We start from the raw sequence: 82701 nt of genomic DNA, 5'->3' as shown, positions 1-82701 counted from the left end.
TAACGCTTGCGTACTACGACCGAAAAACCCAGAGTGTGCTCCGGATAGACTGAAAAGTGTTACCTATGTTCCCGGTCTGATCTGTCACCTATGTATCCGGTCATACAGTAGCGCCACCCGGCAAGAAAAAGCACTAACGCCACTGCGCATTATTGTAACTGTCGTAGCTCATATCGACACGCTCCCCAAAAATCTCAATATCCGCCCAGGGCTTCACGACAGATTTCACTTTCCTCTGCCTTAATGCGCGGTCAAGTTCTTCTCTGGTCAATGCCTCCGGCATTTTCCACGCGTCCCCGGCGATCCTCCAGCCCGTGTTGGTTTGTGTGTAAGCCACGATCCTGCGATCGGTAAATTGAAATAGCACGGCTTCCGGCTTGCCGTCGCTGTTAAGATCCAGCGGCATGAGTAAACAGTTACTCTGGGCGCTATCGCAGCTCTCAAAGCGATACTGATTGCTGAGCATGGCTTGCCACAATGCCTTATCAGGACGAGCCATTCCCGGTGCGAGCTGGATCTGTTTTTCCAGCATCGCGGCGGTCATCTTACCTGCTCCGCCAGCGTTCCCGGAGAGAAGACCATTTATTTCACGCTGGCGTTTTGGGTTTGAGTTAAACTGTGGATCGTTTTGCAGCATTTGCATCGCCTCTCGCCCCTTTCGTCCGGTATTGCTGAGCATATACAGGCTTACCTGGTCTGCGTTTATTCTGCCATCCTGATAACGCGCCATATGGCTTTCAACGCTGATACGCCAGGGATCAAGCACCGGTGTATGGACCAACACCAGGAAAATCAGCGCCAGTAATCCGGTAGTCGGAGTGATATGAGCCTGGAGCCTTTGCGGATCCCGACGGTAAAAAAGTACGCTAAGACAGAATCCTACCGTCCAGACCAGCGCCACTATCGTAATCAGCACACCGTACAGACGCTCCGGTGACCAGCCATACTGTGCGATGCGCAGCCAGAGCGCCCAGCCCGCCAGGACGGGATACGCAGGAGCGATAATCACGGCAAGATGAATCATTCCTCGCAGGGGAGAGAAGTAAGGCAGCTTTTGACGTTGTGGGTGCCATACGACAGTCACCAGCAATAACAGCAACAACGCCAGCGTCGTCAGCAAGCCCGCAGCCGAGATCCGTGCTGAAACAGCCTCTAAGCCAACGAAGGGCAATATGCCTATAAAGAGCAGCGCCAGCGCAGCCATCAGTGGAAGCAAACCTGTCGCGATAAGCGTAAGGAGATTTTGCAATGCCAGAATCAGCCGAACCTGCATACGCGCAAGTACTGCCGCGCTGGCTGAAACCACGCCAATCGCCACTGAAATAAACCAGTCAGAATTAAAGAAAAGCCGATCAAAAAAAGAGATGCCAATGAGTTTAAAAAGCTCAGTCCAGAGGAAAAGCACCAGCCAGAACAGCCCATTCGAGACAAAAACAAGAAGAAATGTCAGCGCGTTATGCCAGTTTTTATCGTTGAAATCGCGGTAGAAAGCGTCCGTCGGTGCGGTCTCAAGGCGTCGCTGAAGCCATGGCAACAGGAGAAGCGTCATCAGGAGCAGATGAAAACCGAAAAGGAGCACCGCATTTCTGGTATCCCAGTTGTCCAGCCCCGCAACGCTCCACTTAAGCCAGCCGCCCATCCCCGCGACTGCCGCGCCAATCATCCCGAGTGACAGCCACAAAAATGGCTTTCTGAATGACGTCATGGCAAGCGACAATGTGGTTGTCATTACCACGGTGGCAGGTACTACACACATCAGCCACAGCGTATCCGATGGCAATTTTGCGTACTCGATATACCACGTAATTACATAGCAAATTACGCCCTGTAGAGCCCCCGCCAGCACGACGGCTACGCGCGTTGAAGGGGATAACGTCTCACGGTTTTCCATTTCTCATCCCTTGTTCATGAAAAATCTATTGTCTCATCAAAGCAAAACTCTGGCCCCCACCTCAAACTCTGAAAATAGCTGACCCAAGAGACCTGAATCGTTTTCCCAATGTAACCCTTACGTAATTTTCTTACATGTATGCGATTACATTCACATTCCTCTGGATAAATTCACCAGAGATTAACCTTTTAAGAACATTTTCCCCATCCAAAAAGCGATTCCTGCGATAATCTGCCCGCCCTGTGACTGGAGTCGCAGCGTTTTCCGTTAGTAAGGGTTTTGACCAGATACGTAAATCTATGAGCCCCGTCGCGGTTAACATCCCCAGAAAAACCCTACAATTTCAGGCAGTACATATTGGCTAAGGAGCAGTGATATGCGTGTTAATGGTTTAACCCCGCAAGATCTCAAGGCTTATGGTATTCACGACGTCCAGGAAGTGGTCTACAACCCCGATTACGATACGCTGTATCAGGAAGAGCTCAATCCGGCACTGGAAGGATACGAGCGCGGTGTGTTGACGAACCTGGGTGCTATCGCCGTCGATACGGGTATTTTTACCGGTCGTTCGCCGAAAGATAAGTATATCGTCCGAGACGACACCACCCGCGATACGCTGTGGTGGGCTGATAAGGGCAAAGGGAAGAACGATAACAAACCGCTCTCCCCGGAAACCTGGCAGCATCTGAAAGGACTTGTCACCCATCAGCTTTCCGGCAAACGTCTGTTTATTATTGATGCATTCTGCGGCGCTAACGCCGACACCCGTCTCTCCGTACGGTTTATCACCGAAGTGGCCTGGCAGGCGCATTTCGTGAAGAACATGTTCATTCGTCCGACCGATGAAGAACTGCAAGACTTCACCCCTGACTTTATCGTGATGAACGGCGCGAAATGCACCAACCCGCAGTGGAAAGAGCAGGGTCTGAACTCCGAAAACTTTATCGCCTTCAACCTGACCGAGCGTATCCAGCTGATCGGCGGTACCTGGTACGGCGGCGAAATGAAGAAAGGGATGTTCTCGGTCATGAACTACCTGCTGCCGCTGCGCGGTATCGCCTCCATGCACTGCTCGGCGAACGTCGGGGAAAAAGGCGATGTAGCAGTGTTCTTCGGCCTTTCCGGCACCGGTAAAACAACGCTGTCCACCGATCCAAAACGTCGTCTGATTGGCGACGATGAACACGGCTGGGATGATGACGGCGTGTTTAACTTTGAAGGCGGCTGCTACGCGAAGACCATTCGCCTGTCGGAAGAGGCAGAGCCGGATATCTACCACGCGATTCGCCGCGATGCGCTTCTGGAAAACGTCACCGTGCGTGCCGATGGCTCTATCGACTTCGACGATGCCTCGAAAACGGAAAACACCCGCGTCTCTTACCCGATCTACCACATCGAGAACATCGTCAAGCCGGTGTCGAAGGCGGGTCATGCCACGAAGGTGATTTTCCTGACCGCGGATGCGTTCGGCGTGCTGCCACCGGTTTCCCGCCTGACCGCCAGCCAGACGCAGTACCATTTCCTCTCCGGCTTTACCGCTAAACTGGCGGGTACCGAGCGCGGTGTGACCGAGCCAACCCCAACCTTCTCCGCCTGCTTCGGCGCGGCGTTCCTGTCGCTGCACCCAACGCAGTACGCGGAAGTGCTGGTGAAACGCATGCAGGCATCCGGCGCACAGGCGTACCTGGTGAACACCGGCTGGAACGGTACGGGCAAACGTATCTCCATCAAAGATACGCGCGCCATCATCGACGCGATTCTGGATGGTTCGCTGGATAACGCCGAGACCTTTACGCTGCCGATGTTCGATCTGGCGATCCCAACAGCGCTGCCTGGCGTGGATACGCGTATCCTGGATCCGCGTAACACCTACGGTTCACCGGAACAGTGGCGTGAGAAGGCTGAATCGCTGGCGAAACTGTTTATCGAAAACTTCGAGAAGTATACCGACACACCGGCCGGTGCTGCGCTGGTGAGTGCGGGACCAAGGTAAAAGCAAAAAGGCAACGAAAGTTGCCTTTTTTAATGTTTTCTCCCTCTCCCTGTGGGAGAGGGCCGGGGTGAGGGCATCAGGCCCCACCCTTTTTTCTAACTCTCTTTCACCTGCCCCCGTAAAACCGGCACCGGTAACCACGCACGAATGCTCAAACCGCCCCGCTCGCTGGTGCCAATTTCCAGCAGTCCGTTATGGTTATCAACAATACGCTGCACAATCGCCAGGCCTAAGCCGGTTCCGCTGGTGCTGCGCGCGCTGTCGCCGCGCACAAATGGCTGGAACAGGTGCTTACGCTGCTCAGGCTTGATGCCCGGACCATCGTCTTCCACCTGGAACCAGGCGCGGTTGAGTTCCGTACCGCTGCTGACTTTGATCCAGCCGTTGCCGTAGCGCGCCGCGTTAACCACCATATTCGCCACCGCGCGTTTAATGGAGAGCGGGTGCATACGTACCTGAATCTCGCCTGCCTGAAGGTCGGTCGCAATTTCACGTTCGTAGCCGCTTTCGGCGGCAACCACTTCGCCCAGAACCGCGTTCAGATCCGCCATCTCCATCGGCATCTCCTGCCCGGTGCGCAGGTAGTCGATAAACTGCTCGATGATAGCGTTACACTCTTCGATATCCTTGTTGATGGACTCTGCAAGATAACCATCCTGCTCGCCCATCATCTCTGTTGCCAGCCGGATACGCGTCAGCGGGGTGCGAAGGTCATGGCTGACCCCTGCCATCAGCAGCGTACGGTCGTCCGCCAGCTGTTTAACGCCTGCCGCCATGTGGTTAAACGCACGCGTTACCGAGCGCACTTCCGATGCGCCATACTCGCGCAGCGGCGGTGGGATAATACCTTTACCGACCTGCAATGCCGCATGCTCCAGGTCGACCAGCGGTCGGTTCTGGATACGAATAAACAGCCATGCGCCGCCGATGGCCAGCAGCATGATCGCCAGGGTGTATCGGAACAGCGGCGAGAAGTCGCCCTGATGAATCTCGGTGAGCGGAACACGCACCCAAATGTTGGGTGACAGCCAGGTTTTCAGCCAGACAACCGGCGAGCTTTTATTGACCTCAACGCGCACTTCCGTCGGGCCGCCAAGCTGCTGCGCCATCTGCTGACTGAGGAATTCATAGTGCTGCGCCCAGCGCAGGCCGGCATCTTCCGCCGCTTCGTTCGAGTAGAGAGAAATGCCCAGCTCACGGTAGATTTCCCGACGGAACGCCGGGGGAACAACCAACTGCGTGCCGTCCTCCAGTTGCAGTTTGTCGGTCATCAGCATACGCACTTCGTATGCCAGCACCTTATTAAACTGCTGAAGGCTCGGCAGGATTGCAAAGTTCAGCACCACCAGGTAGGTTGTCACCAGGCTGACGAATAGCAGGGTGACGATCAATAACAGCGTGCGGGCAAACGAACTTCGCGGCGAGAAGCGCATTCGCCTCATGCTTTAGAGCCGTCCGGGACAAACACGTAGCCCAGACCCCACACGGTCTGAATATAACGAGGATGCGCCGGATCTTCTTCCACCATACGGCGCAGACGAGAGATCTGCACGTCGATAGAACGCTCCATCGCGGAGTATTCACGACCACGCGCCAGGTTCATCAGCTTGTCACGGGAGAGCGGCTCACGCGGGTGGCTGACCAGCGCTTTCAGCACTGCGAACTCGCCGCTGGTGAGCGGCATTGGCTCATCTTCACGGAACATCTCACGGGTGCCGAGGTTCAGCTTGAACTTACCGAATGCAATGACGGCCTCTTCCTGAGACGGCGCGCCCGGCAGTTCGTTCGCCTGACGACGCAGCACGGCGCGAATACGCGCCAGCAGTTCACGCGGGTTAAACGGCTTTGGAATGTAGTCATCAGCGCCAATCTCAAGGCCGACGATACGGTCAACTTCTTCACCCTTCGCCGTCACCATGATGATCGGCATCGGGTTGCTCTGGCTGCGCAGACGGCGGCAAATAGAGAGCCCGTCTTCGCCAGGCAGCATCAGGTCCAACACCATCAGGTGGAAAGATTCACGCGTCAGCAGACGATCCATCTGTTCCGCGTTCGCGACGCTACGAACCTGGAAGCCCTGCTCGGTCAGATAACGTTCCAGCAGCGCACGCAGGCGCATGTCGTCATCTACGACCAGAATTTTGTAGTTCTCTTGCATTGTGTGTACTCCCAAAGGTTCGGATAAGCCTGGAACAGCGTATTCTAAAAAAGTGCACGGGTTCGACCAGCAAATTCTGGTATAAATTCTAGACGAAATTGTTACAAAGCATATTTAACAGCAGCTTATCTGTTCATTTCATCACATAAATCATTATTAATCTTGTCTGTTACACTGTGCGCTACGTATTGTGCGCAAAGACAGTTAACCGGCATTAAAGGCTGCACCATGAAAACGCCTCTGATCACCCGTGAAGGGTACGAGAAACTCAAAAAAGAGATGGATTACCTGTGGCGCGAAGAGCGTCCGGAAGTGACCAAGAAAGTCACCTGGGCAGCAAGCCTGGGCGACCGCAGCGAGAATGCGGACTACCAGTACAATAAAAAGCGGCTGCGAGAAATCGATCGCCGGGTACGCTACCTGACGAAGTGCCTCGAGAATCTCAAAATTGTCGATTACTCCCCGCAGCAGGAAGGTAAAGTGTTCTTCGGCGCGTGGGTCGAAATTGAAAACGACAGCGGCGACACCCTGCGTTTTCGTATCGTCGGCTACGATGAAATTTTCGGTCGTAAGGATTACATTTCTATCGATTCACCCATGGCCCGCGCCCTGCTAAAAAAAGAGGTGGGCGATTTAGCCGTTGTCCAGACGCCCGCAGGTGAAGCAAGCTGGTACGTCAACGAAATCGAGTATGTTAAATAGTCCGAGAGCGCCCTCCCCGGCTGGCATTTTTTAGTGTCAGCCCGTATAACTATCCCCCTGATTTTCGATCCACAAGATGAACTGACCATGATGAAAGAGTCGCTCTGCCGCATTATTGCGGGTGAACTTCAGGCCAGAGCCGAACAGGTAGAAGCTGCCGTTCGCCTGCTTGATGAAGGGAACACCGTGCCGTTTATTGCACGTTATCGTAAGGAAGTCACCGGCGGTCTGGATGACACGCAGCTGCGAAACCTGGAGACCCGTCTGGGCTATCTGCGCGAGCTGGAAGACCGACGTCAGGCGATCCTCAAATCTATCGGCGAGCAGGGCAAGCTGACCAGTGACCTGGAAAAAGCCATTAACGGTACCCTGAGTAAAACCGAACTCGAAGACCTCTATCTGCCGTACAAACCGAAGCGCCGCACGCGCGGGCAGATTGCGATCGAAGCCGGCCTTGAGCCACTGGCCGATCTGCTGTGGAACGAGCCGTCCCACGATCCGGAAACCGAAGCCGCCAAATTTATCGACGCCGATAAAGGCGTAGCGGACACCAAAGCCGCGCTGGACGGCGCGCGCTATATTCTGATGGAGCGCTTCGCCGAAGACGCGGCGCTGTTGGCCAAAGTGCGTGATTACCTGTGGAAGAACGCGCATATCGTCTCCACCGTGGTGTCCGGCAAAGAGGAAGAAGGCGCGAAATTCCGCGACTACTTCGATCACCACGAACCCATTTCTACCGCGCCGTCTCACCGCGCGCTGGCGATGTTCCGCGGCCGTAACGAAGGCGTGCTGCAACTCTCCCTGAATGCCGATCCGCAGTTTGACGAGCCGCCAAAAGAGAGTCACTGCGAGCAGATCATTATCGACCATCTCGGTCTGCGCCTGAACAACGCCCCGGCGGACAGCTGGCGCAAAGGCGTGGTGAGCTGGACCTGGCGCATCAAGGTGCTGATGCACCTCGAAACCGAGCTGATGGGCACCGTGCGCGAGCGCGCCGAAGACGAAGCGATCAATGTCTTCGCCCGTAACCTGCACGACCTGCTGATGGCGGCGCCAGCTGGCCTGCGCGCCACCATGGGTCTCGATCCGGGTCTGCGTACCGGCGTGAAGGTGGCCGTGGTTGACGGCACCGGCAAGCTTGTCGCCACCGACACTATTTACCCGCACACCGGTCAGGCAGCGAAAGCGGCTGTCGTCGTCGCCGCGCTGTGCGAGAAGTACAACGTGGAGCTGGTTGCCATCGGTAACGGTACGGCGTCCCGCGAAACCGAACGTTTCTATCTCGACGTGCAGAAGCAGTTCCCGAAAGTGACGGCGCAGAAAGTGATCGTCAGCGAAGCGGGGGCATCGGTCTACTCCGCCTCTGAGCTGGCAGCGCAGGAGTTCCCGGATCTGGACGTTTCCCTGCGCGGCGCGGTCTCTATCGCCCGTCGTTTGCAGGATCCGCTGGCGGAGCTGGTGAAGATTGACCCGAAATCCATCGGCGTGGGCCAGTATCAGCACGACGTCAGCCAGACGCAGCTGGCGCGCAAGCTGGATGCGGTGGTGGAAGACTGCGTTAACGCCGTCGGCGTGGACCTGAACACCGCTTCCGTGCCTCTGCTGACTCGCGTGGCGGGCCTGACCCGTATGATGGCGCAGAATATCGTCGCCTGGCGTGATGAGAACGGTCAGTTCCAGAACCGCCAGCAGCTGCTGAAGGTGAGCCGTCTGGGGCCGAAAGCATTTGAACAGTGCGCGGGCTTCCTGCGCATCAACCACGGCGATAACCCGCTGGATGCCTCTACCGTTCACCCGGAAGCCTATCCGGTTGTCGAGCGTATCCTGGCCGCCACCCGGCAGGCGCTGAAAGACCTGATGGGCGACAGCAGCGCGCTGCGTAACCTGAAAGCGGTGGATTTCACCGACGAACAGTTCGGCGTGCCGACGGTCACTGACATCATCAAAGAGCTGGAAAAACCGGGCCGCGATCCGCGTCCTGAGTTTAAAACCGCAACCTTTGCTGACGGCGTGGAAACCATGAACGACCTGCTGCCGGGCATGGTGCTGGAAGGGGCGGTAACCAACGTCACCAACTTTGGCGCGTTTGTGGATATCGGCGTGCATCAGGACGGTCTGGTGCATATCTCTTCCCTCGCCGACAAGTTCGTTGAAGATCCGCACACCGTGGTCAAAGCGGGCGACATCGTGAAGGTGAAAGTGCTGGAAGTGGATCTCCAGCGCAAGCGTATCGCCCTGACCATGCGTCTGGACGAGCAGCCGGGCGACACTAACGCGCGCCGTGGCGGTAATGGCGGAGGCCGTGAACAGCAGCGTCCGGCAGCGAAAGCCGCGAAGCCACGCGGACGTGACGCTCAGCCAGCAGGCAACAGCGCGATGATGGATGCGCTGGCAGCGGCGATGGGTAAGAAACGCTAATGCTGTAAATGCCCGGTGGCGCGACGCTTACCGGGCCTACGGTTTTGTAGGCCGGGCAAACGCAGTGCCGCCCGGCAAGCAGGCCGCAGGGAATTAAATAAATATGTTGTATCCATATTTAAACCACGAATTATCACCTCATTAACAAATAGCCTTCTTTTTATTTTCACCTCAATTTCGCAAATATTGAGCAAGGTCAAGCAGACCGCAAATTAATACGATTAACAACATCCCGTCACATTTTTATTATTGCTGATAAAAACTATTCTCATTATCATCGCAGTGTAGATTATTTAACCTCTCGTGGAATCAGGCGCTATGCAATTCACTCCAGACAGTGCGTGGAAAATTATCGGTTTTACCCGTGAGATAAGCCCGGCCTATCGGCAGAAGCTCCTGTCACTGGGCATGCTACCCGGCTCATCGTTCCAGGTGGTGCGCGTTGCGCCGTTGGGCGATCCTGTTCATATCGAAACCCGACGCGTTAATCTGGTTCTGCGTAAAAAAGATCTCGCATTAATTGAAGTTGAATCTTTATCCCGTTAACAAGCCAGCGGTTTCAGTGAGTCTACTACAATGAAAAAATTAACTATTGGCTTAATTGGCAATCCTAATTCCGGCAAGACAACCTTATTTAATCAGTTAACCGGCGCACGCCAGCGTGTGGGAAATTGGGCAGGCGTGACGGTTGAACGCAAAGAAGGCCAGTTCACCACGACAGATAATCAGGTCACGCTGGTTGATTTACCGGGGACCTATTCACTCACCACGATTTCATCCCAGACCTCTCTCGATGAGCAAATTGCCTGCCACTATATTCTGAGCGGCGACGCGGATCTCCTCATCAACGTGGTGGATGCCTCCAACCTCGAACGAAATCTGTATCTCACGTTACAGCTGCTGGAGCTGGGTATTCCCTGCATCGTGGCGCTTAACATGCTCGACATCGCGGAGAAGCAAAAGCTGCGCATCGACGTCGATGCCCTCTCCGCCCGTCTGGGCTGCCCGGTGGTTCCGCTGGTTTCTACCCGCGCGCGCGGCATTGACGCCCTGAAGCTGGCGATTGACCGCCACACGGGCAATGCCGACGTCGAACTGGTGCACTATGCCCAGCCGCTGCTGCGCGAAGCCGGGCAGCTGGCGCAGGAGATGGACAACAGCATGCCCGCCAGACAACGTCTGTGGCTTGGCCTGCAAATGCTGGAAGGCGATATCTACAGCCGCGCCTACGCAGGCGATGCGGCGGATAAGCTGGACGTCGCACAGGCTCGCCTGAGCGACGAGCTGGACGATCCCGCTCTGCACATTGCGGATGCGCGCTATCAGGCCATCGCCGCTATCTGTGATGTGGTCAGCAATGCATTAACCGCTGAACCCAGCCGCTTCACCGCCGCCGTGGATAAGATTGTGCTCAACCGCTTCCTTGGTTTGCCGATCTTTTTACTGGTGATGTACGTGATGTTCCTGCTCGCCATTAACATCGGCGGTGCATTACAACCTATCTTTGATGGCGGCTCTGTCGCTATCTTCGTGCACGGTATTCAGTGGCTGGGCTACACCCTCCACTTCCCGGAATGGCTCACCATCTTCCTCGCACAGGGGATCGGCGGCGGGATCAATACCGTTCTGCCGCTGGTGCCGCAGATCGGCATGATGTACCTGTTCCTCTCCTTCCTTGAGGATTCCGGTTACATGGCGCGCGCCGCCTTCGTGATGGACCGCCTGATGCAGGCGCTGGGGCTGCCGGGCAAATCCTTCGTGCCGCTGATTGTCGGCTTTGGCTGTAACGTGCCGTCGGTGATGGGCGCACGCACGCTGGATGCACCGCGTGAACGTCTGATGACCATTATGATGGCGCCGTTCATGTCCTGCGGCGCGCGGCTGGCGATCTTCGCGGTCTTTGCCGCGGCGTTCTTTGGTCAGGAAGGGGCGCTGGCCGTCTTCTCCCTGTATGTGCTGGGTATCGTGATGGCTATTCTCACCGGCCTGATGCTGAAGCACACCATCATGCGTGGCGAAGCGTCGCCGTTCGTGATGGAACTGCCGGTTTATCACGTTCCGCATCTGAAAAGCCTGATTATTCAGACATGGCAGCGCCTGAAGGGTTTCGTTCTGCGCGCCGGTAAGGTGATTGTGGTGGTCAGCATTTTCCTGAGCGCCCTGAACAGCTTCACCCTGAGCGGCCAGGCTGCGGACAACATTAATGACTCTGCCCTGGCCTCCGTCAGCCGGATCATTACGCCGGTCTTCAAACCGATTGGCGTTCAGGAAGACAACTGGCAGGCAACCGTGGGACTGTTCACCGGCGCGATGGCAAAAGAGGTGGTTGTCGGCACCCTGAACACGCTTTACACCGCGGAAAACATCCAGGAAGAGGAGTTTAATCCGGCAGCGTTCAACCTCGGCGATGAACTGCTTGGCGCGGTGGAAGAGACCTGGCAGAGCCTGAAAGACACCTTCAGCCTGAGCGTACTGGCGAACCCGATTGAAGCCAGCAAAGGCGACGGCGAAATGGCGACCGGAGCAATGGGCGTGATGGGCCAGAAATTTGGCAGCGCGTCAGCGGCCTACAGCTACCTGATCTTCGTCCTGCTCTATATTCCGTGCATCTCGGTCATGGGCGCCATTGCCCGTGAGTCCAGCCGCGGCTGGATGGGCTTCTCCATCCTGTGGGGGCTGAACATTGCCTACTCGCTGGCGACCGTGTTTTATCAGGCCGTCAATTACAGCCAGCATCCGCGCTACAGCCTGGTCTGTATCCTCGCGGTGATCCTGTTTAACGTAATGGTGATTGGCCTGCTGCGCCGGGCGCGTAGCCGCGTTGACGTTAACCTGCTGGCAACGCGCAAAACCCCGACGACCTGCTGTAGCAGCCCTGCGGGCGACTGTCACTGAGGGGAAGAAAGATGGCATCGTTGATTCAGATTCGTGACTTACTGGCGTTACAGGGACGAATGGAGGCGAAGCAGCTTAGCCTCAGCCTGCATACGCCGCAGCCGATGATCGATGCCATGCTGGAAAGGCTGGAGGCGATGGGGAAAGCCGTGCGCATTCAGGAAGAGCCGGACGGTTGTCTGTCCGGCAGTTGTAAGAGTTGTCCTGAAGGTAAAGCCTGTCTCAGGGAGTGGTGGACGCTTCGCTGATAAAACCGGACAGCGCCGAACAAAACTCAGCAGGATGAGAGATGAACGGCGCATGTGCCGCTTTGGCAACCACCATTGATTTACTCTCCGGCCACAGCGCATCCATCAGCGGAACCACCTTGCGCGGAACCAGTCCATCCAGATAGCCATAAATACGCAGATGCGGCACCGTTAACGACGCCAGCGGCTCGCGCAGATCGACCGTTTTCAGGATCTCCAGCCCTCCATTCAACACCTCAACCTCCGGCATCGGCAGAGAAAGCACCGTCTGCTTCAGCGTCCGCGCATCCTGACGGGCGGTTTCTGTTCCCATCGTCTGTAATGCCAGGAAACGCTCCACCGTCCGCTGGAAGTCTTCGCTCAGCTGATGCTGGAACCCGGCCAGTACCTCCGGTTTGATGCCCGGCCACGCCTCGCGGGCGCTGAAACAGGGTGATGAGGCAACGGTGATCAGCGCCTGGACCCGCTCAGGATGGCGCAGCGCAATCTGGCTTGCCACCAGCCCGCCCAGGCTCCAGCCGAGCCAGACGGCTTTTTGCGGCGCGGCATCCAGAACCTGCTCCGCCATGTCGTCAAGCGTCATCGCGCCGTAGCCGCGGCTGCGGCCATAGCCCGGTAGATCCACCAGGTGTACCGTGAATTGCGAGGCCAGTTCCTCACTTATGCAACGCCACACTTCGGCGTTCAGTCCCCATCCGTGCAGCAGCACAAGATGACAATTTCCCGTCCCAACGGTCTGCCACCACAGCGTCTTCATCAGTTAACGTTCTCTTTTTTCACATGGAGGTTGCGTATGCTAACAGTGCCCGGCTTGTGCTGGCTATGCCGAATGCCACTTGCGATGAGCGCGTGGGGCGTCTGTTCCGTTTGCACGCGAGCGCTGGGTTACCTGAAGGGCTGTCCGCAATGCGGCTTGCCTGCCGTAAGCCAGACGCTCCCCTGCGGCCGATGCCTGAAAAAAGCGCCGCCGTGGAGCGCGCTGGTGGCGGTGGATGATTACGTTTTGCCGCTGAGTCGTCTGGTTCATCAGTTTAAGTTTTCCAGCCAGACTGCACTGGCGCAGCCCCTGGCACGTCTGTTATTACTGGCGGTGTTGCAGGCGCGAAGAACGCGCGGGCTGCCGCCGGTCGACACGCTCGTGAACGTGCCACTGTTTCAGCGTCGGCACTGGCGGCGGGGATACAATCAGAGCGACCTGCTGTGCCGTCCGCTCGCCCACTGGCTGGGTTGCCGGTACCCCGCCTCTGCGCTGAAACGTACTCATGCCACTGCCGTTCAGCACCGGCTTAACGCCCGGTCGCGCAAAAGGAACCTGAAAAACGCCTTTCACCTTGAATTGCCGGTCAACGGCCTCCATATCGCGATTGTGGATGATGTCGTCACCACGGGCAGTACCGTGGCTGAACTTTCCCGACTGCTTTTGCAAAGCGGCGCCGCGTCAGTTCAGGTATGGTGTCTGTGCCGTACCTTGTAGCCCTTCTTCAATGGGCGTATGATTATACCCAGGTAATTTAGTCAACTATTAGGCCAAAGCTATGATCCGTATTTCCGATTCTGCACAAGCGCACTTTGCCAAACTGCTGGCAAATCAGGAAGAAGGGACGCAGATCCGCGTGTTTGTGATCAATCCAGGCACTCCGAATGCAGAATGTGGTGTCTCTTATTGTCCTCCGGATGCTGTGGAAGCAACTGACACTGCCCTTAAATTTGAACAGCTCACCGCGTACGTTGATGAGCTGAGCGCGCCGTATCTTGAAGATGCGGAGATTGATTTCGTCACTGACCAGCTGGGTTCTCAGCTGACGCTGAAGGCACCAAACGCCAAGATGCGTAAAGTCTCCGACGATGCCCCGCTGATGGAGCGTGTGGAATATCTGCTGCAATCGCAGATCAACCCGCAGCTGGCCGGCCACGGGGGACGTGTTTCCCTGATGGAAATCACCGAAGATGGTCTGGCGATCCTGCAATTCGGCGGCGGCTGTAACGGCTGCTCCATGGTTGATGTAACCCTGAAAGAAGGGATCGAGAAGCAGCTGCTGAACGAATTCCCGGAACTGAAAGGCGTGCGCGATCTGACCGAGCACCAGCGCGGCGAGCACTCCTACTACTGATTCAGTACCCGTCTGTATTGCCCGGTGGCGCTGCGCTTACCGGGCCTACTTTTTCTTGCCTCCCCCTCTATATGTTGACCTGCGTCTCATAATTCAAATTTTGCCACCTTGGGTGATTCTCAATCACGTCATGTTACCCGTATCATTCCCATGGGCACTCAACACCCTTATAACAGCCGACTAAACTTAACGTTTTCGCAGGCATCAGTATGAGTGCCGTTAACACTCTGTTCCCAGTTGGGACAACCGGAATTTGTCGTTGAAACAATGACGTTACCCATAACAATTCAAAGGCCAGGTCAATCATGCCATTAGTCATCGTCGCTATCGGTGTTGTGTTATTACTGCTCTTGATGATCCGCTTCAAAATGAACGGATTTATCGCTCTGGTTCTGGTGGCACTTGCAGTCGGTCTGATGCAGGGAATGCCGCTGGTTAAAGTTATCAGCTCCATTAAAGCCGGTGTCGGCGGTACGCTCGGCAGCCTGGCGCTGATCATGGGCTTCGGCGCCATGCTCGGTAAAATGCTCGCGGACTGCGGTGGCGCACAGCGTATTGCCACCACGCTGATCGACAAATTTGGTAAGAAGAACATTCAATGGGCGGTGGTGTTAACCGGTTTTACCGTCGGTTTCGCGCTGTTCTATGAAGTGGGCTTCGTGCTGATGCTGCCGCTGGTGTTCACCATCGCCGCTGCCGCCAACATCCCGCTGCTGTTCGTGGGTGTGCCGATGGCTGCGGCGCTGTCCGTGACCCACGGCTTCCTGCCGCCGCACCCGGGCCCAACGGCTATCGCCACCATCTTCCACGCCGATATGGGTAAAACCCTGCTGTTCGGTACGATTCTGGCGATCCCGACGGTGATTCTGGCAGGCCCGGTGTACGCCCGCTTCCTGAAAGGCATTGATAAGCCTATCCCGGAAGGGCTGTACAGCGCCAAAACCTTTACTGAAGAAGAGATGCCAGGCTTTGGCGTCAGCGTCTGGACCTCACTGGTACCGGTGATCCTGATGGCGATGCGTGCCATAGCAGAGATGGTTCTGCCGAAAGGTCACGCGTTCCTGTCCGTTGCGGAGTTCCTGGGCGACCCGGTGATGGCAACGCTGATTGCGGTCCTGATCGCCATGTTCACCTTCGGTCTTAACCGTGGTCGTTCCATGGATCAGATCAACGACACGCTGACCTCTTCCATCAAAATCATTGCCATGATGCTGCTGATCATCGGCGGTGGCGGCGCGTTCAAGCAGGTGCTGGTCGACAGCGGCGTGGATAAATACATCGCGGCCATGATGCATGAAACCAACGTCTCCCCTCTGCTGATGGCGTGGTCTATCGCCGCGGTGCTGCGTATTGCGCTGGGCTCTGCGACCGTTGCGGCGATTACCGCAGGCGGTATCGTTGCGCCGCTGATTGCGACCACGGGCGTAAGCCCTGAGCTGATGGTTATTGCGGTCGGTTCCGGTAGCGTGATTTTCTCCCACGTGAACGATCCGGGCTTCTGGCTGTTCAAGGAGTACTTCAACCTGACCATCGGTGAAACCATCAAGTCCTGGTCCGCGCTGGAAACCATCATTTCGGTGTGCGGTCTGATCGGGGTGCTGCTGTTGAATATGGTGGTTTGATGTAAAAAAGCCGGGTGGCGCTGACGCTTACCCGGCCTACATTCTATTCCCTCTCCCTCTGGGAGAGGGTTAGGGTGAGGGTGAAACTACCGCTTCTTACCCACCGCTTTTCGCCGCTTGTCCAAATCCTTAATCAACCTGTTCACCCCGTCATCGGCGAACATCGCTTCAAGCGTTGTGGACAGCTTGCGACGCCAGTTTTTGTACTGATAGCTGGTGCCGGGGATGTTTACCGGCTCCGCCATATCAATCCAGTCTTCCGGTTGCAGACCGAGCAACGCGCTGTTGCTGTCGGCAATATAGCGCTGTAAGCCACGGTTAAGCGTTGGCGTCATCGACATCAGCGACGCCTTATGCCCGGCGCGCTTCGGCAGACAGCCATGCTTATGCAGCGCATCCAGCAGCCCCTGCTTCGCCAGCTCGCGATCCTGATACAGCCCACGCAGAACCTCTTCATCCGGGTAGAGACCCAGCGTTTTGCCGAGCGTCAGGTCGCCGCTTTCCCAGTAGCCTCTGAGCGTAGGAAGATCATGCGTCGTCGCGACTGCCATTGACTGTTCAGGGTACGCTTTCGGCGCGCGGAAGGTTTTCTCATGGTCGTTTTCAAAATAGAGCACTTTGTAGGAGTAAACCCCGCTGTCGCGGAGCTTGCTGACAATTTCCACCGGCACGGTACCGAGATCTTCGCCAATCACCATGCACTGATGACGTTTACTCTCCAGCGCGAGGATTGAGAGCAGGTCGTCCACCGGATACTGCACGTACGCCCCGTGGTCAGCCGTTTCACCGTACGGGATCCACCACAGGCGCAGCACGGACATCACGTGGTCGATACGCAACGCGCCGCAGTTCTGCATGTTAGCGCGCAGCAGGTCGATAAACGGCTCGTAGGCACGCGCCGTCATCACGTGCGGATCCATCGGCGGTAAGCCCCAGTTCTGACCGAGCGGGCCCAGAATATCCGGCGGCGCCCCCACAGAAGCTTTCAGGCAGTAAAGCTCACGGTCACACCAGGTTTCCGCCCCGCCTTCCGCCACGCCGACGGCCAGATCGCGATACAACCCGATCGGCATGTTATAGCCCTGGCTCACCTGCCAGCAGGCGGCAAACTGGCTGTACGCCAGCCACTGCAACCAGAGATAGAAATCCACCTCGTCGGCATGCGTCTCACAGAACGCCTTCACTTCCGGGGTATCCACGGACTGATACGCTTCCGGCCACACCGGCCAGCCCCAGCGCATCTCGTCCTCCTGAACCTGATACGCATGCAGCGCATCAAACGCCGCCTGCCAGTAAAGGCTCTCACCTTCCTGCATCACAAACTGGCGGAAGGCTGCCATCTGCTCGTCGTCGCGTTTCGCAAAGCCTTTCCACGCCAGACGCAAAGCCGCCATTTTCAGCGCGGTCACGGAGGCATAATCCACCCAGTCCGCATCGCGGGCCTGTTTCAGCAACTGTTGCGTGGTCTCAAGCTTCCACCACGCCTGAGCCTCTTTGCTGTTTTTGAAATCGTCTAACGCGTTAACGTCGATATAAATCACGTTCAGCCAGCGACGGGACGACGGGCTGTACGGGCTGGCGCTTTCCGGGTTGGCCGGATAGAGCGCGTGGATCGGGTTGAGGCCGATAAATGCCCCGCCGCGCTCACCAACAGATGCCAGCATCTTTTTCAGATCGCCGAAATCGCCGATTCCCCAGTTGCTGTCCGAGCGCAGGGTGTAGAGCTGCACGCAGGCGCCCCACAGCTTTTTGCCTTCCAGCAGCGCCTGCGGCTCATAGCAGCGCTTTGGCGCCACGATCACCCGGCAGTGAAAACGCTGGTCGTCCCGGGTGAGCGTAAGCGTGTGGTAGCCCTCCGGCAGCTTCGCCGGAAGGTTGAGGGTTTTGCCGCCGGTGGCATGGCCTTTGTGCTGATGCCCCTCTTCGGTGGTGAGCAGCCAGCTGAACTCGCCGCGCCCTTCCACCGCCAGCGGCATCTTTTTGCCCGCGGTAAAGACCTTCACGTTCGGCACCGGCGCACCCGACGCTTTCGCGTCGGTTTTGTGCATGGCATCCAGCAAACGTCTTTTGGTGTCCGCACCAATAGACTGCGGTTTGCCGTGCGCATTGATGTAACTGAGGCTAATTCCCGCCGCCTGCGCGGCACTGTCCAGACGTTTACTCTCCATCGCGCTTCCTTAGCGTTTTGCCTGCCAGATACGAGCCTGATAATCACGGATTGAGCGGTCAGAGCTGAACATACCGCAGCGCGCGGTGTTCAGGATACACGCGCGGGTCCAGGCATCCTGGTCGCGATACAGCACGTCGACCTGCTTCTGCGCTTCAACATAAGCAGAGAAGTCAGCCATCACCAGGTACGGGTCGCCGCCCTGTTTGTCCATGCTGTGCAGCATCTGGTCAAACGCGTGCTTGTCGCCGTCGCTGTACTTCCCGCTTTCCAGCTCTTTGAGCACCGCATCCAGCACTTTGTCTTTTTTACGCCATTTCACCGGGTCATACCCTTTGGCTTTGATGGCTTTCACTTCTTCAACAGTATGGCCGAAGATAAAGATGTTCTCTTCGCCGACCTTCTCGGCGATTTCGACGTTCGCACCGTCCAGCGTGCCGACGGTCAGCGCGCCGTTCAGGGCCAGCTTCATGTTGCCGGTACCGGACGCTTCTTTACCGGCGGTAGAGATCTGCTCGGAAATATCCGCCGCCGGGATCAGCATTTCAGCCGCAGAGACGCAGTAGTCCGGCAGGAACACCACCTTCAGCTTGTCGCCCACTTTCGGATCGTTGTTAATCGCCGCCGCCACTTTATTAATGGCAAGGATAATGTTTTTCGCCAGGTAGTAGCCCGGCGCCGCTTTCGCACCGAACAGGAACACGCGCGGGACGCGGTCAGCCTGCGGGTTCTCGCGGATCTCTTTGTACAGCGCCAGAATGTGCAGCAGGTTCAGGTGCTGACGTTTGTACTCGTGCAGACGTTTGATCTGGATATCGAAAATCGCATTCGGGTTGATCTCAATTCCGGTGCGCATTTTCACGAACTCAGCCAGACGAACCTTGTTCTCCAGCTTAATGGCGCGGTACTGCTCGCGGAACTTCGCGTCGTCAGCCTGTTTTTCCAGGTTGATCAGCTGGTCCAGGTCGTTGGCCCACTCTTTCTTCAGGGTCTTGTCCAGCAGGCCGGCCAGCAGCGGGTTGCACTGCTTGATCCAGCGACGCGGCGTGATGCCGTTGGTCACGTTATGGAATTTGGTCGGCCACAGCTGGTGGTATTCCGGGAAGAGATCTTTCACCACCAGATCCGAGTGCAGCGCGGCAACGCCGTTCACCGCAAAGCCGCTGACCACGCACATGTTCGCCATGCGCACCTGTTTGTCGTGTACCACGGCCAGCTTCGCCCAGACGGCTTTGTCGCCCGGCCAGGTTTTCTCCACCAGCGTTTTGAACTGGTCGTTAATCTTATTGATGATCTGCATATGGCGCGGCAGCAGCGTTTTCACCAGCTTCTCATCCCAGCACTCCAGCGCTTCCGGCATCAGGGTGTGGTTGGTGTAGGCGAAGGTGCGGCTGGTGATGGCCCAGGCGTCATCCCAGCTCAGCTGATGCTCGTCGATCAGCACGCGCAGCAGTTCCGGGATGGCAATGGTCGGGTGCGTGTCGTTAAGCTGAATCACTTCGAAGTCCGGCAGCTGTGCCAGCTTGCGGCCCGCCAGGTGATGGCGACGCAGAATGTCCGCCACGGAGCAGGCGCACTGGAAGTACTGCTGCATCAGACGCAGTTTTTTACCCGCCAGATGGTTGTCGTTCGGGTAGAGGACTTTGGTCAGCTTCTCGGCATCGATCCCCTGCTGCTCGGCGCGCAGGAAATCACCGTCGTTGAATTTGGTCAGGTTAAACGGATGCGCGTGCTTCGCCTGCCACAGACGCAGCGGCTGCGCCACGCCGTTACGGTAGCCGAGTACCGGCAGATCCCAGGCTTCACCGGTAATGGTGAACGCCGGTTCCCAGAGTCCCTGCTTCGTGACTTTCCCGCCAATCCCGACCTGCACATCCAGCTGCGCGTTGTGGCGGAACCACGGATAGGTATTGCGGTGCCAGTCGTCCGGCGCTTCCATCTGATGGCCGTCGGCAAATGACTGACGGAACAGGCCATACTGATAGTTCAGGCCATAGCCAATTGCCGACTGACCCACGGTTGCCATGGAATCCAGGAAGCAGGCTGCCAGACGTCCCAGACCGCCATTACCCAGCGCCGGGTCAATCTCTTCTTCCAGCAGATCGGTCAGGTTGATGTCGTGTTCTTTCAGCACGTCACCGACGTCCTGATACCAGCCAAGGTTCAGCAGATTGTTGCCCGTCAGACGACCAATCAGGAACTCCATCGAAATGTAGTTGACGTGACGCTGGCCTTTCACAGGCTTCGCCACAGGCTGAGCGTCCAGCTGCTCTGCGAGCGCCCCGCTCACCGCCTGCCACCACTGGTGAGGCGTCATCTCGTTTGCAGCATGAAGGCCAAAACGCTGCCACTGACGCGTCAGGGCAGCCTGAAATTGAGCTTTGTTGAAAGTAGGCTGTGACATAGGGAATCGGCATCCTGTAGAGAGAAAACACATTTGGCGCTAGTGTGCCTGGCTCATTGCGCCTCTTCCTCCTCCTGTCGGGGATTAGGCAGGGAGGAGTAGCGGGGATGAGCATAAAAGTGTGATCGAGGCCACTGTGTAAGTGTGCGCTTCGCGGAAAAAGCGATCCCGGAAGAGCGTCAAAGAAATGAAATGCAGTTTCGGAGGAAAGTTATCATCGCTGAAATGATTACTTACGTAGAATAATATTTCCGCGCGTCGGGATTATTCAGCACCACTATTAAGCCCATGCAACTTTCCCTGAAGTTAATTAACTTCAGCGTCATTATCTCTTTCTGAAACCAGTTTCAGCGCAACCGCGCCTTATGCAGGCAAGCCAGAAGCAGCGCGGCATCCAGCCAATTACGGAAAGTTCCATCAGTGATGAGAATGTTTTGTGACAGAGTGCAAATTCAGAGCCTCCAAACCCAGACATAACTTGCAATAGTTCCTCTATTGGCCGAACTTATAGATATTAATTACGAAGCGCAAAAAAAATAAATTCTCTCGTTCCCCACAGTGAAGTGAAAACTATGTTGATTCCGTCCAAATTAAGTCGCCCGGTTCGTCTTGACCATACTGTGGTCCGCGAGCGCCTGCTGGCTAAACTTTCCGGTGCGCATAATTTCCGACTGGCGCTGGTTACGAGTCCTGCGGGTTATGGAAAAACAACGCTCATTTCGCAATGGGCGGCAGGTAAAAACGATCTTGGCTGGTACTCCCTGGATGAAGGTGATAACCAGCAGGAGCGTTTTGCCAGCTATTTAATTGCCGCGATTCAGCAGGCAACCAACGGACACTGCGTCACCAGCGAAGTGATGGTGCAGAAGCGCCAGTACGCCAGCCTGTCCTCTCTTTTCTCCCAGCTGTTTATCGAGCTGGCCGAATGGCATCGCCCGCTGTATGTGGTGATTGATGATTATCATCTGATCACCAACCCGGTTATTCACGAGTCCATGCGTTTCTTCCTGCGCCATCAGCCGGAAAACCTGACGCTGGTTGTCCTGTCGCGTAACCTTCCGCAGTTGGGCATTGCCAACCTGCGCGTGCGCGATCAGTTGCTGGAAATCGGCAGTCAGCAGCTGGCCTTTACCCATCAGGAAGCGAAGCAGTTCTTTGACTGCCGCCTGACGTCTCCGATTGAGGCGTCGGAAAGCAGCCGCCTGTGCGATGACGTTGCCGGCTGGGCCACGGCGCTTCAGCTGATTGCCCTCTCCGCGCGGCAAAACAACAGCCCGACGCATCAGTCCGCACGCCGCCTGGCGGGCATCAACGCCAGCCACCTGTCGGATTATCTGGTGGATGAAGTACTCGACAGCGTTGACCTCTCCACCCGCCATTTCCTGCTGAAAAGCTCCCTGCTGCGTTCCATGAACGATGCGCTGATTGTGCGCGTCACCGGCATTGAAAACGGGCAGCTTCAGCTCGAAGAGATTGAACGTCAGGGTCTGTTCCTGACGCGCATGGACGATCACGGCGAATGGTTTAGCTACCATCCGCTGTTTGGCAGCTTCCTGCGTCAGCGTTGCCAGTGGGAACTGGCCGCAGAGCTGCCTGACATTCACCGCGCCGCCGCCGAAAGCTGGATGGCGCAAGGTTTTCCGAGTGAGGCTATCCACCATGCGCTGGCCGCCGGGGATGCCGGTATGCTGCGCGATATTCTGCTCAACCACGCGTGGGGACTGTTCAACCACAGCGAACTGACGCTGCTGGAAGAGTCGTTAAAAGCGCTGCCGTGGGAAAGCCTGCTGGAGAACCCGCGTCTGGTGCTGCTCCAGGCCTGGCTGATGCAGAGCCAGCATCGCTACAGCGAAGTGAACACCCTGCTGGCGCGCGCCGAGCAGGAGATGGAAAGCGAGATGGATACCACCCTGCATGGCGAATTTAACGCCCTGCGTGCGCAGGTGGCGATTAACGACGGTGACCCTGATGAAGCCGAACGGCTGGCGATGGTCGCGCTGGATGAGCTGCCGCTGGCGAATTTTTACAGCCGTATTGTCGCCACCTCGGTACACGGCGAAGTGCTGCACTGTAAGGGCGATCTCACGCGTTCGCTTTCACTCATGCAGCAAACCGAACAGATGGCGCGCCGCCACGATGTCTGGCATTACGCCCTGTGGAGCCTGATCCAGCAAAGCGAGATTTTATTTGCTCAGGGGTTCCTGCAAGCCGCCTGGGAAAACCAGGAGAAAGCGTTCCAGCTGATCCGTGAACAGCATCTGGAACAGCTGCCGATGCACGAGTTCCTGTTGCGTATTCGCGCTCAGCTGCTGTGGGCATGGTCGCGTCTGGATGAAGCGGAAAGCTGCGCCCGCCAGGGTCTGAATGTCCTTTCGAGCTTCCAGCCGCAGCAGCAGCTCCAGTGTCTGGCTCTGCTGGTGCAGTGCTCGCTGGCGCGCGGCGACCTGGATAATGCCCGCAACCACCTTAACCGCCTGGAAAACCTGCTCGGCAACGGGCAGTACCATAGCGATTGGGTATCCAACGCCGATAAGGTCCGGGTGATTTACTGGCAGATGACCGGCGATAAAAAGTCCGCCGCCAACTGGCTGCGTCATACGCCTAAACCGGAATTTGCCAATAACCACTTCCTGCAAAGCCAGTGGCGTAATATTGCCCGCGTGCAGATCCTGCTGGGTGACTTTGAGCCTGCCGAGATCGTGCTGGAAGAGTTAAACGAAAACGCCCGCAGCCTGCGCCTGATGAGCGATTTAAACCGCAACCTGCTGCTGTTAAACCAGCTTTACTGGCAGGCGGGACGTAAAAACGATGCCCAGCGCGTACTGCTGGAGGCGTTACAGCTGGCGAACCGCACCGGGTTTATCAGCCACTTTGTGATTGAGGGTGAAGTGATGGCCCAGCAGCTGCGCCAGCTGATTCAGCTCAACACGCTGCCGGAACTCGATCAGCATCGCGCCCAGCGCATTCTGCGCGAGATCAACCAGCACCACCGCCACAAGTTTGCGCACTTCGATGAGAACTTTGTTGAACGTCTGCTGAACCATCCGGAAGTGCCGGAGCTTATCCGCACCAGCCCGCTCACCCAGCGTGAATGGCAGGTGCTGGGGCTGATCTATTCAGGCTACAGCAACGAGCAGATTGCCGGTGAGCTGGCGGTGGCGGCGACCACCATCAAAACGCACATTCGCAATCTGTATCAGAAGCTGGGCGTGGCGCACCGTCAGGATGCGGTGCAGCATGCGCAGCAGCTGTTGAAGATGATGGGATATGGAGTGTAGATCCTCTGCGGTCTGATGCCCTCACCTCGGCCCTCTCCCACAGGGAGAGGGAGAATGGCTTCTCAACATAACTCTAACTGCAAATTGTTATCCTTAATCACCTGCATCACGCCCGCAGGCGGCATCACGTCGGTGTAGACCGCATCCACCATGCTGATGCTGCCCATGTTCACCATCGCGTTACGACCAAACTTAGAGTGATCCACCACCAGCATTACGTGGCGCGAGTTCTCAATGATCGCGCGCTTGGTGCGCACTTCGTGGTAATCAAACTCCAGCAGCGAGCCGTCGGTGTCGATGCCGCTGATCCCCAGAATGCCGAAGTCGAGGCGGAACTGAGAGATAAAATCGAGCGTCGCTTCGCCGATGATACCCCCGTCGCGGCTGCGCAGTTCGCCGCCCGCGAGGATGATGCGGAAATCCTCTTTCTGCATCAACGTGTTGGCCACGTTCAGGTTGTTGGTCACCACGCGCAGGTTCTCGTGGTTCAGCAGCGCATGGGCGACCGCTTCCGGGGTGGTGCCGATATCAATAAACAGCGTCGCGCCGTTCGGGATCTGGCTCGCCACTTTACGGGCGATACGCTCTTTCTCTGCCGTTTGCGTCGCCTTACGGTCATGCCATGAGGTGTTCACCGAGCTGGACGGCAGCGCGGCGCCGCCGTGGTGACGCAGAATACGGTTCTGATCGGCCAGGTCGTTGAGGTCACGACGGATGGTTTGCGGGCTGACGGCAAACTGCTCCACCAGCTCTTCAGTACTGACGTATCCCTGTTTTTTTACCAGTTCGATAATGGCGTCATGACGTTGTGTTTGTTTCATCAAATGTCCCTGGGAATTATGTTCGTTTTCGCGCATGGAGCGTATCGGCCAGCGCCATCGCCAGCCCGACCGCCAGGCCGGTAACGTGCGCACCATTGGCGATAGACATACCAAACAGATCAAACCATCCGGCAATAAGCCATATTAACGCAAAGGTTATTAATCCACGTTGTAAATAGATGCCGCTATCCGGGTCGCGCTCGCCTCTGAGCCAGGCGTAACCCATCAATGCGTACACCACGCCGGATAACCCGCCAAACCACGGACCGCTGAATTTATGCTGCACGTAGCCGCTTAACAGGGCGCTGATAAGGGTGATCACAATCAGCTTGCCGCTGCCGAGCCGCTTCTCCACCGCCCCGCCGAGATACCACCACCACAGCAGGTTAAAGAGGATATGCATCACCGAGAAGTGCATCAGCGCATGCGTGAAGTAGCGCCAGACATCAAATTGCAGGGAGGGATCGTAGGGCCATGCGAGGGCAATCATCACGCTCTGGTCGCCCACCACGCTCATAATAATGAAGACGGTGATGCAGGCTGCCATCAAAAGCAGCGTAAACGGTCCTGCGCGCTCGCGGAGGGTGGCGAGAAACGGAAAACGTTGATAGTGCAGGCCACTGCCGGTCTGGCCGGATTGCCAGCTTGCCGCCAGATAACGCGGGTCGCCCGGGTTTTCCAGAAAACGCGCCAGCTCGTCATTCACGCGGCTGGCCTGGCTTTCGTCTGCCAGCCAGACATCCGTCTGTGTATGCTGCTGAATAGTCAGGATAATGCCCTGCGTCGCCATATAGTCGACAAACGCCTGGGCGACGCGCGGGTTGCTAAAAGAGGTGATCATCAACATGGGCAGCGGTCGCTTATTTCCACACAAAAGGGGACAGTATAGCGGGATCAGCGCTCAAACGCGTATTCAACTTCTGCCGGGAAATGACGATGCCAGGCATCGAAGCCGCCCTCGACGCTGTACACCGCGTCGTAACCCTGCTGGAGCAGATACTGCGCCGCGCCTTTACTGCTGTTGCCGTGATAGCACATCACCATCACCGGGGTATCGAAGTCGTTATCGCGCATAAACGCGCCCAGCGTGTCGTTGGTGAGATGGAACGCGCCCGGCGTGTGGCCCATCGCAAAGCTCTGCGGATCGCGGATGTCCACCAGCACCGCTTTTCCCTGGTGCATCTTCTGGTGGGCTTCTTCTACGTTAATACATTCAAACTGTTCCATGGTGTTCTCTTTCGATTATTCAGATTTTATGCGGCTTGCTGACCCTCACCCCTGCCCTCTCCCTAAAAGGGAGAGGGAGCAAACCATCCCCTCGCCCCTCTGGGGAGAGGGTTAGGGTGAGGGGAGAGGGCATCAGACCGCACTATTTTACCCCGTAGTGTACGTCCTGGCGGCGGGTAAACGCCATTATGTTATCCATATCACTCTAAATTGTTTTTTTGATGTTACCAAAAGCGCGTTCCTTTGCTATTATGAGCGATATCGAACATTTTTGAGCTTTAACGAAAGTGCATGAGGGTGTTATGGAAACCAAAGATCTGATTGTGATAGGCGGTGGCATCAACGGTGCCGGTATTGCGGTTGATGCCGCAGGACGCGGTTTATCCGTGCTGATGCTGGAAGCTAACGATCTCGCCTGCGCGACGTCGTCCGCCAGCTCCAAGCTGATCCACGGTGGCCTGCGCTACCTGGAACACTACGAATTCCGTCTGGTCAGCGAAGCGCTGGCCGAACGCGAAGTGCTGCTGAAAATGGCTCCGCATCTGGCGATCCCGATGCGCTTCCGCCTGCCTCATCGCCCGCATCTGCGTCCGGCGTGGATGATCCGCATTGGTCTGTTTATGTACGATCATCTGGGTAAACGCACCAGCCTGCCGGGTTCGACCGGTTTGCGTTTTGGCTCAGAGTCGGTCCTTAAGCCTGAAATCGTGCGCGGTTTCGAATATTCCGACTGCTGGGTGGACGATGCGCGTCTGGTGCTGGCTAACGCGCAGATGGTCGAGAAGAAAGGCGGCGAGGTGAAAACCCGTACCCGCGCGACCGCCGCACGCCGCGAAAACGGCCTGTGGATTGTGGAAGCGGAAGACGTGGATACCGGCGAGAAGTTCAGCTGGAAAGCGCGCGGCCTGGTGAACGCCACCGGCCCGTGGGTAAAACAGTTCTTCGATGACGGTATGCACCTGCCTTCTCCGTACGGCATCCGCCTGATCAAGGGCAGCCACATTGTGGTGCCGCGTGTGCATACCCAGAAACAGGCTTATATCCTGCAAAACGAAGACAAGCGCATCGTGTTTGTGATCCCGTGGATGGACGAGTTCTCCATCATCGGCACCACCGACGTAGAGTACAAAGGCGATCCGAAAAACGTCGAGATCGACGAGAGTGAAGTCAGCTACCTGTTGAAAGTGTACAACGCGCACTTTAAGAAACAGCTGGCGCGCGATGACGTGGTCTGGACCTACTCCGGCGTGCGTCCGCTGTGTGATGACGAGTCTGACTCACCGCAGGCCATCACCCGTGACTATACGCTTGATATTCATGACGTGGACGGTCAGGCGCCCCTGCTGTCGGTATTTGGCGGTAAGCTCACCACCTACCGTAAACTGGCGGAGCACGCGCTGGAGAAACTGGCGCCGTATTATAAAGGCATCGGCCCGGCGTGGACGAAAGGCGCCGTGCTGCCTGGCGGCGATATCGGCGATAACCGCGACGATTACGCCGCGAAGCTGCGCCGTCGCTTCCCGTTCATTACCGAAGGAATGGCGCGCCACTATGCCCGTACCTACGGCAGTAACACCGAACTGTTCCTCGGCGACGCGAAAGAGATTGCCGATCTGGGCGAGCATTTTGGCCATGAGCTGTACGAAGCCGAGCTGCGCTACCTGGTGGAACACGAATGGGTGCGCCGTCTGGATGATGCCATCTGGCGTCGTACTAAAGAAGGGATGTGGCTGAACGCCGAGCAGCAGTCTCGCGTGGCGCAGTGGTTGCAACAGCATGCGGGAAAGCGTGAATTATCACTGGCGTCCTGAGGGTGACAAAAAATGCCCGGTGGCGCTGCGCTTACCGGGCCTACAGGATCGAGTAGGCCGGGTAAGGCGGAGCCGCCACCCGGCTTTGTTTTACAACCGCACCGGATCAATATGCCAGATATTCTCGGCATACTCTTTGATGGTCCTGTCTGACGAGAAGTATCCCATGTTGGCGATGTTATGCATCGCGGCGCTGGTCCACTTCTCCGGCTGACGGTACAGTTCGTCCACCTTATCCTGACAATCCACGTAGCTGCGGTAATCCGCCAGCACCTGATAGTGATCGCCAAAGTTAATCAGCGAGTCCACCAGATCGCGATAGCGTCCAGGCTCCTCAGGGTTAAACACGCCGGTGGCGATTTGCGTCAGCACCTGGCGTAACTCTTCATCCTCTTCATAATACTCACGCGGCGAGTAGCCCTGCTTGCGCAGCGCCTCCACCTCTTCCGCCGTATTCCCGAAGATAAAGATATTCTCCGCGCCCACATGCTCCAGCATCTCGACATTTGCGCCGTCCAGCGTGCCGATAGTCAGCGCGCCGTTCAGGGCAAACTTCATGTTGCTGGTGCCGGATGCTTCCGTCCCCGCCGTGGAAATCTGCTCAGAGAGATCCGCCGCCGGAATAATCAGCTGCGCCAGGCTTACGCTGTAGTTCGGGATAAACACGACCTTCAGCTTATCGCCAATGTCCGGATCGTGATTCACCACCTTCGCCACATCGTTGATGAGATGGATGATGTGCTTCGCCATGTAGTACGCGGACGCCGCCTTACCGGCAAAGATTTTCACGCGCGGCACCCACTCCGCCGTCGGGTCAGCCTTAATGCGGTTGTAGTGGGTAATAACGTGCAGGACGTTCATCAGCTGACGCTTGTACTCGTGGATACGTTTGATCTGCACGTCGAACAGCGCTTTCGGGTTCGCCACCACGTTCAGATGCAGCGCCAGCCAGACCGACAGACGTTTTTTGTTCAGCAGCTTGGCTTCGCGCACGGCTTTGTTCACCGTCGGGAAATCAATGTGCTGCTCAAGCTCGCTCAGCTGGCTCAAATCGGTGCGCCAGGTGCGGCCAATGTTCTCATCCAGAACGTCGGAGAGCGGCTGGTTCGCCAGCGCCAGCCAGCGGCGCGGGGTGACGCCGTTGGTCACGTTGCAGAAACGCGTCGGGAAGATCTTCGCGAAGTCCGCAAACAGGGACTGCACCATCAGGTTCGAGTGCAGCTCTGACACGCCGTTCACCTTGTGGCTGATCACCACCGCCAGCCAGGCCATGCGTACGCGACGCCCGTTGGATTCATCAATGATCGAGGCGCGGCTCAGCAGACCGGTATCGTTCGGATACTGCTCCTGCAAGGTCTTGAGGAAGTAGTCGTTGATCTCGAAGATGATTTGCAGATGACGCGGCAGGATCTTGCCGAGCATATCCACCGGCCACGTCTCCAGCGCTTCACTCATTAGCGTATGGTTGGTGTACGAGAACACCTGGCAGGTTACTTCAAACGCGTCATCCCAGCTGAACTTATGCTCGTCAATCAGCAGGCGCATCAGCTCAGGGATCGACAGCACCGGATGGGTATCGTTGAGATGAATGGCGGTTTTTTCCGCCAGATTCGCATAGGTCTTGTGCAGCTGATAATGACGGCTGAGGATATCCTGAATCGTTGCCGAGACGAGGAAATACTCCTGACGCAGGCGCAGCTCGCGGCCTGAGTAGGTCGAGTCATCCGGATACAGGACGCGTGACACATTCTCGGAGTGGTTTTTATCTTCCACCGCCGCGAAGTAGTCACCCTGGTTGAATTTACCCAGGTTGATCTCGCTACTGGCCTGCGCGTTCCACAGGCGCAGGGTATTGGTCGCATCGGTGTCGTAGCCGGGGATGATCTGGTCATAGGCCACGGCGAGGATCTCCTCGGTTTCCACCCAGCGGGATTTTTTCCCTTCCTGCTGAATACGCCCGCCAAAACGCACCTTGTAGCGCGTGTTGTGGCGCTTGAACTCCCACGGGTTACCGTACTCGAGCCAGTAGTCCGGGGACTCTTTCTGACGACCATCCACGATGTTCTGCTTGAACATACCGTAGTCGTAGCGAATACCGTAGCCGCGCCCCGGCAGCGCCAGCGTCGCCAGTGAATCGAGGAAACAGGCGGCAAGTCGCCCGAGACCACCGTTACCCAGCCCCGGGTCGTTCTCTTCGTCAATCAGCTCTTCTAAATCCAGCCCCATCTCTTCCAGTGCGTTTTTGACGTCGTCATAAATCCCGAGCGATAACAGCGCATTGGAGAGGGTGCGACCAATCAGAAACTCCATCGACAGGTAATACACCTGCCGCGTCTCCTGCGAAAGCTGGGCGCGGTTAGAGCGCAGCCAGCGTTCGACCATACGGTCACGCACCGCAAACAGCGTGGCGTTCAGCCACTCATGTTTGTTGGCAATAACGGGATCTTTCCCAATGGTAAACATCAGCTTATAGGCGATGGAGTGTTTCAACGCCTCAACGCTGAGCGTGGGGGAAGAGTAGCTAAATGGAGCATTCATATCAGTAACTTCGCCTCGTTACATCAAGCGTTGATAAAGGTCGCGGTAGGACTGCGCCGCAACGTGCCAGCCAAAGTCCATGGACATCGCCTGACGTTGTACGTAACGCCACAGGGATGGACGGGACCACAAGACGAAAGCACGCCGGATCGCCCGAAGCAGCGACCAGGCATTACTGTCCTCGAAAACAAACCCGCTGGCGATACCATCCGCCAGGTTTTCCAGGGAGCTGTCAGACACCGTATCCGCCAGCCCGCCCGTGCGGCGCACCAGCGGCAACGTGCCGTATTTCAGACCATAGAGCTGCGTCAGGCCGCAGGGCTCGAAGCGGCTCGGCACCAGAATCACGTCCGCGCCGCCCATGATGCGGTGCGAAAACGCTTCATGATAGCCAATCTGCACGCCCACCTGCCCCGGATGTTCCGCCGCGGCCGCGAGGAAACCTTCCTGCAATACCGGGTCGCCCGCGCCGAGCAGCGCCAGCTGGCCGCCCTGCTCCAGTAATCCCGGCAGCGCTTCCAGCACCAGATCCAGCCCTTTCTGGCTGGTCAGGCGGCTGACCACCGCAAACAGCGGCACCTTGTCGTTGACCTTCAGCCCCATCGCAATCTGTAGCTGGCGTTTGTTCTCCGCTTTGTCCTCCACGGAGTCGCGACCATAGCGCGCCGCCAGCAGGAGGTCCGTTTCCGGATTCCAGATCTGTTCATCCACGCCGTTCAGAATGCCCGACAGACGACCTTCACGGTGGCGCTGTTGCAGCAGCCCTTCCATACCGTAACCGAACTCCGGCTGGGTAATTTCCCGCGCGTAGGTTGGGCTGACCGCCGTGATGTGGTCGGCGTAGTACAGACCCGCCTTCAGGAACGAAATCTGTCCGTTAAACTCCAGCCCGTGCATGTTAAAGAACGACCATGGCAGATCGATGTCATTCATATGATGCGCGTAATACATGCCCTGATACGCCAGGTTGTGCACCGTAAACACCGATTTGGCCGGGTGCCCCTTCGCCGCCAGATACGCAGGAGCCAGCCCCGCGTGCCAGTCGTGCGCGTGCACCACGTTCGGACGCCAGAACGGATCCAGCCCGACGGCCATCTCCGCCCCCACCCAGCCGAGCAGGGCAAAGCGCAGCACGTTATCGGTATAGGCGTACAGGTTGGTATCGTGATACGGGCTGCCGGGTCGATCGTATAAATGCGGGGCATCAATCAGGTAAATCCCTACGCCATTGTAATGTCCAAACAGCAGGGTGATACGTCCCGCGAAGGTCTCGCGACGGGTAACAACCTTTGCATCGGGAATACCACGCCGGATATCCGGAAAAGCGGGCAACAACACACGGGTATCCACCCCTCCGGCAATTTGCGCCGCCGGTAGTGCACCAAGAACATCCGCCAGTCCGCCCGTTTTTAACAACGGGAACATCTCAGAACATACGTGTAAAACCTGCATCATCGCTCCTGTTTGATTTGCAGCTTCCGCAACATTTCCCGTGTTACTAACACGATCCCCTCTTCCGAACGGTAGAAACGACGCGCATCTTCTTCCGCGTTTTCCCCAATCACCATCCCTTCGGGAATGACGCAGGCACGGTCGATAACGCAGCGACGCAGACGACATGAGCGCCCTACCCAGACATCTGGCAGCAGGACTGCCGAATCGATATTACAGAATGAGTTTATACGCACGCGCGGGAACAGCACGGACTGCACCACCACCGAACCGGAGATAATGCACCCGCCAGAGACCAGCGAGTTGAGCGTCATGCCGTGGCTGCCGGAGCGGTCCTGGACGAACTTCGCCGGCGGCAGCGATTCCATATGGGTGCGAATCGGCCAGTTCTGGTCGTACATATCCAGCTCAGGCGTGACGGATGCCAGATCGAGGTTGGCTTTCCAGTACGCTTCCAGCGTTCCCACATCGCGCCAGTAAGGTTCCGCATTCGGATCGGACTGCACGCAGGACAGCGGGAAGGGATGTGCATACGCCATGCCAGCTTTGGTGATTTTCGGGATAATGTCTTTGCCGAAGTCGTGGCTGGAGTTCTCGTCTTTGTCGTCCTCTTCCAGCAGTTCATAAAGGTAATCGGCATCAAAGACATAGATCCCCATGCTGGCGAGCGATTTGGTGTCGTCACCCGGCATGGTTGGCGGGTTCGCCGGTTTTTCGACAAAGTCGATAATCTTGTCGTCGCCATCTACATGCATCACGCCAAACGCGGTTGCCTCCGCAACAGGCACCGGCAGACACGCCACGGTGCAGCGCGCCCCTTTTTCGACGTGGTCGATCAGCATGTGGGAGTAATCTTGCTTGTAGATGTGGTCCCCGGCGAGGATAACGATGTATTCCGCGTTATAGCGGCGAATGATGTCGAGGTTCTGGGTCACGGCATCCGCCGTGCCGCGGTACCAGTTCTCCCCGTGAACGCGCTGCTGCGCCGGGAGCAGATCGACAAACTCGTTCATCTCTTCGCTGAAGAATGACCAGCCGCGCTGAATGTGCTGCACCAGCGTGTGCGACTGATACTGGGTAATGACGCCAATACGGCGAATGCCTGAGTTCAGGCAGTTGGACAGTGCAAAATCGATAATACGGAACTTACCACCAAAGTGAACGGCCGGTTTGGCGCGCTTGATGGTCAAATCTTTCAGACGGGTACCACGCCCGCCCGCGAGTATCAGGGCAACTGTTTTTAATGGTAGCTGGCGCGCCAACATTAACGGATCGTTCTTCTCTAATCTAACCATGACTAACTCCTTTTTTATCATCTTTGGAATACGCACACTCCGTGCGCAGGCCCGTGCCAGACAGCCATAACAACCGGATTATCCGCTCCGGCAAAGGGAGGAATGGCTCGCCACTCCCCGTCAGGTAAAACAATCTCTGCGACGTCATCCGTCGCGTTCAGCGTCACCAGCCACGCATCCGAAAGCAGGATTTGCAGACAGGGTATGCCGTGTTGCCACTCTTGCGCGCTTAACGGTTGCGCGTCTTTGTTCAGCCAGCGAACGTTGCCGTCGCCCTCTTCCCACCAGCGGTCAGCGGTGAGCGCGGGGATGCGCTGGCGAAGATGGATCAGCGCCGCGGTGAAATGGGTCAGTCCGCTGTTCGCTTCTCCCCAGTCGAGCCAGGTCAGGGTGTTGTCCTGGCAATAGGCGTTGTTGTTGCCGTGCTGGCTGTGGCCGTGCTCATCTCCCGCCAGCAGCATCGGCGTGCCCTGCGACAACAAAAGCGTCGTCAGCAGCGCATGAACGCTGGCGCGTCGCCGCTCGATCACATCCAGACTTCCGTCTAACCCTTCTATACCATGGTTAAAGCTATGGTTATTGTTAGTCCCATCGCGATTCTCTTCGCCGTTTGCCTCATTGTGTTTCTGATTGAAACAAACGCAGTCGCGCAGCGTAAAACCGTCGTGCGCCGTCACCAGGTTAATGGTGGCCGACGGACGTTTGCCGTCACGCTTGAAGAGATCGCTGGAGCCGGCAAAGCGACCGGCAAACTCCCCCAGCGACAGATCGCGCGTCAGCCAGAAGCGGCGGATGGCATCGCGGAAGTGGTCGTTCCACTCGGCAAACAGCGGCGGGAAATTCCCCACCTGATAACCGCCCTCACCGATGTCCCAGGGTTCCGCAATCAGCTTCACCTTTGAGAGCACCGGGCAGTTTTTGATGGCCTCAAACAGCGGCGCCTGCTGGCTGAACGCCGGGGTGCGCCCCATCACCGGCGCCAGGTCGAAGCGAAAACCGTCTACGTGGAACGTCTCAACCCAGTATTTCAGGCACTCGTACGCGTAATGCGTAACGGCCGGATGACTGAGGTTGAGGGTGTTACCGCACCCGGTCCAGTTCTCGTAATCGCCGTCGTCCCTGATCCAATAATAGCTACGGTTATCGATTCCGCGCTGTGAGAGCGTCGGGCCGTCAAGATCGCTTTCCGCACTGTGGTTCAGCACCACGTCCAGAATGACCTCGATACCCGCCGCGTGAAGCGCCTTCACCGCATCGCGAAACTCATCCCGTGCCTTCTCCGGCTGCACTGCGTAGCGCGGGTCGAGGGCGAACATCGCCAGCGGGTTGTAGCCCCAGTAGTTGCTTAACCCAAGACGCTGTAGCCGCGGCTCGCTGGCGAAATGCGCCACGGGCAACAGCTCCAGCGCGGTGATCCCTAAGTGCTTCAGGTACGCGACCATCGTCGGATGCCCAAGCGCTTTGTAGGTGCCGCGCATCTCTTTGGGAATTGACGGGTGCAGATACGTCAGCCCTTTGACGTGGGCTTCATAAATAACGGTGTTGCCCCACGGCGTGCGCGGCGGGGCATCGTCTTCCCAGTCGTAGAGATCGTGCACCACCACGCTTTTGGGCGCGACGGGCGCGCTGTCGCGGTGGTCAGGTTCGCCGTAGCCAACGTGGAACAGCGGGTCATCTTTAAACTCACCGTCCACGCGGTGCGCGCACGGGTCAATCAGCAGCTTCGCCGGGTTAAACCAGTGCCCCTGAGAAGGCTCCCAGGGGCCGTGTACGCGAAAACCGTAGTGCATCCCCGGTCGTCCTCCGGCCAGGTAGCCATGCCAGGTATCCCCCGTGCGCGACGGTAAATCGTAACGGTGCTCGTTACCTTCCCCGTCAAAGACACAGAGTTCCACCCGCTCCGCGTGAGCGGAAAAGAGCGTGAAGTTCACCCCCTTTCCGTCAAAGCGCGCCCCGAGCGGTTCGGGTTTACCTGCCGTGAGCTGCGTCATTCTCCCTCCCGCACCAGCCAGATTGTGCCAAGCGGCGGCAGCGTCAGGCTCAGGGAGTTCGGACGGCCGTGGCTTTCAATGGCATCGCTCTGCACCAGCCCGCCGTTACCGGCGTTGCTGCCGTGGTAGTGCATGGAGTCGGTATTGAGAATTTCGCGCCATTTGCCCGGCTGGTTAATGCCGAAGCGGTAGTGTTCGCGCGGCACCGGCGTGAAGTTGCTGGCGACGATGATCTCGTTACCCGCCTTGTCGCGGCGCACAAAGACAAACACCGAGCGCTCGTGGTCGTCCACCACCAGCCACTCAAAGCCGTACGGATCGAAGTCCAGCTCGTGCAGCGCTTTATGGTGGCGATAGGTCAGGTTCAGGTCGCGGACCAGACGCTGTACGCCATGGTGCCAGTTGTCCGCACCTTCCAGCAGATGCCAGTCAAGGCTGGTATCGTGGTTCCATTCGCGCCCCTGGGCAAATTCGTTACCCATAAACAGCAGCTTTTTGCCCGGGAAGGCGAACATCCAGCCGTAGTAGGCGCGCAGGTTGGCAAACTTCTGCCACGCGTCCCCCGGCATGCGGTCGAGAATGGATTTCTTGCCGTGCACCACTTCATCGTGCGACAGCGGCAGCATGAAGTTTTCGGTGTAGTTGTAGAGCAGCCCGAAGGTAAGCTTATCGTGGTGATACTGACGATAAACCGGGTCGAGCTTCATGTAGTCGAGCGTGTCGTGCATCCAGCCGAGGTTCCACTTGTACCAGAAGCCCAGTCCGCCCATTGACGGTGGACGGGAAACGCCCGGGAAGTCGGTGGACTCTTCCGCCATGGTTACGGCGCCTTCCACCTGCTCGCCGATAATGCGGTTGGTGTTGCGCAGAAACTCAATCGCTTCGAGGTTTTCACGCCCGCCATACTCGTTCGGGATCCACTCCCCCTCTTTGCGGCTGTAGTCGCGGTAAATCATCGACGCCACCGCATCCACGCGCAGGGCATCAATGCCGAAACGTTCGATCCAGTACAGCGCGTTCCCGACCAGGTAGTTCGATACTTCACGGCGACCGTAGTTGTAGATCAGCGTGTTCCAGTCCTGGTGATAGCCTTCGCGCGGGTCGCTGTGCTCGTACAGCTTCGTGCCGTCGAACTCTGCCAGCGCAAAATCGTCCGACGGGAAGTGGCCCGGCACCCAGTCGAGGATCACGTTCAGCCCGGCGGCGTGCGCGGCATCGATGAAATAGCGGAAGTCATCGCGCGTGCCGAAGCGGCGCGTGGGCGCATACAGCCCGGTTGGCTGATAGCCCCAGCTGCCGTCAAATGGGTGTTCGTTGATCGGCAGCAGCTCCAGATGGGTAAAGCCCATCCATTTGGCGTACGGCACCAGCTGGTCCGCCAGCTCGCGATAGCTCAGCCAGAAGTTGTTATCGGTGTGGCGACGCCACGAGCCGAGATGCACTTCATAGACGGAGATTGGCGCATCAAAGCGGTTGGCCTGCTTGCGTTCTTCCGTCTGGACAACCTTCTCCGGCAGGCCGCAAATCAGCGAGGCGGTATTCGGGCGCAGTTCGGCCTCAAAAGCGTAAGGGTCGGATTTAATGCGCAGCTTGCCGTTGGCATCGATCATCTCGAATTTGTAGAGCTGACCGTTGTGCGCACCGGGGATAAACAGTTCCCAGATGCCGGTTTCCCGGCGCAGGCGCATGGGGTGACGACGACCGTCCCAGTAGTTGAACTGCCCGACGACGGAGACGCGCTGGGCGTTTGGCGCCCATACGGCAAAACGCGTGCCGGTGATACCGTCCATGGTATCCGCATGGGCACCCAGCGTTTCGTAGGGGCGTAAATGGGTCCCTTCGGACAGCAGCCAGGCGTCCATCTCTTTTAAGAGCGGGCCGAAGCTATAGGGATCGTCAATCAGGTTTTGCTGACCGTGCCAGATAACGGCAAGCTGATAACGAAAAGGATTTTTACGGCGGGGCATGACGCCCGAGAAGAAGCCACGCGAGTCGAGGCATTCCAGATTACCCACCTTGCGGCCGGTTTTGGGTTCGATAACCCACACTTCTGTTGCATCCGGTAACAGCGCCCGAACTTCCAGCCCGGCGTCAGTACGGTGCATCCCTAGCACAGAAAAGGGGTCGGCAAAGTGACCCGCAATAAGCGCATTAATCACGTCTCTCGAAATACGATCGGACATGGTATTCATCCTGTTTTTTTATGTCGCCCTTTTTACGCGCTCCGGGACGACTTTTAATGTGACCTAAACGGTGCAGTTAATCCTCTCTGCTCCGCCCTACCCTCAGGTGAGAAATAAATCTTCCTTAAAGCATAGCCAACGTCGTGGGTCCTCCTGATAAAAAATAAGACATCTGCGTTTTACTCCATGTAGTACGCAAAAAAAGGGGGTGACAATCACCCCCCGTGTTTAACAAATTATTACGCCAGCTGGCGCAGCATGCGGCGCAGCGGCTCGGCAGCACCCCACAGCAGCTGGTCGCCAACGGTGAACGCGGAGAGGTACTCCGGCCCCATGTTCAGCTTGCGCAGACGACCAACCGGGGTGGTCAGCGTGCCGGTCACGGCGGCCGGGGTCAGTTCGCGCATGGTGATATCGCGATCGTTTGGCACCACTTTCGCCCACGGGTTATGCGCGGCCAGCAGCTCTTCCACGGTCGGAATAGACACATCTTTTTTCAGTTTAATGGTGAAGGCCTGGCTGTGGCAGCGCAGCGCGCCGATACGCACGCACAGACCGTCAACCGGAATGGTGTTCGCGGTGCCGAGGATTTTGTTGGTCTCAGCCTGGCCCTTCCACTCTTCGCGGGTCTGGCCGTTATCCAGCTGTTTGTCGATCCACGGGATCAGGCCACCGGCCAGCGGTACGCCAAAGTTATCCACCGGCAGCTCGCCGCTGCGGGTGAGCTGAGTGACTTTACGCTCGATGTCGAGGATGGCGGACGCCGGGTCTGCCAGCTCGGCAGCGACGCTCTGGTGCAGCTGGCCCATCTGGGTCAGCAGCTCGCGCATATGACGCGCGCCGCCGCCGGAGGCCGCCTGGTAGGTCGCCACGGAGACCCACTCCACCAGATCCTGCGCGAACAGGCCGCCGAGGGACATCAGCATCAGGCTGACGGTGCAGTTACCGCCAACAAAGGTTTTCACGCCGTTGTTAAGCCCGTCGGTGATGACGCCCTGGTTAACCGGGTCGAGAATAATGATGGCATCGTCTTTCATGCGAAGCGAAGAGGCCGCGTCAATCCAGTAGCCCTGCCAGCCGCTTTCACGCAGCTTCGGATAGATTTCGTTGGTATAATCGCCGCCCTGGCAGGTCACAATAATGTCGAGTGCCTTCAGCGCTTCCAGATCGTAAGCATCCTGCAACGTGCCTGTGGTACCCCCAAAGGACGGTGCAGCCTGGCCGAGCTGGGAAGTGGAGAAGAAGACCGGGCGGATGGCGTCGAAATCGCGCTCTTCAACCATGCGTTGCATGAGTACAGAGCCGACCATACCGCGCCAGCCGATAAAACCAACGTTTTTCATAGCATTTTTTTCCTGCAAGGGGTGTGTGCTGATTGTGCAAGCCAGTATTGAACTGGGATATGCTTCACATTACAAAATGCTGCCAAAGTCGCAAGCGAAATTAATCGATGATTGCCCGGCAATCAGAAAAAGTGCTAATCATCGCAATGACCACAATAAGTATCAGGGATAATTTAAGATGAGTGAAATCATTTCCGCAGCGGTTTTATTGATCCTGATTATGGATCCGCTCGGTAATCTGCCGATCTTCATGTCGGTGCTGAAGCATACCGAGCCGAAGCGCCGCCGGGCGATCATGATCCGCGAGCTGCTCATCGCCCTGCTGGTGATGTTTATCTTCCTGTTCGCCGGGGAAAAAATCCTCGCTTTCCTGAACTTACGCGCCGAAACGGTCTCCATTTCCGGCGGGATAATTTTGTTCCTGATTGCCATTAAGATGATTTTCCCGAGCGCGGAGGGCAGCAGCAGCGGCCTGCCTGCGGGTGAAGAGCCGTTTATCGTGCCGCTGGCAATTCCGCTGGTCGCCGGGCCAACGATTCTGGCGACGCTGATGCTGCTGTCGCATCAGTATCCGAATCAGATGAGCCATCTGGTGATTGCCCTGCTGATCGCCTGGGGCGGGACGTTTATTATCCTGTTGCAGTCGTCGCTGTTCCTGCGCCTGCTGGGTGAGAAAGGGGTGAACGCGCTGGAGCGCCTGATGGGGCTGATTCTGGTGATGATGGCAACGCAGATGTTCCTGGACGGGATCCGGGCGTGGATGAAAGGGTGAAGATGTAAAAAAGCCGGGTGGCGCTTGCGCTTACCCGGCCTACGGGACCTGAGTTTTTTGTAGGTCGGGTAAGGCGAAGCCGCCACCCGACAAAATACGCCCTCTGCGGCCTGATGCCCTCACCCCAGCCCTCTCCCACGGGGAGAGGGAGAAAACCGGGATTAGCTCAGCAGCGTAAACGCAATCATCCCGACAATCGCACCCGTCGTGCCGAGGATGGTTTCCATCAGCGTCCAGGTTTTCAGGGTTTGCGCTTCGGTTGCGCCGGTAAATTTACCGAACAGCCAGAAGCCTGCATCGTTCACGTGAGAAACCACAATCGAGCCACCCGCGATACAGATAGAGAGCGCTGCCATCTGCGCGCCGGAGTAGTTCAGCTGTTCAATCACCGGCATCACCAGACCCACGGCGGTTAAGCACGCTACGGTCGCGGAGCCCTGAATGATACGTACCGCCGCGGCCAGCACGAAACAGGTGACTGCAATCGGCAGCCCCATCCCGGTCAGCGCTTCGCCCAGCGCCGGACCAACGCCGGAATCCACCAGCACCTGCTTGAACACGCCGCCCGCCCCGATCACCAGCAGGATAATCCCCGCCGGTTGCAGCGCGGCGCCGCAAATCTCCATTACGCGGTCTTTCGGCATGCCCTGACGCATCGCCAGGCCATAAATTGCTACCAGACACGCCACCAGGATCGCGGTGAACGGATGACCAATAAACTCGAACCATTCGTAAGCGGTTGACCCCACCGGCACAAAGCGTGCAGCGATGGTTTTCAGGCCCACCAGCACCAGCGGCAGCAGGATCAGCGACAGGCTGAAGCCGAAGGACGGCATTTTGCCCTCGCCCAGGTGCGGCTCGGTGATGTCATCCGGAATGTGCAGCTCAACGTAGCGGCTGATGAAGTTGCCCCACAGCGGACCGGCGATAATCATCCCCGGAATTGCCGCGCACAGGCCAATCAGGATCATCCAGCCAAAGTCAGCATGCATCTGGGAGGCCAGCAGCATCGGCGCAGGCCCCGGCAGCAGGAACGCCGCCGCAGCCGCCACGCCCGCAAACAGCGGAATGACCAGCTTCACGAGGTTGGTACCGGTATGGCGCGCCATGGAGAACGCCACGCTAATCAGCAGCACCACCGCCACTTCAAAGAACAGCGGCAGCGCGCAAATCAGACCAGCCAGACCAATCGCGTAGTGCGCACGGCTGTGCCCGAAGGATTTCAGCATCTTGACGGCAATCTGGTCGACCGCGCCCGTCTCGTGCAAAATCTTGCCAAACATCGCGCCCAGCGCCACCACAATGGCCAGGAAGCCGAGCGTGCCGCCCATCCCTTTTTCCATCGTCGCCGCGATTTTGTCGAGCGGCATGCCGGAAAAGAGACCGGCACCAATAGAAACCACCATCAAAGCAACGAAGGCGTGCATACGTGCCTTCATCACTAAAAACAGCAGCAGCAATACGGAACCCACTGCTGTCAAAACTAGCGTTAATGTACTCAAAACTTACTGCCTTTTATTAATAACCTCGATGGTGCTGGCAACAACACCTTCCAGCGGCTGATCGATATCAACCACTAAGACATCCTGTTCGTCAGCACCCGGCTCCTGCAATGCCTCGAACTGCGTTACCAGCATCTGGGTTTTGAAGAAGTGGCCTTTACGCGCCTTCAGGCGGCTTTCAATCACCCCGAAATCACCTTTCAGGTAGATGAAAGAGAGGTTCGGGTTGCCGTCGCGCAGCAGGTCGCGATAGGTTTTTTTCAGCGCGGAACAGACGATCAGGGAGACTTTATTGGTGCGCTGCATCGCGAACGCGGCGTCATTCAGCGCCTGCAACCATGGTTTGCGGTCGTCGTCGTTCAGCGGCTCGCCGGAAGCCATTTTCATGATGTTGCTGCGCGGATGGAGGAAGTCACCATCAAGAAAGGCAGCCTGGAGTTGATGCGCCACTTCGCTCGCCACGGCAGATTTACCGCTACCGGACACGCCCATCAGGACGTAAACGTGGTGATCGTGATTAGTCGTGCTCAAAGGGTGTCCCTCAGTCAATTGTTACGGGTAACAGTTATCGGTAACATTGTCCTGCCGGGGCATATGAGAAGCAATATCCAAACGTGCGCGAAGTGAATAAGTGTGAGCTACTTCAAATTTGTCGGATTAAATAGATCCACCTGGTGACAAGGTGAAACCTAAATCTAACATTTTAGGAGTAACTGCCTCACCACGAATGCGCGCCAGCAGGCGTTCTGCACCAATGCGGCCCATGCGTTCACGCGGGGTCAGGACGCTCGCCAGACGCGGCTCCATCACCTGGCCAATGTCGTGGCCGTGGAAGCCGGCAATCGCCATATCATCCGGGATTTTTAAACCCAGACGCTGGCACTCAAACGCGGCGCCGACCGCAAGGTCATCGTTGGTGCAGAAAATACCGTCCAGTTGCGGATACTCGCGTCGCGCCTGACGCATCAGCTCAATGCCCGACGTGTAAGAAGAAGATTGCTCCACCATCACGCTGTACGGGGTTAAACCGGCGTCGAGCATCGCCTGCTCGTATCCCTTCTGTTTGATGATAGTACGTTCATCCAGACGCGCACCCAGATAGGCCACATGGCGATGACCACGGGCGATGATCGCCGCCGTCATCTGACGCGCCGCTTCAAAGTTATCGAACCCCACGGCGATGTCGAGGCACGGCGACTGGCTGTCCATCAGTTCCACCACCGGAATGCCTGCCACTTCAATCATTTTCAGCGTGCGCGGGGTGTGAGTACGTTCCGTTAAAATCAGGCCGTCGATGTTCCAGGAAAGCATCGATTCAAGACGTTCCTCTTCCAGTTCCGGCTTGTACCCGTAGTGGGCGAGCATGGTCTGATAGCCAAACGCATCGGTGACGCTTTCGATGCCACGCAGCACTTCGGCGAATACCTGGTTGGTTAAGGAAGGAAGCAGGACGCCCACCGCACGGCTGGTCGCATTGGAGAGAATATCGGGCGCGCGGTTGGGGATATAACCCAGTTCATCAAGGGCGGCGGCAATCTTGCCACGCAACGCCACGGAAACCTGTTCCGGGTTACGTAAAAAACGGCTGACCGTCATTTTGGTCACACCGACGCGATCGGCGACATCCTGAAGTACGGGGCGTTTCTTTTTCATCGTCCTGAGAAATCTTGAAGTGAGAGATTTGCTCAGTTTATCACGGACAAAGCTCAACCTTCCCCGTTTAAAGGGAAGGTTGAGAAATTATTTAGACCGGCGGCAGGTCAAACAGCAGAATTTCACTTTCGCTGTCGGCATGCACGGAGAGCGCCTGCTCATCCCAGACTGCCAGGCCATCGGCGGTTGTCGCTTTGGTGCCGTTGATGGACACCTCCCCTTTCACCACCTGGATCCACACGCGGCGGTTGGCGGCAATCTGGTGTACAGACTGTTCATCTTTCGCCAGCGCCCAGCGGTACAGCTCCATATCCTGATGCACTTTCAGGGAACCTTCACGCGCATCCGGGGAGAGCACCAGCTGTTTGCCCTGTTTCGCGTCGAAGCGGCGCTGCTCGTAGCGTGGCGTGATGCCGGTCTCTTCTGGAATGATCCAGATTTGATACAGGTGCAGTTTTTCCGTTTTGCTCGGGTTGTACTCCGAGTGACGCACCCCGGTCCCCGCGCTCATAATCTGGAACTCGCCCGCCGGAACCTGCTCTTTGTTGCCCATGCTGTCCTGGTGCTCAACCGCCCCTTCCAGCACATAGGTCAGGATTTCCATGTCTTTGTGCGGGTGGGTACCGAAGCCCTGGCCTGCATCAATCACGTCGTCGTTAATGACGCGCAGTGCGGAGAAGCCCATAAAGTTCGGGTCGTAGTAGTCGGCAAACGAGAATGAATGCCATGAGTCCAGCCAGCCATGATTCGCGTGACCACGTTCGTTTGCTTTGCGTAAGTAGATCATTGTTTTCACCCTCAGTTCGTTTCGATGGAGTAAGTGTGGACGCAAACGCCCTGGGATCATAGAGGGTGAAAATTGACTCCTCTGTTCAAAAATTTAGAACAAGCGAAGAGGAGCCATTTTTGCTTATCTGGCGAGGGTTACCGTGGCAGGAGAAGCCTGTTCGAAGGCCCGTTCGAGGATTTCCAGATTGGTCAGAACGTCAGATTCCTTGACGTAATTCGGCGCACCGTTGGTGAGGGTGTCATACAGCGCATCGTAGACGCGTCCATAGTCGCCCGTTTCCGGCTTCAGCGCTTCCCTGACCGTCACGCCCTCGTCGTTCACGTACTCCAGAACGCCCACGGAATCATCTGCCGCAAAGCCCGGTTCACCCGGCATGATATTGGCCTTCAGGCTGGTCTCCTGCTGGTCAATACCGTACTTGATAAAGGAGCCTTTCTTGCCGTGAACGATAAATTTCGGGTAGTCGATTTTCACCAGATGGCTGGTTTTAACGATGGCTTTCAGGTCGCCGTAGAACAGCTGCGCTTCAAAGGTATCGTCCGGGTTGGCCTTATTGCGCAGGCTGCGGATGTCATACGCCACGTGGTCCGGGCGGCCAAACAGGGAGATGATCTGGTCCATGGTGTGCACACCCAGACCATAGAACGATCCGTCCTGCGGCAGCCCGGGCTGGATTTCCGCCACCGGGCGGTAGTAATCGAAGTGGCTTTCGATTTCCACGATCTCGCCGAGTTTGCCGCTTTCAATTGCCTTTTTTGCCGTCAGGAAGCAGCTGTCAAAGCGACGGTTCTGGTACGGCGTGACGGTCAGCCCTTTGCTTTTCGCCAGCGCGAACAGCTCCTTCGCTTCGGCGATGGTCGGGGTGAACGGTTTTTCCACCAGCACGTTTTTACCCGCTTCCAGCGCGCGTTTCGCGTAGTCAAAGTGGCTGTCGGCGTGGGTACAGACCACTACCAGCTTCACCTGCGGGTCGTTAAGCACCTCATCAAGATCGCTGGTGAAATGAATATGGGAATACTGCGGAGACTGCTCTTCTGGCTTCGCGCGGCGGCGATAGATATGGGCCACGTGCCAGGTCTCTTTTCGGTTAAGAACATACGGAAGGTGGTAACGCGTGGTGCTTTTGCCAAATCCAATAAATGCACAATGTAGTGTCATGGCTCAGTCCTTTTGGAAGGTTACTGAGTTTTACCATAGCGCATGTTTTGCCCTCACCCCAGCCCTCTCCCACAGGGAGAGGGAGAAAAAGGACAAAAAAAAGCCAGCGAGAAGCTGGCTAAAGTAATACTGGAAGCAATGTGAGCAATGTCGTGCTTTCAGGTTCCCGTAGAGGTCTTCCTGAATGCAGAGCAATAATAATCATTCTCATTCGCACTTGTCCAACACTTTTTGCAAAAAATAGCGATTGACTCAACTTTTAAAGTCACTGATGTTGGAGGGGACTTTTTACTGACTGAGGAACAAGGAATGAGTGAGATAGTGATACGCCACGCTGAACCGAAAGATTACGACGCCATTCGTCAGATCCACGCCCAGCCGGAGGTGTACCACAACACGCTACAGGTTCCTCATCCTTCAATGGAAATGTGGCAAATGCGGCTAGGCGAACAGCCGGGCATTAAACAGCTGGTTGCCTGCATTGATGATATCGTGGTCGGCCACCTCACCATTGATGTCGCCCAGCGACCACGCCGCAGCCACGTTGCCGATTTCGGTATCTGCGTTGGCGCGCAGTGGCATAACCGCGGCGTGGCCAGCGCGCTGATTCGCACCATGATCGATATGTGCGACAACTGGCTGCGCGTCGACCGCATCGAGTTAACGGTGTTTGTGGATAACGAACCGGCAATCGCGGTGTACAAAAAGCACGGGTTTGAGGTTGAAGGCACCGGCAGGCGCTACGCCCTGCGCAACGGCGAGTATGTGGATGCGTATTATATGGCGCGTATGAAGTAGTTTGTTGCCGGGTGGCGGCTTCGCCTTACCCGGCCTACGTTCGTGCCGTTCCAGGCCCGGTAAGCGCAGCGCCACCGGGCAAAAAAATCAATACCCTGCCGTCAAATCATCCACCGAACGCGGGTCCGATGCGCCAAACAGCGCCCCGTCCGGCCCGACCATAATGCTCTGGGTGCTGCCCATCGCCTCCTTCACCGCCACCTTCTGCCCGCGCTGCTCAAGCAGCTTGAGGGTGTCCGGGCTAAAGCCCTTCTCCACGCGCAACTCGTCCGGCAGCCACTGGTGGTGGAAACGCGGCGCATTGGTCGCTTCGGCGACGTTCATCCCAAAGTCGATACTGTTCACCACCATTTGCAGCACGGTTGTGATAATCCGGCTCCCGCCAGGGCTGCCGGTCACCAGCCAGGTTTTGCCGTCTTTCACCACAATGGTGGGCGACATGGACGACAGCGGGCGCTTCTTCGGCCCGACCGCATTCGCATCGCCGCCGACCAGCCCGTAGACGTTCGGCACGCCCGGTTTGGCGGAGAAGTCATCCATCTCGTTGTTCAGCAAAATGCCGCTGTTGCCCGCCACAATCCCGGTGCCGAAGGTGGTGTTAAGCGTGTACGTCACCGCCACCGCGTTACCGTCTTTATCCACCACCGAGAAATGGGTGGTCTGGTTACTTTCATACGGCGCCAGCTTGCCCGGGCGGATCTCGCTCGACGGTTTAGCCTTATTGATGTCGATCTCGTCGGCAATCGATTTGGCATACGCTTTGTTGGTCAGCGCCTGCCAGGGCACCTTCACGAAGTCCGGATCGCCAAGGTATTCCGAGCGGTCAGCGTAGGCGCGCTTTTCCGCCTCCGCCATCACCTGCATGGCGTCCGCACTGCCGAAGCCGAACTTGTGCATATCGAAGTTTTCCAGAATATTGAGGATCTGCACGATGTGAATGCCCCCGGAGGACGGCGGCGGCATGGAGAAGACCTCGTAGCCGCGATAGGTACCGCTAATCGGCTCGCGCTCCACCGCCTTATATTCCGCCAGATCCGCTTTGGTGATCAGCCCGCCGTTCTTCTGCATCTCACCGGCAATCTGATCGGCAATCGGCCCCTTATAGAAGGCGTCCGGTCCGTTTTCGGCAATCAGTTCGAGACTTTTTGCGAGGTTCTTCTGCACCAGCTTATCGCCCTTCTTCAGCGGCTCGCCGTCTTTCCAGAAGATAGCCTTGCTGCTCTCATGATTGGGAATAACTTCGCTGCCGTAGGTTTTGAGGTCGTCCGCCAGCGCGTCGTTGACGACGAAGCCGTCGCGCGCCAGCTTGATGGCAGGCTGCACCACTTTATTCAGCGGCAGCGTGCCGTATTTTTCCAGCGCCAGCGAGAAGCCCGCAACGGTGCCCGGCGTGCCGGAGGCAAGGTGCGAGGTCAGGGATTTTTTACTGTCCGGATTGCCCTGATCGTCGAGGAACATATCGCGGGAGGCCTGGTTCGGCGCCATCTCACGGAAGTCGATGGCCGTGGTTTTACCGTCTTTGGTGCGCAGCATCATAAACCCGCCGCCGCCCAGGTTCCCCGCCTGTGGATGCGTCACCGCCAGCGCATATCCCACCGCGACCGCCGCATCCACCGCGTTACCGCCCTGCTTAAGAATATCGACGCCCACCTGCGTTGCCAGCGCGTCCACCGAGGCCACCATGCCGTGCGTCGCCCGCACGGGGTGAAAAACATCCTCCTCCACGCCGTAAGAGACCGGAGGAGCGGCGGGTGGGTTGGCCGCCACGGTAAATGTGCCGCCTGCCATCAGCGCAGCGATGGCAACCCAGCGCAAAAAGGTTGGTTTCATCATTATTGTTCTCCAGGTGAAGGGGTCCATATTCCCCGCTTAAGCCTGGTTCACAACTCTTAAAAAATCATCGTTATGCCGGAATCAGGGTAAACTTAAGAGAAGCCTCAAAGGAGGAGATAACCATGAAACGATTACTGATCCTGACCGCGCTGCTTCCGTTCGCCGCGCTCGCACAGCCAATCAACACCCTGAACAACCCGAACCAGCCGGGCTACGTCATCCCGAGCCAGCAGCGTATGCAGACGGAGATGATGAGCCAGCAACAGCAGCAGAAAGGGATGCTCAATCAGCAGTTAAAAACGCAGACCCAGGTGCAGCAGCAGCACCTGCAAAACCAGATGAATACCAACACCCAGCGCGTGCAGCAGGGCCAGATGCTTGAACAGCCGCTGCCAAACTCAAACGGTGGGATGTTAGGAGGCGGGGTATCGCAAAGCAGCGGTCAGCAGCACATGCTGCCGACCCAGCAGAACGGCAGTATGCTTAATAAATAAAGTTCGGCCCGATCTGGTCAATCGCATCGGTACAGATGCTGTCCACGCCCCAGCGCAGCAGCTCGGCTGCACGCTGGGGTTTGTTGACGGTATACACCAGGATATGCAGACCGGCCTCCTTCAACAGCGTCACGCGCGCTTCATCCAGCAGCTTATGGTTGAGGTGGATCGACACGCAGCCTAAGCGGGTCGTCAGCGCGCGCCAGTCTTCTCGCCACGCATCCAGCAGCAGCCCGCGCGGCAACTCCGGAACGGCGGCCTGTGCAGCTTCCAGCGCGTCGATGTCAAACGACGATAACAGCGGTGCGGTCATCCCTTCCCACAGCTCGCGCGCGGCAAGGGCAATCACTTTACCCGTCAGCGGCCCGGTGCCGGTGGTCGGTTTGATTTCGATATTGGCCATCATGCCGTGTTGACGACAGCGGTCTGCCACTTCCGCCAGCAGCGGCAGCGGCTCGCCTTTAAATTCGCCGCTGAACCAGCTTCCGGCGTCCACCTTCAGCAGGTCACGCCACGGCAGTTCGCCAGCCACGCCCCAGCCGTTGCTGGTGCGTTCGAGGTTGTCGTCGTGCAGCAGGAAAATTTCGCCGTCCTTCGACAGCTTGGCGTCGAACTCGATCATCGTGTGGCCGTAGCGCGCGCCAACGTCAATTGCCGCCAGGGTGTTTTCCGGCGCCAGTTTACCGCCGCCACGGTGGGCGACGATGTGGGGGTAAGGCCAGTTGCTCATACTCGTTGTCCTGTTTCACCGTCAAATAAGTGCAGGTGATTTTCCGGCATATGCAGCCACAGCGTGCTGCCTGCCTTCGGGCGCTCCTGATGCGGCAGGCGCACCACCAGCTTTTGCTCGCCCCAGCGCCCGTGCGCCAGGTTGTCTGCGCCCAGCATCTCCAGCGTGTCCATCACCAGCGGCACGCCGCCGTCCGCCTGAGACGTCAAACCAATATGCTCCGGGCGGATACCGAGCGTCATCTTACGCCCGGCGTAGCCACGATAGTACCAGTTGATCGGCAACGCCATCCCGCTTTCCAGCTCGAAGTGGGTTCCCGCCGTATTGATCCGCCCGTCCAGCAGGTTCATCGCCGGGCTGCCGATAAAGCTCGCCACAAAACGGCTGGCCGGTTTTTCGTAGACCTCCACCGGGGTGCCAATCTGCTCGGCGATGCCTTTGTTCATCACCATCACGCGCTGGGCGAGGGTCATGGCTTCAACCTGATCGTGGGTCACATAGAGGGACGTGGTTTTCAGGCGGCGATGCAGCTGCTGTAGCTCAAGGCGCATCTGCACGCGCAGTTTGGCGTCGAGGTTTGACAGCGGTTCGTCGAACAGAAATACCGCCGGATCGCGCACGATGGCGCGCCCCATCGCCACGCGCTGACGCTGGCCGCCGGAAAGCTCGCGCGGGCGACGCTTGAGCAGGCCGTCCAGCTCCAGAATGCGCGCGGCCTCTTTCACCCGCTCGTCGATATGGCCTTTGCCCATACCGCGAATTTTCAGCCCCCAGGCCATGTTCTCTTCCACGCTCATGTGCGGATAGAGGGCATAGTTCTGGAATACCATCGCGATGCCGCGATCTTTGGGTTCCATCTCGGTGACGCGCTGGCGGTCAATCCAGATATCCCCGGACGTTACGCGCTCCAGCCCCGCCACCATACGCAGCAGCGTGGATTTGCCGCAGCCGGACGGGCCGACCATCACGATAAATTCCCCGTCCGCCACGTCAAGCGTCAGCGGCTGAATGACCTGGGTTTTGCCGTCCCAGCTTTTGGTTACTGCCTGTAATTTTAAACCTGCCATCTTATTTCTCGCTATCGACCAGGCCGCGGACAAACGCGCGCTGCATGGCTAAAACAATGACTACGGGTGGGATAAGGGTGAGCAGCATCGCCGCCATCACCTGGTTCCAGAGGGTGGTGCCTTCGCCGGTGGCGATCATGCCTTTGATGCCTGCCACGGCGGTGCCGAGGTTGACGTCCTGAACGATCAGCAGCGGCCACAGATACTGGTTCCAACCGTAGATAAAGGTGATCACAAACAGTGCCGCGAGGTTGGTTTTCGACAGCGGCAGCACGATGTCGCGGAAGAAGCGCATCGGCGAGGCCCCATCGATGCGCGCGGCTTCAATCAGCTCGTCCGGCAGGGTCATAAAGAACTGGCGGAACAGGAAGGTGGCGGTCGCCGAGGCCATCAGCGGCAGGGTTAAGCCCGCGTAGCTGTCGAGCATCTTCAGGTTGGCGATCACTTCCACCGTCGGGAAGATACGCACCTCTACCGGCAGCATCAGGGTGATGAAAATCATCCAGAAAAACAGGTTACGCAGCGGAAAGCGGAACCAGACGATGGCAAACGCTGAGAGCATCGACACCGTAATTTTACCGACCGTAATGCCAAACGCCATGATGAAGCTGTTGAGCATCATCAGCCAGAACGGCGCGCTGTTAGCGCCCACGCCCTGGGTCCAGATAGTTTTCATGTTCTCGAACAGATGCCCGCCTGGGATCAGCGTCATCGGCGTGTCGAACACCGCTTTGGTGTCCAGCGTGGCGGCGACGAAGGCCACGTACAGTGGGAACAGGATGACGATAATCCCTAAAATCAGCATGGTATGGCTGAAAATCGTCAGCCCGCGACGGTTCTCAATCATTGGTAGCGCACCTTACTTTCGACATAGCGGAACTGCACCACCGTGAGGATGATGACGAGGAACATCAGCACCACGGACTGCGCGGCAGAGGCGGAGAGATCAAGCCCGGCAAAGCCTTCGCGGTAGATCTTGTAAATCAGCGTGGTGGTCGCCTGCACCGGACCGCCCGCGGTGGCGGCGTCGATCACCGGGAAGGTGTCGAAGAAGGCGTACACGAGGTTCACCACCAGCAGGAAAAAACTCACCGGGGCGATCAGCGGCAGCGACAGGCGGAAGAAGCGGCGCACCGGCCCTGCGCCGTCGATGGCGGCGGCCTCCACCAGCGAACGCGGGATAGACTGTAGCGCGGCAAAGAAAAACAGGAAGTTATAGCTGATCTGCTTCCACACCGAGGCGAACACCACCAGGAACATCGCCTGACCGCTGTTCTGAGCGTGGTTCCAGTCGTAGCCAAACTCGCCCAGGAAGTGGGTAATCAGCCCGCGCCCCGGGTTAAACAGGAAGATCCACAGCACGGCGGCGACGGCGGGAGCCACGGCGTAGGGCAGCAGCATCAGGGTCTGATACAGACGGCTGCCCCGTACCACGTAATCCACCAGCGCGGCGAAAAACAGTGACGCGACAAGACCGCTCACGGTGACCAGCGCACTGAATTTGATCGTCGTCCAGAAAGAGTCCAGGTAGTAGCTGTCGTGGAACAGCGCGGTAAAGTTGTCCAGCCCGACAAACTGGCTGGAAAGCCCGAACGGATCGACGCTTTGTACCGAGTACCACAGCGCTTCGCCCGCAGGCCAGATAAAGAAGATAACGGTGATGACCAGTTGCGGCGCGACCAACAGGTACGGCAGCCAGCGGGAACGGAACACCGGACGGGATGAGGACATTGAGATTTGGTTCCTGAACAGTGCCGGGTGGCGGCTACGCCTTACCCGGCCTACAAATATTTCTCCCTCTCCCCGTGGGAGAGGGTTGGGGTGAGGGCATCAGCCCGCACGATCCCCGTAGGCCCGGATCGCTACGCGCCACCGGGCATTTTTTTACGATTTCGTCGACTGCTCAAAGCGGCGCAGCAGCTGATTCCCGCGCTCTACCGCAGCGTCCAGCGCCTGCTGTGGGGTTTTCTTCCCGGTCCAGACGCTTTCCAGCTCTTCATCGACGATGGTGCGGATCTGCGGCATGTTGCCCAGGCGCAGGCCTTTGGTGAACGGCAACGGCGGCTTGTTCAGCATCTGGCGCGTCGCGATGTCTGCGCCCGGGTTCTTGCTGTAGAAGCCCTGCTCGCGGGTCAGGTCGTATGCGGCTTTGGTGATCGGCAGATAGCCGGTCTTCTGGTGCCATTCGGCGGCGTTTTCCGGCTTCGCCAGGAAGTCGAGGAACTCAGCCACGCCTTTGTAGGTGCCGTTGTCTTTACCCTGCATCACCCACAAGCTCGCCCCGCCGATGATGGCGTTCTGCGGCGCGCCCTTCACGTCGGCATCATACGGCATCATCCCCACGCCGTAGTTGAATTTGGCGTAGTGACGGATGTCCGCCAGCGAGCCGGACGAGGCGGTGGTAATGGCGCAGTCGCCGTTGTAGAACTTCTCGGTGGATTCGTCTTTACGCCCGAAGTAGCTGAAGTCGCCCTTCTTGTTGAGTGCTTCCAGCAGCGCGATGTGCTTCACCTGCTCCGGCTTGTTGAACTCCAGCACCGCGTCGGTGCCGTCGAAACCGTTGTTTTTGGTCGCAACCGGCAGGCCGTGCCAGGCGCTGAAGTTTTCAATCTGGATCCAGCCCTGCCAGCCGCTGGCGTAGCCGCACTTCATCCCCGCCGCTTTCAGCTTCGCGGTGTACTCCGCCAGATCCTGCCAGGTTTTTGGCGGCTGCTCCGGATCTAAACCGGCTTTTTTGAAGGCGTCTTTGTTGTAGTACAGCACAGGCGTGGAGCTGTTAAACGGCTGGGACAGCAGGTGCCCGGTTCTGGAATCGGTGTAGTAACCCGCTACGGTCGGCACGAACTGGGATTCGTCGAAGTTGATGCCCGCTTCTTTGAACACTTCATACACCGGCTTGATGGCTTTGGAGGCCATCATGGTGGCGGTGCCCACTTCATAAACCTGTAACAGCGCAGGCGCGTTGCCGGTACGGAAGGCGGCGATGCCCGCGCTCAGGCTCTGCTCGTAGTTACCTTTGTACACCGGCACAATTTTGTAATCCGGGTGGGTGTCGTTGAAACGCTGCGCCAGGGAGTCAACCTCTTTACCCAACTCCCCTTCCATGGAATGCCAGAACGGAATGGTGGTCACAGCCATTGCGTTCGTCGCAAAAGCCAGACCCAGTGCCAGACCCAAAGCTGTGTGTCGTAACGATGTCATTGTCATCTCTCTTATTGTGCCGGATGCGCGATATCACGCGTTTTATGCTCGCGAGGTAACATGACATGCTCGAATGACAGAAAAATAACTGTTTGTTTACAGATAAGTGACAGCCAGGCGTCAGGGGGATGATGGTTGTGTGAAGGGGGTTAATATGAAAAAAGCCGGGTGGCGGCTGCGCCTTACCCGGCCTACTCGATCCCTGTAGGCCCGGTAAGCGCAGCGCCACCGGGCAACACAGACGGCTTAGCCTCCGAGGTACGCGCTCCGCACCGCTTCGTTCGCCAGCAGCGCATCGCCGGTATCCTCCAGCACCACGCGCCCGTTCTCCAGCACATAGCCGCGGTCAGCGAGCTTCAGCGCCTGGTTAGCGTTCTGCTCGACGAGGAAGATGGTCATCCCCTCTTTGCGCAGCTGCTCGATGGTGTCGAAAATCTGCTGGATGATGATCGGCGCAAGACCAAGCGACGGCTCGTCCAGCAGCAGCAGGCGCGGCTGGCTCATCAGCGCGCGGCCAATCGCCAGCATCTGCTGCTCGCCGCCGGACATGGTGCCCGCTCGCTGAATACGACGCTCCCACAGGCGCGGGAAGAGTTCGTACACCCACTTGATGCGGGTCTGGAATTCATCCCGATGGGCGAAGAAACCGCCCATCGCCAGGTTCTCTTCCACCGTCATGCGGGAGAATACGCGGCGCCCTTCCGGGACAATCGCCACCGCTTCACGCATGATCTTAGCCGTCTGCCAGTCGGTAATATCTTTGCCGTCAAACACAATCCGCCCGCTGGTGGCGCGCGGGTCGCCGCACAGGGTGCCGAGCAGCGTGGTTTTCCCCGCGCCGTTGGCGCCAATCAGGGTGACGATTTCTCCCTGATTGATGTGCAGGCTGACGTCGTGCAGCGCCTGGATCTTGCCGTAGTGCGCGTTGACCTTGTCGAACGTTAACATCGCTTTTTCCATCTTATGCCTCACCAAGGTATGCGCGGATCACGTCCGGGTTGTTGCGGATCTCTTCCGGCGTGCCGTTCGCCAGCGGCGTGCCCTGGTTTACCACATAGATACGGTCCGAAATGCCCATCACCAGCTTCATGTCATGCTCAATCAGCAGAATGGTGGTGTCGTGATGATCGCGCAGCTCGGCAATCAGCTCGTCCAGCTCTTTGGTCTCTTTCGGATTGAGACCTGCCGCTGGTTCGTCGAGCATCAGGATCTCCGGCTGGGTCACCATGCAGCGCACGATCTCAAGGCGACGCTGATCCCCGTAAGCGAGGTTGCTCGCCTGACGGTTGGCGTGCTGGAGCAGGCCGATACGGTCGAGCCAGGTCGCGGCGCGATCGAGTGCCTCCTCCTGCGTGCGGCGGAAGGCCGGGGTTTTCAGCAGGCCGGAGAAGAGGCCGGTTTTCAGCTGCTGATGTTGCGCCACCAGCAGGTTCTCAATCACCGTCATCTCGCGGAACAGACGTACGTGCTGGAAGGTACGCACCACGCCCATGCGGGCAATCTGCTGGCCCGGCAGCCCTTCAAGGTGCTGGTCGCGCAGCATGATGGTGCCGCCCGTCGGCTTGTAGAAGCCGGTCAGGCAGTTGAAGACCGTGGTTTTTCCCGCGCCGTTCGGACCAATCAGGGAGACAATATCTTTCTTGTGCAGATCCAGATTTACATTGTTGACCGCCAGCAGGCCGCCAAAACGCATCATCAGGCCGTTAACGGATAATAAAGGCTTCATGCCTGCTCTCCTTTCGCCTGCGTGCGTTTCAGCTTCAGCTGTGGACGGGTCATCGGCAGCAGACCCTGCGGACGCCAGATCATCATCAGCACCATCAAACCACCCAGCATTAACATGCTGTATTCGTTAAAGTCGCGCATCAGCTCGCGGGAGACCACCAGCAGAATGGCGGCGAGGATCACGGCGAACTGCGAGCCCATCCCGCCCAGCACCACAATCGCCAGTACAAAGGCCGACTCGGCAAAGGTGAACGATTCCGGGCTGACGAAGCCCTGACGTGCGGCAAACAGCGTCCCGGCGAAACCGGCAAACGCGGCGCTGATGGTAAATGCGGTCAGCTTGATGCGGGTCGGGTTCAGGCCCAGGGAGCGGCAGGCGATCTCATCTTCGCGCAGCGCTTCCCACGCGCGGCCCAGCGGCATGCGCAGCAGACGGTTGATCACGAACAGGGTAATCACCACCAGCAGCAGCGCCACCAGATAGAGCCAGATCACGCGGTCGGACGGATCGTATTTGATGCCAAAGAAGTTGCTGAAGGTATCCCAGCCGCCTTCACGGGCGGTACGGCTGAACTCCAGGCCGAAGAAGGTCGGTTTCGGGATCTGGCTGATGCCGTTCGGACCGCCGGTCACTTCGGTATTGTTGAGCAGCAGAATACGGACGATTTCGCCGAAGCCTAAGGTCACAATCGCCAGATAGTCACCGCGCAGGCGCAGCACCGGGAAGCCGAGCAGGAAGCCCGCCGCGGCAGAGACCAGCCCCGCCAGCGGCAGACAGGTCCAGAAGCCGAGGCCGTAATAGTGGTTCAGCAGCGCGAAGGTGTACGCGCCGATGGCGTAGAAGCCGCCGTAGCCCAGCACCAGCAGGCCAGACAGCCCCACCACCACGTTCAGACCCAGCCCCAGAATCACGTAGATCATGGTCAGGGTGGCAATATCCACCGTCCCGCGCGATACCATAAACGGCCACGCCACGGCAGCCACCAGCAGCGCCACAAGGAACAGCTTCTGTTTCACCGTTGTACCGTCGATCGCCGGCAGGACGAATTTCGGCCCGGAGACGTTTTTCAGCGTCTTCTGGAACAGCGGACGCAGCAGCTGGAACAGGAACACCACAGCGGTGCCGATAAACACCCACTGCCAGCGGATGTCGGGAGCGGTATCCACCACCAGCTTTGTGCCGTCCAGTCCTAACTGGACGCCCATAAAGACGCCCGCCAGGACGAAGAACATGGCGGCAGAGAGCAGCGCCATCGCAAAATGCATCGGTTTCATACTTTCTCTACCTCCGGACGGCCCAGAATGCCGGTAGGCATGACCAGCAGAACCAGAATCAGCAGGGCAAACGACACCACATCTTTATATTCGGTGCTCAGGTACGCCGAGGAGAGCGCTTCGGCCACGCCCAGGATCAGGCCGCCGATCATCGCGCCCGGAATGCTGCCGATGCCGCCCAGAACCGCGGCGGTGAAGGCTTTCATCCCGGCCATAAAGCCGATGTACGGGTTGATTACGCCGTAGAACTGGCCGAGCAACACGCCAGCCACCGCCGCCATCGCTGCGCCGATCACGAAGGTCAGGGCAATCACGCGGTCGGTGTTAATCCCGAGCAGGCTCGCCATCTTCAGATCTTCCGCGCAGGCGCGGCAGGCGCGTCCCATGCGGGAGTAGCGGATGAACAGCGTCAGGGCCAGCATCGCGATAAAGGTCACAACCCAGATCACCAGCTGCATGGTGGTGACAGAGGCGGAGAAGTTTTCACTGGCCCCCACAATCCACTGGCCGTTAAACAGGCTAGGCAGCGCCACGTCGCGCGAGCCTTCGGTCAGGCTGACGTAGTTTTGCAGAAAAATGGACATCCCGATGGCGGAGATCAGCGCGATCAGGCGTTTGGAGCTGCGCACCGGCCGGTAGGCCACCCGTTCAATACTCCAGCCGTAGGCGCTGGCGATCACAATCGCGCCGACAAACCCGGCGGCCACCAGCAGCCAGCTGCTGTCGATGCCCATCATCATCAGCGCGGCGATAATCATAAAGGAGACGTAGCTACCGATCATGTACACCTCGCCGTGGGCGAAGTTGATCATGCCGATAATGCCGTAAACCATCGTGTAGCCGATGGCGATCAGCGCGTAGGTGCTTCCCAGCGTGACGCCGTTAAACATCTGCTGCAAGAAGTAGAGAAACTGCTCGGACATAAGAAAACCTTTTTATACCCGCCCGGTGAGCCGGGCGGTGGGATGATTATTTGGCGACCGAGGAAGACCCGTCGGCGTGCCACTTAAAGACACCAAACTCAAATCCCTTCAGATCGCCTTTCTCATCCCAGTTCAGCGGCCCAATCACGGTGTTCGCCCCGTGTGCTTTTAAATCTTTCACCAGATCCAGCGGCTCTTTACTGCCGGTACGGTCCAGCGCGGTGGCCAGAGACTGCACGGCCGCGTAGGTGATCCAGACGTACGGACCGCTCGGATCTTTCTTCTGCGCCTTGAGCGCATCCACGATAGCCTTATTCGCCGGATCCTGGTCATAGCGTTTTGGCATCGTCACCAGCATGCCTTCGGCAGAATCGCCCGCGATGTTGGACAGGGAGGCATTACCGACGCCCTCTGGCCCCATAAACTGGGTTTTCAGGCCGGTGGCGCGCGCCTGGCGCAGCATCTGCCCCATTTCCGGGTAGTAGCCGCCGTAGTAAACGAAGTCGATATTCTCTTTTTGCAGGCGGGCGATCAGCGCGGAGAAGTCTTTCTCACCGGCGGTAATGCCGTCGAAGAAGACGATGTTTGCGCCGCCTTTTTTCAGGCCATCCTGCACGGAACGCGCCAGGCCTTCGCCGTACTGCTGCTTATCATGAATGATGGCGATACGCTGCGGCTTAACGGTTTCGAGGATGTATTTGGCGGCGGTTGGCCCCTGAGAGGAGTCCAGACCGGCGGTACGCATGATGTGCTGGTAGCCGCGCTGGGTCAGTTCCGGGTTGGTGGCACCCGGGGTGATCATCAGAATGCCTTCGTCTTCGTAGATATCAGACGCTGGCTGCGTGGAGGAAGAACACAGGTGCCCGATGACGTACTGGATACCGTCGTTAACGATTTTGTTGGCGACCGCGACGGCCTGTTTAGGATCGCAGGCGTCGTCATACTCCACGCCTACCAGCTTGTCGCCTTTGATGCCGCCTTTGGCGTTGATATCTTTGATGGCCTGACGCGCGCCGTTGAACTCCATGTCACCCCACTGGGCAACAGGGCCGGACATCGCCCCCACTACCGCAACTTTAATGTCGTCTGCCATAGCGGCATGCGAGATCGACAGTGCGACCATCCCCGCGATTAACGTCTTCGCGTTCCTTTTCATCTCTGAATCCCCATTCGTGATGTCGTGTTTATATTTTGTTTTATTATGGTTAAAAAGCATTCTGTACTTTTAATGAACAACGCTATTTTTACCAGTGCCTTTAATGGTTTAGCGCAGTTTTTTGTCAAAAACCAGACTAAAATCTCTATTTTTCAGGCGATTAAGCAAAGATAATATTCTGAAATCAGGCGGAGATAAACAAATAAAAGCGCAGTTGGCAGCATAAAATAACGGTACAAAGCGCCGAATAAATCACTGCCCTTCAGGTTAAAATTCTGCTTATTTTTCGATCCATGTGTTTTCAAACTGCCCATCGCGCTGCCAAAAAACTAATCACCTGGTAAATGGGAAGAAAAAGAGAAAGCGCCTGAGCAAATAAATTGAGTACACTGGCCCTACTCTTTTTGATTTGGACAAGCAGCTAATGAAACTGACTATCGTGCGTCTGGTGACCTTTAGCGACCAGGATCATATCGACCTGGGCAAGATCTGGCCGGAATATTCCCCTTCATCGCTGGCCGTCGATGAAAACCACCGCATCTATGCCGCGCGTTTTAATGAACGTCTGCTGGCCGCCGTCCGCGTAACGCTGAGCGGCACGGAAGGGGCGCTGGACTCCCTGCGCGTGCGCGACGTGACCCGTCGTCGCGGGGTCGGGCAGTATTTGATTGAAGAGGTGATCCGTGAAAACCCGAGCGTAACCTCCTGGTGGATGGCCGACGTGGGCGTAGAGGATCGCGGCGTGATGGCGGCGTTTATGCAGGCGTTAGGGTTTACGGCGCAGGCGAACGGGTGGGAGAAGCGCTAGATCTGTGCGGCCTGATACCCTCACCCCGGCCCTCTCCCTAAGGGAGAGGGAGAAAACCGGGTAATCCCCTCTCCCCGTGGGAGAGGGTTAGGGTGAGGGCATCAACCCGCACCAGCATTATTTGGCATCAGTAGCAGTGCCATTGGCATGCCAGTCAAACACGCCGAACTCGAAGCCCTTCAAATCGCCCTTCTCATCCCAGGACAGCGGCCCCATCACGGTTTCCACCGAGTTCGCTTTCAGCCAGGTGGCAATCTCCGCCGGATCGGCTGACTGGTTCAGGCCCGCTTGCAGAGACTGCAACGCTGCGTAGGTGGTCCAGACGAACGCACCGCTTGGATCCTGTTTCTTCGCCTTGATGGCATCGACAACAGGTTTGTTCGCAGGCACCTGGTCGTAGTTCTTCGGCTTGGTCACCAGCAGCCCTTCAGCTGATTCACCCGCGATGTTAGACAGGGAAACGTTCGCGACACCTTCTGGCCCCATGAACTGCGTCTTCAGACCCGCCGCACGCGCCTGGCGCAGGATCTGCCCCATTTCCGGGTGGTAGCCGCCGTAGTAAACGAAATCGATATTTTCTTTCTTCAGACGCGCGACCAGGGTCGAGAAGTCTTTCTCACCGGCGGTGATACCGTCAAAGAACACCACGTTGGCGTTCGCTTTTTTCAGGTTATCCTGCACCGCACGGGCCAGGCCTTCGCCGTACTGCTGTTTATCATGAACAATTGCGATGCGCTGTGGCTTCACTTTTTCCACGATGTATTTCGCGGCGGTTGGCCCCTGATCGGAGTCCAGACCGGTGGTGCGCAGGATCAGCTTATAGCCGCGCGCGGTCAGCTCTGGCGCCGTCGCGGCCGGCGTGATCATCAGAATGCCTTCGTCTTCATAGATGTCAGACGCGGGCTGGGTGGAAGAGGAGCACAGGTGACCGATAACGTATTTGATCCCGTCGTTTACCACTTTGTTCGCCACCGCGACCGCCTGTTTCGGGTCACAGGCATCGTCATATTTTACGATTTGCAGCTTTTCGCCCTTGATGCCGCCCTTGGCATTAATGTCTGCAACCGCCTGTTCCGCGCCGGTAAATTCCTGGTCGCCGTACTGTGCTACCGGACCGGACATCGCGCCCACCACGGCCACTTTAATATCGGCCTGGGCCATAGTGCTGAATGCCAACGCGATACATCCTGCCAGTAACGCTTTACCCTTCATGTTCATCCTGAGATTCCCCATTATTATGGTTATAACGATTGTTGTGATGTTGTTGTGTAGCGCTTTATTTCAGTTATAGGCGTGCTGTTCGCGCTTTTTCAGCATACTCTGCTAAAACATACCCCATTTTTATGATTTTGGAATAGCTAATTTGAAATGAAAATATGATAAGCCCGACCGTCATTTCAGCCGGGCTTTTGGCTTTATCGTGTCAGCGAGGCGGAAATAATGTCCAGCGCTTTACGGAACTGCGCTTCGGGGATGGTGAGCGGGTAGAGGAAGCGAATAACGTTGCCGTAAACGCCGCAGCTCAGGAGCAGCAGCCCTTCGTTCAACGCGCGCTCCTGAACCTGACGGGTAAATTCCGGCGACGGCTGTCCGGTTTGCGGATCGCTAAATTCCACCGCCACCATCGAGCCCTGCCCACGGATATCGGCGATATACGGACAACCATCCTTCGCTTTATTCAGCACCTCGACCAGATGATGCCCGAGATGAGACGCGCGGGTGCAGAGATCGTCCTCGTCAATCACATCCAGCACCGCATGGGCCGCCGCAATCGCCAGCGGGTTACCCGCGTAGGTGCCGCCCAGCCCACCCGGGGCGGGCGCATCCATCACCTCCGCCCGGCCAGTGACGGCAGAGAGCGGCATCCCGCCCGCCAGGCTTTTCGCCATGGTGATCAGATCGGGCTTCACGCAGTGGTTTTCCATGGAGAACAGCTTGCCGGTACGGGCGAAGCCGGTTTGCACTTCGTCGGCAATGAGTAAAATCCCATGGGTATCGCACAGGGCACGCAGCGCCTGCATAAAATCAGCGGGCGCGACGTTGAACCCGCCCTCGCCCTGAACCGGTTCAATAATGATTGCCGCCACCTGATCGGGCGCGATATCGGCTTTGAAGATGCGCTCCAGGCTTTTTAGCGCTTCGGCGGTACTCACCCCGTGCAGGCTGTTGGGGAATTGCGCGTGGTACACCGAGCCGGGGAACGGGCCGAAGCCGAGCTTATAGGGCGCCACTTTGCCGGTCAGCGCCATGGTCATAAAGGTACGGCCGTGGAACGCGCCGCCGAAGGTGATAAGGCCGGGACGTCTGGTGTACGCGCGGGCGATTTTCACCGCGTTTTCGACCGCTTCCGCCCCCGTTGAGAAGAAGGCGGTTTTGGCTGGCCCCTCTATGGGTACGCGCTGGTTGATGCGCTCGGCAAGCGCCACATAGCCTTCATAGGGGACGATTTGATAAGCGGTATGGGTAAAGGCGTGAAGCTGTTTTTCGATGGCGGCGATAACTTTAGGATGGCGATGCCCGGTATTCAGCACGGCGATCCCGGCGGCAAAATCAATATACTCATTACCTTCCACGTCCCACACCGTGGCGTTTTCGGCTTTATCGGCATAGAAGTTACACATGACGCCGATACCGCGCGGCGTCGCCTGTAAACGCCGGTCGTTCAGTTCATTATTTTTCACCCTGTCACCCTCTGAAAGTCGCCTGCTTAGCGCATCAGTAAGTGTTTGCCAGGGGCAGGGAATTCGCCAGAGCGGGCGCTAAAAAAACAAAACCCCCGAATTTGCATTCGAGGGTTCTCGGTGTACTTCGCGAAAATTACGCTTCGATAGCGGCGCGAAGTTTTTTCATGGCGTTCTTTTCAAGCTGACGCACACGTTCAGCGGAGACGCCGTAGCGGTCGGCCAGTTCCTGCAACGTGGACTTGTTATCTTCGTCCAGCCAGCGGGCACGGATGATATCCTGGCTACGCTCGTCGAGGCCTTCCATCGCGAAGGTCAGCTTGTTCGCCGCCTGGTCTTCCCAGTTATCCTCTTCAATGCCGTCAGCAAAGTTAGAGGTTTTATCCTGAAGATACAGAACCGGGGCCATCGGCTGGCTGTCGGACGCGTCATCGTCGGCAGACATATCAAACGTCATGTCCTGCGCGGCCATACGGGATTCCATCTCGCGGACGTCTTTGCTGGAAACGCCCAGCTCGCGCGCCACCATTTCCACTTCATCCTGATTGAACCAGCCCAGACGCTGCTTGGTTTTACGCAGGTTAAAGAACAGTTTGCGCTGCGCTTTCGTCGTGGCGACTTTCACAATACGCCAGTTACGCAGGACGTATTCGTGAATTTCCGCTTTGATCCAGTGCACGGCGAAGGAGACGAGTCGCACACCCACTTCCGGGTTAAAGCGACGTACCGCCTTCATCAGGCCAATGTTACCTTCCTGAATCAGGTCCGCCTGCGGCAGGCCGTAGCCCGCATAATTACGAGCAACGTGAACAACAAAGCGCAGGTGAGACAGGATCAGCGTTTTAGCTGCTTCCAGATCGCCCTGGTAATGCAGCTTTTCAGCAAGCTCCTTTTCTTCCTCAGCCGTTAACATCGGCCAGGTGTTCGCAGCCCGGATGTAAGATTCCAGGTTACCAACAGGGGCTAAAGCTAAAGTTTGCATTTCTTTGGTCATTCATTCCTCTCAATGTTTCTTCTGGTCCAGGTTGTCCCCGTCAGGCAACAACCATGCCAAAGCGTTTGAGCAACGAGATTAGCATTCACTCTTTTATCAGACAGTGATTTTATCCACAAGTTCCAGGTGCAACAGTGAATAAATTACGCACAAAATGTGACATGAAGATGATTACAGGGGAAGAGACAACAGGGACGCTTTCCCTGCAAGCGAACATCTCGGTGCAGGGAAAGATTATATCACGCTTTTATTAGTCGGGAGTAAAGTGGCGTAAATGTTGAACCGTTGCCAGCCATGCCGCCACCCAGCCGATCATGGAGCACACCAGCAGCAACAGCAGGCACTCATCGAAACCTAAGCCACTGATATCAAACTTAGTTCCGAAAACCTGCGCCACCTCGGTGACGGCTGACGACAACCGCATCACCAAAATTTCTGACAAAATCAATGAAAGAAATGCACCAGAAAAACCTAATAACGCGCCGCCGTAAAGGAACGGGCGGAGGATGAAACCATCCGTTGCGCCAATCAGTTTCTGCACGTTGATGGTATCGCGACGGGCGAAGATGCTCAGGCGCACGCTGTTACCAATGACGAGGAACACCGCCGCCACCATCAGCACGCCGATCATCGCCGACACGCGTCCTACCAGCCCGGTCAGGGCGGCAAGACGGGCAAACCAGCTGTCGTCCATGCGCACTTCATCAATCCCGTTGATGCGGGTAATGCGGTCGCGCAGGGTGTTGAGCGAATCCGTGCCCTGGAAATCGAGTTTCGGGATCACCACCGCCACGGCGGGCAGCGGGTTCTCTTCAAGCATATCCAGCGCGCCGCCGAACCCAGACCAGTTGCGGAACTCGCCTAGCGCTTCATCGCGGGAAAGGTAGTTCACCTTCTCCACGCCCTGTTCGGCCTGAATCTGCCCCACCACCTGCGCCGCCGCGTTATCGTCGAGGGCTTTATCCAGATAAACGGTGATCTGCGGTGACGGATAGTACTGGGACGCCGCCTGGTTTACGTTTTTGTAAACCATGTAGCAGACGCTGGGCAGCGTCAGGGAGATGGCAATCACCATCACCGTCAGGAACGTCGCCAGCGGTTTGCTTTTCAGATCCTGCAACGCGCCCTGGAAGGCATACCGCACCTGCTCGTTAAAGACGTTGGTTTTGCGGGAGTTCGGTTTCGGTGCCGCTTTGGCACGCTTAGGCGCATTGCGATTGCCGTCCCCGCCGCCCTGAGGCTTGCGGAAACGGTCAAACCGGTTGCTGAACTGCCGAATCTGGTTCATTGCATCACGCTTATTCACCGTGGCCTCCGTGCAAATGCCCGTCGCTCAGGGTCAGCATGCGGTACGAACGACGGGAAATCAGCCCCATGTCGTGCGTCGCCATCAGTACCGTGACCCCTACGCGGTTGAATTCCTCAAACAGACGCAAAATCCCTTCAGAGAGGGCATCGTCCAGGTTACCGGTCGGTTCATCCGCCAGCAAAACGGCAGGCTTGTTCACCACCGCACGGGCAATCCCCACACGCTGCTGTTCACCGCCGGAGAGCTGGATCGGGAAGTTCTTCGCTTTGTCCAGCAGCCCGACCTTATCCAGCGCCGCGGAGACGCGACGGCGGATATCGTCATAGCTGGCACCGGCAATAATCAGCGGGATCGCCACGTTATCGAAAACCGTGCGATCCATCAGCAGGTGGTGATCCTGGAAAATCATGCCAATCTGACGACGCAGGAACGGCACTTCACGGTTCTTAAGACGGCTAATTTCATGGCCGCTGAACCAGATTTTCCCGGCGCTTGGCCGCTCGATCCCACAGATCAGCTTGAGCAGGGTACTTTTCCCCGCGCCGGAATGGCCGGTCAGGAATGCCATCTCGCCTGGCTGGAGGTGGAATGTCACCCCCTGTAGCGCTTGTCTCCCGCCGAGATAGGCCTTGCTGACGTGTTCAAAGCGAATCATTGTTAGTCCTCTCGGGCAAATAGTGCCTCAATAAAGTCGTCCGCTTTAAACGGACGTAAATCCTCAATACGCTCGCCCACACCGATGTAACGGATAGGAATGCCGAACTGGTCGGCCACGGAGAAGATCACCCCGCCTTTCGCGGTGCCGTCCAGCTTGGTCAGCGTGATCCCGGTCAGGCCTACCGCTTCATGGAACAGCTTCGCCTGGCTGATGGCGTTCTGTCCGGTGCTGGCGTCGATAGTCAGCATAATTTCATGCGGTGCATCTTCGTCCAGCTTCTTCATGACGCGAACGATTTTCTTCAGCTCTTCCATCAGGTGCGATTTGTTCTGCAAACGCCCTGCGGTATCCGCAATCAGCACGTCCACGTTACGCGACTTCGCCGCCTGGATGGCATCGAAAATCACGGAGGCGGAATCCGCGCCGGTGTGCTGGGCAATAACCGGAATATTGTTGCGCTGGCCCCACACCTGGAGCTGTTCCACCGCTGCCGCACGGAAGGTATCGCCCGCCGCCAGCATCACCGATTTGCCCTGCTGCTCAAACTGGCGCGCCAGCTTGCCGATGGTGGTAGTTTTGCCCACGCCGTTGACGCCAACCATCAGGATAACAAACGGCATTTTGCCTTCAATATTAAGCGGTTCGTCAACTTTTGCGAGAATTTCACCCATCTCGTCTTTCAGCAGGCCGTACAGCGCCTCGGCGTCACGCAGCTGTTTGCGGCTCGCCCCTTCGGTCAGGTTGGCGATGATCTTCCGGGTGGTTTCCACGCCCACGTCCGCAATCAGCAGCTGCTCTTCCAGCTCCTCAAACAGATCGTCGTCGATCTTTTTGCCACGGAACAGACTGATAAATCCGGAACCTAAGTTTTCTTTGGTTTTGAGCAGGCTGCGCTTCAGGCGCGCGAAGAAACCTTCTTTGGTCGGTTTTTCCTGCTCCTGAACGATCTCTTCTTCGGCCTGCTCGTCCACCGGCACGACAATGACCGCTTCTTCAGCCGCTTCCGCCGCCAGCGCCTGGGCTTCAAGCTCTTCGTCGGTCAGCTCTGGCTCAAGGGCCGCTTCTTCTTCCACCGCCTCAACAATTTCAACGGTTTCCGCTTCGGCCTGCCACTCTTCGGCAGAAACCTCTTCGGCTTTCACCTCTTCCGGCAGCGGCAGTTCTTCGTGTTCGATAGTGGCCTGCGGCGCTTCGTTAAGGGTTTCTACGATAACCGGCTCTGGTTTTTCGCTCTCCTGAAACTGTTCAGTAACCTCAACCACCTCTTCGGCAAAGGATTCAATCTCTTCTTTGCTGTGTGCTGGCTCTTCCGCTTCGACAACCGCAGCGGTTTCGACAGGCGTTTCAGGCTGTGACGACTCTTCTACAACCTGCTGTTCTTCGGTTTTCTGTTCTGTTTCTTGCTCTTTTTCACCGAAACCCAACCAGGAAAAGAAGCCACGTTTTTTTTGTTTTGCCATCTGCGACTACACTCCTCGCGGCGCTATATACAGGGAAGCTAAAAAAATGATGAAATAGTCTAACACTTTACTTAATTGACATCACCGCCCGCAATCGCAGGGCATTGTTAACAGAGCTTTCCTGAGATGAAGAAACCCACCCGCGCCCCGGCCGGTCAAATTCGCATTATCGGCGGCCAGTGGCGAGGCCGGAAATTACCGGTGCCGGACAGCCCCGGTTTACGCCCCACCACGGACCGCGTTCGCGAGACGCTGTTTAACTGGCTCGCCCCGTCTATGGTAGACGCCAACTGCCTGGACTGCTTCGCCGGAAGCGGTGCATTAGGGCTGGAAGCGCTGTCGCGTTATGCCGCCAGCGCCACGCTGCTGGAGATGGAGCGCGGCGTCGCGCAGACGTTGCAGCAAAATCTGGCTACGCTGAAGGCAACCAACGCGAAAGTGGTGAATACCAACACGCTGAGCTTCCTCGCCCAACAGGGGACGCCGTTCAACGTGGTGTTTGTTGACCCGCCGTTCCGTAAAGGGCTGCTGGAAGAGACATTATCGTTGCTGGAAAAAAATGGCTGGCTGGCAGACGACGCGCTGATTTACGTTGAAAGCGAAGTGGAAAATGGCCTGCCGCCCGTTCCCGTTCACTGGGATCTGCACCGCGAGAAGGTCGCCGGCCAGGTGGCTTATCGTCTGTATCACCGTCAGGCACAAGGAGGATCCGATGCCAGTACTGATTAACGTAGGGCGCGTACTGATGCTGGGCGTCTGGGCATTTTTGATTTTGAATCTGGTGCACCCGTTCCCGCGTCCGCTGAATATCTTTATTAACGTGGCGCTGATTTTTACCGCGTTCATGCATGCCTTGCAGATGGTGATGCTGAAAAACGGTCTGCCGAAAGATGGCCCACCGATGACCGGCTGGCAGCAGCTGCGGGTGTTTATTTTCGGCGTGTTTGAGCTGCTGGTGTGGATGAAGAAGTTTAAGGCGCAGGTGAAGAAGTAGGCCCCTCACCCTAACCCTCTCCCAGTGGGAGAGGGGACGATTACACCCTCTCCCACTGGGAGAGGGCCGGGGTGAGGGGAAAATTACAGCTCCGGTTCAAAACCTTCAAACCGCGACCCTTTGTAGCTCAGCGTGCCTTTCTCCCCCACCGTCAGCTGGTGGTACTGCTGCGCCTCCAGGCGGAAGGTCATCTCCAGCCCGCCGGTTTCCGGCTTAAAGCTCGCTTCATAGCGCATCGTTGTGCCCGCTGGCGTCACCTGCTGCTGGCGGGAGCGGCGGTCGTTAAGCGGCTTCTCACGCTTGTTCGTCACCACCACGCGCTTTTGCATCAGCGGCGCGGCGTCGTTGTCGGCCTTCTCACGGCGCTGCTGCACGAAGCGAAACGAGGCGGCAATGACGATAATCGCCACCACGATAATGAAAAACAGCGGCATCTTGCTCATTGAAAAATCCCATCAGATTATGCGGAATTCAGGATACCTCGCCTGCCCCGGCATTGCCAAACGCCCGCTCGCGTCACTACACTGGATCAGGAACTGATCATTCAGCCTCAACAGTTACAGGGAGTTAATATGCTTTGGTCATTTATCGCTGTCTGTTTTTCCGCATGGCTTTACGTCGATGCGTCTTACCGTGGCCCAGCCTGGCAGCGCTGGTTGTTTAAACCCGTCACGCTATTACTCCTGCTGTTGCTTGCCTGGCAGGCCCCGATGTTTAACGCCGTTAGCTATCTTGTCCTCGCGGGGCTGTGTGCTTCCCTGATTGGCGATGCCTTAACCCTGCTGCCGCGCCAGCGCCTGCTGTACGCCGTGGGGGCATTCTTCCTGTCGCATCTGCTCTATACCATCTACTTTGCCAGCCAGATGACGCTCTCCTTCTTCTGGCCGCTGCCGCTGGTGCTGCTGGTGATTGGCGCCCTGCTGATCGCGGTGATCTGGTCGCGTCTGGAAGAGATGCGTCTCCCGGTCTGTACGTTTATCGCCATGACGCTGGTGATGGTGTGGCTGGCGGGCGAGCTGTGGTTCTTCCGTCCGACCGCTCCGGCAATGTCTGCGTTCTTCGGTGCCGCACTGTTGCTGTTGGGTAATATCGTCTGGCTGGGCAGCCACTATCGCCGCCGCTTCCGTGCGGATAATGCGATTTCCGCCGCCTGTTACTTTGCCGGACACTTCCTGATTGTGCGTTCGCTGTATATCTAAATAACGCTTGACTCTGGAGTCGACTCCAGAGTGTATGCTGCGGTTAATGAGAAAATTATCATTACCGGAGACTGCCATGTCGACTCCAGAAATACCTAAAAAAGTTCCCCAATTCTCGGCACTTAAGCTCAGCCCGGTTCCGCCAAAAGAGGACTGCTGCTGCGAGGGCGCGTGCGAAACCCGGACCGAAGCGCTGCCTGAAAACGGCAATCACTACAGCTGGGTGGTCAACGGCATGGACTGCGCGGCCTGCGCCCGCAAAGTGGAAAACGCGGTGAAGCAGGTGCCGGGTGTGAACCACGTTCAGGTGCTGTTCGCTACCGAAAAGCTGCTGGTCAGCGCCGAAAACGACGTCAGCAGACAGGTTGAAGCCGCCGTCAGCAAAGCGGGTTATACCCTGCGCAGCGAAACGACGCCCGCAGAAAAAACGTCCCCGCTAAAAGAAAATCTGCCCCTTATCACCCTCATCATCATGATGGCCCTGAGCTGGGGGCTGGAGCAGTTCAACCACCCGTTCGGCAACCTGGCGTTTATCGCCACCACGCTGGTTGGCCTGTTCCCGATTGCGCGTCAGGCGCTGCGTCTGATGAGAAGCGGCAGCTGGTTTGCCATTGAAACGCTGATGAGCGTGGCGGCTATCGGGGCGCTGTTTATTGGCGCGACGGCGGAAGCGGCGATGGTGCTGCTGCTGTTCCTGATCGGCGAACGCCTTGAGGGCTGGGCGGCGAGCCGGGCGCGCAAAGGGGTGAGCGCGCTGATGGCGCTAAAGCCGGAAACCGCCACGCGCGTGATAAACGGTACTCGTGAAACGGTCGCCATCAACACCTTGCGCCCGGGCGACGTGATTGAAGTGCCCGCAGGCGGACGTCTGCCAGCCGATGGGGTCCTCGTTACCGCCACCGCAAGCTTTGACGAAAGCGCCCTGACCGGGGAATCCATCCCGGTAGCGCGTGCGGCGGGTGAAAAAGTGCCTGCGGGCGCCACCAGCGTCGACCGGCTGGTGCAGCTCACCGTGCTTTCTGAACCGGGCGACAGCGCCATCGACCGCATCCTCAGGCTGATTGAAGAGGCCGGGGAGCGCCGCGCGCCGGTCGAACGCTTTATCGATCGCTTCAGCCGGATTTACACCCCCGCCATCATGCTGGTGGCGCTGCTGGTCACCGTCGTCCCGCCGCTGTTTTTCGGCGCGCCGTGGGAGGGCTGGATTTACAAAGGGCTGACGCTGCTGCTGATCGGCTGTCCGTGTGCGCTGGTGATCTCCACCCCGGCGGCGATTACCTCAGGGCTGGCGGCGGCGGCACGTCGCGGGGCGCTGATTAAGGGCGGCGCGGCGCTGGAACAGCTGAGCCAGATTCAGCACATCGCCTTCGATAAAACCGGCACGCTGACCGTCGGCAAGCCGCAGGTGACCGGCGTGTATCCGCAGGACATCAGTGAAGACGCCCTGCTGACGCTGGCCGCTGCCGTGGAGCAGGGTTCCACCCACCCTCTGGCGCAGGCGATTGTGCGTGAAGCGCAGTCGCGCGGGCTGAACATCCCTCCGGCAACGGCCCAGCGAGCGCTGGTCGGGTCAGGGATTGAAGCTGTGGTCGAAGGCAAAAAAGTGCTGATCGCCGCGGCAGGCGCGTTCGCGAATCCACAGGTTGAGGCATTAGAGCAGGCCGGGCAGACGGTCGTTGCCGTGATGCAGGACGGTGTACCGATGGGCATGCTGGCGCTGCGCGACACCCTGCGTGACGATGCGAAAGCCGCCGTCGACGCGCTGCACAGGCTGGGGGTACAGGGCGTGATCCTGACCGGTGATAACCCGCGCGCGGCGGCGGCGATTGCCGGTGAGCTGGGGCTGGCGTTTAAAGCCGGATTACTGCCTGCGGATAAAGTCAGCGCGGTAACCGAGCTGAACGGTCACGCCCCGCTGGCGATGGTCGGGGACGGGATAAACGATGCCCCGGCGATGAAAGCCTCAACCATTGGCATTGCCATGGGCAGCGGCACCGACGTGGCGCTGGAGACCGCCGACGCGGCGCTGACGCACAACCGCCTGACCGGGCTGGCGCAGATGATAGATCTTGCGCGGGCGACGCGGGCCAATATTCGTCAGAACATCGGCATTGCGCTGGGTCTGAAGGGGATTTTCCTGGTCACCACGCTGCTCGGCATGACCGGACTGTGGCTAGCGGTACTGGCGGATACGGGGGCGACGGTGCTGGTCACGGCGAACGCGTTGCGGCTGTTGCGCCGTCGGTAAAAACGCCCGGTGGCGGCTGCGCCTTACCGGGCCTACAACATCTCCGAACCGTAACCGTAGGCCGGGTAAGGCGTAGCCGCCACCCGGCATAAAACGGCGTCACTGCATCCCTAGCACCCCCGGCAACCACAATGATATCGCCGGGATGTACGTCACCATCCCCAGCACCACCAGCAACATACCGTAAAACGGCAGCATCGCCCGCACCACGTGCTCGATCTTCTGCTTACTCACCGCGCTCGCCACGAACAGCACCGAACCGACCGGCGGCGTGATCAGCCCAATCCCCAGGTTCACCATCATGATCATCCCGAAATGCACCGGATCGATCCCCAGCGAGTTGGTCACCGGTAGCAGCACCGGGGTCAGGATCAGGATGATCGGCGCCATGTCCATCAGCGTGCCAATCAGCAGCAGCATGATGTTGAGGTACATCAGGATCACGTATTTGTTATCGGACAGCGACGTGAAGAATTCGGTGATGCGCATCGGCAGCTGCATGTAGGTCATCACCGCGCCAAACGCCGCGGCAAAACCAATCAAAATCATCACGATAGTGACGGTTTTCACCGTGCGGCACATCAGCTTCGGCAGTTCATTCCACTTGTAGTCGCGGTAGATGAACATGGTGACGAAGAACGCCCACAGGCAGGCCACGGCGGCAGATTCGGTCGCCGTGAATATCCCGGACAAGATCCCGCCGAGGATAATCACCACCGTCATCAGCCCCCACAGGGCATCGAGCATGATTTTCAGCGCCTGCCTGAACGGGATTTTGTCCCCCTTCGGATAGCCGCGCTTGCGGGCGAAGCACAGGCAGAGCACCATCAGGCTCACGCCCAGCAGCAGGCCCGGCAGCACGCCCGCGATAAACAGCGTGGCGATGGAGACCGTTCCCCCCGCCGCCAGGGAGTAAATCACCGAGTTGTGGCTGGGTGGGATCAGGATCGCCTGCACCGACCCGCTGGCCGTCACCGCCGCCGCGTATTCGCGCGGATAGCCCTTCTTCTCCATCTCCGGGATCATCACGCTGCCGATAGACGCCGTATCCGCCACCGACGAGCCGGAAATCGCGCCGAAGAACGTTGATGCCACAATGTTCACCAGCGACAGCCCGCCGCGAATAAAGCCGACAAAAACGTACGCGAAGTTAACCAGCCGTCGGGCAATGCCCCCTTCCGCCATGATCGCCCCGGCAAGAATGAAGAACGGGATCGCCAGCAGGGTAAATTTATTCACCCCGCTGGTGATCTGGATCATCAGCGCCTCCAGCGGCAGGTCAATCCACAGCGCGCCCGCCACGGCGCTTAAGCCGACGGCGAAGGCCACCGGCATCCCCAGCGCCAGCAAAATGGCGAGGGTGAATAACAAAACAAACGCATCCATTGTTCACCCCTTAACTGTGATTGCCGATCAGCACGACCGGACGGTTTTCCTGCGAGCCAAACAGCAGGCGTTCAAGCACAAACAGGATCAAAATGGCCGACCCGACAGGCAGCGGCAGATAGCTTTCGCCGGAGGTCAGGAGCGGAAACTCCGCCACCGGCTGCTCCCACAGCTCGACGCACAGCCAGTAGCTGTACCAGCACATCAGGCCGGAGATGAGCAGCATCAGCAGATCCACCACCCGCGCGCACACTCTTTGCAGCGACGCGGGCAGGCGGTCGGTGAGCATGTTGACCGCAATATGCGACCCGGCGCGGTAGCTCACCGCCGCGCCGATAAAGGTAAACGTCACCATGCAGATAATGGCGATCGGCTCCGGCCAGGATTCGCCGCGATTGAGCACATAGCGAGAGAAGATGCCAATGGGGATGACAATCGTCATCACCAGTAGCGAGAGACCCGCCACCACCATGGCGAGCAGGTACAGACGGTCCATCCACTTCAGATAGAGTTCGGACATACGTACTCCGGCTTACTGAACGTCAGCGATGGCTTTCATCAGATCCTGATGCTTGTCGCCATACTGTGCGCGCACCGGCTCTGTCGCCTTGATAAACACCGTTTTATCGATGTCGTGGAACTGCACCCCACCGGCCTTCATTTTCGCCAGCGCCTGGTCGTTATACGCATTCCACAGCTTGCGCTGCTCGAACTGCGCTTCGCGGGCCAGCGTCAGGATCTTTTGCTGTTCGTCAGCGCTCAGTTTGTCCCATTTCACTTTGGAGTAGAGCAGCATTTCCGGGGTGATGAAGTGGCCGCTCAGCGTGTAGTTTTTGGCGACCGGCATGTAGTTGTGGGCGATAAAGGTTGGCGGGTTGTTCTCCGCGCCGTCGATCACCCCGGTCTGCATGCCGCTGTAAACCTCACTGACGCCCATCGCCACCGAGTTCGCTCCCATCGCTTTCAGCGTGGCCAGCGCCACCGGGCTGCCCTGCACGCGGATTTTCTTCCCTTTCAGATCGTCCGGTTTGACGATCGGCTCTTTGGTGATCAGGTTGCGGGTGCCGGAATCCATCCAGCCAAGGAAGACCAGACGCGATTTCGGGTTGGCGGTGAGTTTGTCGCCAATCTGCTTGCCGATATCCCCGTCGATCACCTTGTGCATGTGGTCTTCATCGCGGAATACGTAGGGCAGCGTAAACACTTCGATATCCGGCAGGATAGCAGCCACCGGCGCCATAGAGACGCGGATCATGTCGATCGCCCCCATCTGCGCCTGCTCAATCATCTGCTTTTCATCCCCCAGCACGCCGCCGGGGAAGACCTTAATCTCCAGCTTGCCATCGGTTTGTTGTTTGAGTTTTTCACCCATGTGCTGAACCGCCACCACGTTCGGGTAGCCTTCGGGATGCACATCGGCGGCTTTAATGGTCTGGGCAGAAACGGTGCAGGCGAAAGCAGACAGACACAGCGCGGCCAGTAACGGCTTGAAGGTCGTTTTCATTGAGTCAACTCCAGGGTAGTGAGATAAGCGTTAAAACGATGTTTTAGTTTTTGACGCTTAAAAATTAGACTACGGCTGGAAAAGGGAGGGTGAAGCGCCTCACAAAAGCGCGAAATTTTGAAACGATGGTTTAGAAAGGTTTTCTCCCTCTCCCCGTGGGAGAGGGTCGGGGTGAGGGCATCAGGCCGCACCTACCCCTTACGAATCAAATACCGATAAGGCAAGGTCTCGGTTTGCTGCGCCACCAGTTCGTGTTCCATAAAAGTACAAAAACCGGGGATATCGCGGGTGGTGGCCGGATCGTCAGCGACGATCAGCAGCGTTTCGCCGCTCTGCATGTTTCGTACGGTTTTACGCACCATCATTACCGGCTCCGGGCAACGGAGGCCCTGAGCATCAAGCGTGTGGTCTGGGCTGGAAAACAGGTCGGTCATTTTCTTCTCGTTCAGGTAAAAACGGCTGTAGTTTACGCCCCGCTATCGCCAATGCAAACCAGGTTAACGATTGCGTGAAAATTAGCCATTGCAAAGTGTCGTCAAAGCAGTATCATGCGGCGGCTTTATTGGGTTCCCTCACCCCAAATATTAATCAAAAAGGTACAATATGAACTCCTTTACACAATCGCAGCGCGTCAGGGCGTTGTTCTGGCTTTCGCTATTTCATCTGCTGGTGATCATCTCCAGTAACTATCTGGTACAGCTCCCCATCTCCATTTTTGGTTTCCATACCACCTGGGGCGCGTTCAGTTTCCCGTTTATTTTCCTCGCGACGGATTTAACCGTGCGTATATTTGGCGCACCGCTGGCGCGGCGGATTATTTTTGCGGTGATGATCCCGGCACTGTTTGTCTCCTACGCCATCTCCTCGCTGTTTTACATGGGCAGCTGGCAGGGCTTCGACGCGCTGATGCACTTCAACCTGTTTGTCGCGCGTATTGCCGCCGCCAGCTTTATGGCTTATGCCCTCGGGCAGATCCTCGATGTCCACGTGTTTAACCGCCTGCGTCAAAACCATCGCTGGTGGATGGCGCCAACGGCCTCCACGCTGTTCGGTAACGTGAGCGATACGCTGGCCTTCTTCTTCATCGCCTTCTGGCGCAGCCCGGACGCCTTCATGGCAGAACACTGGATGGAAATCGCTCTGGTGGACTACGCCTTTAAGGTGCTTATCAGCCTGGTCTTCTTCCTGCCGATGTACGGCGTACTGTTGAATATGCTGCTGAAAAGGCTGGCAGATAAATCTGAAATCTCCGCATTGCAGGCAGGTTAAGGGTTCGCTTTATCAGTTGTGATAAGATGAACGAATGAGCCGTTATGGCCGTTTATCGAAAGGAAGAAGTCAATGCGCAATCTGGTTAAATATGTCGGGATTGGCCTGCTGGTTGTTGGCCTTGCAGCCTGTGATAACAGCGACACCAAAACGCCTGCTCAGGGCGCGTCAGCAGAAAGCAACGCCACCGGTCAGCCGGTGAGCCTGATGGATGGCAAACTCAGTTTCTCTCTGCCTGCGGACATGACCGACCAGAGCGGTAAGCTGGGCACTCAGGCGAACAACATGCACGTCTATTCCGATGCCACCGGCCAAAAAGCGGTGATTGTGATCGTCGGTGACGATACGAGCGAAGATCTGGGCGTGCTGGCCAAACGCCTGGAAGATCAGCAGCGCAGCCGCGACCCGCAGCTTCAGGTGGTCACCAACAAGTCTGTTGAACTGAAAGGCCACACGCTGCAACAGCTGGACAGCATCATCTCTGCCAAAGGCCAGACCGCCTACTCCTCCGTGGTGCTCGGCAAGGTGGACAATAAACTGCTGACCATGCAGATCACCCTGCCGGCAGACAATCAGCAGAAAGCGCAGACCGCCGCTGAAAACATCATTAACACCCTCGTGATCCAGTAATCGTTCACCGGGATGCCGTGGCCTCCGTCGCTTGCGCCGGGGGCCATTTTTTTGCCACGACTTTCAGACTAACGCTCCAGACGAAGCCCATCCGGCGCACTACAATTAACACGCCCCCCGGAAAAAGGAATTCTTATGACTGCCAGCCCGCCCGACAAAGCCGGACTTCATATTTTATTAAAACTTGCCTGCCTGGTGGTTATCCTTGCGGGTATCCACGCGGCGGCGGATATCATTGTTCAGCTTCTGCTGGCGCTGTTTTTCGCCATTGTGCTCAACCCGCTGGTGACATGGTTTTTACGCCGCGGCATCAGCCGCCCGGTCGCGATTACCATTGTGGTGATGGTGATGCTGGTTGTCCTGACGGCGCTGTTCGGCGTGCTCGCCGCCTCGCTGAGCGAATTTTCCACCATGCTGCCGCAGTACAATAAAGAGCTGACGCGCAAGCTGGTCGATCTTCAGCGCATGTTGCCGTTCGTGAATCTGCATATCTCACCGGAACGGATGCTGCGCCGGATGGATTCCGAGAAGGTGATGACCTACGCCACCACGTTGATGACCGGGCTTTCCGGGGCAATGGCCAGCATTCTGCTGCTGGTGATGACGGTGGTGTTTATGCTGTTCGAAGTGCGCCACGTGCCGTATAAACTGCGTTTTGCCCTGAACAATCCGCAGATCCACATTGCCGGCTTGCACCGCGCGCTGAAGGGCGTATCCAAATATCTGGCGCTGAAAACGCTGTTAAGCCTGTGGACCGGCGTGATCGTCTGGCTGGGGCTGGTACTGCTGGACGTGCAGTTCGCGCTGATGTGGGGCGTGCTGGCGTTTTTACTGAACTACGTACCCAATATCGGCGCGGTGCTTTCCGCCGTTCCGCCGATGATCCAGGCGTTCCTGTTCAACGGTTTTTATGAGTGCATGCTGGTAGGGGCGCTGTTCCTCGTCGTGCATATGGTGCTGGGTAACATTCTTGAGCCGCGTATGATGGGCCACCGTCTGGGCATGTCGACAATGGTGGTGTTTTTATCATTACTGATCTGGGGATGGCTGTTGGGACCGGTGGGCATGCTGCTCTCCGTGCCGCTCACCAGCGTCTGTAAAATCTGGATGGAAACCACGAAAGGAGGCAGTAAACTCGCCATTCTTCTGGGTCCGGGTCGGCCAAAAAGCCGTTTGCCGGGATAACCGGGTGGAAAGGGTCAAAAGTGACGTTTATTCGCCAGCGCGACGACAACATTGTACGATGTGCGCAGCAAATCGCGCTGGCGAAGAAAAAGTCACAGAAACAGGTTTATCGCGGACGCGCGTAGATGAAATTTACACTTACCCTTATCGACTGGCAGGCAAGAGCGCCAGGACTCAGCGATGCCGACGAATGGCAGGCATGGTCACGCCGGTCTGACGCCATCGATCCCGCGGCACCGCTGGCGAAACTGACCGATCTGCCGATGATGACCGCCCGCCGCCTGAATTCAGGCAGCAGGCTGGCCGTCGATCTTGGCCTGATGATGCTGCGCAAACACCGCATCGACGCCGTCGTCTACAGCAGCCGTCATGGGGAGCTGGAGCGCAATTTCCGTATTCTCCAGGCCCTGGCGGCAGAACAGCCCGTTTCCCCCACCGATTTTGCCATGTCGGTACACAACTCGGCGGTCGGCAATCTCACTATCGCCGCGCGTCAGCCTGTTGTCTCTTCGTCGGTCTCCGCCGGTATGGATACCTTCCAGCAGAGCTTGTGCGACGTGCTGAGCCTGCTGCATGCAGGCTACTCCCGCGTGTTGCTGGTGGATTTCGACGGTCTGCTGCCTGATTTTTATCACGCCGGGTTGCCGCCGCAGATGCCCGTCTGGCCCTACGCGCTGGCGCTGGTGATTGAGGCCGGAAATACGCTCAGCTGCGAAACGCACGTCAACCGCACGCCTGAAGAGCCCGCGCTGCCGCAAAGCCTCCAGTTCCTGCGCCATTACCTGCGGGACGAGCGCCAGTTTACCCTGCCGGGCGAGCGCCTGCTGTGGCAATGGACGCGCCAATGAGAGGGTTACGTTCCCGCCTCGATCGGGTATGGCGGATGCTTATGACCGGATTGTGCTTCGCCCTGTTCGGCCTCGGCGGGCTGACGCTGTCGCTGGTGTGGTTTAATCTGCTGCTGATTTTCCAGCGCGACCGCACTCAACGTCGCCGCCTGGCACGCCGCACTATTTCTGCCAGTTTTCGCCTGTTCCTCGCGGTGGTACGGGGTGCAGGGGTACTGGATTACCGTTTCAACAACCTGGACGTTCTGCGCGCCGAGCGGGGCTGTCTGGTGATTGCGAATCATCCCTCGCTGCTGGACTACGTTCTGCTGGCGTCGGTGATGAACGAAACCGACTGTCTGGTGAAAAGCGCGTTGCTGCGTAACCCGTTCGTCAGCGGCGTGATCCGCGCGGCTGACTATCTGATTAACAGCGAAGCCGACACGCTGCTTGCCGCAAGCCAGCAGCGTCTGGCCCAGGGCGACACCCTGCTTATCTTCCCTGAAGGCACCCGCACCCGGGTGGGGAAAGCCATGACCCTGCAACGTGGGGCGGCGAATATCGCCGTTCGCTGCAACAGCGCCGTGCGCGTGGTGGTGATCCACTGTAGCGAACGGATGCTGGATAAACAGAGCAGCTGGTATAACGTGCCCCCCAATAAACCTGTTTTCACCGTGGATGTTCGCGAACGCATCAACATTCATGATTTTTATGATGCGAGTCAGCACGAACCCGCGCTGGCAGCAAGGCAGTTAAACCGGCATATGCAGCATCAGTTAACAACCGGTCTTCAATCTTTGTCAGGAACGAAAGATGCAAGCGCTCTATCTTGAAATTAAGAATCTCATTATCTCTACGCTGAATCTGGAAGAACTTACCCCAGAGGATATTGATACAGACGCCGCGCTCTTTGGCGACGGCCTCGGTCTGGACTCAATCGACGCCCTTGAGCTGGGGCTGGCGGTAAAAAATCAGTACGGCGTAGTGCTTTCTGCCGAAAGTGACGAGATGCGTCAGCACTTCTATTCCGTTGCCACGCTCGCGGCTTTTATCCATCAACAACGCGCCTGAGAATGACCGCTATGACAGAACAACAAACGATTTATCAGGAAGTCTCTGCGCTTCTTATTACGCTGTTTGAAATCGCCCCGGAGGATATTACCCCTGAGGCACGTCTTTACGAGGATCTGGACCTCGACAGCATTGATGCCGTCGATATGGTGGTGCACCTGCAAAAGAAAACGGGCCATAAAATCAAGCCTGAAACCTTCAAAGCGGTGCGCACGGTGCAGGACGTCGTGGACGTTGTGGAACAGCTTCAGCGCGACGCGTAACGTGCGTTCGATTCCAGTTCTTCCCGCCCTGACGGGGCTGATGCTGCTGGCATGGCCGTTTTTGATCGGCTTCGGGCTGGCGAATAATAGCCTGCACGGGATACTGCCCGTGATGGCGCTGGTGCTGCTGTTGCGCGTCTGCCAGGCCCGTCGGCAGGGCGGCCCCCTGCGTTATCTGTTCGTGAGCGTGGCGCTGGCTGGCATAGCGCTTTGCGCGGCGAGCTACGTCCTGCACGCGCACCAGTGGGTGCTGTTTTATCCGGTGGTGGTGAATCTGGTGATGCTGGTGGTGTTTGGCGGTTCGCTGTGGACGGCAATGCCTGTCGTCGAACGGCTGGCGCGCCTGCGTGAACCGGCTCTCTCCCCCGTCGGGGTACGTTACACGCGCCGGGTTACCCAGGTCTGGTGCGGCTTTTTTATTATCAACGGGGCGATCGCGCTGTTTACCGTATTACACGCCGATATCCGTCTGTGGACGCTGTGGAACGGGATGATTGCCTATCTCCTGATGGGCACGCTGATGGCTGGCGAGTGGCTGGTGCGACAACGGGTGATGAAAAACGATGCTTAACCCTCTTCCGCTTAGCCAGTGGCTCAGTGCACCCCGCCCTGACGACACCCCTGTCGCCTGGCAGGACGACCGCCTCTGGACGCTTGGCGATCTGCGCCACGACGTCACCCAGTTGGTCGACACCCTGCGTCGTGAAGATGGCGAGCGCTGGGCGCTGTGCATCGAAAACGGTTATCTGTTTATTGTTGCGCTGCTGGCGACGCTGCATGCGGGTAAAACGCCGGTCCTCCCCGGGCACAGCCGGGCGGCGCAGCTTAACGAACAGCGGGCGCTGTTCAGCGGCGTCCTGAGCGACACCACACTCGATTTTCAGGGGCGACAGCTGCGGGTGGCTTCCGCTCAGCGGGCAGGTCATCTCTTTTCACCGCTGCCTGCCATCGGTGAGATGCGCACGATCGAGCTTTACACCTCCGGCTCGACCGGCACGCCGCAGCGGGTCAGTAAGCCGGTGGTCAGCCTTGATCGTGAGGCTCGTCTGCTGGCGGCGCATTTTGGCGAGCGTCTGGCGGGCTGTCACGTCGTGGCTTCCGTGGTGCTGCACCACCTGTATGGCCTGACGTTTCGTGTCGTATTACCCATGGCGCTCGGCCTGCCGCTGCATGCCAGCCTGCTCAACTATGCCGAGCAGCTCTCTGCCCTTCCCGACGATAAACGCTATCTTTTCATCAGCAGTCCGGCGTTTCTCAAGCGGCTGGACGCGTCGCTGGCGCCGCCCCCCGTTAACCTGCTCGTCTCCGCAGGCGGCGCGCTGCCCTGGCAGGAGGTCGCCGCGGTTCAGGCCTGGCTCAACGTCTGGCCGGATGAAATATACGGCAGCACGGAAACAGGCGTAATGGCCTGGCGCTACCGTCAGGAGGAAAGCACGCGCTGGCAGCCTTTTCCCGGCGTGACGTTTCACGACGATCGCGTGATATCGCCGCTGATCCCCGAGGCGGAGGGGGTCCTGCTGGATGATATCCTGCACTTCACGGCTGACGGGCAGTTCAGCCTCGTCGGGCGTCGCGGTCGGGTGGTCAAAATTGAAGATAAACGCATTTCGCTCGATGACATTGAGCGCCGCCTGCTGGCGCTGGACGGCATCCGCGAGGCCGCCGCGCTGACGGTGACGCGCGGCGGGCGTCAGGGCATTGGCGTATTGCTGGTGCTGAATGAAGCGGTGCGTCAGCAACACGAACAGGGCAAAAAAGCGCAGGAGCTCGCCTGGCGACGCGCCCTTCGCCCCTGGCTTGAACCGGTTGCTGTGCCGCGCTACTGGCGGATCGTTGATGAAATCCCGGTCAACAGCATGAACAAGCGCGTGACTGCGCAGCTACAGGAGTTGTTTCATGAAGATCCCTGAAATCGGGCGCCTCCAGCCCGATCCACAGCATCTGGAGATAACCTTTTATCTTGATCCTGACCTGCTCTGGTTTAAGGGACATTTCGCCGTACAGCCGCTACTGCCGGGCGTGGCGCAGCTCGACTGGGTAATGCATTACGCCGCCGCGCTGGCGTCGGGCTACCGTTTTCACAGTATTCAGAACGTGAAGTTCGCCGCCCCGCTGTTGCCGAAGAACACGGTCACGCTGCTCCTTGCCTGGCAGCCTGAACGCCAGTTGCTGACCTTTAGCTACCAGCGCCATGCGGGTAACGAGCGCCACACCGCCAGCAGCGGGAAGATTCGCTTATGTCAGTAACCTTCCGCCCCTGCGTGCTGATCCCCTGCTACAACCACGGGGCGATGATGGCTTCGGTGCTGGCGCGCCTGGCGCCTTTCGATCTGCCCTGTCTGGTGGTGGACGACGGCAGCGATGAAACCACGCGCCGCACGCTTGAAGCGCTGGCGGCGGATCGTCCGCAGGTCACGCTACTGCGGCTGGCCGAAAACAGCGGCAAAGGCGCAGCGGTGATGCAGGGGCTGAAAGCCTGCGCCGATCGCGGCTTCACCCACGCCGTTCAGGTGGACGCTGACGGTCAGCACGCTATCGAGGACATCCCCAAACTGCTGGCGCTGGCCGGGCGTCATCCCGATGCGCTCATTTCCGGGCAGCCCGTTTACGATGACTCGATCCCCCGTTCGCGCCTGTACGGGCGCTGGATAACGCACGTCTGGGTCTGGATTGAAACCCTCTCCCTGCAACTGAAAGACAGCATGTGCGGGTTTCGCGTTTACCCGATAGCCCCGGTTCTGCGCCTTGCAGCAACCACGCCGCTCGGCAGGCGGATGGATTTTGATACCGAAGTGATGGTGCGCCTCTACTGGCAGGGCAACACCAGCTATTTTCTGCCCACCCGCGTGACCTATCCGCCGGACGGGGTATCCCATTTCGATGCCCTGAAAGACAACGTGCGCATCTCGTTGATGCATACCCGTCTGTTTCTCGGCATGCTGCCGCGCATTCCTTCCCTGCTGATGCGTCGCCGCTCGCAGCACTGGGCGCAGCAGCAGGAGGTGAAAGGATTATGGGGCATGCGCCTGATGCTGCGCGTCTGGCAGCTGCTGGGGCGAAAGGCGTTTACCGCCCTGCTGTGGCCGGTTACCGCCGTCTACTGGCTGACCGCCCGCGCTGCGCGTCAGGCGTCGCAGCAGTGGCTGACGCGGGTTAAAACGGTAATGGCACAGCGGCAAATGCCGCCCCTCGCGCGGCTTAATAGTTTTTCCCACTTCCTGCGCTTCGGTCATGCCATGCTGAATAAAGTGGCCAGCTGGCGCGGCGAAATGAAACTCCATCGCGATCTGGTCTTTGCGCCAGGCGCGCAGGAGGCGCTGGGGCTCGACGATCCTCAGGGCAAACTGCTGCTCGCGTCGCATCTTGGCGATGTGGAAGCCTGCCGGGCGCTGGCCCAGCGCGAAGGGGCGAAAACCATCAACGCGCTGGTCTTTAGCGACAACGCCAGACGCTTTAAGCAGGTGATGGAGGAGATGGCGCCGCAGGCGGGCATTCACCTGATGCCGGTCACCGACATTGGCCCGGAGACTGCGATCCTCATTAAAGAGAAGCTGGATCGCGGCGAATGGGTGGCGATCGTGGGCGATCGCATCGCCGTCACCCCGCAGCGCGGCGGCAGCTGGCGGGTGATATGGAGCGAATTTATGGGCCAGCCCGCGCCGTTCCCGCAGGGGCCGTTTATCCTGGCGTCCATTTTGCGCTGCCCGGTGGTGCTGATTTTTGCCCTCTGTCAGCAGGGAAAGCTGACCCTGCACTGCGAGCCGTTTGCCGACCCGCTGCTGCTGCCACGCGGCGAACGCCAGCAGGCGCTACAGCAGACCGTCGACCGCTATGCGCAGCGGCTGGAGCATTACGCGCTCTTGTCGCCGCTCGACTGGTTTAATTTTTTCGATTTCTGGCAGCTGCCAGAGGTCAACGAGAAGGAGTAAAGGGTGCTGACCGATCCCCGCTTTACGGCTGAAGTTGAAATCACCGTTCCGTTCCACGACGTCGATATGATGGGCGTGGTGTGGCACGGCAACTACTTCCGCTACTTTGAGATTGCCCGCGAAGCGCTGCTCAACCAGTTTGATTACGGCTATCGCCAGATGAAAGCGTCCGGCTACGTCTGGCCGGTGGTGGATACCCGGGTGAAATACCGCGACGCGGTGACCTTCGAGCAGCGCATTCGCGTCCGCGCCCACATTGAAGAGGTTGAAAACCGTCTGCGCATCGCCTATCAAATCTTCGACGCGCAAACCGGGAAACGCACCACCACCGGCTACACCATTCAGGTGGCGGTGGAAGAAGCAAGCCGGGAGATGTGCTTTGTCAGCCCGGCCATTCTGTTCGAACGCATGGGGATCGCGCCATGAAATGGATAACGCTACTCGCGGTGCTGGTAAGCCCGCTGGTGAACGCGGTCACGCTGGATGAACTGCAACAGCGGTTTGCGGAGCAACCGGTGGTGCGCGCACACTTCGAACAGACCCGCACGATCAAGGATATGCCTCAGCCCCTGCGCTCGCAGGGGGAGATGCTAATCGCCCGTGACAATGGCCTGCTGTGGGATCAAAAAGCGCCGTTCCCGATGACGCTGCTGCTGGATGA

Annotated in this window: 74 protein-coding genes (1 of these 74 cut by a window edge); 32 read left to right on the top strand and 42 right to left on the bottom strand. The window is 57.8% G+C overall.

Annotated features, from left to right (window positions below):
- Positions 1 to 133 precede the first annotated feature (133 nt).
- Positions 134 to 1891, bottom strand: coding sequence for a DUF4153 domain-containing protein (locus ACOTW6_RS16535; protein ID WP_213789368.1), 1758 nt, complete (start codon positions 1889 to 1891; stop codon positions 134 to 136).
- A gap of 376 nt (positions 1892 to 2267) precedes the next feature.
- On the opposite strand from ACOTW6_RS16535, the gene pckA reads away from it, so the two are divergent.
- Complete coding sequence (gene pckA / locus ACOTW6_RS16530; protein ID WP_015571439.1) at positions 2268 to 3884, top strand: phosphoenolpyruvate carboxykinase (ATP); 1617 nt, start codon at positions 2268 to 2270, stop codon at positions 3882 to 3884.
- Positions 3885 to 3979: 95 nt separating this feature from the next.
- On the opposite strand, the gene envZ is transcribed toward pckA, so the two are convergent.
- Positions 3980 to 5326, bottom strand: a complete 1347-nt coding sequence (gene envZ, locus ACOTW6_RS16525; protein WP_003861615.1) for a two-component system sensor histidine kinase EnvZ — start codon at positions 5324 to 5326, stop codon at positions 3980 to 3982.
- Positions 5323 to 6042, bottom strand: a complete 720-nt coding sequence (gene ompR, locus ACOTW6_RS16520) for a two-component system response regulator OmpR (protein ID WP_001157751.1) — start codon at positions 6040 to 6042, stop codon at positions 5323 to 5325. The genes envZ and ompR overlap by 4 nt, the downstream gene beginning before the upstream one ends.
- Before the next feature lie 228 nt (positions 6043 to 6270).
- Here ompR and greB point away from each other — a divergent pair, with 228 nt between their 5' ends.
- The 5 genes from greB to feoC all read left to right on the top strand — a co-directional run bounded on the left by greB (position 6271) and on the right by feoC (position 12305).
- A complete protein-coding gene (gene greB, locus ACOTW6_RS16515) occupies positions 6271 to 6744 on the top strand; it encodes a transcription elongation factor GreB (protein ID WP_017384149.1) in 474 nt (157 codons plus the stop codon).
- An 87-nt stretch (positions 6745 to 6831) separates the two neighbouring features.
- Positions 6832 to 9162, top strand: a complete 2331-nt coding sequence (locus ACOTW6_RS16510; RefSeq protein ID WP_062933386.1) for a Tex family protein — start codon at positions 6832 to 6834, stop codon at positions 9160 to 9162.
- A 318-nt stretch (positions 9163 to 9480) separates the two neighbouring features.
- Positions 9481 to 9708: a ferrous iron transporter A gene (gene feoA / locus ACOTW6_RS16505; protein ID WP_003861611.1), complete on the top strand. Its 228-nt coding sequence runs from the start codon at positions 9481 to 9483 to the stop codon at positions 9706 to 9708.
- A 30-nt stretch (positions 9709 to 9738) separates the two neighbouring features.
- Positions 9739 to 12057 (top strand): Fe(2+) transporter permease subunit FeoB, encoded by a 2319-nt coding sequence (gene feoB, locus ACOTW6_RS16500; RefSeq protein ID WP_015571442.1) that lies wholly within the window; start codon positions 9739 to 9741, stop codon positions 12055 to 12057.
- A gap of 11 nt (positions 12058 to 12068) precedes the next feature.
- Positions 12069 to 12305 carry a [Fe-S]-dependent transcriptional repressor FeoC gene (feoC, locus tag ACOTW6_RS16495; protein ID WP_039269603.1) on the top strand — a complete coding sequence of 79 codons (237 nt, stop codon included), beginning with the start codon at positions 12069 to 12071 and terminating at the stop codon, positions 12303 to 12305.
- Here feoC and bioH read toward each other — a convergent pair.
- Positions 12280 to 13062, bottom strand: coding sequence for a pimeloyl-ACP methyl ester esterase BioH (gene bioH / locus ACOTW6_RS16490; RefSeq protein ID WP_421766267.1), 783 nt, complete (start codon positions 13060 to 13062; stop codon positions 12280 to 12282). The genes feoC and bioH overlap by 26 nt on opposite strands.
- 36 nt (positions 13063 to 13098) lie before the next feature.
- Between bioH and gntX the strand changes: the two genes are divergently transcribed.
- The 3 genes from gntX (at position 13099) to gntT (ending at position 16038) form a co-directional block, all read left to right on the top strand.
- Positions 13099 to 13779 carry a DNA utilization protein GntX gene (gene gntX, locus ACOTW6_RS16485; RefSeq protein ID WP_062933369.1) on the top strand — a complete coding sequence of 227 codons (681 nt, stop codon included), beginning with the start codon at positions 13099 to 13101 and terminating at the stop codon, positions 13777 to 13779.
- 61 nt (positions 13780 to 13840) lie between these two features.
- Complete coding sequence (nfuA, locus tag ACOTW6_RS16480; RefSeq protein WP_003861601.1) at positions 13841 to 14416, top strand: Fe-S biogenesis protein NfuA; 576 nt, start codon at positions 13841 to 13843, stop codon at positions 14414 to 14416.
- A 305-nt stretch (positions 14417 to 14721) separates the two neighbouring features.
- Complete coding sequence (gene gntT, locus ACOTW6_RS16475) at positions 14722 to 16038, top strand: gluconate transporter (RefSeq protein ID WP_047728578.1); 1317 nt, start codon at positions 14722 to 14724, stop codon at positions 16036 to 16038.
- Positions 16039 to 16124: 86 nt separating this feature from the next.
- On the opposite strand, the gene malQ is transcribed toward gntT, so the two are convergent.
- Positions 16125 to 18206, bottom strand: coding sequence for a 4-alpha-glucanotransferase (malQ, locus tag ACOTW6_RS16470; RefSeq protein ID WP_062933368.1), 2082 nt, complete (start codon positions 18204 to 18206; stop codon positions 16125 to 16127).
- Between the two features lie 9 nt (positions 18207 to 18215).
- Positions 18216 to 20609: a maltodextrin phosphorylase gene (malP, locus tag ACOTW6_RS16465; protein WP_062933367.1), complete on the bottom strand. Its 2394-nt coding sequence runs from the start codon at positions 20607 to 20609 to the stop codon at positions 18216 to 18218.
- 572 nt (positions 20610 to 21181) lie between these two features.
- On the opposite strand from malP, the gene malT reads away from it, so the two are divergent.
- The gene (malT, locus tag ACOTW6_RS16460) at positions 21182 to 23887 is read left to right on the top strand and encodes an HTH-type transcriptional regulator MalT (RefSeq protein WP_062933366.1); all 2706 of its coding nucleotides are present in this window, start codon (positions 21182 to 21184) and stop codon (positions 23885 to 23887) included.
- A 62-nt stretch (positions 23888 to 23949) separates the two neighbouring features.
- Here malT and ACOTW6_RS16455 read toward each other — a convergent pair whose 3' ends face one another.
- From ACOTW6_RS16455 to glpE, 3 genes are read right to left on the bottom strand one after another with little or no spacing between them, the layout of a single operon-like run.
- Positions 23950 to 24708, bottom strand: coding sequence for a DeoR/GlpR family transcriptional regulator (locus ACOTW6_RS16455; protein ID WP_213789367.1), 759 nt, complete (start codon positions 24706 to 24708; stop codon positions 23950 to 23952).
- Positions 24709 to 24724: 16 nt separating this feature from the next.
- On the bottom strand, positions 24725 to 25555 hold the full coding sequence (gene glpG, locus ACOTW6_RS16450) for a rhomboid family intramembrane serine protease GlpG (RefSeq protein ID WP_062933365.1): 831 nt from the start codon (positions 25553 to 25555) through the stop codon (positions 24725 to 24727).
- Positions 25556 to 25602: 47 nt separating this feature from the next.
- On the bottom strand, positions 25603 to 25935 hold the full coding sequence (glpE, locus tag ACOTW6_RS16445; protein WP_062933364.1) for a thiosulfate sulfurtransferase GlpE: 333 nt from the start codon (positions 25933 to 25935) through the stop codon (positions 25603 to 25605).
- A 302-nt stretch (positions 25936 to 26237) separates the two neighbouring features.
- Between glpE and glpD the strand changes: the two genes are divergently transcribed.
- Positions 26238 to 27746 (top strand): glycerol-3-phosphate dehydrogenase, encoded by a 1509-nt coding sequence (gene glpD / locus ACOTW6_RS16440; protein WP_045338551.1) that lies wholly within the window; start codon positions 26238 to 26240, stop codon positions 27744 to 27746.
- Positions 27747 to 27836: 90 nt separating this feature from the next.
- On the opposite strand, the gene glgP is transcribed toward glpD, so the two are convergent.
- From glgP to asd, 6 genes are all read right to left on the bottom strand, one after another.
- Entirely contained in the window at positions 27837 to 30284 is a 2448-nt protein-coding gene (gene glgP, locus ACOTW6_RS16435; RefSeq protein WP_006812256.1) for a glycogen phosphorylase, read from the bottom strand.
- Positions 30285 to 30302: 18 nt separating this feature from the next.
- Positions 30303 to 31736, bottom strand: coding sequence for a glycogen synthase GlgA (glgA, locus tag ACOTW6_RS16430; protein WP_022649646.1), 1434 nt, complete (start codon positions 31734 to 31736; stop codon positions 30303 to 30305).
- Positions 31736 to 33031, bottom strand: coding sequence for a glucose-1-phosphate adenylyltransferase (gene glgC, locus ACOTW6_RS16425; RefSeq protein WP_003861582.1), 1296 nt, complete (start codon positions 33029 to 33031; stop codon positions 31736 to 31738). The genes glgA and glgC overlap by 1 nt, the downstream gene beginning before the upstream one ends.
- A gap of 17 nt (positions 33032 to 33048) precedes the next feature.
- On the bottom strand, positions 33049 to 35022 hold the full coding sequence (glgX, locus tag ACOTW6_RS16420) for a glycogen debranching protein GlgX (protein ID WP_213789366.1): 1974 nt from the start codon (positions 35020 to 35022) through the stop codon (positions 33049 to 33051).
- Positions 35019 to 37205 (bottom strand): 1,4-alpha-glucan branching enzyme, encoded by a 2187-nt coding sequence (gene glgB, locus ACOTW6_RS16415; RefSeq protein ID WP_047050520.1) that lies wholly within the window; start codon positions 37203 to 37205, stop codon positions 35019 to 35021. Before glgB ends, glgX begins: the two co-directional genes overlap by 4 nt.
- Before the next feature lie 239 nt (positions 37206 to 37444).
- A complete protein-coding gene (asd, locus tag ACOTW6_RS16410) occupies positions 37445 to 38548 on the bottom strand; it encodes an aspartate-semialdehyde dehydrogenase (RefSeq protein WP_003861575.1) in 1104 nt (367 codons plus the stop codon).
- 178 nt (positions 38549 to 38726) lie between these two features.
- Here asd and yhgN point away from each other — a divergent pair, with 178 nt between their 5' ends.
- Positions 38727 to 39320, top strand: coding sequence for an NAAT family transporter YhgN (yhgN, locus tag ACOTW6_RS16405; RefSeq protein ID WP_003861574.1), 594 nt, complete (start codon positions 38727 to 38729; stop codon positions 39318 to 39320).
- Between the two features lie 161 nt (positions 39321 to 39481).
- On the opposite strand, the gene gntU is transcribed toward yhgN, so the two are convergent.
- The 5 genes from gntU to ACOTW6_RS16380 form a co-directional block, all read right to left on the bottom strand.
- Positions 39482 to 40822, bottom strand: coding sequence for a gluconate transporter (gene gntU / locus ACOTW6_RS16400; protein ID WP_014833577.1), 1341 nt, complete (start codon positions 40820 to 40822; stop codon positions 39482 to 39484).
- Positions 40823 to 40825: 3 nt separating this feature from the next.
- On the bottom strand, positions 40826 to 41353 hold the full coding sequence (gene gntK / locus ACOTW6_RS16395; RefSeq protein WP_003861569.1) for a gluconokinase: 528 nt from the start codon (positions 41351 to 41353) through the stop codon (positions 40826 to 40828).
- A 126-nt stretch (positions 41354 to 41479) separates the two neighbouring features.
- Positions 41480 to 42475, bottom strand: coding sequence for a gluconate operon transcriptional repressor GntR (gene gntR / locus ACOTW6_RS16390; RefSeq protein ID WP_003861567.1), 996 nt, complete (start codon positions 42473 to 42475; stop codon positions 41480 to 41482).
- 91 nt (positions 42476 to 42566) lie between these two features.
- Positions 42567 to 43262, bottom strand: a complete 696-nt coding sequence (locus ACOTW6_RS16385) for a pirin family protein (RefSeq protein WP_003861565.1) — start codon at positions 43260 to 43262, stop codon at positions 42567 to 42569.
- 123 nt (positions 43263 to 43385) lie between these two features.
- Positions 43386 to 44423 carry an oxidoreductase gene (locus ACOTW6_RS16380; protein WP_213789365.1) on the bottom strand — a complete coding sequence of 346 codons (1038 nt, stop codon included), beginning with the start codon at positions 44421 to 44423 and terminating at the stop codon, positions 43386 to 43388.
- Positions 44424 to 44732: 309 nt separating this feature from the next.
- On the opposite strand from ACOTW6_RS16380, the gene yhhY reads away from it, so the two are divergent.
- Positions 44733 to 45221 carry an N-acetyltransferase gene (gene yhhY / locus ACOTW6_RS16375; protein ID WP_213789364.1) on the top strand — a complete coding sequence of 163 codons (489 nt, stop codon included), beginning with the start codon at positions 44733 to 44735 and terminating at the stop codon, positions 45219 to 45221.
- 87 nt (positions 45222 to 45308) lie between these two features.
- Here the strand turns inward: yhhY and ggt are convergent, their stop codons facing one another.
- Positions 45309 to 47054, bottom strand: coding sequence for a gamma-glutamyltransferase (ggt, locus tag ACOTW6_RS16370; protein ID WP_213789363.1), 1746 nt, complete (start codon positions 47052 to 47054; stop codon positions 45309 to 45311).
- 122 nt (positions 47055 to 47176) lie between these two features.
- Here ggt and ACOTW6_RS16365 point away from each other — a divergent pair, with 122 nt between their 5' ends.
- Complete coding sequence (locus ACOTW6_RS16365) at positions 47177 to 47548, top strand: DUF2756 family protein (protein WP_015571465.1); 372 nt, start codon at positions 47177 to 47179, stop codon at positions 47546 to 47548.
- On the opposite strand, the gene ugpQ is transcribed toward ACOTW6_RS16365, so the two are convergent.
- From ugpQ to livK, 10 genes are all read right to left on the bottom strand, one after another.
- Entirely contained in the window at positions 47538 to 48278 is a 741-nt protein-coding gene (ugpQ, locus tag ACOTW6_RS16360; RefSeq protein ID WP_045336146.1) for a glycerophosphodiester phosphodiesterase, read from the bottom strand. The genes ACOTW6_RS16365 and ugpQ overlap by 11 nt on opposite strands.
- Entirely contained in the window at positions 48275 to 49345 is a 1071-nt protein-coding gene (locus ACOTW6_RS16355; protein WP_015571467.1) for a sn-glycerol-3-phosphate import ATP-binding protein UgpC, read from the bottom strand. Before ACOTW6_RS16355 ends, ugpQ begins: the two co-directional genes overlap by 4 nt.
- A 1-nt stretch (position 49346) precedes the next feature.
- Entirely contained in the window at positions 49347 to 50192 is an 846-nt protein-coding gene (gene ugpE / locus ACOTW6_RS16350; protein WP_015571468.1) for a sn-glycerol-3-phosphate ABC transporter permease UgpE, read from the bottom strand.
- Positions 50189 to 51076, bottom strand: coding sequence for a sn-glycerol-3-phosphate ABC transporter permease UgpA (gene ugpA, locus ACOTW6_RS16345; RefSeq protein ID WP_003861551.1), 888 nt, complete (start codon positions 51074 to 51076; stop codon positions 50189 to 50191). The genes ugpE and ugpA overlap by 4 nt, the downstream gene beginning before the upstream one ends.
- A 153-nt stretch (positions 51077 to 51229) precedes the next feature.
- On the bottom strand, positions 51230 to 52546 hold the full coding sequence (gene ugpB, locus ACOTW6_RS16340; protein WP_063134121.1) for a sn-glycerol-3-phosphate ABC transporter substrate-binding protein UgpB: 1317 nt from the start codon (positions 52544 to 52546) through the stop codon (positions 51230 to 51232).
- A gap of 246 nt (positions 52547 to 52792) precedes the next feature.
- On the bottom strand, positions 52793 to 53506 hold the full coding sequence (livF, locus tag ACOTW6_RS16335; RefSeq protein ID WP_032649744.1) for a high-affinity branched-chain amino acid ABC transporter ATP-binding protein LivF: 714 nt from the start codon (positions 53504 to 53506) through the stop codon (positions 52793 to 52795).
- A gap of 1 nt (position 53507) precedes the next feature.
- Positions 53508 to 54272 (bottom strand): high-affinity branched-chain amino acid ABC transporter ATP-binding protein LivG, encoded by a 765-nt coding sequence (gene livG / locus ACOTW6_RS16330; protein ID WP_213789362.1) that lies wholly within the window; start codon positions 54270 to 54272, stop codon positions 53508 to 53510.
- On the bottom strand, positions 54269 to 55546 hold the full coding sequence (locus ACOTW6_RS16325) for a high-affinity branched-chain amino acid ABC transporter permease LivM (protein WP_003861542.1): 1278 nt from the start codon (positions 55544 to 55546) through the stop codon (positions 54269 to 54271). The genes livG and ACOTW6_RS16325 overlap by 4 nt, the downstream gene beginning before the upstream one ends.
- Positions 55543 to 56469: a high-affinity branched-chain amino acid ABC transporter permease LivH gene (gene livH / locus ACOTW6_RS16320; protein ID WP_003861540.1), complete on the bottom strand. Its 927-nt coding sequence runs from the start codon at positions 56467 to 56469 to the stop codon at positions 55543 to 55545. Before livH ends, ACOTW6_RS16325 begins: the two co-directional genes overlap by 4 nt.
- Positions 56470 to 56515: 46 nt before the next feature.
- Complete coding sequence (gene livK, locus ACOTW6_RS16315; RefSeq protein WP_023295547.1) at positions 56516 to 57625, bottom strand: high-affinity branched-chain amino acid ABC transporter substrate-binding protein LivK; 1110 nt, start codon at positions 57623 to 57625, stop codon at positions 56516 to 56518.
- Between the two features lie 424 nt (positions 57626 to 58049).
- Here livK and panM point away from each other — a divergent pair, with 424 nt between their 5' ends.
- Positions 58050 to 58433, top strand: coding sequence for an aspartate 1-decarboxylase autocleavage activator PanM (panM, locus tag ACOTW6_RS16310; RefSeq protein WP_003861532.1), 384 nt, complete (start codon positions 58050 to 58052; stop codon positions 58431 to 58433).
- A gap of 117 nt (positions 58434 to 58550) precedes the next feature.
- Here panM and livJ read toward each other — a convergent pair whose 3' ends face one another.
- The 6 genes from livJ to ftsY all read right to left on the bottom strand — a co-directional run bounded on the left by livJ (position 58551) and on the right by ftsY (position 65535).
- Positions 58551 to 59651, bottom strand: a complete 1101-nt coding sequence (livJ, locus tag ACOTW6_RS16305; protein ID WP_015571474.1) for a branched chain amino acid ABC transporter substrate-binding protein LivJ — start codon at positions 59649 to 59651, stop codon at positions 58551 to 58553.
- 197 nt (positions 59652 to 59848) lie between these two features.
- Complete coding sequence (locus tag ACOTW6_RS16300; RefSeq protein ID WP_213789361.1) at positions 59849 to 61114, bottom strand: 4-aminobutyrate--2-oxoglutarate transaminase; 1266 nt, start codon at positions 61112 to 61114, stop codon at positions 59849 to 59851.
- A 136-nt stretch (positions 61115 to 61250) separates the two neighbouring features.
- On the bottom strand, positions 61251 to 62108 hold the full coding sequence (gene rpoH, locus ACOTW6_RS16295) for an RNA polymerase sigma factor RpoH (RefSeq protein ID WP_000159624.1): 858 nt from the start codon (positions 62106 to 62108) through the stop codon (positions 61251 to 61253).
- Between the two features lie 250 nt (positions 62109 to 62358).
- Positions 62359 to 63414 carry a permease-like cell division protein FtsX gene (gene ftsX / locus ACOTW6_RS16290; protein WP_017384126.1) on the bottom strand — a complete coding sequence of 352 codons (1056 nt, stop codon included), beginning with the start codon at positions 63412 to 63414 and terminating at the stop codon, positions 62359 to 62361.
- Entirely contained in the window at positions 63407 to 64072 is a 666-nt protein-coding gene (gene ftsE, locus ACOTW6_RS16285; RefSeq protein WP_006812284.1) for a cell division ATP-binding protein FtsE, read from the bottom strand. The genes ftsX and ftsE overlap by 8 nt, the downstream gene beginning before the upstream one ends.
- A 2-nt stretch (positions 64073 to 64074) precedes the next feature.
- Positions 64075 to 65535, bottom strand: coding sequence for a signal recognition particle-docking protein FtsY (gene ftsY / locus ACOTW6_RS16280; protein WP_062933354.1), 1461 nt, complete (start codon positions 65533 to 65535; stop codon positions 64075 to 64077).
- Between the two features lie 126 nt (positions 65536 to 65661).
- Between ftsY and rsmD the strand changes: the two genes are divergently transcribed.
- Both rsmD and ACOTW6_RS16270 read left to right on the top strand, forming a co-directional pair.
- The gene (gene rsmD / locus ACOTW6_RS16275; protein WP_015571477.1) at positions 65662 to 66264 is read left to right on the top strand and encodes a 16S rRNA (guanine(966)-N(2))-methyltransferase; all 603 of its coding nucleotides are present in this window, start codon (positions 65662 to 65664) and stop codon (positions 66262 to 66264) included.
- Positions 66248 to 66529 (top strand): DUF1145 family protein, encoded by a 282-nt coding sequence (locus ACOTW6_RS16270; RefSeq protein WP_015571478.1) that lies wholly within the window; start codon positions 66248 to 66250, stop codon positions 66527 to 66529. Before rsmD ends, ACOTW6_RS16270 begins: the two co-directional genes overlap by 17 nt.
- 83 nt (positions 66530 to 66612) lie before the next feature.
- On the opposite strand, the gene ACOTW6_RS16265 is transcribed toward ACOTW6_RS16270, so the two are convergent.
- Positions 66613 to 66972, bottom strand: a complete 360-nt coding sequence (locus tag ACOTW6_RS16265) for a DUF2500 domain-containing protein (protein ID WP_017384123.1) — start codon at positions 66970 to 66972, stop codon at positions 66613 to 66615.
- Between the two features lie 129 nt (positions 66973 to 67101).
- On the opposite strand from ACOTW6_RS16265, the gene ACOTW6_RS16260 reads away from it, so the two are divergent.
- Both ACOTW6_RS16260 and zntA read left to right on the top strand, forming a co-directional pair.
- The gene (locus ACOTW6_RS16260; RefSeq protein ID WP_003861515.1) at positions 67102 to 67728 is read left to right on the top strand and encodes a lysoplasmalogenase; all 627 of its coding nucleotides are present in this window, start codon (positions 67102 to 67104) and stop codon (positions 67726 to 67728) included.
- A 76-nt stretch (positions 67729 to 67804) separates the two neighbouring features.
- Positions 67805 to 69976 carry a Zn(II)/Cd(II)/Pb(II) translocating P-type ATPase ZntA gene (zntA, locus tag ACOTW6_RS16255; RefSeq protein WP_062933353.1) on the top strand — a complete coding sequence of 724 codons (2172 nt, stop codon included), beginning with the start codon at positions 67805 to 67807 and terminating at the stop codon, positions 69974 to 69976.
- A 99-nt stretch (positions 69977 to 70075) separates the two neighbouring features.
- On the opposite strand, the gene ACOTW6_RS16250 is transcribed toward zntA, so the two are convergent.
- The 4 genes from ACOTW6_RS16250 to tusA form a co-directional block, all read right to left on the bottom strand.
- Positions 70076 to 71362 carry a TRAP transporter large permease gene (locus tag ACOTW6_RS16250; protein WP_015571481.1) on the bottom strand — a complete coding sequence of 429 codons (1287 nt, stop codon included), beginning with the start codon at positions 71360 to 71362 and terminating at the stop codon, positions 70076 to 70078.
- Between the two features lie 10 nt (positions 71363 to 71372).
- Positions 71373 to 71882 (bottom strand): TRAP transporter small permease, encoded by a 510-nt coding sequence (locus ACOTW6_RS16245; RefSeq protein ID WP_003861278.1) that lies wholly within the window; start codon positions 71880 to 71882, stop codon positions 71373 to 71375.
- Between the two features lie 12 nt (positions 71883 to 71894).
- Positions 71895 to 72866, bottom strand: coding sequence for a TRAP transporter substrate-binding protein (locus tag ACOTW6_RS16240; protein ID WP_062933352.1), 972 nt, complete (start codon positions 72864 to 72866; stop codon positions 71895 to 71897).
- Positions 72867 to 73057: 191 nt separating this feature from the next.
- The gene (tusA, locus tag ACOTW6_RS16235) at positions 73058 to 73300 is read right to left on the bottom strand and encodes a sulfurtransferase TusA (protein ID WP_000130627.1); all 243 of its coding nucleotides are present in this window, start codon (positions 73298 to 73300) and stop codon (positions 73058 to 73060) included.
- A gap of 169 nt (positions 73301 to 73469) precedes the next feature.
- Here tusA and ACOTW6_RS16230 point away from each other — a divergent pair, with 169 nt between their 5' ends.
- From ACOTW6_RS16230 to ACOTW6_RS16170, 13 genes are all read left to right on the top strand, one after another.
- Positions 73470 to 74135: a 7-cyano-7-deazaguanine/7-aminomethyl-7-deazaguanine transporter gene (locus ACOTW6_RS16230; protein ID WP_062933351.1), complete on the top strand. Its 666-nt coding sequence runs from the start codon at positions 73470 to 73472 to the stop codon at positions 74133 to 74135.
- A 72-nt stretch (positions 74136 to 74207) separates the two neighbouring features.
- Positions 74208 to 74765, top strand: a complete 558-nt coding sequence (locus ACOTW6_RS16225) for a DcrB family lipoprotein (RefSeq protein ID WP_003861272.1) — start codon at positions 74208 to 74210, stop codon at positions 74763 to 74765.
- A gap of 135 nt (positions 74766 to 74900) precedes the next feature.
- On the top strand, positions 74901 to 75950 hold the full coding sequence (locus tag ACOTW6_RS16220; RefSeq protein WP_003861270.1) for an AI-2E family transporter: 1050 nt from the start codon (positions 74901 to 74903) through the stop codon (positions 75948 to 75950).
- A 125-nt stretch (positions 75951 to 76075) separates the two neighbouring features.
- Complete coding sequence (locus ACOTW6_RS16215; RefSeq protein WP_017384119.1) at positions 76076 to 76798, top strand: beta-ketoacyl synthase chain length factor; 723 nt, start codon at positions 76076 to 76078, stop codon at positions 76796 to 76798.
- Entirely contained in the window at positions 76795 to 77610 is an 816-nt protein-coding gene (locus ACOTW6_RS16210) for a lysophospholipid acyltransferase family protein (RefSeq protein WP_062933350.1), read from the top strand. The genes ACOTW6_RS16215 and ACOTW6_RS16210 overlap by 4 nt, the downstream gene beginning before the upstream one ends.
- Positions 77591 to 77848, top strand: a complete 258-nt coding sequence (locus ACOTW6_RS16205; protein WP_003861263.1) for a phosphopantetheine-binding protein — start codon at positions 77591 to 77593, stop codon at positions 77846 to 77848. Before ACOTW6_RS16210 ends, ACOTW6_RS16205 begins: the two co-directional genes overlap by 20 nt.
- A gap of 11 nt (positions 77849 to 77859) precedes the next feature.
- Positions 77860 to 78111 carry an acyl carrier protein gene (locus ACOTW6_RS16200; RefSeq protein ID WP_003861262.1) on the top strand — a complete coding sequence of 84 codons (252 nt, stop codon included), beginning with the start codon at positions 77860 to 77862 and terminating at the stop codon, positions 78109 to 78111.
- Complete coding sequence (locus ACOTW6_RS16195) at positions 78083 to 78682, top strand: hypothetical protein (RefSeq protein WP_062933349.1); 600 nt, start codon at positions 78083 to 78085, stop codon at positions 78680 to 78682. The genes ACOTW6_RS16200 and ACOTW6_RS16195 overlap by 29 nt, the downstream gene beginning before the upstream one ends.
- On the top strand, positions 78675 to 80021 hold the full coding sequence (locus tag ACOTW6_RS16190) for an acyl-CoA synthetase (RefSeq protein ID WP_062933348.1): 1347 nt from the start codon (positions 78675 to 78677) through the stop codon (positions 80019 to 80021). Before ACOTW6_RS16195 ends, ACOTW6_RS16190 begins: the two co-directional genes overlap by 8 nt.
- The gene (locus ACOTW6_RS16185; protein ID WP_047745709.1) at positions 80008 to 80358 is read left to right on the top strand and encodes a hydroxymyristoyl-ACP dehydratase; all 351 of its coding nucleotides are present in this window, start codon (positions 80008 to 80010) and stop codon (positions 80356 to 80358) included. The genes ACOTW6_RS16190 and ACOTW6_RS16185 overlap by 14 nt, the downstream gene beginning before the upstream one ends.
- Complete coding sequence (locus tag ACOTW6_RS16180; protein WP_213789360.1) at positions 80349 to 82040, top strand: glycosyltransferase family 2 protein; 1692 nt, start codon at positions 80349 to 80351, stop codon at positions 82038 to 82040. Before ACOTW6_RS16185 ends, ACOTW6_RS16180 begins: the two co-directional genes overlap by 10 nt.
- Before the next feature lie 3 nt (positions 82041 to 82043).
- Complete coding sequence (locus ACOTW6_RS16175) at positions 82044 to 82466, top strand: acyl-CoA thioesterase (RefSeq protein WP_006812302.1); 423 nt, start codon at positions 82044 to 82046, stop codon at positions 82464 to 82466.
- Positions 82463 to 82701, top strand: partial view of an outer membrane lipoprotein carrier protein LolA gene (locus ACOTW6_RS16170; RefSeq protein WP_213789359.1) — the 5' end (the start) only. 367 nt of this gene lie beyond the right edge of the window; the window shows 239 of its 606 coding nt (coding positions 1-239); it begins with the start codon at positions 82463 to 82465; its stop codon lies off the right edge, out of view. The genes ACOTW6_RS16175 and ACOTW6_RS16170 overlap by 4 nt, the downstream gene beginning before the upstream one ends.

The organism is Enterobacter cloacae complex sp. IR5403, from assembly GCF_049238705.1.
Lineage (GTDB): Bacteria > Pseudomonadota > Gammaproteobacteria > Enterobacterales > Enterobacteriaceae > Enterobacter > Enterobacter hormaechei_C.
The sequence above is the reverse complement of the archived record's forward strand: the minus strand, read 5'-3'. Positions and strand labels throughout refer to the sequence as shown.

Excerpts from the sequence above, each read along its gene's own strand:
- ugpQ (WP_045336146.1), bottom strand. The coding sequence starts at position 48,278 with ATGAGCAACTGGCCTTACCCCCACATCGTCGCCCACCGTGGCGGCGGT.
- nfuA (WP_003861601.1), top strand. The coding sequence starts at position 13,841 with ATGATCCGTATTTCCGATTCTGCACAAGCGCACTTTGCCAAACTGCTG.
- livK (WP_023295547.1), bottom strand. The coding sequence starts at position 57,625 with ATGAAAAGGAACGCGAAGACGTTAATCGCGGGGATGGTCGCACTGTCG.
- ACOTW6_RS16225 (WP_003861272.1), top strand. The coding sequence starts at position 74,208 with ATGCGCAATCTGGTTAAATATGTCGGGATTGGCCTGCTGGTTGTTGGC.
- ACOTW6_RS16220 (WP_003861270.1), top strand. The coding sequence starts at position 74,901 with ATGACTGCCAGCCCGCCCGACAAAGCCGGACTTCATATTTTATTAAAA.
- malP (WP_062933367.1), bottom strand. The coding sequence starts at position 20,609 with ATGTCACAGCCTACTTTCAACAAAGCTCAATTTCAGGCTGCCCTGACG.
- gntR (WP_003861567.1), bottom strand. The coding sequence starts at position 42,475 with ATGAAAAAGAAACGCCCCGTACTTCAGGATGTCGCCGATCGCGTCGGT.
- ACOTW6_RS16325 (WP_003861542.1), bottom strand. The coding sequence starts at position 55,546 with ATGAAACCGATGCATTTTGCGATGGCGCTGCTCTCTGCCGCCATGTTC.
- bioH (WP_421766267.1), bottom strand. The coding sequence starts at position 13,062 with ATGAAGACGCTGTGGTGGCAGACCGTTGGGACGGGAAATTGTCATCTT.
- feoC (WP_039269603.1), top strand. The coding sequence starts at position 12,069 with ATGGCATCGTTGATTCAGATTCGTGACTTACTGGCGTTACAGGGACGA.
- ACOTW6_RS16270 (WP_015571478.1), top strand. The coding sequence starts at position 66,248 with ATGCCAGTACTGATTAACGTAGGGCGCGTACTGATGCTGGGCGTCTGG.
- feoA (WP_003861611.1), top strand. The coding sequence starts at position 9,481 with ATGCAATTCACTCCAGACAGTGCGTGGAAAATTATCGGTTTTACCCGT.
- ftsY (WP_062933354.1), bottom strand. The coding sequence starts at position 65,535 with ATGGCAAAACAAAAAAAACGTGGCTTCTTTTCCTGGTTGGGTTTCGGT.
- ACOTW6_RS16240 (WP_062933352.1), bottom strand. The coding sequence starts at position 72,866 with ATGAAAACGACCTTCAAGCCGTTACTGGCCGCGCTGTGTCTGTCTGCT.
- glgC (WP_003861582.1), bottom strand. The coding sequence starts at position 33,031 with ATGGTTAGATTAGAGAAGAACGATCCGTTAATGTTGGCGCGCCAGCTA.
- ugpA (WP_003861551.1), bottom strand. The coding sequence starts at position 51,076 with ATGTCCTCATCCCGTCCGGTGTTCCGTTCCCGCTGGCTGCCGTACCTG.
- tusA (WP_000130627.1), bottom strand. The coding sequence starts at position 73,300 with ATGACCGACCTGTTTTCCAGCCCAGACCACACGCTTGATGCTCAGGGC.
- rsmD (WP_015571477.1), top strand. The coding sequence starts at position 65,662 with ATGAAGAAACCCACCCGCGCCCCGGCCGGTCAAATTCGCATTATCGGC.
- ACOTW6_RS16265 (WP_017384123.1), bottom strand. The coding sequence starts at position 66,972 with ATGAGCAAGATGCCGCTGTTTTTCATTATCGTGGTGGCGATTATCGTC.
- rpoH (WP_000159624.1), bottom strand. The coding sequence starts at position 62,108 with ATGACCAAAGAAATGCAAACTTTAGCTTTAGCCCCTGTTGGTAACCTG.
- ACOTW6_RS16190 (WP_062933348.1), top strand. The coding sequence starts at position 78,675 with ATGCTTAACCCTCTTCCGCTTAGCCAGTGGCTCAGTGCACCCCGCCCT.
- ugpB (WP_063134121.1), bottom strand. The coding sequence starts at position 52,546 with ATGACATCGTTACGACACACAGCTTTGGGTCTGGCACTGGGTCTGGCT.
- ugpE (WP_015571468.1), bottom strand. The coding sequence starts at position 50,192 with ATGATTGAGAACCGTCGCGGGCTGACGATTTTCAGCCATACCATGCTG.
- ACOTW6_RS16200 (WP_003861262.1), top strand. The coding sequence starts at position 77,860 with ATGACAGAACAACAAACGATTTATCAGGAAGTCTCTGCGCTTCTTATT.
- panM (WP_003861532.1), top strand. The coding sequence starts at position 58,050 with ATGAAACTGACTATCGTGCGTCTGGTGACCTTTAGCGACCAGGATCAT.
- ACOTW6_RS16245 (WP_003861278.1), bottom strand. The coding sequence starts at position 71,882 with ATGTCCGAACTCTATCTGAAGTGGATGGACCGTCTGTACCTGCTCGCC.
- feoB (WP_015571442.1), top strand. The coding sequence starts at position 9,739 with ATGAAAAAATTAACTATTGGCTTAATTGGCAATCCTAATTCCGGCAAG.
- ftsE (WP_006812284.1), bottom strand. The coding sequence starts at position 64,072 with ATGATTCGCTTTGAACACGTCAGCAAGGCCTATCTCGGCGGGAGACAA.
- greB (WP_017384149.1), top strand. The coding sequence starts at position 6,271 with ATGAAAACGCCTCTGATCACCCGTGAAGGGTACGAGAAACTCAAAAAA.
- ompR (WP_001157751.1), bottom strand. The coding sequence starts at position 6,042 with ATGCAAGAGAACTACAAAATTCTGGTCGTAGATGACGACATGCGCCTG.
- glpD (WP_045338551.1), top strand. The coding sequence starts at position 26,238 with ATGGAAACCAAAGATCTGATTGTGATAGGCGGTGGCATCAACGGTGCC.
- livF (WP_032649744.1), bottom strand. The coding sequence starts at position 53,506 with ATGGAAAAAGCGATGTTAACGTTCGACAAGGTCAACGCGCACTACGGC.
- ACOTW6_RS16380 (WP_213789365.1), bottom strand. The coding sequence starts at position 44,423 with ATGACACTACATTGTGCATTTATTGGATTTGGCAAAAGCACCACGCGT.
- ACOTW6_RS16385 (WP_003861565.1), bottom strand. The coding sequence starts at position 43,262 with ATGATCTACTTACGCAAAGCAAACGAACGTGGTCACGCGAATCATGGC.
- ACOTW6_RS16365 (WP_015571465.1), top strand. The coding sequence starts at position 47,177 with ATGAAACGATTACTGATCCTGACCGCGCTGCTTCCGTTCGCCGCGCTC.
- ACOTW6_RS16455 (WP_213789367.1), bottom strand. The coding sequence starts at position 24,708 with ATGAAACAAACACAACGTCATGACGCCATTATCGAACTGGTAAAAAAA.
- glgB (WP_047050520.1), bottom strand. The coding sequence starts at position 37,205 with ATGTCCGATCGTATTTCGAGAGACGTGATTAATGCGCTTATTGCGGGT.
- ACOTW6_RS16210 (WP_062933350.1), top strand. The coding sequence starts at position 76,795 with ATGAGAGGGTTACGTTCCCGCCTCGATCGGGTATGGCGGATGCTTATG.
- ACOTW6_RS16230 (WP_062933351.1), top strand. The coding sequence starts at position 73,470 with ATGAACTCCTTTACACAATCGCAGCGCGTCAGGGCGTTGTTCTGGCTT.
- pckA (WP_015571439.1), top strand. The coding sequence starts at position 2,268 with ATGCGTGTTAATGGTTTAACCCCGCAAGATCTCAAGGCTTATGGTATT.
- gntX (WP_062933369.1), top strand. The coding sequence starts at position 13,099 with ATGCTAACAGTGCCCGGCTTGTGCTGGCTATGCCGAATGCCACTTGCG.
- ACOTW6_RS16180 (WP_213789360.1), top strand. The coding sequence starts at position 80,349 with ATGTCAGTAACCTTCCGCCCCTGCGTGCTGATCCCCTGCTACAACCAC.
- malT (WP_062933366.1), top strand. The coding sequence starts at position 21,182 with ATGTTGATTCCGTCCAAATTAAGTCGCCCGGTTCGTCTTGACCATACT.
- glpE (WP_062933364.1), bottom strand. The coding sequence starts at position 25,935 with ATGGAACAGTTTGAATGTATTAACGTAGAAGAAGCCCACCAGAAGATG.
- glpG (WP_062933365.1), bottom strand. The coding sequence starts at position 25,555 with ATGTTGATGATCACCTCTTTTAGCAACCCGCGCGTCGCCCAGGCGTTT.
- gntT (WP_047728578.1), top strand. The coding sequence starts at position 14,722 with ATGCCATTAGTCATCGTCGCTATCGGTGTTGTGTTATTACTGCTCTTG.
- ACOTW6_RS16535 (WP_213789368.1), bottom strand. The coding sequence starts at position 1,891 with ATGGAAAACCGTGAGACGTTATCCCCTTCAACGCGCGTAGCCGTCGTG.
- glgX (WP_213789366.1), bottom strand. The coding sequence starts at position 35,022 with ATGACGCAGCTCACGGCAGGTAAACCCGAACCGCTCGGGGCGCGCTTT.
- malQ (WP_062933368.1), bottom strand. The coding sequence starts at position 18,206 with ATGGAGAGTAAACGTCTGGACAGTGCCGCGCAGGCGGCGGGAATTAGC.
- livG (WP_213789362.1), bottom strand. The coding sequence starts at position 54,272 with ATGAAGCCTTTATTATCCGTTAACGGCCTGATGATGCGTTTTGGCGGC.
- glgA (WP_022649646.1), bottom strand. The coding sequence starts at position 31,736 with ATGCAGGTTTTACACGTATGTTCTGAGATGTTCCCGTTGTTAAAAACG.
- ACOTW6_RS16215 (WP_017384119.1), top strand. The coding sequence starts at position 76,076 with ATGAAATTTACACTTACCCTTATCGACTGGCAGGCAAGAGCGCCAGGA.
- ACOTW6_RS16260 (WP_003861515.1), top strand. The coding sequence starts at position 67,102 with ATGCTTTGGTCATTTATCGCTGTCTGTTTTTCCGCATGGCTTTACGTC.
- zntA (WP_062933353.1), top strand. The coding sequence starts at position 67,805 with ATGTCGACTCCAGAAATACCTAAAAAAGTTCCCCAATTCTCGGCACTT.
- asd (WP_003861575.1), bottom strand. The coding sequence starts at position 38,548 with ATGAAAAACGTTGGTTTTATCGGCTGGCGCGGTATGGTCGGCTCTGTA.
- ACOTW6_RS16205 (WP_003861263.1), top strand. The coding sequence starts at position 77,591 with ATGCAAGCGCTCTATCTTGAAATTAAGAATCTCATTATCTCTACGCTG.
- ACOTW6_RS16250 (WP_015571481.1), bottom strand. The coding sequence starts at position 71,362 with ATGGATGCGTTTGTTTTGTTATTCACCCTCGCCATTTTGCTGGCGCTG.
- yhhY (WP_213789364.1), top strand. The coding sequence starts at position 44,733 with ATGAGTGAGATAGTGATACGCCACGCTGAACCGAAAGATTACGACGCC.
- livH (WP_003861540.1), bottom strand. The coding sequence starts at position 56,469 with ATGTCCGAGCAGTTTCTCTACTTCTTGCAGCAGATGTTTAACGGCGTC.
- envZ (WP_003861615.1), bottom strand. The coding sequence starts at position 5,326 with ATGAGGCGAATGCGCTTCTCGCCGCGAAGTTCGTTTGCCCGCACGCTG.
- ggt (WP_213789363.1), bottom strand. The coding sequence starts at position 47,054 with ATGATGAAACCAACCTTTTTGCGCTGGGTTGCCATCGCTGCGCTGATG.
- glgP (WP_006812256.1), bottom strand. The coding sequence starts at position 30,284 with ATGAATGCTCCATTTAGCTACTCTTCCCCCACGCTCAGCGTTGAGGCG.
- ACOTW6_RS16510 (WP_062933386.1), top strand. The coding sequence starts at position 6,832 with ATGATGAAAGAGTCGCTCTGCCGCATTATTGCGGGTGAACTTCAGGCC.
- yhgN (WP_003861574.1), top strand. The coding sequence starts at position 38,727 with ATGAGTGAAATCATTTCCGCAGCGGTTTTATTGATCCTGATTATGGAT.
- ACOTW6_RS16355 (WP_015571467.1), bottom strand. The coding sequence starts at position 49,345 with ATGGCAGGTTTAAAATTACAGGCAGTAACCAAAAGCTGGGACGGCAAA.
- livJ (WP_015571474.1), bottom strand. The coding sequence starts at position 59,651 with ATGAACATGAAGGGTAAAGCGTTACTGGCAGGATGTATCGCGTTGGCA.
- ACOTW6_RS16185 (WP_047745709.1), top strand. The coding sequence starts at position 80,008 with ATGAAGATCCCTGAAATCGGGCGCCTCCAGCCCGATCCACAGCATCTG.